A 113,456-nucleotide genomic window follows, 5' to 3' on the forward strand; every position below is an offset into this window, starting at 1 on the left:
ACGACAACGTCCTCCACCCCATGAAAGACGCCCTCAAAGCACGGGCCACCATCGGCGAGGTCTGCAACGCCCTGCGCGAGGTGTGGGGCACGTACATTCCCACTGACACCTACTGAGCCGAGGAATCCCGAAGCCCATGTCTGCCGCCACCAGCACCCCGCTCCGCGTCGTCGTCGCCAAACCCGGTCTGGACGGCCACGACCGCGGCGCCAAAGTGATCGCCCGGGCCCTCCGCGACGCCGGCATCGAGGTCGTCTACACGGGTCTGCACCAGACACCGCGCCAGATCGTGGACACAGCCCTCCAGGAGGACGCCGACGGCATCGGCCTGTCCGTGCTCTCCGGTGCCCACATGACCCTCTTCGCCGAGGTGCTCCGCCTCCTGCGCGAACAGGACGCCACCGACATCACTGTGTTCGGCGGCGGGATCATCCCGGACGCGGACATCCCGCCCCTGCTCGACCTCGGTGTGGCCGCACTGTTCACCCCCGGCACCACCACCCGGGAGATCACCGACTGGGTCCGCACGAACGTGGTCCGCACCGTCTCCTGACCCTGCCGCACGACGTACGCGGAACACGCGGGGAGCGGACGGCGAAGCCGCGGACCGGGCTCGCGGGATCCCTGCGAGGAAGGCAGCACGGGCGGCCCGTCCGCCCGTGCTGCCGACGCACGGAACGTGAGGACCTCGTCCACGACGGGACCGGTACCCGGATCGTCGTCGCAGTGCCGCTCGACACGGGCGCTGCGTGGACGGCCGGGTCCAGGGAGCGGCTCACGGCGGCCCGAGCCGCTCCCGGCACGGGCACAGAGGATCACGACGAGGTACGTCCCTGACCGGGAACATGGCCTCCCGCACCCACGCCGGCCGCTTGACACCGACGACCGGGAACCAGTCCGCTGGGGCTCGCGGGCTGTCAGGGGGGCGGCTGCTACAGCTCGAACTCGAGGTGCTCGATGTCCGTGAACCTGACCTCCTCCAGGCTGCCGGCGCGGCGGCCGCCGTCCTGGAAGTACACCTCCTTGAGCGCTTCGGCGGTGATCTCCTGCAGGCGGGCGTCGCTGGCGCCCTGCTCCTGGGCGTCGAAGAGGCGGGCGGCGTACTGCGGGGGCAGGGCGACGGTCAGGTGCCGGATGCGGTCCTGGTCGGTCGATCCGATCGGTGCGGTGTAGCCCATGCGGGCACGGGTGTCGATGACGATGCCGTCGGCGGTCGCCGCCTTCGCCTTGGCCTTGGCCCGGATCTGCGGCTGCCACCGCTTCTTCACCTCGCGCTCCAGACGCGCGGCGAGGTCCGGGCGGGGCTTTTTGATCTGGTCCTTCACGTACCGCTCGACGGTGCGCTGGGAGACCCGCAGCAACTGCGCGACCGCCTTCGTGCCTTTGAGCTGCTTGACCAGGTACCGCATCTGCGCGGGTGCGCTCTTGGGCGCCGGGCGGGTGAACGCCTTCTGCACCGCGGCCTCCAGGCCGTCCCCGAACAGGCTCATCGTGGCCTCCTCCTACTCTCCGTTGTCGATGTCGGTGACGGTGCCGTCCTTGATGTACCGGGCGAGGTTGAGCTCCGGGGCGTCGAACCGCTCGCGGACCCCCTCGCCCCACAGGACGGTCTGGGTGCCCTCGTGCTTGACCAGGCCGGGGTTGACGCCGAGCTTGAAGCCGCCGGGCAGCGGCTTGCCGTCCCGGTAGGGCAGGAAGTCCAGCGGGCTCTCGCCGTTGGTCGCGTAGACGACGCAGTCGGACAGGATCGCGACCGGGTACTGGCCGGTGAACGCCGCGTGTTTGACGATCTTGCGGTGCAGGTTGATGCGGGTGCGGGAGATGACCGCCGCCCGGATGTCCGGCCGCCAGGTCGGACGGGACAGGGCCCGCCACGGCTCGCCCGGCCGCCAGCCCTCCCCGCGTGGACGCTCGCGCAGCTTGCCCAGACCGCCCTTGACCGTGGCCTTGATCGCCGAGACGACGATCGCCAGCTCCGGGTCGCGGTCCTTGTAGCCGTCCATCGCGGCGAGGAAGTCGGCCGGGGCGAGGTCGGCGTCGACGCCGAGGTCGGCCATCGTGGCGAGGTAGGCGTCACGGAGCCGGTTGTACCAGCCGTCCAGATAGCGGCCGTTCTCGTACCGGACCCACGCCTCGATCGGGCGCACCTCGTAGCCGAGCTCCGCCGCGTAGGCGACGGTGGGTGTCGCGTACCAGGCCGGCCCCTCGGGACGCTCGCCCTTCGGCGTGAACGGGGACGGCAGCAGGCTGCCGTCCAGCTCCACCCACTCCTTGCCCACCTTCACGCGGGACAGGTCGACGTGGGAGAGGTCGACCAGCCACGAGCCGGGCAGCTTCGGATCGAACACCGGATCGGTGACGTGGGTGGGCGCACCGAGGCCGACGTTCAGACCGTTCGCGCCGGCGGCGAAGGCCATGTTGACGTCGATGCCGACCAGGTTGCGCAGGGTGCACTCCGCGTCGGTCATCGGCCGTGCCCAGTCGTACGCCTCCTCGAACAGCTTCTCGCCGGGGCCACGCACGTGGAACCGGGGCAGGTCCTTGAGGACCGGGTGGCCGTCGGGGGCTTCGCACGGGGCCGGGTCGACCGGGTCCTTGCCCAACGAGCCGGGGTTGTGCTCGGAGTGACGCTTCCCCGTCGCGTCGGGCTCGGAGGCGCGCGTCGGCGGGTGCAGCGCGGTCATCAGCTCCAGGCCGGTCACGGCGGTCGATCCGCGCGGCGTCATCACCCGGGAGGCGTACACGCCCAGGACGCGGGCGAGTTCGGCCGGCGGGAGCTGCCCGGCCTCGCCCCAGTGCCGGGTGTCCAACGCGTTCCAGGAGGGGATGCACAGCTGCACGCAGGCCCGTTCCGAACCGGTCGCGGGGCGGTAGATCCGCGCCCACGGGCCGAACCCGCGCTTGGTCAGCTTCCACTCCGCGCGCGCGAGCTGCTTGATGACCTTGTGGCCCTCCGGGATCCGCCCTGCGTGCCTTTCCTCCTCCGTGAGCGTGACGGGGAGGCCGTAGCGCTCCAGCGCGGCCTCGGTGAGCACGATCAGCGGGTCGGCGTCCTTTCCCGGCCCGGCGAGCTTCGGCTGACCGAGCTTCGCCTCGCGCAGCGTCCAGTCGACCAGGGCCGGGATGCTCTTGGCGGGCACGTCCAGAACCAGGCCGCCGGTGCAGTACGCCAGCACCTTCCCGTCCTCGACGTCGACGACCGCGAGCGGTCCGTTCTCGAACCGCGGGTCGGTGCCCGCCGGGGTACCGGCCGGGTCCGCTTTCCTGGCGCTGGGGCGGCGCGACGCCGCCGACGTCCTGGTGGTGCGCGCCGGCCGGGGCGCGGCCGCCGGAGCGGCGGCGGCGGGAGCAGGGGCAGCGGCCTGGGTGTTCTCGGGTGCAGTCGTGTCCGCAGCGGCGGGAGCCCGGACCGTGGACAGGGGCCGCGCTTCCGCCGGGGCGGGCGGGGCGGTGAACGTGGCCGGTGCCGCGGTGTCCTGGACCGGCGCGGCGGTGATATCGGCGGGGTAGAGCTCCGCGAGCTTGTTCAGCAGCCGGGCGTAGGCGTCGCGCTCCGGCGGACGGGGCTCGGTCTTGCCGGACTCCCAGCCGGACACCGTGGCCCGGCGCACCTTCAGCGCGCCTGCCACTTCGTCGATCGTCAGGCCGTGCGCGGTGCGCAGCCGCTTGCGCTCCGCCGGCGGCGGAAGTACGGCGCGGGACGCGACGAGCGCGTCGACCGCGTCGAACAACTCGGACATGGAACACCTCCTGCTCCACACTCTACCCATGTCGCGTACGTTTCGCGTACATTTAGCGTACGAATCTCCGGATGAAGCGCGTTCAAAGGGGAAACAGCGCACGGTGCCTCTGCTGGGCAAGGGTGCCGCAGTCAAGCTGAAGGGCTGGTCAGTCTGCCTGAAAGAGGTGACGTGTTTCCCAGGCGGTCCGCCACCGGCCCTCGGGGGAAGACCGGACACGGGCCGGACACACGTGCCGCAAGCCGCTCCTGTCAGCGGGCCGCCTGGATCGATTTCGGTCTGGACGACAGGCGCCCTCAGACGTCCTCTCATGGGGTGAGTCGGCGGCAGCCGCCCAGCCAGGACATGGTTGTGCTCGATGGTCCAGCGGTGCCGGCCCAGCCCGGTGGAGGACTCGACGCCCTTGCGGGCGTGTGGTGGCGGATGGCGCGCCGGCGGCGCAGGTGGTCATAGCCGTAGCCCTTGTCCGCATGCGGCTCGGCGGGTCGGCGCCTGCGCGGGCCGCGGCGGAGGGGCGGGATGCCGCGTACGAGCGGCTCGAGGACCTGGCTGTCGTGCGGGTTCGCGCCGGAGATGCCGAGGGAGAGGGGCGGACCGGTCCGGTCCGGTCCGGTCCGCTCCGTGGTCCAGTGGATCTCCGAGCCTTTCTTGCCCCGGTCCACGGGATCCGGACCTGTCAGGTCCCCCCTTCAGGGCCCGCGTGTTCACCGGGAACGTCCGGCTGTCCAGCACTGCTCCGAGCGGGTTGAGTGCGACCGCCACGTGGCAGTCCCTGCACGTGGCAGTCCTTGTGCGTGCCGACGCCGATGGCGGTCTCGGTCCGGTCGGTTGTCTCCGAAAGGGTGATCATGTGCCGTTCTTCTCTCCCTGGGTCCGGACAGCCGTTGCGGGCGCCAAGGCCATCACCCGGTCGGTGGCCACGCTGAAAAGGCTCAGTGAGTTTCGACCCGTACGGCCGAGCGGCGGCGCAAAGCCAGCCTGCACAGTGGCACCACGGGAAGTGAGCAGATGAGGAACAGGAAGGCGAGGACGATCCAGCCTGCCGCCTGAGCATCGGTGATCAGGGTGACCACCAAAGCGGGACCAAGAGCCGTGACGGCCCCTTCCGTAGAGGCTGCCACCGCCTGGTACTGGCCTTGGGCTCCATCCGCCATGAGTTTGATCGACAGTCCCCACCGGGCGGCGACGTAGTACAACTCACTCGTGACGTGCAGGGCCAGGCCGCCCAGGATGATGGCGGTGGCCAGCCGGGGGTCCTTGGGCCAGCTCGCTGCTGCGAAAGCCAGACAGCACGCGGCCAGTGTCAGGCTGGACAGCCATGACGACCTCACCGCCCCTGACAGGCGCTGTCCCTTCCGGCTGACCCGGACCTGGAAGAGGGCGATCAGCAGGGAGCTGGCCAGCACCGCAAGCGGTGCGATCCATACAGGTACGGCGGTGCCGTGTTGGAGCCAGAGCGGGAGGCCGCTGGAGAGTATGGCCCAGCAGAGCGCCAGCACTGCGGTACTACTCATGATCATCAAGAAGGGAAGGTTCCGGAGCGCTTCGGTGTTGGCGCGGAACCGCTTGGCCGGTGTCGGCGGAATGTGCGGGAGGTGCCTCAGCACCGCCGCGGAAACGATGAACGTCAGGCTGTTGACGACGACCGCGAGATGGTAGGGAGCGGGGTCGGAGTTGGAGAGCACCCAGGCCGCCGCGCCGGCGCCTGCCGCGTACAGCACGTGCTGCACCACCCGGGCCTGGGCGAGCACGGGCATGCAGTGCTGCTCTGACAGCAGGTGGTAGATGAGCGTGACCTTCGTCCCCTTGGCGGCTGTCCCGGTGGACGTGAACAGGGCAGCGGCGATGAAGAGGGGCCAGAAGCTGTGCACGGCGAGGAACATCAGGGAGAACGCCGCGCGTAGGAGCGTGAGCGCCAAGAAGACCTCGCGGGCCCCGAGACGGTCGGTCAGAGTACCGACGGGGAGGGCGACCAGCAGTCCTATGCCGCCCCCCAGCCCCATGGCCAGCCCCATCGACCCCGTGGGCACACCCTGGACAGAGGTCAGGTAAATGGCCCACATGCTGAACCAGAGGCCGTCTCCGAAGGCTGTCGTGCCCTCACTTAACAGAATGTGACGCACTGCCGGCCTGTTGCTGTCGTTTGGACCTAAGGTTTTTTGGCTCAATTGGGTCGGTCCTTCGAAGGTCGTCGGTGTGGGGAGGCGGTTGCTGCCGCAGGAATTCAGTAAGTGGGTGGGTGGTGAGCAGCGGATTCCGGCCTCTCGAGGTTCTGCGCTCGGCGCATGAAAGGTGAGGATTCGGTGCCTGTGGCACAAGTAGGTTGATCGAATACCCTGATCAAATCGACCCAAACAAAGCTGCTCCATGTGGTCACATCTCGGACACAAGCTGAACACAAGCCGAGCACACGCACCCTCTTGGCCTGGGGTTATTACGCATCGTTACATTTTCGTAATATGCAAACATTGCGGTTGGCGAAGAGGGCGAATCGCTTGACAATCGCGCACCGATGCTTGTTACCGTGTATCGCGATTCACTGGAACTCCGAGGTGTCGGATGATGCCTTAAAGGCCCCGGAGTCGCCGCCCCGTCGAAATGCCGCCAGTAGCCGAGCGATTGCTTGAATGGCGTATGGAATTACGCCTTCTGACTGGAGGAAAAATGGCGCACTCACCGATCAGCATTCTCTCTCAGCTGGACTTCAACGGCGAACCGTTGACCGACGAACTGCTGATGAAAACGTTCCACCAGCTCATGGAGGAACACGGGTACGTTCTGATGTGCAACGTACCCGACGAGTTCGACCCCGTCCGGTTCTGCCGCCGGCTGGGACGCTTCGTCCCCAACTACACCGGCGCTGTCGTCGGTGACGTACGGCCCGAACCGGGAATGGACGACGTCTACCACGCGGGAAACACGCGGCCGCTCACACCGCACTCCGAGGGGTACGACTTCGCTGTCCTCCCACCGCGCTACATCGCCCTGTGGTGCGTCACGCCGGCGAGCGGACCCGGAGGAGAGACGACGCTCGCGGACACCAGGCCCTGGGTGGAGGCGATGTCACCGGAGGAGCGCAGGACGTTCGAAACCAACGCCTACGACTGGAAGACCACTGAGGGCGTGCAGCGTCTGGGGCTGGACCTCAAAACCCGTCATCCGATCCTGGAAGAGAACGAGCAAGGCCTCGTCGTCCGCTTCAGCTGCAACAACCTGATACGTGACGACGACGACCCGGCGGCCGAGCTCCAGAAGCGCTGGCACACCGCGTTCGACAACGAGCACGTAGCCGTCGAGTACAGCGAAAAGGACATGCTCGTGTGGGACAACTGGCGCCTGCTGCACGCACGGAACGCCTTCAGCGACCGCAGCCGACACCTGCGACGCATTCAGATCGCGGCCTGACCGTCCATCCCGGAAGAAAGGCACCCAGATGTATCGCACCATGCTGCACAGCAAGATTCATCGCGCCACCGTGACTCAGGCCGACCTCCACTACGTCGGCTCCCTGACGCTGGACCGCGATCTGATCGAGGCGGCCGGTCTGCTGCCGGGCGAGCAGGTGGACATCGTGGACATCAACAACGGCAACCGGCTGAGCACCTACGTCATAGAAGGTGAACGTGGTAGCGGCGTCGTGGGGATCAACGGCGCGGCGGCCCGGCTCATCTCGCCCGGAGACCTCGTCATCATCATCGCCTACAAGGCCGTCACCGAAGAAGAAGCCCGTGCGTTGCAGCCGTCCATCGTCTTCGTCGACCAGCGCAACCGCCCTGTGAACGTCGGCCCCGACCCGGCGTGCGTGCCGGCGGTCCCGGAGGCGTCCCCACTCATACGGGGCGACACGCTCACCAGGGAGGCGGTCTGATGGCTACGGCTCCCGCCTCCCTCGCCACGCACGCTTCACCCGGGACGGCCGGCTGCACCACTCGCGGCCTGGCCCACTACTACAACGACCTCTCCCGAGTGCTCACCCACGCCGGAGCACACTCCCCCCAGGGGGACACCTTCAGCCCCGGGTGGTCCCTTCCGCCGCTCACGCCCGCCCTCAAGGATTTCCTCGCCCCCAGCGGCATCACCGTTCACGGTCTCGAGACATACCGTGGCACGCAGCTGCGCCTGCTGAACCTGATGCACAACCCACGTACACGCACCACCAAGACGTTCGCATCATTGGTGATCGTGGCTCGCGCGGTCGCCCACATCCGGAGCACGGGCGAAGCGGTCATGATCATCACTCCTTCGAGTGCGAACAAGGCCACCGCTTTACGCGACGCGGTGCAACGGGCCTACGAGACCGGCCTGGCCACCGCCGAGCAGCTCAGCATCACATGTCTCGTACCCGCCGGGTCCCGGCACAAGCTGTGGCGCTCCCGGCTCACCGACGACCTGGGACTGCGACAGCGCAACCCCCTCGCCATCCTTGAGACGTCGCAGCCGGGACAGGTCAAGGAACTGGCCCGCGCCGTCTCGGAGACCGAGGCCGAAAGTCTCTTCGAGCGCCACGGCGTGAGGCTGTGGCACTCGCTGGACCTCGCGAACTACGCCGTCGCCGATGCGGTCCGAGCCCTGTTCGAACGGGACCACCTGCCGGCCGCACCCCGTGTCCATGCCCACTCCGTCTCCAGCGCCTTCGGGCTGCTGGGCCACTTCTACGGCCAACAGCAACAGACCGGACGCGAATGGCCCGCAACCGGGGCCCAGTACTTCCTCGTACAGCACCTGGGAACCCCCGACATGGTGGCCAACTACTACCACGGGACGTTTGACCACCGGCCCCGGTGGCAACGTGCCGAAGGGGTGTTCACCCAAAGCTCCGATCCCCATTTCCCGCAGCGCACCTTCGACCCCCACGAGCAGCTGGACGCCACCTTCTACACCCGCACCCCCGCGACTTCCCCCCGGATGAATGAGATCATTCGCAAGCAGGGCGGGGGAGGGGTCGTGGTCTCGCTCGCCGAGTGCCTCGAGCGGTATCCGTACATCAGGCGTCTGATCGAACCGGCCGGCGTCGAGCTCCCCGCCGACCCGCGGCAGGTTCGCGAATGGTCGCTGGTGATGGCGGTGACCGGTGTCCTCAATGCGGTCGACCGCCGTTTGGCCGGCCTTCCGGAGATCCTCGTTCACGGATCCGGCTCCTACCACTCCGGCGATTACCGGCCTCCCGAGGAGAACCAACTCCACAAGATCGGATCCTTCGAGAACCTGCGCGACCTGCTGCATACGGCGGCAGCCGGGCAGGTCGGCACCTGACCGCCCAGGACGAGCGCACGCCACCGGCCCCCTGACCACCGCGCCCCGGGGCCGGCATCTGACCACCGGAAGCGCCCCACCGTGCCCTTCTGAAGGACGGGAGAGCCCGTCTCCGTTCCCGGACGAGCCGCTTACCGCGCACAGCACAAACGCCTGGAGCATCGCAATGAACCCTGCGCGTGACATCGTCCTCCTGGGCACCGGCGCCTTCGCCGGTGCCCTGGCCCGGGCGCTCGCCCAACGGGTGAGCGGACCAACCACCGTGCATGTCGTCAGCCGCAGCTTCGACCGGGCCAGGAACCTGGCTGACCTCGCCAACACCCACGCGGTCCTCGCGGACAGGCCGGCCTGGTTCTGCGCCCACCGGTTGGACTTACCAGGTGGAGCCGATCTACGCCCTCTCCTTGCCCGCCACCGGCCGCAGGTCCTCGCTGTCTGCACCTCGGATCTCTCACCCGCCGAGACACGTGCTCCAGCCTCCGCCTGGAGCACACTGATACAGTCGGCGGGCTTCGGAGTCACACTGCCACTGCAAGCGGCCACAGCACTTCGAGCGGCGTCCGCGAGCGCCGAGGCCAGCCCCGGGACAGCCGTCGTCAACGCCTGCTTCCCCGACACCGTGAACGCCGTGCTCCGCTCCGCCGGCCTCCCTGTGCTGTGCGGCCTCGGGAACGTCTCGACACTCGCCTCTGCTGTCCGCCGCGAACTGCGGATCGCCGACGAGTCACGGCTCAAGCTCTTCGCCCACCACGTCCACCTGCACAGCCCGCCGGCCCAGGAGGACGAGGCCGAGGCCTGGTTCGACGACCAACCCCTGACCGCCTTGCCTGCGATCCTCGAAAGGACCCGCTTTCAGACCCGCGCCCACCTGAACGAGATAGGAGCGACCGCAGGAGCCGCGGTGGTGGACGCCCTCACACAACAACGGGATCCCTACGTGGGCCATGTGCCGGCGCCCCACGGCCGTCCAGGCGGCTACCCCGTCACCGTGACCGGACGCAGCATCGCACTGCGCCTTCCTCCGGGGATGTCCGAACGCCAGGCCGTCGCCCACAACCAGAAGCGCTCCGCCCTCGACGGCATCACTGTGGACCAGCACGGCAAAGCGCAGTTCACACCAGCGGCGCTGCGCATCCTGCGAGACCACTGGCCCGACGCTCCCAGCACCTTCGGAGTGCAGGATGTTGAGGATCTTCGCGTGAGGCAACTGGCCCTCCGGGAGCACCTGCGCAAACTGCCCGCGCCGGACACCGCGGAAGGACGCCGAGGACGCTGATGTCAGCTGACGAGCTGTACAACCGGCACCGCCGTGTCATGCCCCGCTGGGCCACCACCTACTACCGGAAACCGCTGCACCCGGAACACGCGGCGGGTCGCAGCATCACCGACGAGCAAGGCCACCGGTACCCCGACTTCTTCGCCGGCATCCTCACCAACTCCCTCGGCCACGGCCTCAAGGAATTCCGCCGGGCCCTGGACCGCCGGCTCGACACCGGCATCTCCCACACATCGACCCTGTACCTCATCAACGCCCAGGTGCGCCTGGCCGAACACCTTGCCGCGCAGTCCGGCATCGACGATGCGGCCGTCTTTTTCGTGAGCTCCGGCACCGAGGCCAACGACACGGCACTCCTGACGGCCACCTGCCACACCAACAGCAATCACGTCGTTGCCCTCACGGACAGCTACCACGGGCGATCTCTCGCCACCACGTCGATTTCCCCCTTCGGCGGCAACCCCCTGTCCTGCACCGCGGCACCGACTGCTTTGGACCACATCCGAGAACACGACCTTCAGCACAGCGCCCAGACCATGGGGAAACGCCTGCTGTCCTGCCTGCGCGATCTCTGCGGCGAGCACCCCCACCTCTCCGCCCCCCGTGGCCACGGCCTGATGCTCGCCATGGACCTCGTCGACCCCCGTACCGGCGAGCCCGACCCCCGGGCGGCAGACGCGTATGCCGAAGCCAGCCGTACACAAGGCCTCCTCATAGGCCTCGGTGGCCGCCACAGCAACGCTCTGCGCATCGCCCCGCCGATGACGGTCACAGAGGCGGAGGTCGACGCGGCCGCACACGTCCTCACCACCGTCGCGCAGCAGCTCCGGCCGGCCCCTGCCGCAACCTGACCGGAACGGCCACCCCGGACACAGGGCCGCGCAGATCACACCTCAGCACACCAGGCTGAAGCGCCACGAACAAGGAGTAACTGATGCAGGGAGTCGAGATCACCATCGGGATGCCTCCCCCCCGCAGCCCGATGACCACCACGAACCGACGGAGGGGGACCAGCCGTGCCTCCAGGTGAAGAAGTGGCGGCCATGTGCGCCTACTGGTGGGGCAACTCGACCAGTTCGGCGGCACGGCGCCTGCGACGCGCATACGACGCGCTGCCTGGTGCACGAGTCGGCTGGGACAGTCATAGCAGCGACGGCGGTCCATCGATCAGTTACGCAGGGCTACAGGACGGGGTCTCCCATGTGCTGGCGCCGATGGAGAAGTGGAGACAGCGGAGCGAAGGGGGAACGGACGAGCGCAACGAACGCCGCGGTGGGCGTCGGACCAGGGCTCTGGCCTGGGCACGCGGGCCCGGACGGGGCGACCTGATCGCGCTCGGCCTGTATGGCGACGAGGCCGCCCGCCACGACCTTGGACGGCACCTGGTGGCACCGCTGCGAATCCACTACCTGATCCACCTCGACAACTCGCCCGAGGCGTTCCTGGCCCGCTTCGGGAAGAAGGATCGAGAGAACATCCGTCGCGGGTTGCGGAAGCACGACTGGAACCTGGAACGCACCGGGCGGCCGGAGGACTTCGACCTCTTCTACACCTCGATGCACGTGCCGACCATGGCGGCACGGCACCAAGGATGGGTGCGAAGCGAGCGGCGCGATGTCGCCGAGCACGTCCTGTTCCGCCGCGGCCTGCTGTTCTTCCTGCGCAGGGGAAGCGAACGGGTCGCCGGGGTGCTCTGCCGCGTCGAGGGCGGCACGTTGGTCATCCGGCTGGCCGGCGTGATGGACGGGGACGCACGACACTACCGGGACGGGGCCCAGCTGATGCTCTACCACCTGGTGATGCGCTGGGCGATCGGGCAGGGGATTCGGCGCGCAGAGCTTTCTGGGTCCAGACCCTTCATCAGCGAGGGCCTGTACGCCTTCAAGCGGAAGTTCCGCCCACAGATAGTCGTGCCGAAGACTCATTTCGCCGACAAGCGGCTGATTCTGGCCCCCCGGCGCGACACCGCGGAGGTCCGCGACTTCCTGCGGGATCATCCGATCATCACGGTGAACCGGTCCGGCGAACTACGCGTTGCTTACCCGTACGACCGGAAACGCCCGCCACGCACTGACCTCCCATGGGACTGCTCCGGCATTTCCGGGGCTCAGGAGATCGACTTGGACTGCCTGCTCGCAGGTCTGCCAGGGCCAGCCGTCTCACGCCGGGACGAGCGCAGAGCGACGAGGTGAGCAGCTTCGGGACGAATGAATATCCAGGGTTGGCCTCGATCTTTCGTGACGAGCCGCCGGCGGAGCCGGTGGCTCGTCCTCGTGGCGTGGACCGAGGCGGGACAGGCCGAGGGCCCGGGTATCGTCTCGGGCGGACGCCGGGTCCCACTGCTCCGGCCGGAGGGGTCCTTCGTAGGGACGGGTGAATCCGCCGGTCGGCCCGGGTCCGGCAGCAGTGGGTGAGAAAGGGACTGGCAGTGGCTCCTGCTACCTGGTGTCGTGCCAGATACGCCGCGATACGCACCGGATCGCAAGGAGAAGCGATTCATGCCTTTCACCGCACTGCACCCCGAAGCCGGACGTGCGGGATTTGCCCTCCTCCGTGGACGCTCGCGTGTCATGCGACCAGGTCCAGGTCGTCGATGCTGCCGGCGTGCTGCCGTTCGTGGTCGACCGGGCTGCGATAGCCGAGTGCCGAATGGCGCCGTTCGAGGTTGTACCAGGCCATCCAGGCGAAGACCGCCATCCGAGCCTGGAGCCGGGTCACCCGGCGTGAGCCGTGGAGCAGTTCCCGCTTCGACGTGGCGAAGAAGGACTCCGCCAGGGCGTTGCCGTAGCTGGAGCCGACCCGGCCCATCGAGCGCCGTGTCCCATGGGCTCGGCAGACCTCGGCCAACGCGGCGGACGTGTACTGACTGGATTCAACCGGTCGTTGCAACACCGGTTCGGTGGAGCAACCGTAGCTGCTCGTTGAACGCCTCGGCCGGCGTCTTCCAGCCGAGCGTCTTACGGGGGCTGGTGTCCAGAGCGTGGGCGACAGCCTCAAGTTCCTCGGCGGACCACCTCGAGAGATCCGTCCCCTTCGGGAAGCACTGGCGCAGGAGCCCGGTGGTGTTCTCGTTCGTCCCGCGCTGCCACGGGCTGTGAGGATCGGCGAAGAACACGGGAATGCCGGTCTCGACACTGAACCGCGCGTGCGCCGACAGCTCCTTTCCCCGGTCCCAGGTCAGCGACCGTGCCGGTTGCCCGGGCAACGACGACATCGCACCGGCGGGGGCGTTCTTCATGGTGATCGTCCCGTAGCCGGCGAGCGCGGGGCCGTTCTTGACCGTGTGCTTGTGCCGGCAGCCCCCCTCGCGCGGGAGATGGACCGGCAGGGTCACGCGGTGGCCCGCTGCACCGTCGAACGTTTGATGCGTGAGCTCAGCATCACCGGCGCCGTCCGCGGCCGGCGTGTGATCACCACGCTGCCCGGCGGTCAGGCCGGCCGGACTCCGGACCTCGTCGACGGCGACTTCACCGCCACCGAGCCGAACACGAAGTACGTCGGCGACATCACCTGTCTCCCGCTGGACGGCGGAAGGTTCCTCTATCTGGCCACCGTCATCGATCTGGCCTCACGCCGCCTGGCCGGCTGGGCGATCACGGACACATGCGAACCGGTCTCGTCATCGACGCCCTGGCCGCCGCCGAGCGCACCCGCGGCAGCCTCGCCGGAGCAGTCCCACACACCGATCATGGCGCCCAGTACACCAGCCGGGCCTTCGCCGACGCCTGCCGCAGGGCCGGTGTCCGCCAGTCCATGAGCGCGATCGGCTCCAGCGCGGACAACGCGCTCGCCGAGTCCTTCCACGCGACGTCCAAACGCGAAACGCTCCAGGGCCGAAAGCACTGGTCCAGCGAGCCCGAGGCCCGCCTCGAGGCGTTCCACCGGCTCCATCGCTGCAACACCCGACGCCGTCACTCCCGCCTCGGACACCGCAGCCCGATCGCCTACGAGACGGCCTCCCGAACAACATCGACTACGCCGGCACCAGCCGCATCACTCGTGTCCAGGATTCGGGGTCAAGGCCCCACCTTCAACGGCACGATCATCGAGAGCGGCACCGACTCCTCCCGCCTCGCCTAAAGCAGGGCCAAGGCCGAACAGGCCGCCACAACCTGAGGTGTGTTCCCAGTCCAGAGAAGTGGGGACGTGTTGAGCCCGCGGAGGCACCGCGGAACCGGCTCTTCGGCGGGCTCAGATAATGGTTCGTTCGCCGATTCGGGTCTTGTTAGCGTGCTGCTGTGACACACGGCAGCTTCCGCACCCCTGTTCCCGAACGCGTGGCCAAGGCGGTCCTGCGCGAACATGGGGCAGACCTCGGCAGCGCTGAGCGCGGCCGGGGCTGGACCAATGCCACGTGGCTGACCGATGAGCTTGTCGTGCGTGTCGCGACCCGGCCGGGAACGACGGACTTGCTCCGTGAGGAACAGCTGGTGAGGCTTCTTCCTGCGGAAGTCGGCTATCCGTCCGTCATCGACTCGGGCGTCCGGGAAGGTCATGAGTGGGTTCTGACCCGACGGGTGACCGGGGAAAACCTGGAAGAGGTCTGGCCGTCGCTGGGCCCCACGGCCCGGTCACGCGCCATCGAGCAGATGTGGGAACGAGCCCGTCACATCCACCGTGTCGACGTGGCCGCTGCCGCACCGCACGCCCGCCCTCGATCGCCGTTCTTCCCCCAGAGCCCGGTGGAAGCGTCGGCCGGTCTCGAACGGCTCGTCACAGCAGGAGAACTCACCACGACCCAGGCCAAGGGACTTGGCTGGGCGCTCGACCGTTTCTGGGCCGCCTTGCCCAAGGCAGCCCCGGCACTGAACCACGGCGACTTCTGCACGCCGAACACGCTTTGGCACGACGGCCAAGTCGTCGCATTGCTCGACTTCGAGTTCGCCGTCGTCGCGCCCATCGCGATCGACCTCAACGAGATCATCAAGATGGCCTTCGGCCCCGGCGACCCCGACGAACGCGCACCCCTGCAGGCCGTAGTCCGTCGCATTGCCACATCAGCACTGGACACAGCGGGCGGCCCCGACGTGCTCGTCGGCTACTCCATCATGCTCGAAATGTGGGTGCTGGAGAACGAGCTGGCTGCAGACGAACCCGACGAGACCGACCGCGCCAATGCCTCCGCCATGCTCACGGCCTTCGCCGAGGGGAACGGCGGGTACTTCGCACCACTCCTCACCGGTAGCGGGCAACGAGGTCGCTGAACCCGTTCGATGCCGTAATGCCCTACAGCGTCTGGGCCGGGGACGTCACAGCCGTGGTGCCGTGTGGGCCGGGGCCCAGGGCCTGGCGTCTGGCCGGAGACGGGGATGTGGGCCCCGGGCGAGGGTTGTGTCAGGGCTGGTGGTTCCCGGAGATCACCGCGATTCTCCAGACGGAGGTTCCGCCGGTCACCTGGACGGTGAGGTGCTGGGGCTTTTTGTCCTCGTAGACGACGCCCACGGTGTGGACCCCGTTGCATGTGACCGGGTGGGGGTTGCTGCTGTCCCGGTCCACGATCGAGACCTCGCCCTTGCCCTCGCATGCCGCGTAGAGGGTGTAGGCGCCTTCCTGCGGGGTGAATGCGGGCAGTTCCTGGTTCTTGGTGCCGGTGGTCTCGGCCACCAGAGTCTGCGCGTTCTCGGGCAGGTCCAGGCTGGGCGGCTGTGGGGCAGGTGCCTGTGTGGGCTTGCCGGAGGAAGCGGTCGCAGCGGTGGGGCTCGGACGCTTGGCCTCGGGCTCGTCGGAGCAGCCTGCGGCGAGGAACAGTGCGGCCAGGGCGGCAGCGGTGAGTGTGGAGCGGCGCAACGGGGTCTCCCGGGAGTGAGGGCGGGGCGTCCGGCCCTGATGTCAGGGCCGGACGCGAGGACTTAGGTCAGGCGCCCGGTCCGGGGTCCGGCTCCACCGGCGTACGGATGCCCGCCCGGGCCGCCTCCAACTGGGCCGCGAACGCGATGCCGAGGAAGAGCGCCACGGCGGTCAGGTTGGCCCACAGCAGCAGGGCGATGAAGGCCGTGAGCGGACCGTACACGGCGCCGAAGGCCCCGCTCCGTCCGACGTACAGCGCGAGCAGCCAGGTCGCCGAGATCCACAGCACCAGGTGGACCGCCGAGCCGAAGGCCAGCCAGGTGTAGCCGGGCTGGTCGCGGCGGGGCGACCAGCGCAGGATCACCGCCGACGCGACCCAGGCCAGCAGCAGTCCGGCCGGTACGTCCAGCACGGCCCACCACGCGGCCCCGCTCGTCCCGTGGCCCAGGGTGCGGGCCACGGCGTCGCCGACCGTCTCACCCGCGACGAGCACCAGGAACCCCAGGACCATCGGCAGGCCGGCCGTGAAGGCGAGCGCCAGGGCCCGGCCGTACTTGCGGACGAAGGGGCGGTCGCGCTCGATGCCGTAGATGCGGTTGGCGCCCCGCTCGATCTGCGCCATGGCCGAGGCGAGGTTCAGTACCGCGAACCCGAGGCCCAGCCAGAGCGCGACCGTGCTCCACACGTCGCTGCCGGCGCTGCGCCGGGTGCCCTCGAAGGCCTTCTCGACGACGTCCGCGCTGGCGCCCGGCACGATCCGGCCGAGGGTCAGCTCGATGACCCGGCCCACGCTCTCCGTGTGCACCGACGTGGCGAGACCCACGAGCACGACGGTGAAGGGGACCAGGCCGAGCACGACCTGGAAGGCGAGGGCCCGGGCGTTGGTGAAGCCGTCCGCGTAGCGGAACCGGGTGAAGGAGTCGGCCAGCAGCCTGAGACCCCCGTACCGCCGCAGGGCGGTGAGGGCTTCGTCGCCGGAGAGTTCGTCTCCGCGCATGTCCCGGGTCTGCGGAACGTGGACGGCGGTTCCCACGATGCGGTTGCTCCTCGTGTCGGGGTGGGCGAGGACGTCGTCCTCCACCCGTGCGCATGCCCCGTGAGCGAGACCGTAGCGCGCAGGGGACGGGCTCAGGCAGTTTCTTCCGGATCATCTCGCCGACCAGATGAAGATGGCGGCGATGTGGAGTCCGGCGAGGTAGATGGTGGCGGTCTTGTCGTAGCGGGTGGCGAGGCCGCGCCATTGCTCGGACTTGTTGATGCAGCGTTCGACGGTGTTGCGCTGTTTGTGGGCCTCGCGGTCGAAGGCGGGCGGACGGCCGCCGAGACGGCCGCGCCGTTTGCGGTTCGCTGCCTGGTCGGAGGGCTGAGGGATCACCGCCCGGATCCCGCGTCGGCGGAGAAGACCGCGGATGGCGCGGGACGAATACGCCTTGTCGGCGAGCACCACCTCCGGGGTGGTCCTGGGCCGGCCGATGGGCCGGGACACTCGTAAGCGGGCCATGACCTGTGCGAATGCGGGGACGTCACCTGCCTGGCCGGGCGTGAGGACGAACGCGAGCGGGCGGCAGCGGCCGTCGGCGGCGAGGTGGATCTTCGTGCTCGGTCCGCCGCGGAGCGTCCGGGGCGTGGTCGGCCGGCTCGCTGGCCGGGGCCCCTTTTGACGGGCCCCGGCGGCGTGCTGGTGAGCTCGGACGACGGTGGAGTCGACGGCGACGATCCAGTCGGGGTCGTCCTCGGCATCGGCCTGGGTGAGCAGGGCGGTGAAAACCTTCTCCCAGGTGCCGTCGGCGGCCCACTTCCGCGTCAGCCATACGACCGCCGCACGCTGGGCCAGCCGCTACCGGGAGCGGGGCGGGGCCGGGATGCAGGACCGCTCCAGCCGCCCGCACCGCCAGCCCCACCGCACCCCGGCCGCCATCGAGACACAGGTTCTGCGGCTGCGACGCGAGCACCGCATCGGCCCGCTGCGGCTGGCGGCCCGCACCGGCATCGACGGCCAGACACCCGCCGGCCGCGTCACCAACCTGTCCGGACAGCACACCTAGCCCGTGTCGACGGCTCGGCCTGGCCGACGTCCCTCACCCGCGCGGCCATCACCTTCGTTGCCGTCCTCGCCGCCGCCGTCACCCACGACCTTCCTTCCTCACCCGGTGGGGGTCAGTCAGGACTGCTCTGTGGTGTCCTGCGTGCGGAGCCGTACCGCGCCGGGGTCAGAACACGCCGTGGGTCTCCTTGAGGTGCCCGCATCTCACCCACTGGTCTCCGCCCACACCGCCGTGGTCGGGGAACTCCGTCCGGCAGGGATCGTCGCCGCCTGAGCCCCTGTAACGTCGGCATCGGCACCAATGCGGGGTCGGCGGAGGCGGTAGCTCTCCGGAACACCTGAATTCGAGCGAGTTACGCTCCGCGGAGTTCAGCTCCACCCCCGACTCGCGGATCATCGCCGCGGCCTTGTCCTGCGCTTCGATGAGCAGTGCAGCAGCCTCAGCCAGCATCTGCGACTGCTCGTCGGTCCTGTCCTTCCGCTTCGACTCGAACATCCACGTACTCCTGACCGGTCAGATTTGGGCGTGCTCGGATTCCGTGTGCTCACAGGTCCTGGTGGGCGATCCCGTGCCAAAGTCCGGGCCGGTGAAGTCGATCCAGGTGTTCGGGCAGGGGTCCTCGCCGCCCGAGCCGCCGTAGTCGCCACAGCCGCAGAAGTGCGGGGTCGGCGGGGGGTCCAGTTGGGCCAGGCAGGGGCGGCCCACCCAGTCGCGTTCTTCGGGCGTAAGGTCCGCGCCCGAGGCGCGCACGAGGTCCGCGGCCTTGCGGCGGGCTTCAGCGAGCAGGGCGCCCGCCTCAGCCAGGGTCCGGTTCTGGGCTGCCGTCCTGCCATTCCAGTTCACGGCTCCCGTCCTACCAGAAACCGCAGATTCATCTCCCGCAGCGCGCAGGCGCGTCCGTCGGACGGGGGGCAACCAGGGGTGTGGGGTTTACCCCGAACAGTGGACACTTCTGAGAAGCGGATCTTCGGGTCCGTGGAGAGGGTGTCCTCATGGGTACTGCGAGGTACTCGGGGGAGTTCAAGCGGGACGCGGTCGTGCTGGTGGAGTCCAGTGGGCGGCGTATCCCGTCGGTGGCGCGAGAGCTGGGTGTCAACCCGGAGTCGTTGCGGCAGTGGGTCGCGCGCTCACGGGCGGAAGCCGCCGCGTCCGGTGCGGGCGGTGGGGGCCCGTTGAGCCCGGCGGAGCGCGAGGAACTGCGGCGTTTGCGCAAGCAGGTCCGTGAGCTGGAGACGGAGCGCGAGATCCTGCGGAAAGCAGCCGCGTATTTTGCCAAGGAGATGGGTCGATGACCGGCCGCTGGCGGTTCATCTCCGACCATCGTGACCTGTACGGAGTACGGCGGCTGTGCCGGGTGCTGGACGTGCCCGCTTCCGGGTTCTACCGGTGGATGGCCACGGCGGCCGGGCCGCACGGAAGGCCGTGGACGAGGATCTGGGGGCGCGGATCGAGAAGATCCACAAGGAATCGAACGGGACCTGCGGTGTTCCCCGGATCACCCGGGAGCTGCGGGAGCGGCACGGTGTGGTGAACCATAAGCGGGTGGCCCGGCTGATGCGTGAGCGCGGGCCGGCCGGCACCTGCGGCGGACGGTCCGTACGACGGTCGTGGACAGGAGCGTACCGCCGGCTCCGGACCTGGTGGGGCGCGTCTTCGAGGTGGCGGCGCCGGATGTCCGGCGGTGCGGGGACATCACGTACCTGCCGGTCGGCGGATCGTGGATGTATCTGGCCACGGTGATCGACATGCACTCGCGGCGGGTCGTGGGCTGGTCGCTGGCCGAGCACATGCGCGCCGACCTGGTCGTCGACGCGGTCAGACCAGCCGTGGATGCCCGCGGGGGCGCCGTGCGCGGGGTCGTGTTCCACTCCGACCGCGGCCACGCGGTACACGTCCGCCGCGTTGGCCGAGGTCTGCCGAGCCCATGGGACACGGCGCTCGATGGGCCGGGTCGGCTCCAGCTACGGCAACGCCCTGGCGGAGTCCTTCTTCGCCACGTCGAAGCGTGAACTGCTCCACGGCTCACGCCGGGTGACCCGGCTCCAGGCTCGGATGGCGGTCTTCGCCTGGATGGCCTGGTACAACCTCGAACGGCGCCATTCGGCACTCGGCTATCGCAGCCCGGTCGACTACGAACGGCAGCACGCCGGCAGCATCGACAACCTGGACCTGGTCGCATAACACACGAGTGTCCATGGAATAGGGCAAAGCCGTTCCCAGCCCGGCACTCGCCAAGCTGGGACGTGAATGGGCGGCGACATAGCTTCGCCGAGTTCATGCGGTGGGCCGTGCCGGAGCAGGGTACGGCCCACCCCCCGGCCGCTACTCCTGAACCGGTCACGGCGTCTTTGAAAGGTGCCTCGGCAGCCAACCGGCCGGGCTTCTTCCCCCTGAACGTGGGCACTCGGTTATGGCTTCGTTCACGAGAACGGGAACGGGTTTTAGCGCGACTTCCGTGTGAAGCGGTCACAATTAGTGATCGGCGGGTGTTTCGAGTGCTTGGAGGATGTGTCACACTTCCTGGCACCACTGATCGGCCTCGGCGCTGTCCACTCAGCCGGTCACCATCTCCGATCCGTCCCGGAGAACCCGGTCCAGTGCGAGTCTCACCGACGCGCGACGCCCCGCAGACCGGCGGGGAAGGACATCGCGGCCCGGATGACGTCGGCGTCCTGCGTCGGCCGGGGAGACGGGAGGCAGACCGGGGGCCGGGCGGTTCTCCGCCGAGGTCAGGATGTGACGGGGTCAGCGAAGGCGTCCAGGGATTCGGGGAGGGTTTGGCCGCCGTCGACGATGAGGGACTGACCGGTGACGAAAGAGGCTTCGTCGGAGGCAAGGAAGAGCACGGCGTGTGCGACGTCGGCGGTCTCACCCAGCCGCCCCAGCGGGATGGAGCCGGCCATCCGGCGCAGGTAGTCCGGCCCGAGGTCGGTCAGCCCTTCGGTGCGAACGTTCCCGGGCAGGACGGCATTGACCGTGATGCCGTACGGGGCCAGCTCCACAGCCGCCCCGCGCAGGAAACCCAGTTGTCCTGCTTTGCTGGCCCCGTAATGGGACCACCCCGCGTAGCCCGTGGCCGGGCCGGTGATCGAGGAGGTCAGAACGATCCGGCCGCGGCCGGCCCGTTCCATCGCGGGCAGACACGCCCGCACGGACAGGATGGAACCCCGGAGGTTGACGTCCAAGACCTCGTCCACGTCCTCGGCGGTCAGCTCGCGCAGCGGACGCTCCGGGAAGATCCCGGCGTTGGCGCACAGCACATCGATCCCGCCGTACCGCCGTTCGGCCTCGGCCGCCATCCTCTCGATCTCTCCGGGCCGCCGCACGTCCACGCCCAGACCTGCGACCCGCCCGCCCGTGACCCGGGCGAGACCGTCCGCCGCTTCGCGGGCCGTCTCCTCGTGCCGGCCCGTGAGCAACACGGCGGCACCCTGCCGGGCGAAGAGTTCGGCGATACCGAACCCGATTCCCCGCGTCCCGCCGGTCACGATCACGGACCGGTCCTCCCAGCGTGTGAACGTCATACCGCTCGCCCCTTCACTGCCATCCCTCCACCGCCGGGAAAGCCCGGCCGCTGTCCCGGTCACGCTAGCGGCAGACCCGGACGTGGCGGCGAAGAACCGGCCGGCACGTGCATGGGGCGGGCTCAGGAGCCGACAAACTCGTCGAGCAAAGCAAGGAGGTTGGGGGCGCGCTGCGCGGCTCACTCGTGTGCCGGCCAGGTGGTGTGCTGCTGGGTGTCAGGGTGCGGACGGTTGGGTGTGCTGGGTGAGGCGCCGTCGGATCAGGGTGTCGGTGAGGAACAGGCGCAGGACACGGCGGGCGTCGGCGCGGCGGGCGGGGTCATGGGCCAGGACCGCGACGGCGGTGGCCGGCAGGGGGCCGATCACGCTCAGCACGAGGACGGCCAGGGACAGAATGAGGAACGCCACGACGAGCGCCTTCCGGTAGCTGGTCGGGTGGTCGTGGTCCATTGAGATCGTTTCATCTTGAACTCGCAGGTCGCGGTACTGGTGTGAGTCCGTGATGCGGTCCTCGTGCTGGCAGGCGGAGTGATCGTCGTCGGGTGATCGTCTGTCACCGCTGGATTTCGCGGTTCGCCAGAACGAGCAGGGCTCGTAGCAGCGTGGTGGCGTGATGGGCGTTCATGCGGTTGCCGGCTGCGCATGTGGGTGACGTGCCCCGTCGGACAAGATGGCGCCCGCCCCCGAAGCCGTAGCGGGTCTTCCGCGGATCCCGATGTGCTCAAAACCCGGTGAACCAATTCACGACCGACTTCGTCTAGACGGCTGAGATTCGTAGACGCTGTTATCCGGGTGCGCTCTTACCGTCAAGCTGCAATCCTTCCATAGAGGTAGATATGCCCCTTTCCGTAATCCTGCTCTTCTTTGTCGCAGCCGTCACGCTTTCCGTATACAGGTTTGCGCGGCGCCGACTGACCACCGGCGCGGCGTCGGGAGTGGCGGTTGGCGCTCTGGGGCTCCAGCTCCTCGGTCTTTGGGTCATGGCCGAGCTCACATTCGCCAACATGGGCTGAGCTCGGCTCCGTCGGGGATCTTGGAGTTTTCCGGTGCGCCGCGGTGGCCGGTGGGAGCGGGTCGCCTTGCGGCCGGTGATGATGACCGGAGCATCGTTGGGGTCGTCGTCGAGGCCGACGAAGCCGAGGCCGGCCAGGGCGCCGAGGCCGGCCTCGCGCAGATGCCTGGTGATGTGGTCGTTGCGAGCAGCGGCGATCTCGCCGGCCCGGCCGGGGCGGGCGGAGGAGATCCAGATCAGGTTGCCCTTCTCATCGGTCAGCGCGAGGAAGAGCAGGCCAGGGGCCTTGTGTTTCCCGCTGTAGTTCCTGCGGTTGTCCGCCCCGGTGCGGCGGCGGGTGCGCACGAGGGTGCCGTCCAGCAGGACCACCACGCCGCCCCGCCGGGCGATCTTCTTCAGGGCGCGGTCCGGACGCGGGGCACGGGCAGCAAGCAGCCCGAGGACTTCCAGGATCCAGCGGCGCACGGTGGAGGCGGAGACGGCGTTGCCGCCGGCCATGTCGACAAGCCGCTGGTCGTGACGGAGCACGGCGAGCACGACGATCGCCTGGGTCCCCGGGGTGACCCTGCGCCAGCGGGTGCCGAGCTGCTTGCGCCGCCCGCGTATCAGGCTGGCGACGAGTTCGATGGTCCGCTTCGACACGGGGAGCCGAACCTGGTAGACAGCATCGCGAGTGCCCTCGGCGGGGCGGTGAGTCTTCACACGCGAACCAACTCCCGCCGGGGACCCTCACATTACGGCGAGAACCGGCCGGTCGGCGCGGCAGATAGCGCCCTGATCCGGTCCGCTTCAGCCAGCCCCGGTCGGCGCGTTTGCGCAGCTGGCCGCGGACCGGCTCGACCTTGCCCGGTGTGAGTTCCCGGCCCAGTGCCATCGCGACGTCCTTGGCCATCACCGGACCGTCCGCCCCGGCCACGATCTCCATGATCCGCTGGTACTCCGAGGTCAGGGCCTCCAGCCCCATCCCCTCGACACGGTCCGGCACCAATCGCATCCCGCCCGCACCCGGACCAGCCGCGACGCGCTCCAAATCCACGATGCCCGACGGCCGCCGTCCCCCGTCGGTCGCCTCGGCCCGCTGACCGAACACCACCTCGGCAGCCTCCAGCCGGCCCAGCCCGGCGTCAATCTCCGCCAGCTCTTTGCGCAGCAGCTCGGCACGCTCAGTCAGTCGCATCCGCTGCCCGATCGTCCACGTCAGCACGTCCACCATGCGCCTCCCTCCCACTGCGGAACCTACGAGACGCCCCCCGGCGGACCACCCCAGAACCCGCGAACCGGCCCGCGGCAGACGATCACCTGCTAATGATCACGCCCGAGACCAGCACGAGCGCGTCAATCCCCACCCCCACCAGCGGCCCGACCTGCGAGTTCAAGATGAAACGATCTCACTGGACATCCGGCTGCTGCGGCCGGCCCGCAAGAGCGAGCCGGAACGGCCCGGCGCCCCGCGGTTCAAACCACTGCGGCAGGTCATCGAGTCGGTCAACGAGACCTTCAAGGGCCAACTCAACCTCGAACAGCACCGAGGCCGCACACCAGGCGGCGTGATCGCCCGCGTCATGCAGCGCATCCTCGCGCTGACCGCCGCGATCCGGCACAACGACCACACCGGACAGCCCGTCCTACGCTCACCGACCGCCTACGACCACTGACTTGGAATCGATCATCTAAAGGCTGTCCCGCAACTCTGGAGACGGCTTGCCGATGTCCGGTTCAACCCGCTTGGCCGGAATCCCGTTGAGGCCGCGAGTCGGGGTGAAACCGGACAAGTCGATCCGGCTGTGGTGACCTACCAGTCTTTGCCCCAAGTTGCGGGACAGTCTTTAGGCGCGCGAGCTGGTACTCCGACGGAATACAGCTCCAACAGCCGAGGCGAATGCCGGACTGCACAAGAGCTTTCAGCAGCGCACCGAAGTTTCCGCTGGGACCTGATCCAGCAACCACCCAACGGCATCAGTACGTCCTTGAGGCGTGACTACTGCTGCGCCCCCACCACCCTCCAGCACGCCGCCGGACTGGCCGCACTGCGGCCAAGGCGCAGACCCTGCCGCTGACCCCGTCGGCTGCCGCGGCGTCCATGTCCCTGGCCACACCGCGTGCCTGGCCCACCTGGCCGACACCGACCGTGACGCCTACCTGAACGGTCTGACCCCCGGCACCGACATCGACCACCGCAGCACCCCCTTCACCGAAGACCTGCTGCACCGGTTACTCACCGCCCTGCACGACCCCACCACCGGTGAGCCCCACATCGGCACCGCCAGGTTCGACGGGGCGACCTTCACCGGCACCGCCAGGTTCGCCGGGGCGACCTTCACCGGCACCGCCAGGTTCGACGGGGCGGCCTTCACCGGCGACGCCAGGTTCGATGGGGCGCGGTTCGAGGCGGCATCACGTTTGGGGCCGCTGGTGTGTGGTGCGAAGGTGGTGTTGGACGGTGCCGTGTTCGATCAGCCGGTGACAGTGGAGATGGCCGCTCGCGAGGTGAGCTGTGCGCGCACCCGGTGGGTCTCGACCGCCACGTTGCACCTGCGCTACGCCGAGGTGGACCTGAGGGACGCAGTCTTGGAGTACCCGGTGGTGGTCGCCGCCCGCCCGGACGCTTTCCCCTCCCCCTGCTCCAGCGACCTGTTGTCAGAGGCGGAGCTGTCCGGCCGGGAGCCCGGTGTGCGTCTGACGTCGGTGGGTGGGGTCGATGCCGCGCACCTCGCGCTGCACACCATCGACCTGAGCGTGTGCCGGTTCGCCGGCGCCGTCCACCTCGACCAGCTCCGCGTGGACGGCTGGTGCACCTTCGCCACCACCCCCACCGGCCGGGGCCGGCGCTTCCCTTGGCGGTGGAGCCGGCGCAACACCCTGGCCGAGGAGCACCACTGGCGGGTGCGTACCGCCCACCGCCCCGCCCTGCCACATGGTTGGATCCCCCCGCCACCGGACGCTCCCGAACTGCGACCGGCCGCAGTGGCCGCGTTGTACCGGCAGATACGCAAGTCGCTGGAGGACGGCAAGAACGAACCGGACGCCGCCGACTTCTACTACGGCGAGTGCGAGATGCGCCGCCACGACGCCACCCGGCCCTGGGGCGAGCGGGCGCTGCTGACCGCCTACTGGGCCCTGTCCGGGTACGGGCTGCGCGCCTCCCGGGCCCTGGCGTGGCTGGGAGCGGCGATGACCACCACGATCGCGGTGATGGTGCTGTGGGGCCTGCCCGTCGATGATCCGAAACCAACCATCACCGGCCGCCAGGCCGCCGTCGGGCAGCAGGTCACCCTCACCACCGGCACTCCCGACCCGGTCAACCCCGCCGGCCCGCTACTCGACCGGGTGACGAGCGAACGGTCCGAGAAGGCGCTGCGGGTGGTGGTCAACTCGGTGGTCTTCCGCTCCTCCGGACAAGACCTCACCACCACCGGCACCTACACCGAGATGACCTCCCGCCTCGCCGAACCCGTCCTCCTCGGCCTGGCTGTCCTCGCCGTCCGCAGCCGCATCAAACGCTGACCATCGACCACACATGGCAAATACTGCGACCACCGACCACTGTGACCACCTTGACCAGGTCGCGCTCGGAGGCCGGGCCCTACCTGACGACGCATCTGGCCCACCACGCCAGCCAACCCCGGTTACGGCGCCTACCCAGCATGGATACACGCGTACGGACACAACCTGCGCGCCGCCTTCAGCCGCAGTAAGTAGACAGACGATGATCCTCGTGACCGGCACGACCGGGAACATGGGAAGTGCTCTGCTGAGGGAGTTGCAGGTGGCTGGTGCCGCACCATAGGTCTTCCGCAGTTGCGGGGTCAGGGCCTGCCACTGCTGACCGGTGCCGGTGACGCGTTCGTCATCGCGGACGCCGCCCGAGCGATGCCCCACACCCTGCGGGCGATCGATCCCGGCGATGAGACGGTCGCCGAGCTCGCGATGATCGCGGGCTTCGACGACCTGGCGGGCGGGTCCACCCGGATCGCCAACCGGCTCCGCGGCCTGCTCACTCAGATCCATCCGTCACTGGAACGGGTCCTGAGCCCACGGATCCGGCACAGTGGCCGCGGTCGGCGACACGCATGTCCGGGCGGCGTCGGGGCGCCGTGTCAGCGCGGACACGCCGGCAGACGAGGGCCTGCCGGGCAACCCGCACGCACACAACCCACGTGAACCTCTGACCACTTCTCGTCGTAGAACGATTGAGTTCATCAGCGGACGAACGAGAGAGATTCATGAAGGTGCCCATGAAGAGGATGCTGGCAACCCTGGCGGGTGCGGCGAGCCTGGCCTCGCTGATCGTCGCCATGCCCACGACGGCCCATGCAGCCCCCTCGGTGTTCAAGTTCTACAACGCGAACAGCGGCAGGTGTCTGGGCCTCGATTTCGACGACCCCAGTCTCAACACGGTGAACACCGGCTATGAGTGCTTCCTGAAGACCACTCACTGGACCGTTGACTACGGGGTAAAGGGCGGCGGGCTCACGATGCTCCGGAACCGGGGGACCGGAGAGTGCCTCGACCGCAGCTCGACCGGGGGCCGAGAGGTGTACATGTCCCCGTGTTCGTCCAGCGACCCCGGGCAGTGGTGGGGTTCGACGGGCCCGTTCCACATGACGTCCGACTGGGGCAGGTACCTCACCGGCTGGGCGGACGGGACGGTGAGCATCGCGCCCCGGGACGCAGTCGGCGACATGAGCAAGGCCACTTGGACTGCGGAACTCCAGCCCGTATGATCCGACCGCCTCAGCCGACGGGGCCGCCCTCGTCCCGTAGGGCTGGAACCATCGGTCGCGAGCGGTGACGTGAGGGGCCTCTCGTCGCTGGTGCGATGGTCCCCCCCTCACACCGGTGGACGCGGATAAGTCATGAGTCGTGCTCCACGGACGTGTGGAGCACGACGAGCACGGAAGGGCGAGAGGCCACCCTGGCGCCCGGCCCGAAGAGGTGAGCGCGGAGCTCGTCCCGGTCGAAGCCGGGCCGCCCCAGGTCGGTCTTGCCCGTCCGTCCGGCCCCTCCTTCCCGAATCAGACGTCACGCAGGGCACCAACGGGGGTCCGGTACTGCTGTGAACCGTGCGGGCGTGTGCGACGTAGTAGCGCAGGAGTCGCTCAGCCATCGCGCCGACGGGCACTCGCCCTCGGGGACACTTGCCGGAATGCGCAGATCCTGTGGGCGGTGAGCGGCCCATGTTCCCCCGTCGAACAACCAGGAAGGTCTTCGGTGAAGAGATCCAGGATTCTCGCCTTCGCACTCGGAACGGCAGCGGTCGCACTGGCCACCGTGGCACCGGCGGAAGCCGCACCCCAAGGGGCCTATCAGTACAAGTCCTGGCGACAGGGCACCTGTATAGCCGCCGATACCCCCAACCGGCTCTACCAGGGGAGCTGCGACTGGCGTGCCAAATGGGTTCAGGACACCGCGGATCTGAGTTTCCGCAATACGTACCTCAACGCCTGCCTGGACACCAATGGCAGCGACCTCTACCTGTCCACCTGCAACTCCACGGACCCGGGGCAGAAGTGGTATGTCGACCAGTTCACCACTGGGTGGCAGATCCGCAGTAAGCTCAACCTTCACAGGGTGACCGCCTGGAACAGCGGTGAACTGTCCCTCTCACAGCCTCTGAGCACCGACAAGGCCTGGTTCGAGAGACTGCCCGGGTAACGAGCTCAAGCAGGGCCGGGGTAATGCACCAACGGGCGTGCGGCGATGAGTCGTCCTGTCCAACGCCTTGATGCGGTGCTGTTCGCATGCCCGTGACGGGCCGGCGGCTGTCCGACCCGCTCACGTCCGTCGGCGTCGGCCGCAGCTCGGGCGAGCGGGTGTTGCGCCGACTCACCGGGATCAGCGCCCCAGCCTTCCTGCCCACCCTCCGGGGAATCTTCTCCGCAACGGTGTGAAGGAAAGACGATGAGGGCGGTGCCTGGCCCACCGCTCTGCGGCTGTCTCCCGGGGCTGGAGCGGCAGACAGCCGCAGAGCGGTTTTCGTCACGGAAGCCTTCAGACGAACTTCTCGGACCTGAAGAAACGGCAGCGGGAGCGCGGCCGCCCGCACCTGTGGTCCGTGAGCAGCGACTGAGGTTCGGGCGATGCCCGGTGTGAAGCGCGGACGCACCTCGTTCGTCCGGCGGTTCGGTCCCGGTGGTCCACCAACTCGTCCGATGACCGGTCCGTTCGATCCCATGGCATATCACCGCGGCCGCCGTAGGCCGGCTGCCCCGAGATCGGTCACGTACCCGGCCGCCGTTCGCTCACCGATCGGCGGCGCGGCGGCGCCCGGGGGCACGACGCGCCACAGCCGTGGGCTGTGGGCCCTGCGGCCAGGGTGTGGCCGGCAACCCTCGCTCATCCGGGTGCCGGCGTCGCGGTGGCGGGCACCGGCCCTTCCCGGGCCATCGAAGCGCTGATGGCGGGTCACCAGGTCTGCGACCCGCGCGACATCCTGTCCCGGACCAAGCTGCGCTTCCTGGCCACCGGCCCCGGCGTCATCGGCGCGGCGAAACTGGACGTGCTGACCGACGGCACGGTGATCACCGGTGTGGGGCACACGCCGTGGGAGGCGGATGCCAAGGCTCTCGCTCCCCGTACGGTGTCCGTCGAGAGGTCCGGTTCCTGCGGCCAGGAACGGGTGGTGCACCGTCTAGCCGACGGCAGGGAGATCATCGTCCTCGCCGGAACCAAGATGATCAACCTGACGGCGGCCAAGGACAACCCCGTCCAGGCCATGGACCTCACCCTCCCGGCACACAGTCTCGCGGCGCTCACCGACCGGGCCGGGCACGACCTGACATCGGGCGCCCAGCCCATCCCGGCCGTCATCGACCGGCGGGTGGCGTCCGGCCTGGTCGAGTTGCTGAGCGTGGAGCCCGACCGGGGCGGGCGTACGGGGACGCCCGAACCGCTGAGCCGAGGCCACGGAGGTGGTGGGGCACCGGCGTCGGTCTCCCACCACCTCCACGTCCTGCTCGGGGAGCCGGGTCAGTCGGAGGGGGCCATGAACTGGCGGGGGGACAGCGAGCGGGCGACGATCCGGGTGTCGCCCATCCAGCCGTAGAAGCCCTGCCCGAACTTCTCGTCGAACTGGGTGGCGCCGAGGACGAACGGCTTGCCCAGGGTGGCGATGCCCGTCGAACGCTGGGCGGGGTTGCGGGCGATCTTCGAACCGTCGACATAGACCACCGTGCGGCGGCCGTCGTTGACGACGGCGACGTGGGTCCACCGGCCCACCGGGAGGGCATGGCTCCAGGAAGTGGGGTCGGCGTCCTGCCGCTCCGGGTACACGACGAACTGCAGGAATCGCTCGGGGGAGAGGTTCAGGCTGCACGTGGGTTCCAGCGGGGACCAGCCGGTGGTCTTGCCGATGTCGCCGTTGCGGCCCTGCCAGCTCAGGATGCCCATCCAGGCGTGGTTGCCCTCGAACGGGTCGGGCAGCCGGATGAATGTCTCGATGGTGTAGCCGTGCAGGAACTTTTCGCTGTTGAGCGGTGCGTGTGGGCCAGTGGTGAGGATGGCACCGCGGTCGGGTTTCTGACCGCCGTCGAAGCGCAGGCTCGCGTGGGCGGGCTGGCCGGGGTGGTGGTCGGTGGAGAAGATGAGCGCCTGCGGACCGCTGGAGTGCAGCCGGCCGACGGTGAGGTCGTTGCCGTTGCCGGACAGATCGCGCACCACCGTGCCGTCCGGCACGGGGGCGTCCGCCGCGGGCATCGAGGCGCCGGAGGCGTCGAACCGCCAGTAGGCGACCGTGCCGCGCGGCATGACGGCCGAAGCCGGGCGCGGCTTGGGCGGGAGGACCGGGGCGAAGCCCTGGAAGCGCTGGTCGAAGTCGATGCCCATGCTGAATCGGTCGACGTCACCGGTCAGTTCGACCGTTTCCGCCGCCAGTGGCGACCGGTCGCCGGCGTCCCGGGCCAGGAACCAGGGGGAGAAGGTCTCGACGTCAACGACGTTCCGGACCAGGTCGAAGTGGTAGAGGCGGATCATGCCCGCGCCGCCGTAATAGCGATCCTGGTAGTTGGTGATGTGCAGGTGGACATCGTTGTCGGCATCGTTCTTGAGGACCGTGCGGCCCGGCGGCCAGTAGTGCCCGCCGAGTGCCAGGAAGATCTGGTCGTTGCGTCGGACGAAGGAGTCCCACAGGCGTCTGCCGTTGTCCGACAGTTGGGCGACGCCGTCCTCGTCGGCCCACACCAGGTCGTGGGTGGTGAGCACGACAGGAAGGGCGGGGTGGGCGTCGAGCACGCCTTGCGCCCAGCGCAGGCCGGTCGCGGACGTACGCCAGTCCAGGGCGAGGATGAGCCACGTGCGGCCCGCCGCGTGCAGGAGGTGGTAGCTGTTGTAGCCGTCGGGGGAGGAGCCGCCGAAGGTGGGAGCGGAGGCGAAGCGCTGCGGGCCGAACGCGTCCAGGTAGGGACTGTCGCCGCGCTGGTCGTCGCCCGAGGCTATGTCGTGGTTGCCGGCCAGGACGCTGTAGGGGATGCGGCCGTCGATCAGCTCGAACGTGTCGGCGGCGAGGTCGATCTCGTCGCGGGTGCCGTGCTCGGTGATGTCGCCGAGGTGCGTCATGAAGGCGACGTTGGCCTCTGCGCGCTGGTTCACCAGGTAGCGGAACGTCGCCCGCAGCGGCTCCGGGTCGGCGCTGTCGGCGTCGAACAGGTACTGCGTGTCCGGCAGCACCGCGAGGGCGAAGCGCGGTGAGTCACGGTCGAATCGGCCGGACCGGGAGGCGGTCGCCGCGTGCCCGGGTGTCACACCTGAGCCGAGGACGATCGAACCTGCGGCAGGCAGGGTTACGGCTGCCTGGAGGAAGCGACGTCTGCCAGGTTGCCCGGACTCGTCGGGGGAGGGGGGCTGGCAGGGCTGCGAGGGCGTCATGCCGTTTGCTCCTGAGTCGCTGGTGATCGAGTGACCGGAGTCAAACTGTGGTGAAAGCCCATGACGGTGCCTGTACGGGAAGCTGAACACAGCGGGAAAGCCGCCTGGCGGCCCCTTCGGTGAGAGGCACCGCCTGGCCACTAGCTTGGCGTTTGACCTTGCTGGGCTTGGTGTTCCTTGACCGATTCGGCGCGCTTGCCGGGCGGGCTGCTGTTGCGCAGACGTTGCGAAACTCCCGGCGGACCTGGGCAGGGGTGAGGCGGTGGGGTCCTGCGGGCCGTTCCCAGGGACGACGGAGGTCCTCGGCGAGGGGCCGGGCGAGGCGGAGCTGGATGTGGGCGGCGATGATCAGCCAGGTCTACAGGTCGGCGGTGTCCGCGTGGCGGACCTTCGGGCCAGTCCAGCTCAGGGTCTGTTTCATCAACCGGAAGGTGTGCTCCAGGCCGAAGCGGCGGAGGAAGGACTGCCACCAGCGGTCCACGTCCGCCGGTGCGGCGGCGGTGGCCGAGCACCACAGCCAGACCGGTTCCGGGTCGCGGTCACCGGGCAGGCGCTCGACCTTCAGGTGGATCAACGTGCCGTGCAGAATGGAGAGTTCTTCCTTGGCGTGGTTCAGCCAGGGGCCGCGGTGAGTGAGCCGGGGGTGCATCCGGTCCCAGGCCGTCGCGGTGGCCGTGCCGTAGCGGGTGGTGTCCGTGACGGTCGTGACATCCGGCTCGTGCCAGCTGTCGGGCTTCTTGAACGTGAGGACGCCGCCATGCCGGCGGGGACGCCCGCCCCGGGGACCCGACCGGGCAGGGCCAAGGTCACGGAGCATGACCCGGTCCGAGCGCAGGCGCCCGACCAGCACGACGGGCAGGTCGGCGAGGACGTGGGTCAGATAGGCGACGTCGTAGCCGGAGTCCATCACAGTCAGGATGCCGGATCGCCCGGCCTCCACTGGCCCGCACTCGTCAACCGTCTCACGGCATCGTGGAGTTGGTCGGCAGTGACGGTCGTCGCGTCGTCGGCCGGGCCCAGGCGGACCGCGTCCAGGAGAGCGACCCAGGAGGTGTGGCCGGACTCCAGGGCCGCGACGAAGGAATAGGGCCAGCCGGGCACCAACTGGTCCGAGCTGCGGTCGCCGTGTCCGTAGACATGACAGAAGAGCCGGTCGCCGCTGGTGGGAGCGTCGGGTCGCAGCCGGTGCGACACGTCCACGGCGAGCACGATCCGCCCGTCGGCCGCCTTCGGCAGCGGCAGGCCCGCCGGCGTGCGGCGCAACCGTGTCGGCTCCAGCCATCCACGGTCCAGGGCCGCGTACAGCGCACCGTGCCCGCGCCGGTGCTCGACCGCCAAGGAGAGCTCGACCAGGGTCTTCACCGGCCCGTCCGCGCACAGCACCGCGTCGGTGAGCTCGAAAGGCGCGTTCGCCCGCTTGTAGAGACACTCGTAGAACTCGACCCGAAAGCGGGACAACAGATCCAACGCCTCGATTCCAGACACACCGACAGGCAGACTCATGGGCAGCGGCCGTTCTCGCGTGCTTTGTGACTCGACATCTCGAGGCGTGGGGAACGGCCGTCTCCGCTGTCCCGTGGAGAACCGCAGGTCAGCAGGACGAGTGACCCGCGAGGTTGAACGCCAGGCTCAGACGCCGTAGTGCACGAACGACACCCAGGCGCTCGGGTGGTCGGGGCGGCGATCCCGTTCGCGGAGCAGGGCCCGGTGCAGGGCGTGTGCGCTGTCGAAGGCGTTGAGGTCAACGGTCCTGGGCGACCAGGGCCGTTTCAGCGCCGTCGACTGGCGTCCGGCGAACGGAAGGAGGCGGCGCAGGAACCGGCGCCACTTCGACGACGCGGCGCCGGTGTGCTCGCTGCTCAGTGGCTCTTCGGGGTGCGGGATCAGCGCGGCGTAGACGTCTCGTGCGATACGAGCGGTGGGTCCGTCGGGCACCGGCCATAGCGTTCCGATGACGGCCTGGTACTCGGCGTACATCAGGGCGGCGGCCAGGCTGACCCACTCGTCGCGGACGAGGCTGCCCCCCGCCGCCGTGGTGCAGGCCGCGAGCAGTGCGAACTCCGTGGAACGGTTCGGCAGTTCGGCGAGCTCCGCCACGGTCAGATCGCGGTCGTGCAGCGAGAGACGGCTCGTGAGAGGCTCGTCGAAGTTTTGTACGGCGTGACAGTCAAAGTGCGCCCAGGCGTGCCGGGGCAGCTCCTCGTGAACCTTGGCCCATGTTGCCTCGGAGCCCACCAGGCTGGTGCGTTGCCTGCGGGGCAACAGCGTAGCGAGCCTGGTCAACGTCCTTTTGGTCGCCGGGAGTTCACTGGTGGCGGGCGCGACGAGCAGATGACGCCGGGTGAGGCGCCGGTCGAGGTCCGACGCGCGCCGCACCGTTCGAGCCCGCGTCAGTGCACTCACCGTAGGAGTGTAGGAGGACGTCACATGGTCGAGGACCGAGCGGCCGTTGGCGGCCAAAGCCGCGTGCAGGGGCAGGGTCGTCAGCGGCCCGGTGGGGATCCACCACACGTGCGGCTGTGCCGTGGCCCCCCGGAACTCAGGAATCCGTGCCACAGCGGCCAGCACGGGCGAGGCCACCGTGCGCCACAGCCAGTGCAGCACGTCCCGGACGATGTCCTCCCTCCTGTCACCGTCGCTTGTCATGGCGGCCAGATACCGCTGCGCCTGCTGCTCGGCGTCGACAGCGGTCAGATTCGGCAGGGGGATGAGGGCGGGGCGCTCGCCGGTCCGGGTGACGATCAGGGCGTCGCAGCGCCACGGACTCACGTTGAGGTAGATGACAGGTCCGTGGGACGCAGCCGGCCGGATGTCGCGCTGGTAGTCCGGGAGTTGGAAGCTGATGTACGGAAGCCCACGCTGGGCCGTACGGCTCAGCGAATCCCATTCCCGGACGGCGTCGGACAGTTCGGACAGGCCCGGCACGCCGGTCCGCCAAGGGGATCCCCATCGGTCGAAGTCCAACCGCGGATCTCCCTTGTCCGGTGACGCGTCCGGCCCGGGCGTGAGGCGGGTGAGCGCGGCGTGGGCGCGGTCCATCCGTTCCACAAGATCCGACGGCAGCGACGGCGCCTGGCCATCGGTTGCCCCGCCCGAACCGCTCCTTCCCGCCTTCGTGTGCGTCTTTGCGCGGGAGGTCTTGTCGGTCTTCTCGTGCAGCCGGGGCCCCTGCGCGACGAGTTGCCTCAGCAGCTCCTCGCGAGGCGTGCGGTTCGCGAGATCCTGCTGCCACACCACGGCGCGGCCCTGTTCCAGCACGCGCACCGCGAGGGTTATATCACCCGCTGCCACGGCACTCGACGCCGCTTCGGACGCTAACCCGCGGTAGTCCGCGAGGAATTCGAGTACCTGATCGCGGCCGCCCCAGACGACCAGCGGGAGGAGCTTGACGGCATAGGTCAGATCCGGGCAGCCCTGTGCCAGGCCCTGCTCGGCCACTGCCGTGTGGCCGTTCTCGTGCGCGGCGGCCAGCCGTTCGATCGCGGTGAGCCCGGGTGTCCGGCTCTTCTCCCGGCGCAGCGACTCCAGGGATGGAAGCCGGGCGCGCCGGTCGTCGGTCAGCGGGGCGTCGGCCAGCGACAGCCGCAGCTCCAGGGCGTCGAACAGGTTGCGCAGTACCCGGGCGCGGCCCATTGTCTGCGGGGCGGCGGCGTCGAAGGCGGCGACCAGATGGTCGAGGGCCTCGTCGAGATCGCCGACGTCCCCGGTGAGCCGATGGCGGTCGAGCAGGGCGACACCGAGACCGTTAGCGTACTTGCCCCGGTGCGGGTCGTCACCGGCCGCCGCGACGACGGCGCGCCGGAAGTGGGTGATCGCCATGTCGAGCTGGCCCCGGTTTCGGCCGGCCAGCGCGGCGACCTGCGCCGCGAGGCCCAGTTTGAACGCCTCCGCGACCTGTGAGAGCCCGGCGACGATCTTGTGAGCTTCCACCTTGCGCGACTGCTGGGGCCGTTCGTTTCCCCACCCAGAACCACGCCACGAACTGCTGTAGGCCATGGCGGCAACACCACCTCTCCCGAGGATGCTCTCGACCGGGCGCACCGTGCCGCCGACGTCCCCCGGTCCGGTCCGGTCAGTGCCCCCTGTCGCGTCCGCAGGACCCGAAGGAGACGAACACTCCCAGGGCCGCGCCCACCGCGGCCCCGGCCCAGGTCGTCCCCGCCGTGGCGCCCCGGTCCCCGAACGCCGCGACACCGATCCATGCCAGGGCCGCGCCGACCGCTCCCGCGCCCAGCCGAACGAGGACCAGTGACCAGCTCCGCTCCGGCGCCACGACCCGCAGCACGACGAGCGATGCGAGCAGGGCGAGTGCGCCGAGAGCCGTGACGACGGCTGGCTTCACGGGGCCGGGCAGCGGCACCGTGTACTGCAGTGCCTGGACGGCGCCAAGGCTCATCACGATGGCGCCGATCGCGCCGGTCAGGCCGAGGTTGACCGTCTCCTGGCGACGCTGTTGGCTCCGCTGCACCAACTGGTCGGCAAGCGAGCCGACTTGCTCGCAGCGGCGCACCGCGGCCTCCAGATACGTGGCTTCGTCGTCGAGGCGCTGGACCAGCCAGTCCGCCAACGTCCGATCGTCGGCGAACGGCCCGCCGAGTGACTCGTCACCGGCGAAGAGGATGAGGTTGGCACCGGCGATTTCGACGGTTCGGGCCATCTCGCGGCTGAGTGTCGAGCGGTCGACGAGGCCGCGCTCACGGGCCTGCAGAGCCACCAGGGCATGGCTGGCTCTGATGATCTCCGGTTGTCGGCTGGGCCCTGCCGGTGCGGCGGTCCGTTCCAGCAAGGCCTTGATCGTGGCGTCCGTGGCGGCACGGAGCGTGGCGATGTCCTCGGCCGCTCGCCACACGCGCAGCTCGTAACGGAGCTTGGCGGCGTGCAGCAGATACTTCGCCAGCGGCGGCAGATTCAGGTTCCGGTCGGTCCATGCCCAGGCCGTCAGCTCGGGGTCCCGCTCGTGCCCGGCCACGGCGACCAAACGACGTTCGATCCGCGTATCGGCGGTGGGCAACAGCTCCCAGACGGCGAACCCCTGTGGGGTCACCACTCCCTCCGGTACCCGATCCGGTGCGCCAGGCGCGCATGACCGTACCGTCGCCACCAGTGCGCCGGTTGACTCAGTAGCGGGCTGGGCATCAGGGTCGACCAGCCTGGCCAGATACAGCCTGGCTTCGCCCAACGTTCCAGAGTGGGGCGCCGCTGCCCCCGGTCCAGCGGCTCGGACGACATCGGACCACTGCGCGTCCAGCTCCGCCCACCCCAAGTTCTCGGCGGCATCTGGGGCCAGCATGGCCGAGAGGCAGAGGACGTCGTGGTCTCGTCGCAGCACGGCCTGCCGCACCCCAGGACCGGTATCGCTCCTGACCGCAAGGAGCCCTCTCGTGTGCGCGGCCCAGCCTCCTCGCGGCTCCATGCCCACACCCACCCCCGGCACCGGTTCCGTCATGCCGAGTCTCGCGCCGCACTGGACCCACAGGGCCCGGACGAAGGCGAGCGCGGCCGCCCGGTGCTCGCCGCCCGTGACGACGAACACGTGCACCCCAAGGGCCTCGCCCTCAATCATGCGGACCCGGTCCGCCCACGTTCGCGGCCCCAGCCGACGGCCGCTCGTCCCGGGTCGCGTGCAAAGCGTGGATCAGCTCATTGACCCGCTCCCGGTACACCTCGGGGATCGGCAGGGAAGACGCCTCCTCCACTCCCGAGATGCGATGCGGCCCCGCCATCTCGACATCCGCGACGGCCCGCCGGAATCCCGTGACGTCCGCAGCCCGCAGCGTCCGCTCCATGGCCGCGAGCCCTCGGCCGACCCGCTCCCAGCCGGACGATCTGAGCGGCCAGTGCGCAATGTCCTCGAGAACCTCCAACGCCATCTGCCGCAGCTCCTCGTCCATGCGCGAAGAGCTTAGCGAGGTGCCGATCAGCACGCTGTACAAGTAGGAAACCTGGTCCCTCCGGTAAGGGATGCGGCCCATCCAGGGCAGGTGGGGGGTGCCCGTATCCGGGTTCCGCCTGTTGTCCGAACAATCGAACTTCCGGACTTCCCGTCAACATCTCCCGCCGCTACGCTCACCCCCTGGTCAAACTTGCAGCCGACCCGACCGCTCGGCTCACGTTGAGCAGCTGTTGTCTTTCCGAGTCTGAATGCGGCCTTGTAGCTGGTCAGGCATGGAGTCGGTGGTCCCGTGGGAGCTGTGGCCTGTCATGTCGTCGCTCTCCGGGAGGTCGCGGATGCCGTCGGTCGTTGGACTGCTGGAACAGCACGAGCTCACTGCTCGCCGACGGGTGGACGAGCTGCGGGAGGAGGCCGACCGTGTCCAGGCCGAGCTGGCCACGGCCGAGCAGGAGTGGGTGATCGCCCGCAGGCGGGTCGATACGGTGCTGGCTCCAAACGACGGCAGCACCGCCAAGGCCGAGGCAACCGCGGATCCGCGGAATGCGGACGCGCCGCCGGCTGCCCGGGATGCGGCGAAGCCGAAGACGCAGGTGCCGGTGTGGCGCCAGGGGCTTGCCTGGTCGGTGCTGTCTGCCCGAGGCGCGCGAACGCTACTTGCGCATGGCGGTGGAACAGCGCGTCGAAGCCCCTTGCGAGCACTGCAGGCGGCCATGAAGGGACAAGGAATCAACACCGTCTGCAGCGCCCTCAACGTGAAGTTCGAAATCCCCGCGCTGGCCGCCGCAGCCGGCGGAGCTGGCGTCCTCACCGGTCACCCACTGCTCGGCGGCGCGGTGGGAGCAGCCCTGACCTTCGCGAAGCTCCGCCCCACACACATCCAGCAGACCAAAGCCTTGAAGACGCAAAACCCGGCCGCGTACCTCCTGGCCGTCCAGCGCGGTCCCACACCGCCATCCCTCCTCCGCCGGATCACCCGCTTCACGTGATGCGCGGCGAGGCGGGGCGCTGCCAGGGGCACTTTCCACTCCGGAAGGGGAAAGGAAAGTTCGTCCGAGTACCGCTTGACGGATGGCGCCAGGCACTTCAGGCGGCTGTGGCACAGTGCCGGTGAACAGCCGCAGTAGGTCATCGGCCCCTGGCGGCACAGCCTCGTGAATCACCGCGTCGGCCATGCCGGTCTTGCGGCGGTTCTCCCACGGAGCAGTCACCGGCATTCCGCGAAGGCCGGGACACCCCGAGCACCGGTCGGCACGCGTTCGCCGTCCCCGCGGCCATCGGAAAACCGTACAGCCGGGAGATCCTGAAGATCGAGGAGCACATCACCCCTCTCGTCCGACAGGCGTCCGACGACGCCGGAAAGACCACAGGGAGGCCCGGCGTGAAGGGCCCCGGCTTCAGGAACGCTCCAGTGTGCGCCGAAGCGCCCCCTCACGAGGGACGACCGGTGCGCTGCCGTAGCACATCATGAGGCCGGAGCGGACGAGGCCGGGCGGGGGACGAGACCGGGGCCGGCAGGGTTGTCGGGAACGCGACGGAGGCATAGATGGTGCGGAAGTGGCTGGTGACAGGGTGTTCGTCGGGACTGGGGCGGGCGGTGGCCGCGGCGGCGGCCCGCGCGGGCGACGACGTGGCGATCACCGCGCGTGACACCGCCGCGCTGAGTGAACTGGTCTCCGCCTGGCCCGAGCGGGTCTTCCCCATCCCGCTGGAGCTGCGTGACGCCGCCCAGTGCGAGGAAGCCGTCCGCGCCGCCGCCGGTCAACTGGGCGGCATCGACGTCCTGGTGAACAACGCGGGAGCAGGCCTGTTCGGCGCGGTCGAAGAAGTCTCCGACGCCGAGGTCCGCGATCAATTGGAGACTCTCGTCGTGGGCCCCTGGCGGCTGATCCGTCTGGTGCTGCCGCTCATGCGCGCCCGGGGCCACGGGCACATCGTCAACGTCTCCTCGGTGGCGGGCCGGATGACGTTCCCTGGGCTGGGCGCGTACGTCGCAGGAAAGCACGCCCTGGAAGGCATGAGCCGGACACTGGCCGTGGAGGTGGCCTCGCAGGGCATTCGGGTCACCGTGCTGGAACCCGGCGGCTTCTCCACCCGCTACGGCACGTCTCTCGCCGAGTCGGGCCGCCGGATGCCCGAGTACACGGCGGTGACTGCCGAAACCCTCGCAGGAACACGCGGCATGGCGGACAACCCCGACATTGGACGCCCGGAGGACTTCGCCGCCCGGTTGTTCGACATCGTCCGCGCCGACGGCCCCACTCCGCTGTGCGTCCCGATCGGCGACGACGCCTACGCCTACCTCGAAGCGGTGGAACAGGCCTTACGCGAGGAACTCACCGCCGCCCGTGCCCTGACGCAGGGTGGATCACCGTCGCCCGCGACGACGCCGTGACCATTCCGCGTAGCGCCCGCAGCCGCCGGGGAACGACTTCCTCCGTTCACGCCGTCGCGAGCCCGACGCGGCCGCGCAGTTTTCGGTGAGGACCGCAGCGCCAAAGGCCGGACTATGTGACCAGACGGAACAGCGATCCGCAGAACAGAGGGGGCCGCAGTCCGCACGGTCGGTCGGGTGGGTCCCGTCGGCGCAACCTGCTGCTCGTCGTCTGTCCCTGCGCGTGCCGACAACCTCCGTCACCCTATGCGACCTGCGCGTACTCGTGGATAAGGTCGCCGAGGCGGTCACGCCGGAGGATGCGCGACGGGGCGTCGACGGCGGGTGGTTCGGACGCGCCGAGGCCGTCGGGGCACTCTTGTCCCAGTGATCGGTGAGGCCGATGCCCGTTGTGGTGATCGGCGTGCTCACCGACGATGAGCCGGCAGGTGCCGCTCCCCGGTGACCAGGAAGCGGTCGGTGGCCTCGCGCCTGCAGGATCCGACCCGGCGCTCGGCGATCGCGTTCGTCCGGGGCACGCCCGGCAGGAGGGCACGACCCGGGCACCGACGGCGGTGAAGACCGCATCGAAGCCCTCGGTGAAGTAGCCGGCGTTGTCCCGGATGAGGGATCTGACGCCTTCACCGCGTGTGTCGTCCCAGCTCATGAGGAGGTTCCGGGCGCACTGGGTGGCCCACGCGGCGGTGACGTGCCGGGTGACGCCGGCGACGCGGACCCGCCGGGCGCCGTGCTCGACGAAGAACAGGACGAACAGGCGCCGCAGGAGAACGGTGTCCACGGGGAAGACACCGACGGCGGGGATTCCGCGGGTCTGAGTCTTGAGGAACCGGGCCCAGGAGCGGTCGGCGCGCTGGGGCGCCGGGTCGGTCCCAGCCTCTTGGAGGATCTTCCACACCGTCGAGGCGGCGATTTTCCAGCCCGGGTTGAGCAGTTCGCCGTGGATCCGGCGGTACCCCCGCCCGTCGTTCTCGCAAGCAAGGCGCAGCACCAGAGCACGCAGCACCTCGGGCTTGGCCGGACGACCCGGGCCTCGGTGCGGACAGGTCCGCTTCTTCGCGACCGGTCTCGCGAGCCAGCGCAGCACGGTACGCGGGGTGACCAGCAGCTTCAGCGGTGAATGGTGACGCCTGCTCAGCAAGCGGAGCAGGGCGGCGAGCACCGCGCGGTCCCCGCGGGTGAAGGCTGGCTTGGGGCTGCCGCGCTGCAGGACGGCCAGCTGGTGCCGGAGCACCACCAGTATCCCGGCATCCTTGGCCGCGGAGGAGCGGGCCGGCAGGCGCAGCCAGCCGAGCAGGAGGCAGCCGAATCGGTGGACCAGGCGGAACGTCACGCTTCCCAAGCCTGTGCCGACGGGCTCGCGAACACCTTCGATGTGATCCCATGTAACTCTGAAGCCGCAGCTCAGCACAGGTGACGGGGTTGTCGGCACCCACAGGCGCGGTGCCGCCGAGCGGCCGTCCCGGTGGCGGAACCGCCGCGGGCAGACCCGGCGGAGTGAGGAACGCGATCGAAGCAAGCGTCAGCCAGTCAGCGTCCTTTGCGCCGACAAAGCCTCACCGTCGGCGCCGTACGGCCGATTGCCTGGTCCTGATGGTCAAATTCTGCACGGAGGACGGTACTTCCACTGCGGGAAGTACTGGCGCCATTCGGCGCGGGTGATCGCCGGGAAGGCCGTGGCGCAGATCCGGAAGGCGGCGCGTTCGGTGTCGGGATCCCAGAGCAGAACGGTCCAGTCCTGGCTGCCGGTGGCCAGGGTACGGCCGTCAGGACTGAAGGCGAGGGTGTCCACCGGTTTGGAGTGGGCCGTCAGCAGTGCCGGTTCCCGGACCTCGCCGCGGGCTGTCAGACCGTATAGCCGCACCTTCTTGTCGGAGCTCGCGGCGGCCAGCGTTCGACCGTCCGGGGTGAAGGCGACGGCCATGACGCCGTCGGTGTAGCCGGTGAGGCGGTTGCGGGAAAGCGGGTGGTGGAGGTCGGTGAGGTCCCAGACGCGGACGGTGCGGTCTTCGCTGCCGGTGGCCAGGGTGCGGCCGTCGGGGGCGAAGGTGACTGACCTCACCGCGCCGGTGTGGCCGGTGAGGACCGTCAGGCGGGAGGGGTGCCGTCGGCTGGTGACGTCCCAGAGGACGGCCGTGCGGTCCCGGTCGGCCACGGCCAGGGTGCGGCCGTCGGGGGCGAACGCCACGGAGTCCACCGCACCGGTTCCGCGCAGGGTGGACAGCGGGCGGGGGCGGCGTACGTCCGCCGTGTCCCAGAAGCGTACGGTGCCCTGTTCGCCGCCGGCGGCCAAGGTGCGGCCGTCGGGGCTGAACGCGAGCGTGTTAACGGTGCCGATCCGGGCGGGGATGGCGTCCAGTGGACGGGGACGACGGCCGTCCGCCGTCCCCAGGGCCCACAGTCGCAGAGTGCCGTCGGCGCCGGCGCTGGCCAGGGTGCGGCCGTCGGGGCTGAAGGCGACTGACTGGACGGGTCCGGTGTGACCGGTGAGCGGGGGCAGTTCGCCCGGGTGGCGCTTGTCCGCGAGGTTCCACAGGCGCACGGTGCGGTCGTAACTGGCGCTGGCGAGAAGTCGGCCATCGGGGCTGAAGGCGAGGGAGCAGAGCGAACTGGTGTGGCCGGTCAGAGCCGGGCCGGGCAGGTCCCACAGGCGGGTGCTCTGGTCCTCGCTGCCGCTGGCCAGCGTGCGGCCCCCAGGGCCGAAGGACAGGGAACCGATGCCGCCGGTGTGTCCCGAGAGCACCGCCGCTTGGCGCACGGAACCGGAACGGCTCACTTGCCACCGGCGTACGGTCGCGTCGGTGCCTGCGGTGGCCAGTTGGCTCCCGTCAGGACTGAAGGCGACGGCGTTGACCGAGTCGGTGTGCGAGGTGAGCGTCTGCATCCGGCGGGGCAGGCCCGGTCGGCCCACGTCCCACAGTCGTACGGTGAAATCGGCGCTACCGGTGGCGAGTTGACGCCCGTCGGGGGAGAAAGCCATCGCGTTCACCCGGCCGGTGTGGCCGACGTGTCCGAAGTGGCCGTCGTCTCCCGTTCGGTCGGCCTCGCCAGTACCGTCGCTCTCGCCGTTCCGATTGGCCTCACTGGTTCCGCCGGCCTCGCCCGTCTGACCGGGGACGGTCGACAGCCGACGCAGTCGCTCACCCGACAGCGCCACCTCCCACAGCCGCATCGTCCCGTCACCATGCCCTGTAGCCACTGTCTGCCCGTCCCGGTGGAACGCCACCGCCGTGACGTCGGCACCCGCGTCCAGGATGTCGAGGCCGCGTGGTCGGCGCGGATCCGACAGCTGCCACACCCGGATCCCGTCACGGGCGGTGACCGCGAGGGTGCGCCCTCCGGAGCCGACCCCGAACCCGACCCCGACCACCGGACCGGCGTCGCCCGGTAGCCGCGTCGTGAGCCGGGGCCGCCGTACGTCGCCGATGTCCCACACCGCCACTGCCCCGTTCTCACCCCCGGCAGCCAGAAGCCGTCCGTCGGGGCTGACGGCGACCGTACGTACGGTGCCGCCGATGCGCCCCAGCGTGACCGGTCCGGCCGGCCGGTGCGGATCAGTCACCCGCCGTAGTCGCACGGTCTGGTCGGCATCGCCGGTGACCAGGACGCGGCCGTCGATGCTGAACACCACCGCGGTGACGGCGCTCCGTTCGTCGGTCAGCTGGGTGGCGTACGGAGTGGCGAAGGAGCTGAGCACGCTGCCACGTGCCTCGGGGGTGGGCGACAGACGGTAGGCGGCCAGGCTCAACTGGGCGGCCAGCGCCGGATTGACCGTCCGCAGCGCCGCGGCCCGTTCGGCGACCCGCTGAGAACCGGCGACGTCGCGCTGCTGGTCCGCCGCCTGCTGCGCCCGTATGGCGAGAACAGCGGTCGTGGTGGTCAGCACGAGCAGGAGACTCAATAATCCCAGGCCCAGGCGCCGGAACCGGGTCCGGCGCCGCACCGCCGCGTGTTCCGCCGCCTGGGCGGCCAGACCGGCGTCGAGGAACTCCCGTTCTGGCACGGACATCGCCATACGGTCGAGTCCGGCGGCCAAGGCGAGGCGGGTGCCGCGGTAAAGTGCGCCGGGTTCCCGCCCCAGCGCCTCCCAGGTCTGGGCGGCATCGGTGAGGCGGCGCGCCGTCCGGGTGGCCTCACGGTCCTCGGTCAACCAGCCGTGCAGGCGGGGCCAGCACCGGATCAGAGCCTCGTGGGCCAGCTCCACCCGCTCGCGGTCCAGAGTCAGCAGTCGTGCGCCCGCCGCCAGATCCAGTACGGCACGGACCTCGCCGCCGTCACCGTCGCCCTCGCCGTGCCCGGCCAGCCCGACCAGCTCCTCCAGGCGGGCCGGGCGTCGGGTGTCCTCCGTCCCGTCCCCAAGCGCGGTCAGCCGTACGAACACCTGACGGGCCAGCTTCCGCCGTCCCGGGTCCAGCTCCTGATAGAACTCCTCGGCGGTGCGGGCGAGGGCGCCCTCCAGACCGCCCGCCGCCTCGAAAGCGTGCAGTGTCAGCGCGGTGCCCCGCCGTCGCCGCCAGGTCTGCAGCAGCGCGTGCGACAGCAGCGGCAGCACGCCTGCCTGGCCGTGCGCCTGCGCGATGAGCGTCGCCAGCAGCGCACCCTCGACGGTCAGCCCGGCCCGCTGAGCGGGCCGCATCACAGCACGGCGCAACTCGTCCAAGCTCATCGGCCCGACGGGAACCTGTGCGTCGCGCATCGCCTCCACCAGGGGCGCGTGGCGGGTGCAGTGCGCATAGAAGTCGGCGCGTATTCCCAGGGCGACGCGGCATCTGCCGTCGGCGTCCGAGGTGGCGGAGACGAGGGCCTCGATGAAGAGGTCCCGCTCGGTGGTGTCCTGGCAGAGCGTGAAGGCTTCCTCGAACTGGTCGACGACCAGGACCAGTTCCCCGTCGTTGTTGCCGTGTGCCGAACCGGACCGGGCGATGATCTGCCGCACCACGCGCCCCAGGTTCTTGGGGTCCTCCCTCAGCTCTCTGTACAGGGCACCCGGGGTGAGGCCTGCCATCGTCCCCAACCACACGGCGCACTCCTCCAACGGCCGCGCCCCCGGGGTCAGGACGACCGCCGTCGTGGCCGCAGCGGCCTTGAGGCGTGGCACCAGCCCGGCCCGCAACAGCGACGACTTGCCCGAGCCCGAGGCCCCGATCACCACCACGAACCGCTGCCGCTCCAGCCGCTCGACCAGCTCCTCCAGCAGCCGTTCCCGCCCGAAGAACCAGTCGGCGTCCTGCTCCCGGAAGGCCCGCAGCCCCGCGTACGGCGGGACCGGGCCGTCCTCGGTCTTCGGCCCGAACTCCGGATACGCGTCGCCCAGAAGCTCCGCGGCCTTCCGCCAACGCTTCCGCCACTCCTCGACGTCCCCGTCACAGGCGCGTACGTACGCCAGCGTCACCGCCAGCGTCGGCAGCCGTTGCCCGGAGGCGGCGGAGGACAGGGTCGAAATCGAATAGTGCGCGAGTTCCGCCAGTGTCCGGTACGGCGGGTTCCCCGCCTCCCGCCTCAGCCTCCTCAAGCCTGCGGCGAATTCGGCCAACGGACCGTCCTCAGTGTCCAGCGGTCGCTCTCTGCGCGGCATGGCCGTACCTCCCCGTTCCCCGTGCCGTGCCCTGCAGTCGCGGCATCGTATTTTTCAGGACTTGTTTGTTCGGTACCAGGCTCCGAACGCGAACAACCCCCAACGCGCTACATCTGGAACAGACGGCCCGGTCCATACGCGTGGCGACCGGACGCCGTCCGTCATGCACCACACACCACGGGCCGCACGGCACAGATCACAGCAGTACGCCGCTGCGGGCGCGATCCGTAAGGGGAAAAATGAACAGAATGCTTCAGAAGAAGCGTGTTCTCGGCCTGATCGGCACGGCGACCGGCCTCGCTGGTCTGCTGCTGGTCACCGCACCGACGGGCGCGTCGGCCACGCCGTCGACCTCCACCACTGGCACCGCCGGTGCGGCGGCCGGTAGCTGGCACGCCTACGCCTCGACGGGCTTCTCGGGCCCGAACGCGTGGTTCTACGGAAGCACGGGGACGTGCACTTACGTCGGCGCCGGCTGGAACGACAGCGTCCGATCCGCCCGCACCGAGAGCAGCCTCAGGGTGGAGCTGTGGGAGCACGCCAACTGCACCGGAACTTCGATCACCATCGACAGCAGCGGCTACGGCAACATCGGCCCCTGGGTCAGCGCCTACCGCGTCACCAACTAGCACTCCAGCAGGATTTTGCTGTCTGACCTGAGGGTTTCGCTGGGCGTCTGGAATGCAGCGGGACTTCGGTCGTGCAGGGGCGGTCTCACGGGGGCCGCCCCTCGATCGTGCGATGACGCCGCAGATACCGCAGATGGAGGGCGTCTGAAAAGTCTGCCAGCGGGCAAGTCCCTGGTAGCGGGGTGGTGACGGGTGTTCGGGGGTGGGGCGTGCGGGCTGCGTACCCGTCACTCGACGGATCTGTCCGATCAGGAGTGGGAGATCCTCCGTCCGCTGGTTCCGGCGGTCAAGCCTGGTGGGCGACCGGCGAAGCACGCGCGACGGGAGATCCTCAACGCGTTGGCACAGTGGCTGCGGGCCGGCTGTGCCTGGAGACTCCTGCCGCATGACTTACCGCCGGTGTACCGGTCGGACGTGTACCAGCGCACGGCGTGTCCTCTGCTCACCAGCTCACGTACGACGGGCTGGAGGGAGAGGACATGACCGGCTGCCGGAAGCGTTCCTACGAGAATGTCTGCCACGGAGACTCCTACGCGGTCCCCGGCGGCTCAGTTCACATGCCTGGCGGCGACGCTAGGACTCGGCCGCATGCCGCTCGAGGATCGCGCGCTTGATGGTCTCGCTGGTGGCGATGAACTGCTCGATGCCGCGCTCGTCGAGGTCGCGGACCGAGGTGCGCTCCAAGGTGGCCCACATGCGCTCGAGCGGCCCGCGCATCCCCTCGCCCTTCGGCGTGAGCCGGACCCGCATGGCCCGCCGGTCGTGCTCGGTGGGCTCGCGCTCCACCAGGCCGCGTTCCTGCATGCGCTTCAGGGACTTCGAGACGGTCGAGTGGTCCAGTCCGACGGACGCGAGCAGCTCTGCCTGGGTCTGCCCGTCGCGTTCCATCAGCTGCATGAGCAGGAGTTCCTGCCCGGGGTGCAGATCCAGCTCGCGCAGCAACTCAGCGGCGTAGGCGCGGTGGGCACGGGCCATCGAGAAGATCGCGAAGCTGAGCCGTCCGGTGCTTACGGGATTGGTGGGGGCCTCGCCGGCCGTGCCGTCTGCTTCACTCATGGTGCTCACTTCTCCGGTGTTGCGAGGGCCGTGCGCAGGTACGTGCGTGCCTGCTGGCTGCACGTGTCCACGGCAGGACGATCAGATCGCCCGTCGACGGTCTCCCTGCGATGACAGTGCATGATCACAGCCCTCCCGTCGCGCTTGTGTGGTCGACCACGGTATCAACGTGGGTCTCTTTTCCGCCCCCGCCCGTCCGAGCCGGGGAGGGAGTGGGCCGGGAACGTGCGGCGTTACGCCAGGAAGGCGGTCAGTTCCTCCAGGAGCGCAGCGGGACGTTCCTCGGGCGGGAAATGCCCGCTGCCCTCGATCACCGAGGGACGCACGTGCGGTGCTATGTGCCGCAGACCGTCGGCGAGTCCGGTGCCGACGTTGTGCTCGCCGCCGACGGCCAGTAGCGGCATGTCGAGGCGGCCGCCGGCGTCGGCCCACGCCGAGTTGGTCCGGCCGTCCTCGAGGAGCGTCCGGTAGTGCCCGAATCCGGCGCGCAGGGCCTGCCGCCCCCGGTAGGAGGCGGTGACCGCGTCGATCTCCTCCGGGGTGAAGACGCCCTCAGCCGCCGACAGACGGGGGAACCACCATTGGAAGAAGGGGCGTTCGCTGCCCTCGAAGAGCAACTCGGGTACCTCGTTCGTCATGAACAGGCCGAAGTGGAAGGAGCCGCCGCCGGCCGGATTCATCGCCCTCTCCAGACCGAAGCCCGGGACGGCGAGTTCGACCAGCGCGAGCCGCCGCACCTCTTGGGGGAAGAGCCGGGCGTAGGAGAAGGCGACCATGCCGCCGATGTCGTGCCCGACCAGCCGCACGGGTCCGGTCACCCCGAGCGCGGCGAGCAACTGCCGCATGTCCTTGGCCTGGTTGTCTTTGGAGTAACCGCCTTCGGCGTGCGCGGAGTCCCCTGTGCCTCGCAGGTCGGGTGCGATGACGGTGTAGCCCTGGTCGGCCAGGGGCCGCATGAGATGCCGCCAGGACCGCCAGGTCTGGGGCCAGCCGTGCAGCAGCAGAACGGGCTCTCCCACGCCACCGACCACAGCGTGCAAGCCGGTCCCGTTGGCCGTGACGTGGTGTCGCGTGAACCCTTTGGGCAGGTCACTGTTCGGGTCGTTGGACATGATGCTCCTTCTGAGGTGACTGCGGTTGTCAGGAGTGTCAGCCCTCCCGGCTCCACGGTGTGTGGCCGAGCGCGGCGAGCTGCTCCGCGAACGGGACGACCTCCGCCGTTCGGCCCGGTTCTTCGCCCTCGCCGGGTTCGTCGGTCACTTGGGAGGTGACGAGGCGCGCCAGTTCGAGGGCGGCTCGTCTGATCCTGGTCGGCAGGTCCGCGGTGTGGGCGTCGCCGGCCGTGCCCCAGTCCTCGGTGGCGGCGAACACTCCGGTCGGCACGGTGGCGGCGTGCAGGTAGGCGAAGAGCGGACGCAGCGCGTGCTCCAGGACCAGGGAATGCCGGGCGGTGCCGCCGGTGGCCGCTGCCAGTACGGGTGTCCCGGTCAGCGCGGCAGGATCGAGCAGGTCGAAGAACGACTTGAACAACCCGCTGTAGGAGGCGCTGAAGACGGGGGTGACGGCGATGAGTCCGTCCGCCCGGCTCACCGCGTCCAAGGCGTTCTCGACGGCCGGAGTGGGGGAGCCGAGGGTCAGGTTGCGGGCGATGTCCGCGGCGAGTTCGCGGACTTCGACGATGCTGACGTCCACTGTGTGACCGGAGTCCTCCAGGGCTCGCCGCGTCGCGTCCGTCAGCCGGTCGGCCAGCAGCCGGGTGGAGGAGGGAGCGCTCAGACCCGCCGATACGACGCTCAGGCGTACGTTCCTCATGAGGTGACCTCCCTGGCGGCGGTGGACTTCGCAGCCGTGCGTTGTGCCGGGTGCAGGGGGCCGTCCGGTACCTGGGCGGGACGGGTGGCGGCGAACTCCTTGCGGAGCACCGGGAGGATCTCCCCGAACAGGTCGAGCTGCTCCAGCACGGTTTTCTCCGGCATGCCTCCCGGGTCGACGTTGAACAGCTGGCGCTGGTAGTGCCCGAAGGTCTCGCGGAAGGTCAGGGTCTTATCGATGACCTCCTGCGGGCTGCCGACGGTCAGGGGCGTGTGCTCGGCGACTTCCTCCAGGGACGGTCCGCCGCTGTAGACGGGGGTGTTGCGAAAGTACGGGCGGTATTCCCGTAGGGCGTCCTGGGAGTTGGGGCGCATGAACGCCTGTCCGCCGAGGCCGACGACGGCCTGGTCGTGGGTGCCATGGCCGTAGTACTCGAAGCGGTCCCGGTAGAGGTTGACGAGCCCGACGAAGTGCCGCTTGGGGAAGAAGAGGTGGTTGGCGAAGAAGCCGTCCCCGTAGTAGGCGGCCTGCTCGGCTGTCTCGGGGCTGCGTACGGAGCCGTGCCACACGAAGGGCGGGACGCCGCCGAGCGGGCGGGGCACGGAGGTGAAGCCCTGGAGCGCGGTGCGGAACTTGCCCTGCCAGTCCACCGTCTCCTCGCGCCACAGGCGGTGCAGCAGCGCGTAGTTCTCGATCGCAAGCGGGATGCCGTCACGGACGTCCCGCCCGAACCAGGGGTAGACCGGTCCGGTGTTGCCGCGCCCCATCATCAGGTCCACCCGCCCGTCGGCGAGGTGCTGGAGGACCGCGAAGTCCTCCGCGATCTTCACCGGGTCGTTGGTGGTGATCAGAGTGGTGGAGGTGGACAGGATGATCCGCTTCGTCCGTGCCGCGATGAACCCGAGCAGGGTCGTGGCGGAGGAGGAGACAAAGGGCGGGTTGTGGTGCTCGCCGGTGGCGAAGACGTCGAATCCCACCTCCTCGGCCTTGGCCGCGAGGGTGGCCATCATCCGCAGCCGTTGCTGTTCCGAGGCGGGGCGCTTCGACGTCGGATCGGGTCTGACGTCGCCGATGCTGAAGATGCCGAACTGCATGGTGCTGTCCTCCGAGACGGGCGATACGTGCCGTGGGCGAACCCGTGCGACGGGCTGGATGTGAACCGCGTTGACCAGGGGCCCGGCCACGCGGAGGCAGTACGGCGCGGGGAAGCCGTCGCCGCAATTGCTTGGCCGACCACATAACTGTATCCTCAATTTACGTGGCCAGCCACGCATGACTGATCGGAGCCCCATGTCCTCCCTCTGGAACCCCATCGAACTGGGCAGCATCCCCCTCGCGCACCGCCTGGCGATGGCCCCGATGACCCGTGATCGCTCCACGCCGGAAGGCGTGCCGACGGCGCTGAACGCCGAGTACTACGCCCAGCGCGCGTCGCTGTCACTGATCATCACAGAGGGCACCCAGCCCTCCCCCGACGGCCAGGGCTACCTCCTGACCCCCGGCATCCACACCGACGAGCAGGTCGAGGGATGGCGTCAGGTGACCGACGCCGTCCACGAGCGCGGTGGCCGTATCGTCATCCAGCTCATGCACGTGGGCCGCGTCGCGCACCCCTCCAACACTCCGCACGGCCGCCCGCCGGTCGCCCCCTCCGCGGTGCGCCCCGAGGCCAGTATGTTCACCGCCACCGGCATGCAGCCGATGCCCGAGCCCCGCGAACTGTCGACCGCCGAGGTCGCGGAGGTCGTCCAGGAGTTCCGGCGCGCGGCGGCCGCGGCCGTCCGCGCCGGCGCGGACGGCGTGGAGATCCATGCCGCCAACGGCTACCTGCTGCACCAGTTCCTCTCGAGCAACGCCAACCAGCGCACCGACCAGTACGGCGGCAGCGTAGAGAACCGCATCCGCTTCACGGTCGAGGTCGCCACCGCGATCGCCGAGGAGATCGGGGCCGGCCGTACGGGTCTGCGCATCTCGCCCGCGAACCCGTTCAACGACATCACCGAGGACGACGTACCGCAGCTCTACGGCGCGCTGGTCGACGCCTTGGCGCCGCTCGGCCTCGCCTACTTGCACGTCGCCCAGACCGGTGACGAGACCCTCCTGAAGAGCATCCGTGCCGCGTGGCCGGGCGCGCTGCTCCTCAACCGCCCCGGCAAGGACTTCGACACCCGTGTGGCGGACCTCGACAACGGTCTCGCCGACGTCATCACCGTCGGGTCCGCGGCCTTGGCCAACCCCGACCTCGTCGACCGCATCAAGAACGGTGCGCCCCTGAACGAGCCCGACCGTGCCTCCTTCTACGGCGGCGACGAGCGCGGTTACACCGACTACCCGACACTGGCCGAGGTCAACGGAAGCTGACGCGAGGGCGCCCCGCGCCGGTGGGCTGCCGTGGTGGTCCCGACCGTCACGGCACGTCCGGCGGCGGCAGGAACCGTGTGCCGTCGAAGGACAGGCGGACCACGGGGGCCGAGCCGGCGTCGAAGACGAGTGATTCCCCGCCGGGATGAGCGACGACGATCCGGACACGCGCCGCCAGGGCACCATGAGGAACTCGAGGTAGGCCTCGCGGTGGGCTTCCTCGATCATCAAGGACAGGTCACCGGCCGAGTCACCGGACTGGCGCAGCCCTTCGTCCAGGAGCTCCAGCGCGCCCCGGCTCGGCCCGGTCATCGTGTCCAGCAGCTCATCGAACCGCTCCGCCACCAGATCCGGCAGCGCGTCGTCCATGTAGTGGTGACGCACCTCCGGCAGCGCGATCCGCAGCTGCTCCACCTCACCGGCCGACCAGCGCAGCAGCCGCGCGAACTCCATCGCCAGGTCCCCGTCGGCCTGAAGCGGACGCTCGCCGATCATGACGAAATACAGATTCGCGTGCTCCGGATCGATATAGACCACTCAGCGCACCCTCACCGCCGGCGCACCGTCAGCTGCCGGAACCCGCACAGCGGGCCACGGCCCCGTCCCCCTCGCACCGCCCGGTCAGGACACATACCTCCACCTCCCCATGGACAGCCGTGTGCCACGTGCCGCAACGGCATGTGGACGGCTGCGGGTCCGTAGCCCTCAGCGATCACGGCATCATGCATGGCATCTTGATCGCGAACAGCCACCAGATGTTTACGGGCACGTAGGCATTGGTCGTTCCGTGGCCTCCCGTGGACACCTTGGTCCGTAGGCCACGCCTCGCCCACCACGTCCGTGCCGTCGGCGGCCCGCTCACCTGTGCGAGCGCGACAGTACGACCGCGTATGCTGCACGGATCGTAGGCAGATCCAGGTAGATCACTGACCATCAGCGAGGTAGCCATGAGCCTGGAGCAGAGAGGCTCATTCGCCGGCCGGCTGACCGCCGCGCGTGAGCGGCTGTTCGTCGGCCGGGCGGTGGAGCAGGCCCTGTTCCGCGGCGCGCTGGACGAGCGGCCGGGTGCCGCTCCGGTGCACTATCTGCACGGCCCGGGCGGCATCGGCAAGTCCGCGCTGCTCCGGCGGTTCGCGCAGGAGGCCCGACGGGCCGGCCGGCTGGTGGTCGAGGTCGACGGCCGTACCGTCCCTCCCACGCCGGAGGACTTCACCGCGGCGGCCAAGGACGCGGTCAGCGAACCCGGAGCGGTACTGCTGGTCGACACCTTCGAACACTGCCAGGGTCTCGAGGGCTGGCTCTGGGAGCAGTTCCTGCCCGGCATGCCCGTGGGCGTCGTCGTCGTGGTCGCCGGACGCGTTCCGCCCGACGCCCGGTGGGTGTCCGACCCGGGCTGGGCGGACCTCCTCAACGTAGTGGCCCTGCGCAACCTGACCCCTGGTGAGGCGCTGGCCTTTCTCACCGCGCGCGGTGTGCCCGCCGCCCGCCACGAGGCGCTCCTGCGTTTCACGGGCGGCAACCCGCTCGCCCTCGCGCTGGCCGCCTCCGTCGCCGTGGACGCCGGAGATCCGGGGTCCACGGCGACGGACGCGAACGGACCGATGCCCGACTGGTCGCCCAGCCAGGACGTCATCGCCATGCTGCTGTCCCAGCTCATCGGTGAGCCCGCGCCCAGTGACAACCACCGCAAGGCTCTGGAGATCTGCGCGCACGCCCACGTCACCTCCGAGAGTCTGCTGCGGGCCCTGCTCGGTGAGCAGGCACCCGAGCTGTTCGCCTGGCTGCGCGCCCAGCCGTACGTCGAGAGCACCGCCCTCGGCCTGTTCCCCCACGACGTGGTGCGCGAGACTCTGGTCGCCGATCTGCGCTGGCGCGACCCGGAGGGCTTTGCCGTCCTGCATAAGAAGCTGCACCAGCACCTCTTCGAGCAGTTGCGCGCGGCTCCCAGCGTTCATCTCCTGCCGGCCACGGGCGCGTTGCTCTACCTGTACCGGACCGACGGCTACATGGCCGAGTTCCACGACTGGAATCAGGCGGGCCTGGTGTACGACGGTCCCTGCCTCCCCTCCGACGAGGCCCGGGTGGTGGACCTCGTGGCGGAGGCCGAGGGCCCCGAGTCCGCAGCCGTCGCCCGCTACTGGCTCGACCAGCAGCCCGAGGCGTTCCGTGTCTACCGCTCCACCCGCACCGACGAGATCATCGGCTGCTCGGCCTGGCTGCGGCTGACCGACCAGCGTGGCTGTGACCTGGACCCGGTGGTGGCCGCCGCCTGGGAGCACGCCCGCGCCCACGAGCCGCTGCGGGCGAACGAGTACCTGGCCGTGGCCCGTTTCACCGTCTGTCCGCAGACGTACCAGCGGCCCGCGCCGGCCACCACGCTCGCCCAGTGGCGGGTCATGGGGGAGATCTACCGAGCGGACCGCCTCGCCTGGCACTTCGTCGTCATGCGCGACGACGGCTTCTGGGACGATCACCTCACCCACTTCGACATGCCTCCGACGCCGACCGCCGTGGTCGTCGGCGGCCATGCCTATCGCCTGTTCGCCCACGACTGGCGGGCGCAGCCCGTCATCTCGTGGCTGGCGGCGAGGACGGACGTCATCCTTGCCGGAGGGAAGGGCCCGGTGGAGGCGGCCGGCGACCCCGCCGTACGTCAGGTGCCCGAACTGGCCGTGCTGTCCCGCCCCGAGTTCGACACCGCCGTGCGCAACGCCCTGCGTGCCCTGCGCCGTCCTGAGGCCCTCGCCGCCAACCCCCTCAGCCGCAGCCGCCTCGTCCGGCAGAACGGCGGCGACCTCGGGGACGTCCTGTCGCGCGTCGTGGAGACGCTGCCCCGGGAACGCGGTGGGGACAAGAGATACCGGGCCCTGGTCACCACCTACCTCAAGGGTGTCCCGACCCAGGAGGCGGCGGCCGAACGTCTCGACCTGCCCTTCAGCACGTACCGTCGACACCTCACCTCCGCCGTGGAACGTGTCGCGGAACTGCTCTGGCAGCACGAGCTGAGCGGCACACCGCTCCCGGCCCCGGAACCGCCGTCCCGGTGACCGCTCCCGCACTGCCGTTCGTTGCCCGGTGCGGCGCTCGCCCCCCGGCAGGGGAGCGCGGCCGCGGGACGGTCGTACGGCGGCCGGTGGCCGGGGAGCGGCGGAGGGCCGTGCCGCGCCGCGCCGACAGGGTTCCCGGTGAAACCGCAGCTCGACCGGTATGCGGGCGCGCACCGGGCAAGCGCAGGTCCGCGAGGGAAGTTCCCGTCCCTTCGCGTCGGCCGGCAGTCAGGGCACGGTGACGCGGCCACCCGGGTACGGGTGTTCGTCATGGCCGGGCAACGGGACGGTGAACTCCAGATCGCCGAGCATGCGGATCGGCGCGGGCGCTCCCAGGCGGTGGGCGATGCTCCGCATGGCGCCGTTCTGCTCGCCGGTGGTGATGACGACGGTGCGGCAGCCGGTGCGCCGCCCGTGCCGCACCGCGTGCCGGGCGAGGGCGGTGCCCAGGCCGCGGTACTGCCAGTCGTCCTGGACGAGCAGACCCAGCTCTCGCACCCCCTCCCGCCCGGTGTGCGCCAGATGGGCGACGGCGATGACCCGGCCCGGCTCGCCTAGGTGCTCCGCGACCCAGCTCGACCCTGTGGCGGGATCGGTCAGCCGGGACCACTCGGCGGGACGGATGCCGAAACGCGGCGCGCGGTACCGGCCGATGACCGACTTCACCGTGCACCGTGCGTGCATGGCGTTGACCGCGTCGAGGTCCCCGGGGACCGCGTACCGGGTGCGGATCAACTCGCCGGTGACGAGAGCCTGCACAGACTTCTGGAAAACCGGATGCACTGGATGCCTCCTCCCGAGGGTTGCCCCGTCCGCGGTCGCCGCGGGCCGGCGTCCGGGTGGGGGAGCGGGCCGCGCCCCACCCGCGAGGTGCCCGTGCCGCCGCGCGGTGGCGTCCTCGCGCGCTGTCCGCGCGCTCGACCGACTCAACGACGTCCGGGCGCCGACGGTTCACCTCGCGCACTCGGACGGCGCCGAGGGGCGGCGGACGGGCGGGGCGGCGACAGGAGGGTCAGACCGGGCGACGGCATCGCGTGGCCGCGCGGGCCGCGTCGATGGCGCGCTGCGGATCGGGCATCCGCGGACCGTCCGCCTCGTGGGACCGCACCAGATCGAGCGCGGGCAGTACCTCGCCGAGTTCGAGGTACTCCTCCCGGCATTCCTCGCAGCTCCCGAGATGCTCGTCCACGGCTGCGCGTTCCGGCTCCTCGAGCGATCCGAACAGCCGGGCGGCGATGGCGTAACGGGCGTGCTCGCACTCCACGATGCCCCTCCGAGGCCGGTCCGTCGTCACACGACCGGTGCCGGTGAGCGGCATTGGCACCGAGGTCCCATTGTCGCTCACGCGGACGGTGAGCACGAGGGCCCGTCGCCGTGAACTGCCGAAGGCGGCGCGGGCCGGTGTTTGACAGCATCTATTATCTGAGTGAATAGTGCACCGGGTGTCTACCCCCCATGTGCTGCTCGGGCTGCTCGCGCCACGGGCCATGCACGGCTACGAGTTGAAGCTCGTGCACGACGAACGACTGCCGGGCGCCAAACCGCTGCCCTTCGGCCAGGTCTACTCGACCCTCGGCCGTCTCGAACGCGACGGGATGGTGGCCGAGGCCGGGCACGACCGGGCCGGCGGCCCCGACCGCACGACCTACGAAGTCACCGGAGAGGGGCGGGAGGCGCTCGGCGCGTGGCTGGCACGCGTGGAGCCGCCGGCGCCGCACCTGTCCAACGTCCTGCTGGCCAAGGTCGTCATCACCCTGCTGGTCAACGATGAGACAGCCGCCCGCCGCCAGCTCGCGGCCCAGCGTGCCGCCCACCTCGCCCGGATGCGCGCGCTGACGGCGCTCAAGACCGCCGCGCGCACGCCGGTCGCCCACGTGCTCGCCGCCGACCTGGCCATCTCCCACCTCGACGCGGATCTGCGCTGGATGCAGAGTGCCCTGGAGCGCGTCACCGAACTGCACCAGGAGGTGCGCTCATGATCCTCGAAGCCCGTGACGTGGTGAAGACCTACGGCAACACCCCGGCCGTACGCGGCATCTCGCTCGGCGTACGGGAGGGCGAGATCGTCGCCGTCACCGGCCCGAGCGGATGCGGCAAGTCGACGCTGCTGCACGTCATGGCCGGCATCCTGACCCCCGAGACCGGATCCGTCCACTACGGCGACACCCGTGTCGACACGTGCGGCGAGTCCCGGCGTTCGGTGTTACGCCGCACGGAGTTCGGCGTGCTTTTCCAGTTCGGGCAGCTCGTCGCGGACCTGTCCGCGGTGGAGAACGCCGCGCTGCCCCTCCTCCTCGGCGGTACCGGCAGGCGCCCCGCCGAGGAGGCGGCCCGGAAATGGCTGGAGCGGCTGGGAGTGGCCGAGATGGCGGACCGGCTGCCCGGTGAGATGTCCGGCGGGCAGCAGCAGCGGGTGGCACTCGCCCGCGCCCTGGTGACCGACCCGAAGATCCTGTTCGCCGACGAGCCGACCGGAGCGCTCGACACCCTCGCGGGCGAGGTCGTCCTGCGGCACATGGTGGAGGCCGCGCGCAGCCGGCGCATGTCCGTCGTCATCGTCACCCACGACGCCAGGGTGGCCGCCTACGCCGACCGCGAGGTTCGGCTGCGCGACGGCACCGTCGAGTCCGACGACCGCTTCCCGCAGGAGGGCATGAACGCCCTGACGTCCGTCGAGGGTCAGGGGAACCTCCGTTGAGTCCGTTCACCGTGGTCCGGCTCGCCCTGGCCGGCGGTCGCACGGACCGCACCCGCACCGTCCTGACGGCCCTGGGCGCCGCCCTCGCCACCCTGCCCCTGTTGGCCGCCGCCACCGTCCTCGCGGTGACCGGGCAGCACGCCGCCGGCTACACCAACGACCTGCTCGTCGAGGAAGGCCTGCGCCCCGGGGTCGCCTTCGGCATCCTGCTGCTCAGCATCCCCGTCCTCGCCTATGTGGCGCAGTGCGGCCGGCTCGGGGCACCGGACCGGGAGCGGCGGCTCGCGGCGATGCGGATGGCCGGAGCGACCCCCCGCCAGGTGGTGCGCATCGCGGCGGCGGAGACCACCCTGGCGTCCGTCGCCGGCACCCTGGCCGGGTTCGGCGCCTACTTCCTCGGCCGCGTCCTGCTCGACGCCCCCGGTGCCGACGGGCGCCGCCCGCTGCCGACGGACGTCCTGCCCCACCCCGTCGCCTTCGTGCTCGTCGCGGCGGGCGTACCCCTCTTCGTCACCGCGCTCACGACGCTCGCCCTGCGCCGGGTGACCCTCACCCCGCTCGGTGTCGTACGCCGTGTGCGGACCGGACGGCCCGGCCCGCTCCCGGGAGCGCTCGTCCTCGCGGGCCTCGGCCTGTGCGCGCTCGTCGAACCCGCCCACCGCTACTTCACGCGCCGCCCCCGCACCGACGACCTCCCCACCCTGGTCATGGGGGGACTGGTCGTGACGGGCGTGCTCGCCGTCTCCGTCGGCGTCGTGTGGGGCACGGGGTGGATCTCGCACACCGCCGGACGGCTGCTGCACCGCTTCGCACGGCGTCCCGCCACGCTTCTGGCCGGTCGGCGGCTGATGGCCGACCCGTGGTCCGGCAGCCGCACCTTCTCCGCGATGATGGTCGCCCTCATCGCCGGGGCCGCCGCAGCGGGGCTCTCGGCGCTCACGGTGGCCACCGGGCGCGCCAGCGAGGAGAACCTGCGGCGCTACAGCCGACTGCTCGGGGAGCCGTACGTGCCGGCCGGCACCGAGTTCTACGAGCGCGCCTACGACCTGGTCGGCTACGCGGTGATCGGGGCGACGGCGATCGCGGCGATGGGACTGCTCGTGGCGTTCGCCGACGGGGTCATGGCCAGACGGCGCACTCTCGCCTCACTGGTCGCCTGCGGAACCCCGCGCGCCGTCCTGTCCAGGGCCCTGGCCTGGCAGATCCTCACGCCGGTCGTGCCCACCGTCCTGCTGGCGGTCGCCGTGGGCATCCTGCTGCCGAGGCTGGCCGTACCCGGCGCGGACGACGCGCAGCCCTTGGAGGCGCTGCGCTGCACTCCCCTGCCGGGCGACCCGGCGAGCGCCTGCGAGGACGCCGCCTACGCGCAGGCCCACTCCTCGCTGCACACGGCGGAGCGGGTGCAGGCCGTCGTGGAGGTGCCCTGGGGGCAGCTCGCGCTGCTGGCCGGGGGAGCGGTCACCGCGACCGTGGTGATCACCCTGGTCAGCCTGCTGTTCCTGCGGATGAGTACTCGTGCCGGGGAACTGCGCGTGCAGTGAGCGCAGCCCGGCCCCCGGCCCCGTGCGGCGGGCGGTACTCCGCCCGCCGCACGCACCGTCAGGAGCGGGCCAGCAGCTTGCGCAGCGCCTCCGCGATGTCCTCCGGGGCCTCCTCGGCCATGAAGTGGCCGCTGGAGACGGTGGAGTGGTCCAGGTCCTGGGCCCAGGCGCCCCACAGGGCGGCGGCCTCGTAGCCGAGGGCCGCGCCCCAGTCCTGCTGGAGCACTGAGACGGGCATGGCGAGCTGGTTGCCCGCGGCGCGGTCGGCACGGTCGTGGTCCACGTCGATGCCGGCGGAGGCGCGGTAGTCGGCGACGATCGAGGGGACGGCCTCGCGGCACGCCGTGAGGTAGGCCTCGCGCACGTCGGCGGGGACGGCGTCCGGGTTGTTGGCCCAGACGTCCAGGAAGTAGCCGAAGAACTCGTCCGAGCTGGCCTGGATCATCTTCTCGGGCAGACCGGGCGGCTGGGCCATCAGGTACAGGTGGAAGCCGACGGCCGCCGTGACACCGTGCAGCGCCTCCCACATGTCCAGGGTGGGCAGGACGTCGAGGCAGGCCAGGTGGGTGATGACGTCCGGGTGGTCGAGGCCGGCGCGGAAGGCGACCAGCGCGCCGCGGTCGTGGCCGGCCAGCGCGAAGCGCCCGTGCCCGAGCTTCTCGGCGAGCGTGACGATGTCCTGGGCCATGGTCCGCTTGGAGTAGGTGTCCGGGCCGTCCTCCACCGGCTTGTCGCTGTCGCCGTAGCCGCGCAGGTCAGGAACGATGACGGTGTGGTCGGCGGCGAGGTCGGCGGCGACATGCCGCCACATGAGGTGGGTCTCCGGGAAGCCGTGCAGCAGGACGACCGGAGTGCCCGATCCGCCGACCGCCACGTTGAGGGACACGCCCTCGGCGACGGGGACGCGCCGGTACTCGAAGTCCGGGATGGTGGGTGCCATGGTGCCGCTCGATTCTGGTGAGTCGTTACTGAGGTCCGGTGGGGCGACGGCCGGGGGCCGCTCGCTCCTCCATGTCCGAAGCCTGCGGGCGGCGAATGAGCAACCTATGAGCGCTGTACGTTTGACCTCGTGATTCCCTGGCAGAACGGACGACGTCGATGGGTCTGACACTGGGCGTCCTGGGGCCGGTGGCAGCCTGGGACCCACAGGGGGACCCGGTCGCCCTGAAGGGTCCCAGACACCGGGCGGTACTGGCCCGGCTCCTCGTCGCGCGCCGCCGTATCGTTCCCGTCGCACGGCTCGTGGAGGATCTCTGGGATGAGCCGCCGGCGGACGCGGTGAGTGCCGTGCGCACCTTCGTCGCCGCGCTGCGCCGCGCCCTCGAACCCGACCGGCCGCCCCGCGCCAAGCCCCGGCTGCTGGTCACCGAGGGGCCGGGCTACGCCCTGAAAGCGGCCGAGGAGGACGTGGACGCCTGGCGCTTCGAGCGCGCCATCGCCTCCGCCGCCGAACTGCCGCCCGCCGAGGCCGTCAGCCGCCTCACCGAGGCGCTCGGCTGGTGGCGGGGCCCCGCCTACGCCGGTCTCGACGACGCCGGCTGGGTGCGCGCGGAACGCTCCCGGCTGGGGGAACTGAACTGCCAGGCCGTGGAGCGCCGCGCCGAGGCGCAGCTCGCCCTGGGCGCCGCCGCCCAGGCGGTCCCGGACCTGGACGCGTACGTCACCGAGCATCCCTGGCGCGAGGACGGCTGGTACCTGCTGGTGCTGGCGCTCTACCGGTCGGGACGCCAGAGCGACGCGCTCTCGGTCGTACGGCGGGCCCGACGGCTGCTCGGCGAGCAGATGGGCATCGACCCGGGACCGAAACTGCGTCGGCTGGAGACCGACGTCCTGCGCCAGGCCGGCCACCTCGACCCCGGCCCGGGCGGTACGGCCGCCCAGGTCTGGGCGGAGGCCACCGCGGCCTACGAGCGCGTGGTCCCCTCGTACGCGCGGGCCCGGCTGGAGTCCACCGCCGGGCTGATGCGAGATCTGGCGGTCACCGGCGGCGGGGGCCTGGAGGCGGCCCGCCGTCACCGGGTGTCCGCCGTGGCCGCTGCCGAGCAGCTCGGCGACCCGGAACTCACCGCCCGCGTCATCGGCATCTACGACGTGCCGGCGGTCTGGACCCGTTCCGACGACCCCGAGCAGGCCCAGTGGCTGGTCGACGCCGCCGAGCGCACCCTGCGGCTGCTGCCCGCCGGCGTCCACGGCCCGGCCCGCGCCCGGCTGCTGGCCACCGTCGCCGTGGAGTCCCGCGGCACCCTCCCCGCCGAGACGGCGGCCTCCGGCGAGCGGGCCCGCGCCTACCAGGCGGCCCGGCAGGCCGAGCAGCTCGCGCGCGGCCTGGAGGACGGGCCGCTGCTGGCCTTCGCGCTCAACGGCGTGTTCATGCAGACCTTCCAGCGCGCGGGGCTGTCCCCCCGGCGGGACGCCCTCGGCGCCGAGATCGTCTCCCTGGCGCAGCGCAACGACCTCGTGACGTACGAGGTCCTCGGACACCTCATCCGGCTCCAGTCACGCTGCGCGGTGTCCGACCTCGCCGGGGCCGAACAGCACGCGGTGGCCGCCGACCGGCTCTCCGAGCGCTACGGTCTTCCGCTGGTAGGTGTCTTCACCACCTGGTACCGGGCCCTGCGCACGGCCCTGACCGGTCCGCTCGCCGCGGCCGACGAGGCGTATCGGGGGGCCGACGCCGCCCTGGAAGGCGCGGGGATGCCGGGGCTGCGCAACGGGCTGCTGCCGATGGCCCGGCTCGGGCTGTACCTGTCTCACGGCGTCGTGCCGCCCGAGGACATCGCCGAGGCGGACTGGGGACCGTACGAGAGTTGGGTGCGCCCGTGGCTCCTGGTGGGAGCGGGGCAGGCTGAGGCCGCGCGCGCGGCGCTGGAGGGCATCGCCTCACCGCCGCGCGATCTCATGTTCGAGGCCCTGTGGTGTGTGGTGGGCAAGGCGGCCGCGGCGGTGGGCGACCACGGCACGATGCGCCGGGCGGTCCGCCAACTGCAGCCCGCTGAGGCAGAGTTGGCGGGTGCCCAGAGCGGTCTCGTCACCTTCGGACCGGTCTCGGCATGTCTGCGGGAGCTGTCCGAGGGGCTCAACGGTCCCCGGTAGGGCACCTCGGGGTGTGGTCCGAATCCGTGCGAAGTCCTTCGACCAGGGGGTCCGTCGCCAGCCGTGGCAGTGCCTACTCGGCATCTCTGCTGCGCAATGTCGCGCTGAACAACCGCCTGGACACCGGCTCCGGCAATCTGCACACCTACCTGTCGTCCTGCTCCTCACCGGACCAGGGCCAGTGGTGGGCCGTCGGCTACCGCTCAACCTGGGACGAGGTCGCCGACGGCCCCCCGGACCTCCAGGGTCCGCCTCAGCGCGCGCAGCGCGTAATAGGAGCGTGACTTGACGGTTCCTACGGGTATTCCGAGGTGCTCGGCGGCCTGCGCGGTATTGAACTGGCCGTAGTAAAGCAGGTAGATCACCTGCCGCTGCTGGTCGGTCAGGTCGGACAGGGCGTCGAGCACCAGCCGGCCGCGCAGCAGCCGGTCGGTCGGGTCCGGCACGGGCAGGTCGAGGGTGCCGAGTTCCGTGCAGTCCGCCGGCCGCCGCTTCTCGCCGCGGTGATGGTCGATCGTCAGATTGCGCACCGTGGTCCACAGCCACGGCCGTACCTCGGACGCGTTCAGGCCGAGCGCGGTGGCGTGCTTCCACGCGCGCAGGGCCGCCTCTTGGAGAACGTCCTCGGCTCGGTGCCAGTCGCCGCCCAGCAGCCGGGCGGCGTACCGCAGCGTCAATCCTCCGTGCTGCTCGTACACATCACGGATGAATTGGTCACGCCGTTCGTCCGTGGTCGTCAATAGGGGCATGGGCAGAGCAAACCACCCCGAGGGCCAATCGGTCCAAGACCAATATCAATGGGGGATTAATTAATTTTCCATATCGTTGCTGCTTGTGGGCGTCTTTCGGCTGCACGGGATTCCGTGAGTTCGTAGCCCCGATGAACTGTTCGCCCGCGGACGGCGTGGTACCGGCAGGCAGTCGCGCCTGCGAGTCCGTGTCCGTTCACGGACGGCCGGGTCCGGCCCGGTCCCTGCCGCGCAGTTCGTGAAAGGACGACACGTGCGATCAAGTACGGCCAAGACCTGGAGCCGTCGCTCCCTGCTGCTCGCCGGTGCCGGCGCGGCCCTCGCCGGGGCGTCGGCGGTGCCCGGGGCGCACGCCGCCGGGCGGCGGGACGGGACCGTGGGAGCGCTGCGGGACCTGGAGCGCCGGCACGGTGCGCGCCTCGGAGTGTTCGCCTGGAACACCGTGTCCGGCAGGACGGTGCGCCACCGGGCCGGCGAGCTGTTCCCCATCTGCTCCGTGTCCAAGACCCCCGCCGTCGCAGCGGTGCTCCGGGACCTCGACCGGGACGGGAGCTTCCTGGACAAGGTGGTCCGGTACGGCGTCGAGGACGTCGAGCGGTCCGGGTATGCCCCGGTCACCGGACTGCCCGAGAACCTGGCCCGGGGCATGACGGTCGCCGACCTGTGCGCCGTGGCCATCACCCACAGCGACAACACCGCGATGAACCTGCTGTTGGGGGAACTGGGCGGTCCGACTGCGGTCACCCGCTTCTGCCGTTCGGTCGGTGACGACGTGACGCGGCTGGACCGCTGGGAGCCGGACCTGAACTCGGCCGAACCCGGCCGCAGGACGGACACCACCTCCCCGCTCGCCATCGGCCGGACGTACGCGCGGCTCGTCCTCACCCGTGCGCTCGCGCCCGCGGACCGGGAGCGTCTGACGGGATGGCTGCTGGCGAACACCACCGGGGACAACCGTCTCAGGGCGGGCCTGCCCGCGGACTGGACGGTCGCAGAGAAGACGGGAACCGGGAAGTACGGCACCACCAACGACGTCGGCGTGGCCTGGACCCCGAGGGAGGAGCCGGTCGTGCTCGCGGTCCTGTCCACCCGGCCGGAGCCGCAGGCGCCGGCGGACGAGCCGTTGCTCGTGCGGGCCGCGGCCCTCACTGCCGCCGCCGTGGGCTGAGTGGTGACCGCCCCCTGTTCCGGCTCGCCGCCGGGGCAGGGGATGGGAGGTCCCGCCCCCGTCCCGGGGGGGCGTGAGCGGCGGCGGGACCTCCTGTCCCGTCCAACGTCCGGTGGGCCCGCCCGGTTCAAGGGGAGCGGATCGGATGCCCGGAGGTTCTGGAATTTAAGTCCAGGTGCTAGATTTTGAGTCCAGTGACTTGCGAGGAGTCGACGGCACCTGTCATCGAGAGGCGTGGACATGCCGCACACAGAGCTGAACGAGACCGAGGATCACCCCTATTCGGTCGCCTATCGCAACGGAGACCTGGTGGCGGTGTCCGGGCGGCTGGGGGTGAGTGAGCCCGGAGTGCTCGTGCCGGGCGGCTTCGAGGCCGAGTGCGCCCAGGCGTTCGCCAACCTGGACGAGGCGCTGCGCTCGGCCGGCGCGACACGCGCCGACGTGGTCCAGGTCGTGGCCTACCTGACCGACATCGCCGACCGGGACCGGTTGAACGCCGCCTACGCGGAGTTCTTCGTCCAGCCCCGGCCCGCCCGTTCCTGCGTCGGCGTGGCGGCGCTCCCGTACGGCGGCTGCGTGGAGATCGAGGCCCTCGCCCGCGTGCGGACGGCCGTCGGGGCCGCGTGATGACGCCCGAGGAGCAGGCCCGGGAGCAGGACGCGATCCTCGCGGCGCTTGCCCCGGTCGTCGACGGCATCGCCGCGACCCTGGGCTCCTTCTGCGAGGTGGTCGTCCACGACTTCCGCCGTCCCGAACGCTCGGTCGTGGCCATCGCCGGCTCGGTCACCGGACGCGAGGTGGGCGGGGCGATGAGCGAGATCGGCATGGGCCTCGTCGCCCGCGGCGACGAGGCCGACGACGAGCTGAACTACCTCACGCGCACCCAGACCGGAAAGCTCCTCAAGTCGTCCAGCATGGTGCTGCGCGACTCGGCCGGCACCGTGTTCGGCGCGCTGTGCGTCAACCTCGACATCACCGCCGTCCAGCAGGCCAGCGTCCTGATCGCGGGCCTGGCCGGTGTCGCCGAACCGGCCCCGCTGCCCACGACGACCTTCGGCAACGACATCGACTCCGTCGTCGACTCCCTCGTCGACGCGCACCACTTGCGCCAGAGCAAGCCCTGGAGCGCCCTCGGCCGCGACGAACGCCTGCGCCTGTTCGCCGCGCTGGACGCCGACGGCGTCTTCGCGGTCCGCGGCGCGGCTCAGCGGGTCGCCGAACGACTCGGCATCTCCCGGGCCTCCGCCTACAACTACCTCGCCCAGGCCAGACAGACCCCGCCCGCGCCGCACCAGGACGGCACCGGGCCCCAGGACACCGATCGGGACGGAGAACGGACATGACGGTCACCATCGAGGACGTACGGGACGCCGCCGCGCGGATCGCGGGAGTGGCGCACCGCACACCGGTGATGCGCTCCCGCACCCTGGACGCCCTGGTGGGCGCCGAGGTGTACGTGAAGTGCGAGAACCTCCAGCGCATCGGCGCCTTCAAGTTCCGCGGCGCCTACAATGCGGCCTCCCGGCTGACTCCCGAGCAGGTCGCCCGGGGCATCGCCGCCTACTCCTCCGGCAACCACGCCCAGGCCGTCGCGCTGGCCGCCCGCGAACTCGGCACGACCGCGGTGATCCTCATGCCCGAGGACACCCCGCGCTCGAAGGTCGAGGCGACGCTCGGCTACGGCGCCGAGGTCGTCACCTACGACCGCTACACCGGGGACCGGGTCGCCATCGGCGAAGCGCTCGCGGCCGACCGCGGACTCACCCTGATTCCGCCGTACGAGCACCCCGACGTCATCGCGGGCCAGGGTACCGCCGCCCTCGAACTCATCGAGGAGGTCGGCGAACTCGACGCCCTCGTGGTCCCCGTCGGCGGCGGCGGGCTGATCGCCGGCAGCGCTACCGCCGCAAAGGGACTGCTGCCGGGCATCAGCGTCATCGGCGTCGAGCCGGAGGGCGGGGACGACACCAAGCGCTCGCTGGAGGCGGGCCGGCGCGTCTCCGTGCCGGTGCCGCGCACCATCGCCGACGGACAGGCCGCCGACATCCCCGGCGAACTCACCTTCTCAGTGAACCAGAAGCTGGTGGACGACATCGTCCTGGTCAGTGACGACGAGATCCGGGCCGCCATGCGCCTGGCCTTCGAGCGGATGAAGACGGTCATGGAGCCCAGCGGTGCCACCCCGCTGGCCGCGCTGCTGGCGGGCCGGATCGATCCGCTGCCCCGCCGCGTCGGCGTCATCGTCTCCGGCGGCAACATCGACGCCCAGCGGTTCGCCCAGCTCCTCGGCTGACGCAATGCGCCCCGGGGCGTACGGAAACGGCCCCACGTCCGCGGGGGTCTTGGACGTGGGGCCGTTGGGGCCCCGATGGGGCGGCATCCGGTGGCACGCCCGCGCGCGTCGCGGTTCACCCGCGCGGGCACCGCTGTCAGCCGCCGGGCCGGCCGGGTACCGCCAGGCTCCTGAGCCGGTCGCGGATGTCGTCGAGCGGATGCGCGTCCGGCCGCTCCTCTGCGAGCGCGAGCGCCCGGCCCCACGCCAGCCGGGCGCACGCCGCGTCACCGGCGGCCCGGCCGGCGTCACCCAAACGCACCAACGTGCCGACGGGGGTGTAGGCGTCACCGCAGGCCCGCATCAGCCGCAGCGCTGTGCGGTAGCAGCCGACGGCCCAGCGGTGGCGGCCCAGACGGTGCAGCGCGTGCCCGAGACTGTCCCAGGCGTACGCCTCCCGCTGCGTGACGCCCGCCCGGCGGAGCCCCGCCACCGACCGGCGGCAGTAAGCCAGCGCCTCCCGCGGGCGGCCCAGCACGGACAGCGTCCAGCCCACCGAGTTGCAGGCGTCCGCCTCCGTCACCAGGTCACCGTGCTCCCGCGCCATGTGCAATGCCTCGACGCTCCGGTGGAGCGCGGCGCCGTCACGCCCTGCGGCGTGCAGCAGCGCCCCGAACGACAGGTGCAGCCACGCGTGCTCCAGGTAGTCGTCCACGTGCTCCAGCAGGTCGGCCGCCCTGTCGAGATGGTCGAGACCCTCCCCGTGCCTTCCGGCCCTGCCCAGGCAGCCCGCGAGCGCCCGGTGCAACCTCGCCTGCTCCCGCGCGTCCCCGGCGGCCCGCGCCGCATCCAGCGCCACGCCCAGGACCGCCACGGCGTCGGCGGAACGCCCGTCGGCGTCCAAGTAGCCCTGCAGCCACCACGCCAGCCGGCACGCGTGACGGTGGAACCCGTCCCGCGCCGCCTGGCGCAGCAGGGCGTGCAGCACTTGCTCCTCGGCCGCGAACCACCGCAGGGTCTCCTGTGTCCCGGCCGGCCGCTCGGGCACGGCCTTGGCCGTCGAGGGCGGGTCCGGGCTGACCGGGACGCGGCACGGACCGGGCGCGCCGGTGCGGGCGGCGTCCAGGGAGTGGTCGTAGACCCGCAGCAGCGCCGCGGTGCGCGCGGACGGCGTCTCCTGCTCCCGGACCAGCTCGCCTGCGTACACCCGCAGCAGATCGCGCAGGGCGAAGCGCCCCACGGAGCTCTCCGCGAGCATCCGGGTCCGGGTGAGTTCGGTCAGGGCGGCGCGGGTCTGCGGCACCGGCAGGTCCGCGAGGCTCGCCGCCGCCGCGGTGGAGATGTCCGGCCCCGGGTGCAGCGCCAGCAGGCGGAACAGGCGTGCCGCCCGCGGGGAGAGTGCACGGTAGGTCCAGGAGAAGACGGCGCGTACGTCGCCGCTGTCGCCCGTTCCCGAGAAGGCGTCGAGGGTGCGCTCGCCGGCGCGCAACTCCTCCGCGAGGGCCCGCAGGGTGAACTCGGGATGCAGCGTCGCCCGGGCCGCCGCGACGGCCAGGGCCAGGGGCAGTCCCGCGCAGAGCCGGACGATGTCCTCGGCGGCCTCGGGATCGGCCTCCACCCGTGCCGCGCCCAGCCGCCGGGTCAGGATCGCCCGGCCCTCCTCCACCGGAGGCACGTGCAGGGTGATGGATCGGGCTCCCTCCGCGGCGAGCAGGCCGTGCAACTCGCTGCGGCTGGTGACCACGGCCATGCAGTCCGGCGTGCTGGGCAGCAGCGGACGGACCTGCTCCTCGTCGCGCGCGTTGTCCAGGAAGAGCAGGACGCGGCGGCGCGCCAGGACGGTGCGCAGCAGCGCCGTACGGTGGCTCACCGAGGCGGGAACGGCCGACAGGGACGTGCCCAGCGAGGTCAGGAACTCCTGGAGCACCTCGGCGGTGTCCCGGGCCGTGCCGCTGTCGTCGAAGCCGCGCAGGTCGGCGAAGAGCTGGCCGTCGGGGAAACGACCGGCGACCTGGTGGGCGAAGCGCAGGGCGAGCGTCGTCTTGCCCACCCCGGGGGCCCCGCCGACCAGGATCACCGGCGGGGCCGTCCCCTTCTGCTGGGTGTCGCGCAGGGCCGCGTGCATGGACTCCAGCTCACCGCGGCGGCCCGTGAACAGCGGTGACTCGGGAGGGAGCTGGGCGGGCCGCAGCGTCGGCTGGAAGACCAGGGGGGAGGAGCGGAGCAACCCGCCGACGGCGGCCGGGGCGGCCACCGTGCGTATCGACGGTCTGCTGTCGGCGCCGGTGACGCTCGCGGCATTGCCTCCGGGCGTACCCGGAGGGGTGCGGCGAATCCGGAAGGCCGGGTCGGCCGCGGCCGCGGGGTCGTGGTCCAGCCCGGGGGTGAGCACCGACCGTGCCATGCGCCGGACGAACTCCAGGTCGTGCCGGAGGATCGCCTCCTGCAGAGCGCTCAGTCCCGGACTCGGCCGCAGCCCCAGCTCCTCGGCCAGGCTCTTGCGCAGCTCCTCGAAGCGGGACAGGGCGTCGGCGTGACGTCCGGTGAGGTACAGCGCGCACATCAGCAGCGCCCAGGTGATCTCGCGCAGCGGGTGCCGGACGATCAGTGCCTCCGCCTCACCGACCGCGCGGTGCAGGTCCTCGTCCTGCACCAGGGCGCAGATGTGCAGCTCCTCGGCGGCGACCAGCGCCGTGCTGAGCCGCGCCGCCTGCCGCGCGGCGAACAGATAGTCCTGCGCGTCCTCCAGCGGCGCCCCGCGCCACAGGGACAGCGCCGACTCGATCTCCCGGCACGCCCTGCGGGACCTGCCGTCGGCCAGCAGCCGTCCGGCGCGCGCGACCGCCTGCTCGAAACGGACGCTGTCGAGAGCGTCGGAGGGGACGCGCAGGGCGTAGCCGCGGGTCTCGCGGACCAGGATCCCGGCCTTGCCGTGTGCGGGCCGGCCCGGCTCCAGCACCGCCCGCAGACGGCTGATGTGCGAGTGCAGGGACTGCACCGCGCGGGTGGGCGACCGCCCCGGCCACAGGTCCTCGCAGAGCCGGTCGGCCGACACGGCCCGGCCGTCCTCCAGCAGCAGGCGGAGAGCGAGAGCCCGGCGCTTGGGCGGCCCGACGTCCAGGACCTGCCCCGCCCGCTGGACGAGCAGCGGTCCGAGAACCCCGAGCCAGAGGTCGTCGGTCGTACCCGGCATCTTGTTCTCCGTAGCGCGCTCCGCAGTCAGTGCCCGATGGGGGGCCGACGCCAATCGGGTGATGCGGTGACTCCGCGTCGACCTCGGCGTTCTCGCACCGAACCTACGAGCAGGAGGTCGAACAGGTTCGAGTCCGGTATGAGGAGGTTGCCGGGAATCGGGCGCCATACCGACGGGTGTCGTTCCGGCGCCGCGGGCGCCGGCCCGAGCGGCGGGGAAGCGAAACGGCGGGAAACGGGCAGGGAAATGATCTGTTGAGTGAACACCGGCTGCCCGCACCCTGACCGTCGCCAATTCATCCGACGGGAAGGAAGCACTGATGCGCGTAGTGGTGTGGGGAGCCGGCTTCACGGGGCTCACCGCGGCTCTGCTCCTGGCAGCGGAGGGGCATCAGGTGACCCTGATCGGGCGCCCGCCGGAGGCGGCCACCGGCGTGCGGGAAACCGGCGGGCCCGCCCGGGACCCGGTCACCGGCACCTGTGTGCTGTGGCCCGAGACGATGGCGGCGCTGAGGGCCGAACTCCCCTCCGTGGCCGCGGCGCTCACCGCCCGCGGCACTCCCCTCGAAGGCGGGACCGCCACGGGTACGGAGCGCACAGGCGCGGGAGTGGTGCTGGGCCTGCCCGTCGCCGCGTCGGTGCTGACCGAGGCCGTCGCGGGGATGCCCGGGCTGACCCTCCGTGGGGACATCGACGTGACGGCCCTGCTCAGCGACGGGCGGATCCCCGGGCGCCCGCATGTGCGGGGCGTCCTGACCGAGGACGGCGAGGCCGTCTTCGCCGACCTGGTGGTGGACTCCACCGGCCGTCGTTCACCGATGCCCCGGATGCTCGCCGACCTGGGGGCCGTCCGGCCCGGCGGGGGCTCCCGGGACAGCGGGTACCGCTGCTACGCGGCCCGGCTCCCCGCCTGTGGTCCCGAGGCCGGGCGGGCGGCGTGGCAGCTGGTCCGGGGACCAGGCGCCTGGATCGTGAGCACGGCGCCCGAGGCCGGGGAAAGGTCCGTCGTCCTGTGCGTGCGCGACGACGAAGCGCTGTACCCGCTGGCCAGTACGGCCGCCTGGCACCGTGCGGTCCTCGCCTGCGCTCCCCCCGGCCTCCTGCCCGACGGCCCTCCCGCGCCCGGTGACGTGCTGACCACCGTCGTCGCGGCGAGCACCCGACGGGAGTACGTCGTGGCCGGGGAACCGGTGGCCTTGGGCGTCCTCGGGATCGGCACCGCATCGCTGTCGTGCCAGCCGTTGCTCGCGCTGGACGCGTCGATGGGGCTGGCTCACGCGCTGGTGCTGCGTGACGTCCTGCGGACGGCCGCCACCCATGACGCCCGGAACATGGCCCTGGCTTTCGACCGTGCCTGCCGCGCGACGGTGCTGCCGGTGTGCCAGTGGGCCGTGGACGTCGAGGAGCTGTCCTTCCCGGCCGACGACGGCCCCTGCACGCCGGCGGAACCGCCCACCGGCGCCGCCCCCGTGCTCTCCGGCACCGCGATGGCGCTCGCGCGCGATCTGGAAGGACGGATGCGCCGGTTGCGGCACGAGGACGCGCCGGACACCACCCCCCTGTCGAGCGCCCGCGTGCTCGCTGCGCTGCGCGGTCCGGCGGCCTCGCGCGAGGCGGCACCCGCGACCGGGGCGCCGGCGTGAACCGTGATCGGCCGTTTCCCGTTGCCACCTGAGGAAGCCGGTCGTTTGCATCGCTGCGCGGCCGTACTCGCCCGAAGGGGGAGAAGATGACGCTCCGGCGCGTGCGGAAGGGAAACCACTTGCCGTATGTCCCGGGCAGGCTTCCACAGCCGTCCCCTGGGCGGCGTCACCCCGTCGTCCGCGATGCGACCGCGGGCCGCCGTACACGCCGTGGCGCGCGACGGGCGGGTGCGCGGTGAAGCGGATCGGCGCGGTGGTCTCCCGGCTGGCCGGCCGCCGGGAGACGGAGCCCGGTGCTCAGGGGACCGCTGTGGGAGGCGAGTTGCGGACGGAGGTGTCGGACGGCGTCCGGCTGGTCCACTCGCCCTACGAGGACCCGCCGGGAGAGGACGTGGGAGCGTGGCGCTCGCTGCGCAGGGACGCGTCGGTCGTGACCGTGGTCGTCGGCGCCGTCGCTGCCGGTCACGCCGCGCTGTGGCCCGCGCTTGGTGAGGTGCTCGACTCCCTCGCCGAGGAGGGCGTCGAGGAAGTACGCCCGGCGCTGGCCGACGCGGCGGCCGAGCGAACCGGGGGCCGCGCCCCGCTGGCCGAGCGGATCGCCGACATCTGGGGTCTGCGGGTCATCGCCGCGCAGGGGGCGATCGCCGCCCTCCCCGACGGCTCCTTGTTCGCATACGGCGCGGGGGACCGCCGCGCCACCTGGTGCCGCTTCCGGCCGCAAGGCGGGACGGAGGTGCTCGGCCCCCGCGATCCGGCCCCGCCCTGGCAGGCGGCGTACGAGCGTCTGCCCCGTCGGCTGGACGGCGACTGCGTCGTCGACGCCGTTCCGGCCGGGGTGCTGGTACGCGGTGCGGGCGACGTGTCGACCGGTCCCGGCCACCTCGCCTACGCCGTCCCGCCCGACGAGCACCGGCCGCTGGTGCTGATCGGCGGCGCCCGCGGACGTCCCGCGCCCGCCGCGGCGGTCGCCACCGCGCTCGCCGCGCTGCCGGGCGACGCGCGCGACGCGACCGCCTTGGCGCCCGGCGCTCACCAGGACGTGCTCCCGGTCGCCCAGGAGGTGGCCGACCTGCTCGGCATGGAGGTGGAGGTATTGACCGGCCTGCCGCTGACCTCGGCCGACGACGCACTGGGCGCTCCGCACACGGTCACCCTGACCGACGCCGCCGGACGGCCGACCCGGCGGCCGACCGTGGGCACCGTACGGTGCCTGCCCACGAACGGCACGGCACGGCGACAGCCTCCGCGACGGGTGCGGCTGCGGTCCCCGCTGGCCGAGGGGCGGCTGTCCGGCGACGGCACGGTCGAACTGTCGGACCGGCGGCGGCTGACGCTGACGCGCCCCGGCGCCCTGCTCCAGGAGCGCTCGGTCCCGCCGGCGCACGCCGCCCACCGGCCGGTGGACCCCGAACGGTTCGTCATCGAAGTGGCCTGGCGGGGGAGCGAGACCGACCCGTCGCTGCTGCGCGCCTGCGAGTTGGTGCTGAACACCCTGCACCCGCAGCTGCGCCGCTACGCCGAGTTGCGCGTCGGCGGCATGACGGGGGAAGCCCTGCGGGACGCCACCCGCATGGCCGTCCGCCACGGCGTCGCCCTGACGCGGGGGCCGGTGCTGCTTCCGGTACCGGGGCAGGCGGGTGCGGGTGCGGTAGCCGGTGCGGATTCCGGTGCTGGAATGGCCCGCCCGCCGGCTGCTCGTCCGCAGGTCACCCGCCCGCCGAGCGCACGACGTCCGCGTAGTGGGCCCGGTGGATCTCGGTGAACTCGACCGTGCCGTCGGTGTCGGCGGACATTCCACCCTCTCGTTGTCTCTGCCCGTGCGTACGGTGGGCCGGTCCCGGCCGCGCGGGGCGACTCCACTCGCCCCCGTCTACGAGCGGAGCGGCCCACCGGTTCGGGCTCGGCCCACGTGTTTCCGGACCGGGCAGGTCACGCTCGCCGCGATCATCACCGACGCGTCCAGCACCGACAACGAGGCGATGTACATGGGCCCTGACCACGGTGCGCGCGTCTCCCCGCTCGCGGAGGCCCTGGACGGCAAGGAGCTGTCGGTGGTCGAACGGACCCGGGAGATCGGCCTGATGCGGGCCCCCGGCGTCTCTCGCAACGACGGTACGGTCACCGTCGCCGACCGGGTCGGCACTGATGACATGAGCACGGCTGCACGCCTGGTCCTGGGCCAGGCGGTGCCGGCCGGCTGACGGCCGTCCGCCAGGGCCGAGACGTCCGTCAGCTGGGCTGCACGCGTTCGGTGCCGACCCGACGCCGCCGGGGCGAAGGAGTGCCGGTGGTCATCCCGCTCCGGGCCTCGGCCCGGTGTCGCCGGTACCCGTGCAGCGGCACCACCGTCGCGAGTGGCGCGTCGGTCACCGGCCGCAGCGCGATCACCGTCCCGTGCTGCGCGGCGCCGTGGCCTCCGGAGACGTCCGTCCCACCGGGCTCCTGAACGGAGACGGCCGCCGTCATCAGGGCGCGCGCGAGAGCTTCCGGTGACCGGCGGCACAGCTCGTTCAGGAAGCGGGTGCCGTCGTCGTCACCTGCTCCGGTTGTGGCGGCGACGGCATTGAGGAGCCGGCACAGCTCTTCGGTGGGCCGCGCCGGGGCTCGGGGCCCCGGGGCCGTGCCGAGGGCCGGCCGGTGCGCGGCCTCGCGGACGCCACCGTGCCCGGCCGGTCCGTCCCCGCCTGCGCCCGCCGCCTCCTGCGCCGGGCCGGTGGTGGGCCGGGGCACCCTTCGGAGCCGTACGGCACCGGGCGCCCACGGCGACGGGCCGCTCCTGCCGGTGCCGCGGACCTCGTGCCGCAGGATGTCCTCGTGGGCCCGGCGCAGCTCCGGTCCGGGGTCCGCGCCGATTTCGTCGGCCAGCGTGCGGCGCACCGTCTCGAAGCGTCCGAGCGCCTCGGCGGCCCGGCCCGAGGCGTAGAGGGCGTACAGCAGGACCACCCATGACGACTCGCGTAGCGGCTCCCGGGCGACGATCTCTTCGGCCGCGGCGACGGCCCGCGGGTGGTCTCCCTCCTCGTACAGGGCCCGCGCCCGCAATTCCTGAGCCTGGGAGCGGAGTTCCGTCATGCGGTACGCCTCGCCCTGGGCGTAACGGCGGCCCTGGGCGTCGTAGTACGGTTCGCCGCGCCACAGGGACAGGGCCGCCTCCGCCTCTCGCAGCGCCTGTCGCGTGCGGCCGGCGTCGAAGTGGGCACGGGCCCGGTTGGTGGCCGCTGTGAAGAGCGTGCTGTCCCGGTGCTCCACGGGCATCCGCAGGACGTATCCGGTCGCTTCGCGCCGGAGCACCGCGGCGTCGGGGTTGGGACCGGACGGGTTGAGCGTCGTGCGCAGCCTGCTGATGTGCGCCTGGACGGAGGACGCGGCGGCGGCCGGCGGCTCACCGTCCCACAGGTCGTGGCACAGGCGGCGCACGCTCAGCGGACAGGCGTCCGCGATCAGCAGCCGCAGCAGGAGTGCGCGGCGCTGCGGTGGTCCCAGGTCCAGGACGTCCGGCTCGCCCTCGCGGCGCAGCCGGAGCGGACCGAGGACGTCCACGTACAGGGGTGCGCCGGCCCTGTGGCGGGCGGCGTGTGCCCCGTTCGCGGTCGGCCGGTCCGTTCCGGGCTTCTGCGTGGTCTCGGTCACTTGCTCCCCCTGCCGGCGGTCACCCTGACGAGCACATCGTCGTCCGGCGCACTGCTCACACGGCAGACCGGTTTCCTGCTCACTTCGATCGGGACGCGGGGGGCCGGGGTGAACCGGGAGGGCGGCCACGACGTTCCAGAGGTGGTGGCGCGGGGGAAAGCGCAGGAGTGGTCATGAATTGCGAACAGGCGAAATCCGACCTGGCGGCCGAGATGCTGGCCGGTCGGGACGAACCGCGGGACGCGGCACACGCCGCCCATCTGCGCGGCTGCCCTTCCTGCCGGAGGGAGCGGGCGGAACTCCGGCAGGTCATACGGCTGTTGTCCGGAGTGTCGCCCAGCGAGTTGATGGGCATCCCTCCGGCACCGGACCCCGAGCGGGCGATCGCGGCACTGCGAGGCGAGGCGCCGGCGGTGACCGGGACCGGGGCGATCGGCCCGGCCGGCGACGCGGGGCAGCGCGGACGGCACACGCACCTCGCGGTCGCGGTCGCCTTCGCAGCCGGACTGATCTTCGGCGGCGGTATGGCGGTGGCGGTGGCGGGAAACGCTGGCCAGAACTCCGCCGAACGACAGGCACTGGTGGCCGGGCCGGTCCGCTCGCTGCACGCCCGCGATGTCCTGACAGGTGTTGAGGGGGAGGTCGAGACGCGGGCGCGGCGCTGGGGCACCGAGGTCCGGCTCACCTTGAGCGGAGTGGAGGGCCCGCGCCGGTGCTCGCTCGTCGCCATCGGCGAGTCGTCGCGCCGGGAGGTGATCTGCAACTGGGCGGTGTCCGGCAGGCGAGACGCGCAGCCGGGCGAGGGACGGCCCCGGCTGAACCTGGCCGGCAGCAGCTCGCTGCTCCAGCAGGAGATCACCGCGTTCGAGGTCGAGGCGTCCGACGGGGAGGTGTTGCTGCGGCTGGCTCCGTGACCGGCCCGCGTCGGATCAGGCTTCGCCCTCCCGGAGCGCGGTTCCGACGCCGGGAACCGGGCCGGTGGCGGGAGAGCGCGCCGGAGCCTTGCGGCCGGACGGCGCGGGCCGGGTGTGCCTCGTGCTCGAGCAACCGCAGGTGTGGTCGACGCGTCCGGCCGCCGTACCGCCCTGCCCTCGATGCTGGAGCCGCTCGGCGTCACACCGCGCGTGCTGCGGGAGGGGACCGGCTTCCGCTACTGCACCCGTTTCTTCCGTGCCGACGGACGCGGTGCCCCGGCGTCACGCCCGTGGCCGCTCACCCACCACAACAGCCTGTCGCTCATCACGGTCCCCGCCGGCAACGACATCTGGTCGGTGACTCTGGTGGCCTCGGGCCGCGACCAGGAGTTGCGGCGGCTGAGCGATCCGGTGGTCTGGGATCGTGTGCTGTCGCTGTATCCGAGCGCCGCGCACTGGGCCGACGGCGTCCCGCTGACGGATGTGCGGGTCATGGGCGGTGCCGGCATGGTCCGCCGCCGCTGGGTCGCCGACGGTGATCCACTGGTCACGGGCCTGGTCGCGATCGGGGACGCGTGCATGACCAGCGACCCCCAGTTCGCCATGGGGATGACGGCCGGGCTGGGGCAGGCGCTGCTGCTGCGTGACACGGTGCGCGCGCCCGGCGTCCGGGACACGGTCGTGGTCGTGACCGGGCTCGACGCGCGCCTGGAGGACCGATACTGGCCGATGTGGTCGCAGGGCCAGACCTGGGACCGCCACCGGCTCGCCGAGATCGACGCGGAGATGCGCGGCGAGGCCTACGAGACGGACGACCCGACCTGGAACTCCCGCGTCGCCCTCGAGGCGGCGGCACCGCTGGACGCCGAACTCCTCCGCGCGAACGGGCAGATCGCGTGCATGCTGGCGACGGCCGCGCAGGCGCTGTCCACAACCGGTCTGCTGGCCCGAGTCGTCGAACTCGGGTCCGGCCGGCCTCCCGGTACCGGGAGGCCGGCCGGACCGCACGCAGTTGCTCACCACCGCCGGCCGCGCGGCCTAGGCCCGGCCGGAGAAGTCTTCGCCCCGACCGCGCTGTGCCCGGCGGTCGGGTTCCGGGCCGTGATGTGGGCCGGTGCGCCAGGCGGTCGGATGCTGGTCGCGGCGCGGGGTGGCGGATTCAGAACGACTGGTGCATGCGGGCGATGTCGTGCAGCGAGCTGCCCGCCACGAGGCCCGCACCGACCACGGCCGGTTCGTCCTGCCGCGCCTTTCGTCCGGGGCCGCCCCGGCGCGTCCACGCGACCCGGGCCCCTAGCGCGGCCAGGATGAACCACCCGGCGTCCGGCATCCCGACGAGCAGCCCCAGGCCGAACAGGATGCCCATCTGGCGGGAGGAACCGCCGAAGAGCTGGAGCAGGGCGCCGGGTACGGCCCACAGCGCCATCTCCCGCACGGCCGCTCCGCCGTCGAGGCCCGCGGCGATGGTGTCGGCGTACACCCGGGCGATGGGCGGCACATCCGACTCCGACAGGAACCCCCGCCAGGTGACGGCCACGACGACGACCGCGACGCCGAAGCCGACCAACTGGGCGAGGTACTGCTGCCGCCGCCCGGCCAGTTCGTAGGGCCGCCACGGTGTCGCGCCGCGCCGCAGCAGCCAGCCGCTCTTCAGGTCGAAGCCCATGTCGGCGAAGGCCGGCCCCGTGGCGGCGATGTATCCCGTGAGCAGGGCCAGCGGCACCGTCGGCATGCCGATGAGCAGGCCGGCCATCATGAAGACGACCGTGAGGGCGAACGCGGGGAACCAGCCCGAGTGCATGGCGGTCAGCCCCACGATGAGCTGGTGCGCCAACGCGGCCACCCCCGCGAAGAGCACCCAGCCGATCAGCGCGACACCCCCCAGGTCGGCGCTCAGTCCGCCGAACAGGGCCAGGGCCGACGCCCCCAGGATCAGGAGCACGCCGCCCTCCACCAGTCCGCGCCGCAGCCGCGCGCCGTCCACCGTGCGCCGCCCTGGATCGAACCGGTCCTCCTCCGCCGCGTCGGTTCCGTCCTCCCCGGGCGGGGTGGTGACGGTCTCCGGGAGCGCGCTGCCCTCGTCGGAGCGCAGCAGCAGACGGACGGCCTGGGCCAGCGCCACGCATCCGGCGCCGATCATGATGCCGTGCGGCACGTGACGGGCGGCGAGGTCGACGTCCAGCAGGGAGGGCACGTACTGGGCGATGAGGAGGCCCACCGCGAACACGCCCAGGGCCCATACGTTTCCCAGGAAGGCCAGCCCGGCCGAGCCCAGCGGGAGTCGCAGGGCCGTCCCGGCCGCTCCCACGAGGGCGCTCAGGGCCAGGATGCGGGCCTTGCGGCCTCCCTGGTCGCCTGCCTCGATGGTCTCGGCTGCCGCGATGCCGGTCGGCCACGGTGCGTCGGCGGGCAGCAGGGCCGAGTCGAAGGTCCGGTAGAGCACCCAGCTGTCGACGGCCAGCCCGACGACCGCACCGCCGAGCAGCGTCCAGACCAACTCGGGCCGGCCCAGTGCCACGGGGACGGCCAGTGGCATGAGCAGCGAGTTGGCGGCCCCGAAGGTGGACCCGGAGACGGCCGACTGCACCAGGTTCTGCCGCTGCGGGTCACGCATGCGGGACAGACCGGCCACTTCGGTCCGGCCGAGCGCCATGGCCACCACGGCGCCGATGACCGCGGTGTTGGCCGCGACGCCCACGGTGGTGATCAGTACCAGGCCGGTGACCGAGCCGAGTACGGACAGGACGACGACCAGTGACAGCGTCACCGGCTCGAAGGCGCGGGGATGCGCATGCCGGGCGGCCGCCGTGCCGCGGGTGGGGGAGCGGGACATGGGCCGGGACGGCCTTCCTGGGACGCGAAACGATGCCTTGTGACGTATCTGTCCGGCGGCTGTCCGCACGAGCACGGATCGGCAGGAACCGCCACGGGACACGCACCGCCGATCGGCGGTGCCGTAAGTCATTGTGTCCTACCGACTTGCCCCTCCGTGTGCGGGCTCGGTGGGAACGCGCAGGCCACGGGCTCGTCAACGGGCATGGAGGGAGTCCCCCGACGCGGTGACGAGACCGACACCGGGATAGAACTTCCGCTGGTTCGACAGGATCATGTCCCGCGGACCGGTCAGGCCGGCGGCGTCCCTGACCCGGGCGGCGAAGGCCCGGGAGGACAGCGGGTTCGCCCCCTCGGGACGGCACCAGCTCCGGTAGGCGCTGTAGAGCAGGGTCTGCTCGGTCCTCGTCGACGGATCCAGCCGGCAGCACTCCTCCAGGAAGCGGCCCGCGTGGTCCTCCGTCTGCGCGTAGGCGTCCGTCGCCGCCCGCACCCTCTCGGGGCCGGCGAGGTCGCGCGGCCCGTCCAGGTAGCGCCGCGCACCCGCGACGAGCCACCGCAGGATGCCCGGCCCCTCCTCGGCCACCAGGACGTCCGCCAGGTTCTCCACCGTACGGTCGTCGGCCACCACCCGTTCGAAGGGGACGACCCTGATCCTGCGCCAGAAGGCGAAACCGCCCGTGCCGACCTCGGGCCAGTGGTTGCCGAGCAGCCAGAGTTTGTGCGTCGGGCGGAAGGCGAAGAAGTCCTGGCGCATGCGGCGGGCCTTGAGCCGGTCGCCGCCGGTGAGCAGTTTCACCCGCGCCTCGTCGAAGCGGTCTCCGGGCCGCAGTTCCGAGCAGACGACGATGCGCCGCCCGTGCAGCTCAGCCAGGTCTGTGGGATGCCCGTCGAAGGGCTGGGCCATCAGGAAGCCGGGCGGTGCCGCGTCGGCGTAGTCACCGAGCAGTCTCATCATCACGTCGAGCAGCACGCTCTTGCCGTTCTTGCCCTGTCCGTACAGGAAAGGCATGACCTGCGCGCCCACGTCGCCCGTGATGGAGTACCCGAGCAGCTCGTGCAGGTAGGTCGTCATGCGCAGGCCCTCGGCGTCATCGCCGAAGGTGTCCGTGAGGAACCGGTCCCAGTGCGGCGTGGGCATGTCCTGGGGCGCGACGGCGGTGCAGCGGGCGTGCGGGTGCCGCTCCGGATCCGGGCGGGTCACCCCACCCGTGCGCAGGTCCACCACTCCGGCCGGCGTGCACAGGGCGTAGGGGTCGGCATCCAGCGCGGCCGGGTTCAGCACCATGCCGGGGGCGGATTTCGCCTGCTCCAGGACGGCCTTCATCCCCGACGTCGACAGTGCCCGCCGGCGGTTGCGTGCGAGCGCGGCGGTGGTGTGCCGGCCGGTGACGTCGCGCTCGGCCAGGGACTCCGCCAGCTCGCCCGCGGCCCACAGCGCGGCGTCGTCCTCGTCGAGCCGCCAGCGGCAGCCTGACCAGCGGTACCAGCCGTGACCCGGTACGTACCGGAACTCCCGGGCGTACCGGGCAACGAAGAGCTTGGCGTTGCCGCGGTCGGTCGGGCTGTCGGGTACCAGCCCGTACCGGGTCGCTGCGAGGGACGGCTCGCGGTACCCGTCCGGCTCGGGCACGTCGAACAGCGCCTCCGCCACCACGGTGGTCCGGTTACGCATGCACACCCCCTCGGGACGCCGCCCGGCCGGCCGGGCGTGAGCCGGCCGGACCGATGTCCAGCCCTCTGTTCAGCGACTGAAGCGACCGGCCTTCCGGTATGGGTCTACGAACAGGCCCGGCCGGTGGTTCACCCCGGCCCGTCGGCGCGGCCGGCACACGGGACTCACGACGTGGTCAGGGCGGGCGCGGTGACAGGGGGGGCACCGGAGGTCTCACCTCAGCCCCGCGCTCGGCGTTCCCTCCGGCTCGGCCAGGTCGCGGAGCGCCTCCAGCAGAGCGCCGTACGCGAGGGACGAGCGCGGGTGTGTGGCGCGCAGGTGTGCCTCGACTTCCTGGGCGGGCCCACGCAGGGCCTCCCCGGCCGCGGTGGCCGATACCTCGACCCGTCGCTCGTCGTCGGGCCGGCGGCGGCGGTCGACCAGCCCTGACGCCTCCATCCGCTTCAGCAGCGGGGACAGCGTGCCGGAGTCCAACTGGAGGAACGCGCCCAGTTCCCCGACCGTGGTCGGTCCGCGGTCCCACAGGACCAGCATGACCAGGTACTGCGGGAAGGTGAGTCCCAGCCGCTCCAGCCGGGGGCGGCAGCGGCCGGCCAGGGCCCGGGCCGCCACGTGGAGGACCAGGCTGAGGTGATCCCCGGTCCGGTCAGCGGCCGCGACCGGCTCATGCAGCGTCGCCACCGCCACCGTCGCCGACTGCCGGTCCTGGTCCATGCGTGTCCTCCCAGACGAAGCGGGCCGCCCGGGCGCGGCCGGCCTTCTCCGGTCCTACGTCGGACCGGCGCCCCGGGTTCGGTCGCCCGGCAGGAAGAACGCGTCGGCTCCCCGTCCCGTACGTGCTACCAGATGGTCACCCAGCACTGCTGCGCCAGTAGCACGTACGCCGCGACGGTGACGGTCCGGTGCTACAGGATGACGGCGACGAATTCCCGGATCGTCGCGCTGGGCCGGAAGCAGGCGTCGGTGGGTGAACCGAGCGCGTGGCCCCGCACTCCCGTGGCGCGGGCCAGAAGGGCGGCGCGGAAGGCGTGGAAGTCGTTGGTCACGATCACACACCGGTAGTCGGTCCCGGTCCGCTCCATGGTGGCTTTGTTGAACCGCAGGTTCTCCTCGGTCGTCCGGGAACCTCGTGTCTCCTCGCGCCGGACAGCGCGTACACCCGTCCCTACGAGGCAGGCCCTCCCGAGGTTCGGAAACGGTCGGGTTGCGTTTGGCAGCGACAAGGTTTCGACATGGGTGTCTCAAGTTCTATCCGTGCAGTGTGTGGTTGATCTGCCGCGTGTGAGCGGGAGGGCTGCCACAACGAGATCTGATCGACGATGAGGGCGCCACGGAATGAGGCGGGCCGACGGTAGTGCGCCGGGCCGGGTACGGGGACCGCGGGAACCGCGGACGAGTGCGAAGAGTACAACCGGTTGTTGTATGCGGAGCATGGATCGCTGCTGTTGCGGTACGCGGTGCGGCCGCTGACCAGGAACTGGCACCGGGCGGAGCGGGCTCCAGGAGGCCGCCGTCCGCGCGTGACGGCACGCCTCGGTGCTGGGGATGAAGGTCGAGGAGGCACGGCCGTCGATGTTCATGGTGGTGCGCAACCGGGTGACCGACCACCACCGCCACCGCCTGATCCGCCCGCCGGAGAGTGTGCCGAGGGAGCTGTTGGCCGATCGAGGACGGCCCGGACGGGCTGCTCACGAGACGGGCCGTGACCGAAGCGCTGGAGGAGTTGAGCGAGCAGCACCGGGAGGTCATCCAGCTGATGTACTGCCTTGAGTGCCGTGGCACAGGCGGCGGAGCACCTGGGGGTACTGCCGAGGACATGTAAACCGCGGTCGTGCTAAGCGCTGCGGGCTCTGCAGAAGGTCTTCGCCGAGCGGGGCATCACCCGCTGAGGCCGCTCCCGGTGGCGCCGGCAGCGGGGTTCCTCACACCTTCACCGCCACCCCCGCCGTCCGGGCGGTGAGCGAGGCGCGGGCCTCCTCGGACATGAAGGGCTCGGCCACGCGCAGGAGCTCCGTGCGGAGCGGCGCCGGACGCAGGGTCGCCGGATCGAGGTTCACCTGTGTCCGCCGGCCCGTGGCGTGCACCACCGAGCCGTCGGCCGACAGGAGGCGGAACGCGTAGCGGTAACTGGTCCGCCCCACCTGCTCGATCCAGAAGTGCACCCGGATCTCGCCCATCCGCGTGATGGGTGCCTCGTAGGTCACCTCGAGGGCTCGTACGACCTGCACCACTTGTCCGTTCCCCGTTGTGCCAGTGCCGCCCAGGGACACGTCCTGCGCCGCCCAGTGGGCCATCACCGCCCGTTCGAGCAGGACGGCGTAGCGGCCATGGTGCACCATCCCGTACGAGTCCAGGTCGTCGAAGTAGACCGGAACCGTCCTGTACGCCCCCACGCCGTCCCAGCGCTCCACAACCACCATCGTCATCACGCCTCATTTCGGTATTGGCCTATTTTTGCGCTTGTCCGAAGGGGGCAACGGGTGCGGTCGGGTTTCGGTTCACCGGGGGGCGTGGGCTGCGGCAACAGCAGCCCCTGTCCCGGGTGGTGCAGCCCGAGAGAGACCTATTTGCCGTCGGGGTCCAGGCGCTGGCCGCTCGTGCGCTCCTTCATGAGGAACCGCGCCCCGGGCCGATGTGCTGGAACTCCAGGTGACCTCACCGCAGGCGTTCTGCGCCAGCCTCCAACCGATCATCGTTGTGACTGCGCTGGTGCTGGCCCTGGGGAGCGCTGCCCTGGCGTTCGCGACCGCCCCGGAGGGGAGCGGTCTTCTCGATGCTGAGCCAGTGCAGGAGGATGATCTGCCTTTGCCGCCGGTCGACCAACCGGACGGATAAGCCATCACGCCGATAGACGGAACGGCCTATCAGTCTTCCTGATGGACCATTACGAAAGATACAGACTAAGCAGTCACCCACTGGTGTCGGTTGGTGCTACTGCACACCTCGGTGCGAACAAAATATGTGCCTGTGGTGCGTGCCAGGCAACGGCCGGTCTGCTTATTGACGCGTCGATTCTGCCCATCTACCGACCACTGCTGGTAGGTGCCTCCATTGCACTGCAGCATGTAGACATCACCTGCCGAGTTGCTGTCGAGGCACAGGAAGCTTATGAGATTCCTTATGGAGCCAGAATCCCAGAACCATGCCTGGCTGGCATTTTCGCTGTCGCAAGTATTGAGTCTTACATAGGAACCTTCAGGGTTGGAAAGGCAGATTCCGCCGTTTACGTTCTTGACAAGCCACCCATCGAATGTCCCGGACTGAGCGCTGCTTACGGCGGCTGGAACCTGCATGGGCTTCGAGGGCAGCAACGTGCCCCTCCTTGGTCCTTCAACGAAGAGGGCATACGACAGCCACTACGAGTGGTTCCCCCTGCCGGTTCACTGTTGAGGCTCGGAGGGGCACTGCACTGTAGGAGGCTCTGTTCCGTAGTCGGTGGTGACGGTGCGTTCTCCTTTGGATGTGGTGACGGAGAAGGTCGGTGTCCCTGCAGGCGCTCGGGGTGGGTGAGCAGGAGCCGGGCGAGGCGGCGGGGGATCGTCAGAGTGCGGTTGCCTTCGGCGCGGCCCTGATTGAGGTAGCGGGCCAGGAGGTTGGCGCTGCTGGCATAGCCCAGTTCCCAGGAGGTGTGTGAGGGGAACAGCCGAGTTGTCGGACCGCTCTGGCCGCCTGGTCGACCCCTGACGCGACCACCTGCGCCAGGGCCGGTGCAGGGCTGGCCAGCCACCAGGCGGGCGGTCTCCGCCTCACTGTGGTCGGGTCCCGTGACGCGGTAGGGCTCTTGGTCGTTGCGGCTGGTGATTTCACTCGCCAATGTCTCGACGCAGGGGCTCTGTTGGCCTCGTACCGAGCCATGCTCGACGTCCCTCATGAGGGCACGGGCCGCAGCCGGAGGGTTTCGTCATCCTCGACGGCACCCGTCGCCGACGCCAGCAACCGGATAGACGCGATGTGGGAACGGTGTGCCTGCGTCGGTGGCGCGGCGTTCGGTCCGGGCGCGCTGAGAGCCGGCCACGCATCGATGCTGATCACCGGCTGACCGCCAGACTGGTGCTCCTTGACCTGTTCGTTGATGTAGCGGAACTGTGCGTCCCGGTCGGGGTGTTGCTTGCCCTCCAGCGTCTTGGCGCTGGCCTGCAGACTGAAGCCCTGCCTCTTCAGCAGTCGGCCGACGGTCGGGGCGGAGACCGGGGGCCCTTGCCTGGTCAGCTCCTCGGCGAGGTTGCGCAGGGACTTGGTGGTCCAGCGCAGCGGCGACATCGGATCACCCCGCTCGTCCGGCTCCACCAGCCTTAGACGTCGTCTCATTTGGTGAGTCTGCGGTAGCAGATGAGGCTGCAGGCGATGGCGGTGAAGGCCAGGAAGTGCTCGGTCTTGCGTTCGTAATCAGACGCCGCTGCCGCTCGTTCAGATGTGGCAACAGGACCTGGAGCCGCAGCGCGAGCTGGTCCAGAACGCCGTCGGCGAAGCTCATACCAGAGCAACGGGGTTGTCCTATAAAAGCAACGGGTTGTTCCTTGACGGCTTCAATGCGTGCGACATCGCTGCCAGGACACGCCGGGCAGGACCGCGCCGATGGAGTCGACCAGGCCGGCGTGGGCGTCGGAGATGACCAGCTGGACGCCGGACAGGCCGCGGGCGATCAGCGAGCGCAGGAAGGCCAGCCAGCCGGCGCCGTCCCCAGCGGTGGCGACGTCCAGGCCGAGGATCTCACGGTGGCCGTCGGCGTTGACACCGACCGCGATCAGCGCGTGGATGTCGATGATGCGGCCGCCCTCGCGGACCTTCTGCGTGAGCGCGTCGACCCAGACGAACACGTAGGGGCCAGCGCCGAGGGGCCGGTTGCGGAAGGCTGCGTCTTGTTCGTCCAGGCGCTTCGCCATCGCGCTGAGCTGGGACTTCGACAGCTGGGTGACGCCCAGGGACTCGGCGAGCTTCTCCACTCGGCGGGTGGAGACGCCGAGGAGTAGGCGATGGCGACCACCGAGATGAGGGCCTGTTCGGCCCGTCGTCGTCGCTCCAGCAGCCGGTGCGGGAAGTAACTGCCGGACCTGAGCTTGGGGATGGCCAGTTCGACGGCGCCGGCGTGGGTGTCCCACTCGCGCGGGCGATATCCGTTGCGGTGGTTGACTCTCTCCTCGCTGACCTGGCCGTATTCGGCGTTGCAGACGGCGTCGGCTTCCGCGGACATGAGCGCGTCGACGAACGTCCTGATCATCGCCCGCAGCAGATCGGGACTCGCCGCGGCGAGGTTGTCCTCGGCGAGGGCGTGCAAGGGCACACTGCCAGGTACGGTCATCGTGCTGATCTCCTTCGAGCTTCGACACCCTCCGAAGATCAGCCGGTGGCCGTTCATCTATGCGGGCCTCATCCCGATGCCGGAGCAAACCCCCGAATCAGGTCGCACCCGTACACCATCTCCATGGACACAACCCCGTGCCGCGCTCTGTTAGGGAAACGAAACGCCTTGCCTCGGCAGCCTTGTCCCTGACGGCCAGGGACTGCCGGCCGGGGAACAGGAGGCTCCACCATGCGCGCACCCACCCTTCGCAGGCGCACGACACTTGGGCTCTGCGCCCTCGTACTCTCCCTCTCTTTCAACACGGCCTGCACCACGGAGAAGGAGAAGGACTCCGGGTCCCCGACCGCCACCAGCAGCCTCTCGGCCGAGGACAAGCAGGCCAAGGCCTACGACTGCCTGCGCAGCAACGGCGTCGAGGTCACCGAGGGCGAGAGCGGCGGCGGCGTGGGCATCAACAGCAACGGCATGTCGCAGGAGAAGCTGGCCGAAGTGGCCGAGAAGTGCGGACTCGACTCCAAGGGCCCCGGGGACACCCTGTCCCAGGGCGACAAGGACAAGGCGCTCGGGTTCGCCCGCTGCATGCGGGACGAGGGGTTCGACTACGACGACCCGGACCTGAACGCCGGGGTCTCCAAGGCCCAGCCCGTCCCCAAGGGCCAGGAGGAGGCGTTCGCCGCCGCCACCGAGAAGTGCCAGAAGAAGGCCGGCTTCTGAAGCGCGGGCCGGGACGGACGAACCGATGACCAGAGCCAAGAACAGCGGGAAACGTGCGCGGCGCGGGAAGATCGTCGCCGGTGTCGTGGCGGTGGCCCTCGCCTGCTCCGCCGCCGTGGCCGCCGCGGCGCTCGGCGGGTTCGACGGTGACCGGGCGCCCGCCGCCCGCTCCTCGCAGGCGCCCGCTTCGACAGCGGCCGTCGAGAAGGGCGACCTGACGCGGACCACACAGGTGCCCGGCGTCCTGTCGTTCACCGCCGAACGGAACGTCGACGCGGGCGGGCAGGGCGTGGTGACCTGGCTGCCCGCCGCCGGCGCCGAGGTGCGGCGCGACGGCAGGCTTTTCGAGATGAGCGGCCGGGCGGCCCGTCTGCTGTACGGCGACGCGCCGATGTACCGCGAGCTGAGCGAGGGCAGTGAGGGCGAGGACGTGGCCCAGTTGAAGCGCAACCTCATCGACCTCGGCCTCGGGGCGGGACTCGCCGCCGACGACGAGTTCACCGCCGGCACCACCCGCGCGGTCAAGGCGTGGCAGGAACGCCATGACATGAAGCCGACCGGCAAGGTCGGGCCCCAGGACGTCGTGTTCCTGCCCTCGGCCGTACGCGTGCAGCAGGTGCGGGCACACGTCGGCCAGCACCTGGCGCCCGGCGGCGAGGTGCTGACGACGACCGGAACCGCCCGGCAGGTGACGTTCCAGGCGGACGTCGAGGACGCCGCGGACCTCGCGGTCGGCGACGGCGTCCAGGTGGACCTGCCGGGCGGCAAGCGCACCGGCGGCCGGATCTCCACCGTCGGACGCGTCGTCGAGCCCTCCGGCGACGAGCAGGGGCAGCAGGAGGACGGTGCCAAGGTCGATGTCGTCGTGACCCTGGACGACGCCAAGAAGATCGACGGCGTCGACCAGGCGCCGGTCACCGTGCGCATCGAGGGGGAGAGCCGCAAGGACGTGCTGCACGTCCCCGTCGGCGCCCTGCTGGCCGGGCCGCGCGGGACCTTCCTGGTGGAGGTGGCGGAAGGCGGGACGACGCGCCGCGTCACGGTCGAACTCGGCCTCTTCGCCGACGGCCGGGTCGAGATCGAAGGACCGGGACTGCGCGAGGGGACGCGGGTGGGGGTGCCGCGGGAATGAGCACGACACCACCCCTCGTCCGCATGCGGGGCGTCACCAAGGAGTACCCGGGCCCCGTGTCGGCCCTGCGCGGGGTCGACGTGGACGTCGACCGGGGCGAACTGCTGGCCGTCACCGGCCCCTCCGGGTCGGGCAAGTCGACCCTGCTGCACATCCTCGGCACCCTCGACCGGCCCACCTCGGGCTCGGTCACGATCGCGGGACACGACATCGCCACCCTGCCCGACCGCTCCCTGTCCGCCTTGCGCGCCCGGCACATCGGCTTCGTCTTCCAGGCGTTCCACCTCGTCCCCGGCGCGGGAGCGCTGGACAACGTGTGCGAGGGCCTCAGGTACTCCGGCCTGCCGCACCGGCGCCGGCGCGCCCTCGCGGAGGCGGCCCTGCGCAGGGTGGGATTGGGCGACCGGATGGACCACCGGCCGCACGAGCTGTCCGGCGGCCAGAAACAGCGGGTGGCGGTCGCCCGCGCCGTGGCCGCCAACCCCGACCTGCTGCTCGCCGACGAACCCACCGGCGCCCTGGACACCGCCTCCGGCAACGCCGTGCTCGACCTGCTGCTGGAACTGAACGCCGGCGGGACCACCATCGCCGTCATCACCCACGACCGGGAGGTCGCCGACCGGCTCCCCCGGCGGCTGCACATCCGGGACGGGCGGGTCGTCGAGGACGTGCCGTGCACCACCACCCCAGCGGGTGCACGGTGAGGGCGCGCCGCCGGGGGCTGGTCCCCGCCCGGCTCACCCCGCGCGACGTGTGGCAGGTCGGCTCGTCCGGACTGCGGACGCGGCCCGTACGGGTGGTGCTGTCCGCGCTGGGCATCGCGCTGGGCATCGCCACGATGGTCGCCGTGGTCGGCGTCTCCGCCTCCGGGAAGGCCGGACTCGCCCGTGAACTCGACCGGCTCGGCACCAACATGCTGGTGATCACACCGGGCCAGTCCCTGCTCACCGGCAAGCAGGCCAAGCTCCCCCGCCAGGCACCGGGCATGGTGGCCCGCGTCGACGGCGTGGAGTCCGTCACCGCCACGGGAGCCGTGGACGCCAAGGTGTACCGCAGCGAGCACATGCCCCCCGGCGTCACCGGCGGCCTGACGGTGCTGGCGGCCGGTGAGACGCTGCCGCGCACCCTGCGCACGGGCATCGCCCAGGGCCGGTGGCTGGACCGGGCCACCGGCACCTACCCGTCCGTCGTCCTGGGCCACGTGGCCGCCGAACGCCTCGGCGTGCGCACCCCGGGCGACCAGGTGTGGATCAGGGACCGGTACTTCACCGTCCTCGGCGTCCTCGACCCGGTCCCGCTCGCCCCCGAGATCGAACGGGCGGCCCTGATCGGCTGGACCGCCGCCCGCACCCACCTCGGCTTCGACGGTCATCCCACCTCCCTGTACGAACGCTCCACGGACGCCTCGGTGAACCGGGTGCGCGAACTGCTGCCCCGCACGGTGAACCCCGAGGCCCCGCGGGACGTACAAGTGTCGAACCCTTCCGACGCGCTGGCGGCCAAGGCCGCGTCCGAAGCGGCCTTCTCCACCCTGCTGCTGGGGCTCGGCGGCGTGGCCCTGCTGGTGGGCGGCGTCGGCGTGGCCAACACCATGATCGTGTCGGTCCTCGAACGCCGCGGTGAGATCGGACTGCGCCGCGCCCTGGGCGGCACCCGGGGGCAGGTGCGGCTGCAGTTCCTCACCGAGTCGCTGCTCCTGTCCCTGCTGGGCGGGGTCGCCGGCATCCTGGCCGGCGCCGGGGTCACCGCCGGGTACGCCGCCCTGAACGGTCTGCCCTGGACGCTGCCGCCCTGGGCCGCGCCGGGGTGCCTGGCGGCGGCCCTGCTCATCGGCTCGGTGGCCGGCCTGTACCCGGCGGTCCGCGCGGCGCGGCTGCCGCCGACCCTGGCGCTGCACGCGTGACGCGGGCGGCGGCGGACGTACGTGAGGGAACGGACGGGCCGTGCACGAACGGCGCGAGCACGACGGTGCCGGAAAGGGATATCAGGATGCGCGTACTGGTCGTGGAGGACGAGGAGTTCCTCGCCGAGATGATCGCCGAGGGGTTCCGGCGGTCCGCGCTGGCCGCGGACATCGCCGGGGACGGCCGGGAGGCCCTGCGCAGACTGCGGTTCGCCGCGTACGACGTGATGGTGCTCGACCGGGACCTGCCCGGGCTGCACGGCGACGAGGTGTGCCGGCAGGTGGTTGCCCAGGGACTGCCCACCCGCATCCTGATGCTCACCGCCAGCGGCACGGTGTCCCAGCGGGTGGAGGGCCTGGGACTGGGGGCCGACGACTACCTGTCCAAGCCGTTCGCGTACGACGAACTCCTCGCCCGGGTCCTCGCGCTGGGCCGGCGGGCCCGCTCCGCGTTGCCGCCCGTCCTGCGGCGGGCCGGGATCGAGGTCGACACCGCCCGCAGGCTCGCCGCCCGGGACGGACGCCTGCTGCGCCTGACACCGAAGGAGTTCGCCGTTCTGGAGGCGCTGATGCGTGCCGAGGGGGCGGTCGTCGGCAACGACGACCTGATCGAACAGGTCTGGGACGAGGACACCTCGTACCGCAGCAACGCCGTACGCGTCACCCTCAGCCGCCTGCGCGGCAAACTGGGCGACCCGCCGGTCGTCGAGACCGTCCCGGGCGCCGGTTACCGGATGGCCGCATGTCCATGAGAAGCGAACGCGCCCGCCTCACCCTGCTCTACGCAGGTCTGCTCGTCCTGGCCGGGTCGTTGCTGACGGCGCTGGTCTTCGCCTTGGTCGAACACAACCTGTACACCACCATCAACGACGCCGTCGTGGCCGTCGACCGGGGCCAGACGGCCGTGCGCCGGCCCGGCCTGCCCGACGAGACCACCGCCACGCCCACCCCGCCCGGACACGGGAGCACCGAGCCCCTCGGTGTGGTGGCCGCGCACGGCGAGGTGACCCGGGCGGCCGAGAACGCCACCCTGGACCGGCTGCTCGCGGTCTCCCTCGCGGGTCTCGCCGGGTACGTGCTCCTCTCCGCCGCGCTGGCCTGGTGGGCGGCCGGCCGGGTGCTGCGCCCCATCGCCGTCATCGCGGGGACCGCGCGGCGGCTGTCCGGTGAGAACCTGCACGAGAGAATCGCCATGAAGGGGCCGCCGGGCGAACTCAAGCGTCTCGCCGACGCCTTCGACGCCATGCTGGAGCGCGTCGAGCACCTCGTCCTGGCGCAGCAGCGCTTCGCCGCCAACGCCGCGCACGAACTGCGCACCCCGCTGGCCGTGCAGCGGGCCGCCGCCGAGATCGGCCTGGCCGGCCGGCCGGACGCCGCCACGGTCGCGCACATCCGGCGGAAACTGCTGTCGGTGGCGGACGACAGCGAACGCACCATCGAGGCGCTGCTCCTGCTCGCCACCGCCGAACAGGGGATCCGCGACCGGGTCCCGGTCGCGGTGCACGACCTGCTCCCGGGCGTCGTCGAGGCGCTCGCCCGGGAAGCCGCCGAGCGCCACGTGGACGTGTCGGTCCACGCGGAGCCGTTGACGGTCGCGGGCGACGCCGTCCTGCTGGAGCGGCTGCTGCACAACCTCCTGGCCAACGCCGTACGGCACAACAGGCCGGGCGGCAGCGTGGAGGTGTGGGCCGGTGCCGGCGGAGTCACGGTGACCAACACCGGCGTACCGGTGCCGGAGCGGACCGTGCCGCTCCTGTTCGAGCCCTTCCACCGCGCCGAGGAGCGCCGGCACCGTCCGGGGGAGGGAGCGGGGCTGGGCCTGTCCATCGCCCGCGCCATCGCCCGCTCGCACGGAGCCCGCATCAGCGCCCGGGCCAACCCGTCCCCGGCGGGCGGTTTGACCGTCACCGTCGACTTCGCCCAGGAGTGACCGGCGTGAACCGGCCACCTCCCGCGCTCGTTGTACTGAGGAGAGGCAGGTGCCGCGACGAGGTACGTGCAATGAGAGGGAGCAGCGGAACATGCCCGACGTGTTCATCTACCACGTGGTCGTGGGAGTGCTGGTGGCGCTGGCAGGAGTGCTGGCGTTGATCGGCCTCGTCGGCCTCGTCCACCGGGCCTGGTCCTCGCGCGGACACCGGCACACCGGTCCCGCGCCGTCCGCCGCCGCCCCGCCCGCTCCGCGGGCCACCGCCGCGCCCTGAGCCGGACGGCCCGGAGCCGACCGCGCGAGCGGGACGCGACGCGCACCCCGCACCGTCCCGCGACCCACCGGTCGGCCGGCTCCGCCGTCGAACCGGTCTCCCGATCCGCACGTTACCGCGGACAGGCGTTCACCCAGACGCCTGCCAGGACACGCGGGGCCACCTGTACCGGCCCGACCTCACCGACGAACGCTTCCTCCCCGGCCCGTTCCGCCCCGGCACCGGCGAGCGTGTCCACCGCACCGGGGATCTGGCCCGCTGGCTGCCCGACGGCACCGCCGAATACGGGGGCCGCTGCGACGACCAGGTCAAACTGCGCGGCTTCCGTATGGTCCGACTCCACGGGCCTGCTGCACCACGCGGGCCGTGACGACGACCAGGTCAAGGTCAGCGGGCACGCGAGAGAGGACATGACCGCTCGCCCCGGGCGGACCCTTGTGCCGCCCGGGGCGGGGTCTCCGGCTCGGAGAAGCCCGCATGCCCACCCCCTTCACCTGGATCCGGGTGGTCGGGCCCGGGCCGCCGTTGCTTCTCCAGGACCGCTCCTCCGCTCGGGTTCAGCGCACCCCGGCGCGATCCGTTCCGTTGGGTCCTTCGGGCGCCGGGGCGGCGGGCGGCGGGGTGCCGGGCGTGGCGGTCATGATGTCGCGCAGGAAGTCCTCGACGCCCTGCGCCGGGTACGGGCCCCGCGCGGCCTCGTCGAGGGCGCGGAAGCCCAGGACCACGTTGTGGCCGCCGAAACCGAAGGAGTTGTTCAGCGCGACGACCGGGCCGTCGGGCAGGGCGCGCGGCGACGCGGACAGGAGGCCGGGGTCGATGCCGTCCTCCAGGCCGGTGACGTTGATGGTCGGCGGCGCGGTGTGGTGGTGCAGCGCCAGCACGGTGGCCACCGTCTCGACGCCACCCGCCCCGCCCAGCAGGTGCCCCGTCATGGACTTCGTCGCGGATACGGCGACCTGGCGCAGATGCCGGCCCAGCACCTGCTCCAGAGCCCTGATCTCGGCCAGGTCGCCCTGCGGCGTCGACGTCGCGTGGGCGTTGACGTGAACCACCTCGGACGGTGAGATGCCGCCGCTCACCAGCAACTGCCGCAGTGCGGCGGCGACTCCCCGCCCGGTCGGCTCCGGCTGGGCGATGTGGTGGCTGTCGGAGGACAGGCCCTGACCGAGCGCCTCGCAGTACGCCCGCGCACCGCGCCGCTCGGCGTGCTCCGCGCTCTCCACCACGACCACGCCGGCGCCCTCACCGAGGACGAAGCCGTCCCGGCCCTTGTCGTAGGGGCGCGACGCGGTCGCCGGGTCGTCGTTGCGCCGCGACATCGCCCTCATGTTCCCGAAGGCGGCGAGGTTCAGCGGCACGACGCACGCCTCCGTGCCGCCGGCGACGACGACGTCCGCGCGCCCGGTGCGCACCATGTCGATGGCGTGGCCGACGGCCTCCGCGCCCGACGCGCAGGCGCTCACCAGGGTGTGCACACCCGCCTGCGCACCGAGGTCCAGACCGATCTGCGCCGCCGGGCTGTTCGGCATCAGCATCGGCACGGTCAGCGGCGACACCCCGCGCGCCCCCCCGCTCGCGCAGCACGTCATGCTGATCCAGCAGGGTGGACACGCCGCCGACGCCAGTGCCCATCACCACCGCCAGCCGGTCGGCCCGCACCGCGCCCGGGCCAGTGCCGCCGGCCGCGCCCGAGAATCCGGCGTCCGTCCAGGCCTCCCGGGCGGCGATCAACGCGAACTGGCTGGCACGGTCGAGCCGGCGCGCCACATGCCGGGGCAGCACGTCCGAGGGATCCACCGCGGCCAACGCCGCGATGCGCACCGGCAGGCCGGCGGCCCATTCGTGCTTCAGGGCGACGACTCCCGACCGTCCCGCGAGCAGTTGCTTCCAGGTCGACTGCGCGTCGCCGGCCAAGGGCGTGGTCGCCCCGGCACCGGTGACGACGACGCGGCGAAGGGCGGGAGGGGACGGCCTCGTGGACATGGGCGACTCCGGGCTCGCTCGGGGAAAGGGGAAGAGGGAGGAATGCCGGACGAGGAGTTGCGCGTCGGCGGCACGCGGGCGCCGTGGCGCTCGGGGCCGGGCCGGAACGTGCGGCGGGGCGGCTGCTCCGGCTGCTCGAAACGATCATGGGAACGCCGCGTCGGCACGGGGACGGCGCGCGTCGCTCCGCCCGGGTGCCCGGTGCTGGTGGCCGGAGGCCTCACGCACGGGCTTTATGCGTGCGCGTTCGCCGTGGCGCTGGGCAGCTCCGACGTCGTGTACGCCGACTCCGACGCCCGTCGGCGGGCGATCGCCGAGTCCTACGGCGCGCGGACCGTTGAGAACGCCGGGGAGCTGGACGCCGGGACTTTCCCGGTGACGGTCGACGCCTCGGCTCACCCCCGCGGCCTCACCGCCGCACTGCGCGCGACCGCTCCCGGCGGCCACTGCCACAGTGTCGGCATCTACTTCGAACCGGCGAAGGTGCCCCTGATGTCCATGTACATGGACGCCGTCACCCTCACCACCGGCCGGCCGGACATCACCCCGCACCTTCCGGCCGTGCTCTCCCTGCTGGCCTCCGGACAGGTCGACCCCACACGCGTGTACAGCGACACCCTGGCCCACGAGGACCTGCCCGAGGCCCTCCTCGGCCTCCCGGCGAAGCCGCTGGTGCTCTTCGGCTGAACACAGAAAATCGCCCGGCCGTCGAACCGGCAGGGGAAGCCCTGCCGTAGTCCCTCATGACAGGCCGCACATGGCCCGCCCAGGGCCACCGCCGCAAGGAGAACACCACACACATGTCCAAGCACACGGTGAGAACGGCCGTCCGCTCGAAGAGCGTACGCGCACTGCTGGGCGCGGTGACCGCCGTCGCTCTGACTGCAGGACTGTCCGCCACGACGGCGAGCGCGGCACCGGTGGCGCAAGCCGGCACCGTTTCGGCGGCGACGGTACCCGCGGGTACAAAGTTCAAAATCGTGAACGTCCACGAGGACAGGTGCGCCGTTCACGACCGGGCCGTCCTCGGCAACTTCGTTCCCTCGTATGCGAAGTTCGTGTGCCAGGGCGATGCCACTGTCTGGATGCAGGGCAGCGGCAACAGCATCCGGCACCCCGCCACTGAGCGGCAGGCGGGCAACGGGACGCACTTCTGCCTGGACTCCGACGGGAGCGGACGGGTCTACGTCGAGCCCTGCAACGGTGGCAACTACCAGAAGTGGACACGCTATTCGGACAGGATCGTTGTGAACTGGGCGACCAAGAGGTGCCTGGACATGAAGTCGGGTCTCTTCCAGGAGTTGTACACCCGTGAGTGCCTGAAGCACGACTGGCAGAAGTGGGACTACGAGTTGGTGTGACCCCCGCGTGACGGCCCCGACTTCCGCGAGTCCGTCCAGTGCGTGAACGAACCGGGCGGCGGCAGGCACCACCCGTCGGCGAGAACCCGGAAAATCTTCCGGCTCTGCTGAACCGAAGGGGGCCCGGACAAGTAGTCACCGGTGGCGACTCCGTACGTCCCGCCTCGCGGCCCTCGTGGGACGCGCCGCCCGGCGACCCCTGCGGGAGATGAACATCACCGAGGTCGCGCACACCCGCAAGCCCCGCGTCATCCGGGACGAGTGACCCCGCCCGCCGTCCCAGCCGCGCGGCTCGCGGAACCGGAAACGGGAAGGGCCCGGCACGCCGAAGCGGTGCCGGGCCCGGGCGGCCGGACGGGTCAGCGGCCGAGGTCGAACGCCAGCAGCTCCGTGCCGTCCTGCGACTCCACCGTGAGCCGGGCGATGTCCTGCGGTGCCAGGGAACTGCTGCCCCGCACCGCGCCGTCGGCGCCGACGGGCGGACTGTCCGGCACCGACCAGTGCGCGACGGTCTCGCTCGCACCGGACACCGCCACGGCGACGAGACGGCACCGGACCGGGCGACGCGCGGCACGGGCGAGCGAGTGCCCCAGCGAGAACGGCGACAGACTGATCTCCGAGCCCCACGGGCGGGCCAGGACTCCCACGGGTGCGGACGGGTCCGTCACGCGTCCGTCCGCGTCCACGTGTCCGTCCGCGTGGTGGCCGCCATCCGGGGAGCCGGGCGCGGCGGGCCGGCCACGGCGGCCCCCCGGACCGGCGCGCAGGCGGCCCGCCGACAGCACTCCGGCCGCGAACGCGGCGGCCAGCGCCAGTGCCGGGAGCCGCACCGACGCCCGGCGTACCGGCTGCCCGGCCGGGAGCGGCCCGCCCTCGGGTGTGTCCACGGTGCGGGCGGCGCGCCGGCGAACCGCGCGCACGGCGCGCTCCGGGTCGGGCCGCAGCGGTCCGCTGTACGGTTCCTGGGACGATGCCGTGGCCAGCAGGTCCCTCAGCCCGCGCAGTTCCTGGCGCTCCCGGCCGCACGGCGGGCAGCGGTCCAGATGAGCGGTACGCGCCGCCTTCTCCGGTTCGGCCCTCCCCGTCAGCATCTCTGCCGCCAGATCGATCTTCACCTGCTCGCAGTTCATCGTTCACTTCCTGCACCTGTGGGTCCCCGGGCTCCGCCTCTTACTACGTAAGGACCCACGCGGCAGTTCACCGCCGTCCGCACGCTGTGGAGCGAGCAGGTAGCCGAGAGTGAGACGGAGCGAGGCCGCCCGCGGCAGGGGTCACCTCGCCGGGTGGCCGCGTGCGGCCATGGCCTTCTTGAGGGCTCGCAGGGCGTAGTACGAGCGCGATTTGACGGTGCCCGGAGGAATGCCGAGGTGGTGGGAGACTTGGGTGACGCTGCACTCCAGGTAGTACATGAGCTGGATGATCTCCCGGTGCTGCTCGCTGAGGTCATCGAGGGCCTGGGTGACGACGTGGGAGGTGAGCAGGCGCTCGACGGCGTCGTCGGTGGCGGTGGCGCTCTCCAGAGTGTCCAGGGAGAGGCTCTCGGGGGGCCGGATGTTGCGGGCGCGCCGGTGGTCGATGACCAGGTTCTTGACGACCGTGAACATCCAGGGGCGCGCCTCGGCGACGTTGAGGCCCAGGGTGGAGGCGTGCTTCCAGGCGCGCAGGGAGGCTTCCTGGAGGACATCCTCGGCGCGGTGCCAGTCGCCGCCGAGCAGGCGGGCGGCGTAGCGCAGCAGAAGCGCACCGTGCTCGGCGTAGAGGCGGCGGATGAAGTCCTCGCCGCTGATGCACAGGGGGTCGTTCAGGCCGCTGGGTGGGGGAGGTGTGGCAGTGGGGGTGTCCGAGCCCGGCAGGAGCTCCGTGGTCCGCCTCATGGTGTGGCGTCCTCATCCGTGATCAGTGTGTTTCGGTAGCGGAACCACACTGATGGGCCGGACTTGGACGAACCTTGTCGCAACCTTGCCGCTCACCGCCGGGCCGTGCTTCCGGGGACCGCGCGCGCGTCGTCGGCCCAGTGATACCCCCGTGAAATCCCGTCAATCCTTCCGGTCCGCACTCGTGTCCGGCCGCTCGGGCGCTCAAGCGGTCCTGCGCAGCCCGGCCATGACCGTCCTGGTCTTCTCGTACTCGGCGCGCAGGACACGTGCCGTGCCCTCCCGGCCCAGCCGGCGCAGCAGTCCCAGGCGCAGTCCCCTGCGTTGTGCGGGCGTCGTCGCGCCCCAGATGCCGTCGTACGCGAGCGTCGGGTTGTCCAGGGCCCAGATCAGGCAGGGCCGCACCAGCGGACAGCGTCCGCACAGCGCGGTGGCGGCCAGGACCTCGGGGCTGCCCGCCGGGTACTGATCGAGGAAGAAGGCGTCGGAGGCGGTGGCGCACGCCTCGGAACCGGTCATGAACGGCATGGGAAGGGACTGCGGGGTCTTCATGGGGTGGGTCACTCCTGTGGCACTGCCGACGGCCCGTACCGCCGCCCGCCCTACGGCGCGGCGTGTGGTCCCCGGCTTCTTCGCGGCACAGGGAACTACGGCCGCGGACGGTCGGTGGTTCGGGTGTGCCGTACGCCGGGGCCGACGGCCGCCGCGCCCCGCTCCCGCCTCCCACCGGCCGGGATTCTCCTCCACCTCCGGATAGAGGCCGGGTTCCTGCCGCCGGGCGACGCCGTGCCCCGTCGCGGGGCAGAAGCTTGAGTCATGCCGAGCACGACGGCACCGACACCGCGCCGGGAGGCGCCCCAGCAGAAGGACACGACGACATGACCGACACACCGCGCAGCAAGCAGACCGTCACCGCCCGGATCGCGGGCAACCGGATCAGCCAGGGCTACCTGGCGCTCGTCGCCGCGACACTGGTCTGGGTGGTCCTCGACGGCGTGCTGGTACACCACGCGGACGGCTCCTTCGCGGCCGTGTGGCCCCTGCTCCTGACCGCGCCGTCCAGCCTGCCAGTGCTCTTCCTGCCGCTGGGCGAGGGAGCGGCCGCAATGGCGCTGTATGGCGCGGTGGTCCCGGTCGCGGCCTTGGCCAACGCGTACCTGATCGGCGCGCTCGTACGCCGGGTGCGCCGCGGCAGCCCCGCCGCCGCCTGACCCCCCCGGCACGCCGCATCCCGCCCTCGCCTTCCTTCGCCTTCGCATCCTCGCGGCACACGCTCCGTCCGGCGCCGCCCGTCACCCGCCCGCCAGGGCAGAAAGTGGTACCCCATGCAGGTCAACGTCACCGCTGTGATGGCCGCGGTCGTCGTCGTGGGTCTGGGCACCCTTCTCATCTCCCGGGGCCGCTGGTCCGCACCGATCTGGCTGGTCGTGGCCGGCTGCGTGGCGGCCTATCCCTTCAGCCGCATGGTGCTGGAGCGGATGGAGGACGCCCCTGACACCTGGTTCGGCATGCTGTTCCGGCTCTCGTGCGGATGGCTCCTGGCCACCCTGCTTGCCCCCCTCTACCACCGGCTGCGCAAGCGGCGTGCCAAGGGGGCCGTCGCCCAGCAGGAGTCCCGCACGGTCGACGCGCCGCGCTTCCCGACCTGAACCCGGGCCGGGCCGGGTGGGACAGCTTCACAGGACGAAGGCGAAGAAGGCGAAGGCGTACGCCTTCGCCTTCGGCGTTCTCGCGCACCGGCCCGGCGGCCCGGCGCGACGGTGAACCGGAGGCCCGCCGCTGTCGTTGCAAGGGCCGGGCGGCCCGTTCGCGGCTCGCCCGCACCTCCGCATCCACTACTCCACCTGGGGGCTCCATGACCCGTACCCGACGACGTTCCGCTCCCGCCCGCAGAGCGGCGGTGGCGACGGTCGCCGCCACCGCCGCCGGCGTCTCCCTGCTGTCCGCCGGAGCGGGTTCCGCGCAGGCGGCGGACGCGTCCGCCGCGGGCGCCTACAAGCACTACGTCGCGCTCGGCGACTCCTACGCCGCGGGCACCGGCCTGCCGCAGGCGACGAACGACACCTGCAAGCGCTCCACCTCCAGCTACGCGTCCCTTCTGGCGGCGGCCTACAAGCCCGCCGTCTTCAAGGACGTCACCTGCAGCGGTGCCACCACCAAGTCGCTGTGGAACAAGCAGGGTTCCCAGGCCCCGCAGGTCAACGCCCTCACCAAGGACACCGACCTGGTCACCGTCACGCTCGGCGGCAACGACCTCGGGTTCACCGAGACGCTCACCCAGTGCGTGGTGGCGTCGCAGCTGGGGAACACCTGCAAGGCATCGGTCGCCAAGACGCTGGACGCCAAGCTCGACTACGTGGCCTCGCGCACCCGCGACATGATCACCGACATCTCGCGGCGCAGCCCCAACGCGCGCATCGTCCTGGTCGGCTACCCGCGCCTCTTCCCGGCCGACGGCAGCAGGTGCGCGCCGTACAAGGCGCAGGTCCCGCTGGCCGCCAGTGACGTGGCCTACCTCGACCAGGTGACGCGCGAGCTCAACGTCACGCAGGCGCTCGTGGCGCACCAGGCCAAGACCGAGGGCAAGAAGGTGACCTACGCGGACACCTACTCCGCGTTCACGGACGCGCACATGTGCCAGTCCGATGCGGCGAAGCGGTGGATCAACCCCGTCCTGACGCCGAACGCGAGCACCGGCAAGCTGACGGTCACGTCCGGTTCCGCCCACCCGAACGGGGTGGGTCACCTCATGATGGGCAGGAAGGCGTACCAGGTGCTGCAGGGCTGATCCCCTGATGCCGCCGGACCGTCCCGCACGGTCCGGCGGCACGAGGGGCGGGCGTCAGCAGGCGACCCGCGTGCGGCGGTGGCTGTCCGTGCCGAGCACGGACAGGTCGTGCCGCTGCATCGCCCGCCGCAGCCCGCGCAGTGCCGGACCGGGACCGACGCCCAGTTCCTCGTGCAGGATCCGGCGGGCGCGGTCGTACTGTTGCGCTGCCTCGGCGGACCGGCCCAGCAGCCACAGGGACCGCAGTAGCAGATCCCACGCGGACTCGCGCAGCGGCTCCTCGTCGATGAGGGCGTGCGCGGCGAGCACGGCCTGGTCCGGCCGCCCGGCCATGAGCAGCGCACGCGCACGCAGCTCCTGCGCGTCGTGCCGGCACTCCGTCAGACGCGTGATCTCCCGGGCGGCGAAGGGCAGGGTTGCGGCGTCCTCCAGGGCGTCGCCGCGCCAGTGGGACAGGGCCGCGGTGAGCACCTCGGCGGCCCGCTCCGGCCGTCCGGCGTCCAGTAGTTGACGCCCGGCCGCCACGGCGCGCTCGAACCGTACGGTGTCCCGGTCCTCGTCGGCGACGTGCAGGACGTAGCCGTACGGCGTCGTGGCGAGGACACCGTCCTGCACCGCCGCGGAGGGCTCGGCGGGGTGCAGGACGCGGCGCAGTCTGCTGATGTGCGCGTGCACCGAGGTCGCAGCCCGCGTCGGGACGCGCTCCTCCCACAGGTCGTCGCTGAGCTGCCCGAGGCTGACCGCGCGGCCGCGGGCGACGAGCAGCCGGATCAGCAGCACGCGCCGCTGGCGCGGACCGAGGTCGAGGACGACGCCCTCCCGGGTGGCGGTCACCGGCCCGAGCAGGCCGAAGCGGACACCAGCGGCTTGCGTGGACATGATTGCCCCTTTGCTTGTCGGTAGGGTCAACGGGCTTGCGCGTCGCTACGGCCGGACGACGCGGATGCCGGGCAGCGGAACCGTCGGGTACGGCGGCATCGCCACCGGGCGCGGGGCCGAGGCGGAGATCCGCTGGGGCCGGTGGCGGCGGGCGAGCCAGAGCACGAGGGCCCCGTAGAGAACGATGACGGCCATGTCGACCACGGCGAGGAGGACGGGGGAGTCGGCCGCGGTCTCCGCGCCGGTGAGGCCGCCCACGACGGTCGCGGCCAAGCCGTAGCCCAGCAGGTTGTTCAGCACGTGCAGGGCGATGGCCGCCTCCAGACCGCCGGTGCGCACGGTGAGACAGCCGGTCACCAGGCCGAACACGCACAGGTCGGCGAAGCCCCACACGGTGCCCCAGCCGTGCGCGGCGGCGAACAGCACCGCCTGCGGCACCACCGCGAACCACGGCGAGTGCAGGAAACCGCCCACCGCCTGCATCATCCAGCCGCGGAAGACGTACTCCTCGGCCGCCGCCTGGAACGGCACGCACAGGGCCACGACCGTCATCGACACCGCGAACGACGACCAGCCCACCCATTGATCCGGCTCCGCCGCCACACCCGAGGTGTCGTCGAACGGAACGAGGACCACCACCAGGGCCAGCACCGCCACGGCCGGCACTGCGGCCGCCAGGCACCAGCCCAGCCACCGCCAGCGCAGCCGCCCCGTCACCGACGACACCGTGCCCGCCGGACGCCGCCCCGGCCACCGCACCGCCAGCAGCACCAGCGGCAGCAGCGACGCGATGAACAACAGCCCCATGGCCGTCGCCCCCCGCTCACCGAGCCGCATCGAGCCGTCCGGCAGCTCCCGCATCCCGGCGGCGGGACCCGCGGCGTGGACCACCGCGTCGATCACCAGGAAGGCCACGGCCAGGCCCGTGAGCAGCAACAGGAGGCCGAGCACCGGACGCCACCAGCGGTGATGCCCGGTGTAACGCGCCATCCGGTGACAGGGGAGCGCGGTGAGCAGAGGTTCAGCGGCCATGTGCACCAGCGTCTCGGCGCGGCAGGCCCGGGGCGTCCGCCACCGGCACGAACGGTGTCTCTATCCCGGGGTGGAGACATCCCCCCCGCGCCGGGGGCAGACGCGGGTGCGGCGCGGGTGGCCCACGCTCACACCCGGCATGGAATCCACACGTAACTGGCTGCTGCCGGCCATCCTCGCCGTGCCCAACGCGGGCATCCTCGCCATCGCGCTCCTGTCGGACGAGGTCTCCGGGGTACTGCTGCCCGCGGGCATGCTGGCCGGGATCGTCCCGCAACTCGTCGCGCTGGGACGGCGGCGCAGCGAACCCCTGCTCGCGCTCGCCGGGACGGTGGCCGGCATGCTGACCGGCGCGTTGGCCGCCCCCGAGTACTTCGCCAACCCGGCGGTCCTCGTGGCGCTCCACTCCGTCGCGGTGCGCTGCGGCGGACGGATCACGGCCCTGTGCACCGCCGTCGTCGGCTGCGTGTGGCTGCCGGACGTCCTCTACGCCAGTTCGGTGGTGGCGTCGCTGACCCAGCTCGGCATCACGGCCTCCCTGTACGTGCCTTGCGCGGGACTCGGCGAGGCGCGGCGGCAATGGCTGAGCGGCCGCTGGGCGGCGGCGGGTCCGGTCGCGGAACGGCTGCGCGTGCAGGCGGAGTCGGCGTCCGGGCGGATGAGCGTGGACCGGACCGGTACGCTGCGGGTGTCCGTCCCGCCCGGCACCGTGCCGGTCCCTGTGGAGGAGGTCCTGACATCGCCATACGCGTACTGGTCGTCGACGACCAGGCGGTGGTGCGCGCCGGGTTCGTGGCCGTCGTCGACGCCGAACCGGACCTGACCGTCGTCGGCGAGGCGGGTGACGGCACGAGCGCGGTCGCGCTCGCGGAACAGACCGCCCCCGACGTCGTCCTGATGGACATCCGCATGCCCGGCATGGACGGACTGACCGCCACCCGGCTGATCACCGCTCTGGAGACTAGCCCGAGGGTGCTCGTCCTGACCACCTTCGACCTGGACGTGTACGTCTACGAGGCGCTGCGCGCCGGCTCGTCCGGGTTCATGCTCAAGGACGCCGTGCCCGAGGACGTGCTCACCGCGATCCGGGTGGTCGCCGCTGGGGAGGGCATCCTCGCCCCGACCGTCACCCGGCGCCTGATCGGGCAGTTCGCGCAGGGAGCGCCCCTGCCGCCGGAGATCTCCGGCCAACTCGCCCAGCTCACTCCGCGCGAACGGGAGGTGCTGCTGCTGATCGCCTCCGGCTTGACCAACGCCGAGATCGGAGTGCAGCTCGGCGTGACCACCGGCACGGTCAAGTCGCACGTCAACGCGCTGCTCACCAAGCTGCAACTGCGCGACCGCGTACAGGCGACGATCCTGGCCTACGAGTCCGGACTGATCCGGCCCCAGGGCTCTCTGGAGGACCCGGTCGCCGCACCGCACTGAGCGGGTGACCGGGCCCGGTGGCGGCGGCCGATCAGTCCGGCGTGCTCCGGTCCAACCGCTCGCCGCACGGTCGCGCCCGGCTTCGCTGTCGGCCTGCTCACGGGGTGGCGGCGCGTCTTTCGCACAGGACGCCCAAGGCCGCTGCGGGGGCGGGTGGGCGCGCCGGGTGGTGCCGGGGCCCGTGGGGGGACGGGTGTCATGGCGTCTTCCTCACGATCCGCCGGGACCGGCACAGCCGGCCGGCCCCGGTCCACGCCGGGGTGATGGGGCGGTGGCCCCTTCGCACGAGATCCTCGACGCCGCCGCCTGCGCACTGCTCCTCCAGCAGTGCCGGGTGTCCTTGTGGTGAGGGCCGGGCGTAAGCGGCAGGAACCGGTCAGCAAAGTGACCTGTCGAATGAACAGTGGTGCGCCGGATCCTCTGACCGAAGACAGTCAGCGTCCAAGGAGTCCGCATGACACACATCCTGGTGATCGGCGCCGGTATCGTCGGCAGTTTCGCTTCCATGATCCTCGCGCGTGAGGGGCATCGGGTGACCGTGCTCGACCGCGACCAGGTGGGGGCCGTTGCACCGCAGTCCCGCCAGGGGGTCAAGCAGTACGGCCAGACCCACATCCTCATGCCGGGCGGCGCCCGCATCCTCGACAGGGAGACCCCCCACGCGGTCCGCCGCATACTCGACGCGGGCGGCCGCTCCCACGACATGCTCGCCGGTGTGTGGGCCGCCGGAACCGTCGGCCCGCGCCGACCCGGCGACGAGCAGTACGAGACGTACGCCGCCCGGCGGCCCGTGCTCGAAGCCGCCCTCCAGGGAGCCGCGGCGAACACCGACGGCGTCACCCTGCGTGCCGGTTCCCGGGTGCGCGCGCTGCTGACCGGCGAACCGCGCGTCCACGGCCGCCCGCACGTCACCGGCGTCGTCACCGACGACGGCACCCGCATCGAGGCCGACCTCGTGGTGGACGCCTCCGGGCGCCGCACCGAACTGCCCGCCATGCTGGAGCGACTCGGCGCGGTGCCCCAGGAACTGCGGGAGGAGACCGGGTTCCGTTACTACTCACGGTTCTTCCGTGCCGACGGCCGCGGCCTGCCCGTCTCCCGCTACTGGCCGCTCACCCACCACGACAGCGTCTCCGTCATCACCGCCCCCGGCGACGGCGACCACTGGTCGGTCACGCTGGTCACCTCCGGCCGCGACCAGGCCCTGCGCCCGCTGAGCGACCCCGACGTGTGGGACGCGGTCCTCGCCCTGTACCCGGAGGCCGCGCACTGGGGCGATGGCGTCCCCGACGGCGATGTCCGTGTCATGGCCGGTACGGGGACCACGCACCGCCGGTGGGTCAGCGACGGCGAGCCGGCCGTCACCGGTCTGGTCGCGATCGGCGACGCCCACATGACCCTCAACCCCCAGTTCGGCATGGGGATGACCGCTGGGCTGGGCCAGGCCCAGACCCTGCGCGACGTCGTCCGCCGTACGGGGCTGGGCGACCCGGCGGACCTCGTGCTCGCCCTCGACGCGGATCTGGAGGAGCAGTTCTGGCCGATATGGCTCGACGGCGACACCTGGAACCGGCACCGGCTCGCGGAGATCGACGCCGAGATCCGCGGCGAGTCCTACAGCACCGACGACCCGGCCTGGGCGCTGCGCACCGCGCTGGACACCGCGGTCACGCTCGACGCCGACGTGGTCCGAGGCTACGGCCTGGTGGCCTCCCAGCTCGCCTCCGCGGAGGAGGCGCTCATCAAGCCCGGCCTGGTACAGCGGGTCGTCGAACTCTCCACCGGGCGCCCGCGTTACGCGTCTGGCGCACCCGACCGGGCACGGCTGCTGCAGACGGTCGGCCGGCCGGCCTGACCGGAATGCTCGAGAAGGCGGCACGCGAGCGGCACGGTGCACGCGGGGAAGACACCGGGGCGGGGGCACGTATCGCGCCCCCGCCCCGGTGTGTGACAGGCTGTCAGGTGCTCCGCGGGGTGGCCGGTCAGCTCAGTGAGTCCCAGAACGTGGTCAGTTCCCACGCACTGTGCCCGGGGTCCTCCAGCATCCACCAGTGCCCGAGGTAAGGCATCTCGGTGTGGCGCGCCGAGGAGGTCGGCCGTCCGCCGGGACGTCACGGCGTCCTCCACGTGGTCCTTCCCCGGTATCGGCACCAGACCGGGGCTCTCCGGGGCGCCGGTCGTCGTCCCCCCAGTCGGCGAACACGTTCGGCGTGGCCGACCGGATCGCATCGCACATCGTCCGGTCCAGCCGCCCGTTCATGGCCACCGCGTGCTCCTCGGGCACGCCCCAGCCGCGCATCGCCGACGCGGTGCTCTCGGGAGGGTCCGTCGGTGTGGCCAGCGCGTGGTCCATGAACGCCTCACCCGCTTCGGGCGTCTGCCGGATCCGGGCCAGGTCGTGCCAGACGTAGGAAGGGCGGTAGATGCAGGCCACGTCCATCACCCAGCTGCGCAGCGACACCGACCGGGTCGTGGCGATCCGCGCGGTCAGCAGCGCGCCCCAGTCGTGGCCGACGGTCGATCGGGGCGTCCAGCTCTTTCAGGGCGTCGGCCAGCCAGTCGGCGCAGAACTCCTTGGCCGGGGCTGCCCCCTCCGGCAGCGGGGTACCGAAGCCGGGCAGGGACAGCGCGACGCTGTCGCGGCCCAACAGGGGGCGCAGTCCGTCCCAGACCTCAGGGGTCTGGGGAACACCGTGGACCAGGACGACGGGCATCAGCGGGCTCCGCTTCGTTGATGAGAACCGGTGCGCGCGTCGTGTGCCGCACCGGTGGGTGCCCTCTGAGTACGTCAGGGGAGTGCCGCGGGTCCGGACCGGTCTGTGGGGGTGTGACCGGGTAGCGCCCTGCCGGAGGGGGAGGGACGGCCGGGGCCGCCCTCCCGCCCGGCGGTTCAGCAGCCGTCGGAGAGCGACGGGGCGCGCCGGGCGGGGCCCGACGCCGACGCTCCGCCGCCGCCCGTGGCGGTCACGCGGGTCACGAACGGCACGCTGACGACGACGCCGCAGCCGTCAGGCGCCAGACCTGCCCGGTGTCCTCGGTGGTGCAGTCGGAGAGGTAGAGCTTGGTCTCGTCGGTGTCCAGACAGCGGTCGGCGCCGACGTGCTTGAGCAGATGTGTTCCGCCGCCCGCGTCGTGGCGTCGCCGGCCATGGGAATCGCACGGGCCCTCCCGGCACCCCGCGCGTCCCGCCGCGCCAGGCAGCTGCCGGTCGTCGCGGCCGCCAGGGCATGACTCGCCGCCTCCCACTGCCCCTCCGGGTATCGAGGCCAGGGTCGCGGCGGGGCCTCCGCCCCGGACCGGCCGCCCGAACCCGATCCGGGAGCGCCGCCGTCCGGAGGCGCGCCGGAGTCCGCGGCCCCCTGGTCATCGTTCGCGCGGCGCGGTCCGTCCTCGTCGGGTTGCCAGCCGGCGGGCATCGATGTGCCTTCCATTCGTCCTCCGTCGTGGCCGGGGGCCGCCCTCCCGGCGGCTCCGTCCGGCCATGGCCTTGCTCCCAGAAGTACGACGGCCCCGCGTTTCGGCTCAGGGGTGCGCCGGAGAACGGCGTGCCAGTCGTCCTCCGGCACCGTGAACCCGCACTGCCCCCCTGACGTTGAAGCGAGTGGAAGGGCTGTGGGGCCCGGACAGGGAGCCCCTGACTCCTGGGGAGGAGTCAGGGGCTTCGTGCCGAGCCACGGCAGCATCCCTGCCCGGCCCGTCCCCGGCCCGCCCCGCCGAACCCGTCCGCCCGGACGGACGTGGAGACGGGTACCGGAACGGCAGGAGGTTCTGATGGACGAGGCGCTCATGCAGCGGCAGGAACGCTTCCACGTGAAGCAGAAAGTCGCTCTCGCGGTCAACAAGTACGAGGTGACCGCGGCGGGGCCGGACGGCGCGGACGGGGAGACCGTGGCGTTCGCGCAGCAGAAGCGGATGGTGCTGAAGGAGCGGGTGGCCTTTTACGAGAGCCAGGACGAGGAACGACTCCGATTTGCCTTCCGGGCGCGCAGTGTGGTCGACCTGGGCGCCGGGTACGACGTGACGGACGCGGACGGGCAGGTCGTCGGGACCTTCGAGAAGAAGTTCCGGTCCTCGTTGCTCCGTTCGACCTGGATGCTGCGCCAGGAGGGACAGGAGCCGCTGACCGGACGGGAACGCAGCACCTTCGTCGCCCTTGTGCGCCGGGTCTGGCAAGTGGTGCCCTTCGTGGACATGCTGCCGTTCGCCTGGCCCTACCACTTCGACTTCACGGGCGCGGACGGCCGTACGGTGATGTCCGTGACGAAGAAGTTCAGCCTGGTCGACCGTTATGTCCTGGACATCGCCTCACCCGACCTCGACCGCCGTCTCGCCATCGCTCAGGCCGTTGCTCTGGACGCGCTCCAGTCCCGCTGAACCGCCGAACCACCCCAAGCCCACGAGCCCGAGAACAGACGAGAACGAGGACCCATGCGCGCGGACATCCGCCAGGTCGCCGACGGCACCTACCTGGTGCACGGGAGCAACACCAACTGGATCATCCTGACCGAGGGCGACGAGGCCACCCTCATCGACACGGGGTACCCCGGTGACCGTGCGTTCCTGCTGGAGTCGCTGACGGAGGTGGGCAGTGCACCGGAGCGGGTGGCGGCCGTACTGCTCACCCATGCCCACAACGACCACCTAGGGTCCGCCGAGTACCTGCGCACGACCTACGGCACCCCGGTCCTCCTGCACGAGGCCGAAGTGCCGCACGCGCGCCGTGAGTTCCTCCATCAGGTGTCCGTCGGCACGGTGCTGCGCAACGCCTGGCGGCCCGGTGTCCTGCCGTGGGCCGTGCACACCCTGCGCGCCGGCGGCACCGCCCAGCATCCGGTCGCCGAGCCCCGGCCCTTCCCCGCGGCCGGCGCGCTCGAGCTGCCCGGCCGGCCGGTACCGGTCCCCACACCCGGCCACACCGAGGGCCACTGCGCCTACCACCTGCCGGACGTCGGGGCGCTCGTCTCCGGAGACGCCCTGGTCAGCAGCCACCCCACCTCCCGCGTCACCGGCCCGCAGATCCTGCCCGACATGTTTCACCACGAGCGGTCCCGCGCCGTGGCCTCGCTCGACGTCCTCATGGCCCTCGACGCCGACCTCCTGCTGCCCGGTCACGGCCCAGTTCACCACGGGCCGGTGGCACGGGCGGCGGAGGAGGCGCGGACCCGGGCCCTGGCCACCGCGCGCTGACCGGCGCCCGGTCCGGCCGAGCGGGGCCGGTGCGTGAACCGCACCGGCCCCGGCGCCGTTGCCACGAGGGAAGCGTCCGTTCGTCCGCACGTCCGCCAGGCGGCATCGGCGGGCCCCGGACGCGGACGAGCAACGCGACGCGACAGAACAGGAGCAGCGGATGGACAGCCCCCGCCCCCGCCCCACGACCGAGATCCCGCGCACCGGTGACACCGTGCTGGTGACCCGGGTCCTGCCGGACGGCACGATCCACCGCTTCCGCGGCACGCTGGACCGGACGGCCCCGCCCGGCGGGTTCAGCGTCACCGGTGAGGACCTCGGCACCGGTCTGCGCACCCGCGGGTACTTCACGGCCGAGGACACCTCGCCCGGCACCCAGCAGTACGTCGAGAAGGTACCCGCGCCCGTCGGCTGAACCCCGGCCGCCTCCGGCCCGTAGGGACAGGCGGGCCTACTGCGGAATCATCCCTTCCACCCCGCGCGGGAGGGACGGCGTCTCCCCGGTAGGCGCCCGGTCGATGCCCACACCAACATGGTGACCGCCTTCCACACCACCGGCTACAACTCGGGCAACCTCGGCATCGCCCTGCTCGAGACCTTCACCGGGCGGTCCCCGGCACCCGCCGCCCGCGACTCCCTGACCACCCTGCTGGCCTCACTGTCTGCGGCCCACGGCCTCGGCCCGCGGGCCGTCGGCACCTTTGTCAACCCGGTCAACGGTGTCACCCGAAGGGTGAACGTGATCAGCGGCCACCGGGACTGGCTGACCACGGAGTGCCCGGGCGCCGTCCTCCACGATGACCTGCCGGCCCTGCGCGAGGACGTCGCGGCGGTGCTGTCCCGCAGCTGACCCCAAGCCGGCCGCTCGTCCCCGAGGAGCGGCCGGCTCTGTCCGTCACATCACGCAGTCCGCGCCGTGCCACGGGCGGGCGGCTCCCGACACCCCCGCGCTGTACGACGGCCTGCTGACCACCTGCGCCCGCAACGGCTACGTGCCGCCCGCCGTCCGGCACGGGCAAGGAACCGGCTTCGTCCGGGGCTTGATACTGTCGGCCGACGTCGTCGCGTTCGCACCCCGCGACCCGGCCCGTCCCGACGTCGGCGGCGCGTCGGGCCCCTCCGTCGCCTGACGCCCGCTGGCCGGGACTCCGCTCGCGGTGCGCTCGTCCGTGGTCTGGCTCCGGGGCCGCGGCGACACCGCCGTCCAGACGTTCGCCGAAGCCGTCGGTGACGCGCTCAGGGCGACCGCCGGAGCCGGACCGGAGGTTGCCGCCCCCTCCACCTGCGCCCGGCAGCGGAGTACTTGTTGTGACGCCGTCCCCCGTCCGCCGCATCCACGCCGCCTTCGCCGAGGCCGGCGTCACCGGCAGCCTGCACGCCGTCGACATCGACTCCGGCGCGCAGATCGACGCGGGGGCCGACCGGCCGGTGGTCACCGCCAGCGTGCACAAGCTCTGCCTGCTGGTGGCTCTGTACCGGCAGGGCGCGGACGCAGTGGTGAATCTGACCGAACGGGTCGAGTGTGCCGTCGCCGGGCGAACGGCGGGACCGACGGGCCTCGCCGCCCTGCTCGACCCCGTGAGCCTCTCGCTCAGGGACGCGGCCCACCTGATGATGACCGTCAGCGACAACGCGGCCGCCGACCTTCTGATGGCACGCGTCGGTACGGACGCCGTCAACCGGGCCACGGCCAGTCTGGGACTGGAGCACACCCTCGCCCTGCACGACTTCGCCGGCATGCTCGCCATGCTCCGTGAGGACATCGGCCCGGACGGCCCCGCCGCCCTGCTCACTCCGCACGCCCTCGCCCGGCTGCGGGCACTGGACCCTGCCCGCACCAACCGCACCACCCCGCGGGACATGACCCGGCTGCTCACCGCCGTGTGGACCGACGAGGCCGCTCCGGCGGAGCACTGTGCCGCGATGCGCCGTGTCATGGGCCTCCAGGTCTGGCCGCACCGGCTGGCCTCCGGGTTCCCCTTCGACGATGTGCGGGTGGCGGGCAAGACCGGCAGCCTGCCCACGGTGCGCAACGAGGTCGGTGTCGTCGAGTACCCCGACGGGGGCCGGTACGCGGTCGCCGTCTTCACCCGCTCCGCCTCCACGGCCGCCAATCTGCCGGACGCGGACGCGGCCATCGGCACGGCGGCCCGCATGGCGGTGGACGCCCTGCGCGCCCGCTGACCTCCGGCCCCGGCCTCGTGCACGACGGCCCTCGACCGCCGTGCCGTCCTGGAACAGGACGGCACGGTGTCACGCGATCAGGCGTTGGGGCAGTCCGAGTCCAGCGCGGAGAGGCGCCACTTCTGCTTGTCGGGGTTGTCCACGTCGTTCAGGGCACGCAGCGTGGGCCGTCCGTCGTTCCAGCCGGTGAGCTGCTTGTTCGTGACTGCGTGGGTGATGTAGCCGTGCGACGAGCACGTGCCGAACCAGTGCTGCCCCTGGTCCGCGGATGTGCAGTCCGAGAGGTAGATCCGGCCGGCCGTGTTCCCGTCGAGGCACTTGCCGATGGAGACGTTCCTCACCAGCGGCACGTTGTTCACCCTGACGAGTTCCCAGTCGTCGTGCTGCCGCGGGCAGGCCGCGGTGGCGAGCAGGTGGTCCGCGCCGGACTTCTCGCCCACCAGGCACTTGCCGGTGGCCACGTTCGTCAACGTGAACCTGTCCGCCGAGGCGGCACCGGCGGAGGTGGACGACACCCCGACCGCTGTGAGGGCGAGGGCCATGACCGCGAATGTGCGGCGTATGCGCATGAATGCTCCAAGCGTTGTTTCTCGGCGTCGATGACACGGCGTACGGCGTTGCGGGATCCGGATGTACAGGGGGACCGGAAGACCCGTGCCAGGTCCCCGCCCCCTGGCTACGTCCGTCGCCGTCCGCCGGTTCACGTGCCGCCGCCCGTGCCGGCGGTGGGGGGCGCTGGTGTGTCGGCGGGCGGCCAGGTCGCTCCCGGCGCTGTCCTTGACGGTCCGGGCCGTGTGCCCGGTGAGGGTGGGCACGTCGCCGTTGACCTCGGCGGACGACTTCTGGCAGATGTTCAGCAGGTCGGCGATCCACCAGTCGGGCCTGCCCGCCGCGCGCAGCTCGCTCCAGGCGCGGTCGGTGTCGACGTAGTCGATCTCGATGCCGGCGCCGAGGACGGAGGCGATGACGTCGGCCGCCTCCCGGGTGGTGACGGTGGCGGGGCCGGTGGGCACCACGATCTGTCCGGTGAGCGGCTCGGTCGTCAGCAGGACCGCTGCCGTGTCCGCGATGTCGGCGGCGTCGACCATGCCGACGGGCCGGCCGTCAGGGATGTAGGTGACCAGCTTGCCCGCACGCGGGGCGGCCTGGTCCAGCAGCAGGTTCTGCTGGACGTACTGCGGGCGCAGAACGGCGTGCGGCAGACCCGACTCCTGCGGCGCCAGCTCGCCGTCCCAGTGCCGGCGGCCCATGTTCCACCCGGAGTCCGCGCCCGTGTCGTACGCGGAGAGCTTCACGACCCGGCCCACGCCGGCCTTGGCCGCCGCCGTGACCTGGATGCGCTGCCACTCGACCTGCCGCTCGCTCGGCGGTGACTTCAAGAAGTAGGCGTCGGCACCGTCGACCGTGCGCTGGACGGCCCTGGCATCGCGGAAATCGGCCTCCACGGCCTCCAGGCCGTCACCGGGGGTGAATGCGGGCTTCCCGCCCGCGCCGACGACCGCGCGCACCGCGTGCCCCGTGGCGCGCAGACGCTGGACGATACGGCTGCCGACATACCGGTGGCTCCGCTGACGGTGATCATTTGAGCAGTCCTGTCTCTCTCTGCGCTGCGGGGCGGGTGGCGGCCCGCCCGGACCGACCCCCTTTGGTGGACGACCACCTAACGGTATTTGCCTAGACATGTTTTTGGTGGTCGAGCGCGGCGACGCCCGCTGATGCGGTCAGGGTTGCGGCTCGGCGTGTTGCTCGTGACGCGTCGACTGCCTAGGTGAACGCTGGGTCCACCTCACCTTGCGGTGCGCGGATGAGCGTCGTACAGTCAAGATAATTGCTCGGACAGGTAATCGGAGGCAGGGTGATTGGCCGGTGCCGAGCCCTTCACGAGGAAGATGATCAACATGAGCATGCCGTACCTGGCTCAGGCGGACGAGCAACAGACGCTCGAATGGATCGACGGAGGTACGTTCTCCGTTCTGCTCGACAGCGAGGCGACCGAGGGGCAGCTGACGGTCGGCCGCTTCCGGGTCGGCAAGGGGGAGGCTCCGCCCTTCCACATGCACACCCGTGAGGACGAGGTCTTCATGCTCATCAAGGGCAGCGCCCTGCTGTGGGCCGGGGACGAGCAGATGGAGATGACCGAGGGTGGCATCGTCTACCTCCCGCGTCGCATCCCGCACGGCTACCGCATCACCTCCGACGCCGCCGACCTGCTCATGATCGCGACGCCGGGCGGTCTGGAGGGCATGTTCCGGCACGCGGGACGGGACGTCAGGACGCCGCGGCCGGAGGACTTCAAGCTGGACCCGGTCAGGATGGCGGAAGCCGCCGACAAGTACGGCCAGGTCGTCCTCGGCCCGCCCCGCTGAAAGGGGTGAAGGCCCCTCGGCGGGTGGCGCCGCCACTGTGGTGTGCGCGCCGTCTGGCATGACGCCCGCCCCCGTGCGAAGCCCTGCCGCCGGTATGGCGCCCTGGCCCCTTTACCTGTTCGGACATCATTATTCGGCTAGAGTAGGTGGTCGTCGACGGGAGGTCTGTCGTCACTCCGAGAGAAGGTGTAGTGCTCATGCCCGAAGTGCCCGAGCGGGAGATCGGACAGCCGGCCACCGCGGTGAGCGGTCCCGTCAGCCACGCGATCTTCCGCGTCTCCCGTCTGCACCGCATGCTCGCCGGCATGCTGCTGCGGGACGTGGGCCTGTACCCCGGCCAGGAACTGGTCATGATGCAACTGTGGGACACGGGACCACAGCGTCAGACGGAACTGGCCAAGGTGCTCGACTCGGACGCGGCCACGATGACCCGCACGGTCCAGCGGCTGGAGAAGGCCGGATTCGTACGACGCAGCCCCGACCCCACCGACAGGCGGGCGTCCCTGATCGAACCCACCGCGGCCAGTCAGGCGCTGCGCCGGCAGGTGGAGGAGGTGTGGCGCCGGCTTGAGCAGCTGACGGTCGCCGACATGCCCGCCGACAGCCGGGGCCGGCTCCTCGACCACTTGCTCGGCGTGGAGAGCAACCTGCTCACCGCCGCGGAGGAGCTGCGCGCGCGGGACTGACGCGCACGCAGCCACGGCGCCCGCGCCGACAGGATGGCTGTCCCCGGCCCGTACCGGCCGGGGACAGCCATTTCCGCGTCCGGGCTCGTTTCCCGCCCCTCGGAGTCGTACCCCTGAAACCCTTGTAGGTGTCCGGGCAAGTTTTTTGGGTTCTCGGCTTGCATCGTGCCTAGGTGTGGCCTACTCTCCAATTACCTGCTCGAGCAAGTAAAGGGCGGGATGGCGAGATTGCACCCCATTGGTTGCACCCCACAACAAGGAGATACTCCATGGCACTCGACCTCTTCACCCCCGAAGACACCGCCATCGTCCTCATCGACCACCAGGTCGGCACGATGAGCTGGGTGGGATCCATCCCCTTCAAGGAAATGAAGGCCAACGCGCTCGCCCTGGCCAAGGCCGCCAAGGCGCTGGACATCCCCCTGGTGCTGACCACCTCCATGGAGGACCACGCCCAGGGCCCCCTGCTGGAGGAGTTCGCCGAGATCGCCCCGCAGGAGTACAAGGACCGCGTCCAGCGCACCGGCGTGGTCAACTCCATGGACGACCCGGCGTTCGCCGCCGCCGTGAAGAACACCGGCCGGCGCAACCTCATCATCGCGGGTGTCACCAACGACGTCTGCACCGTCTACCCCACCCTCACCGCGCTGGAGGAGGGCTACAAGGTCCGCGTGGTCGCCGACGCCGGCGGCTCCATGACCAAGCTGGCCGACGACACCGCCCTGCGGCGCATGGAGAACGCCGGCGCGGTCATCGCCTCCGTCA

94 protein-coding genes and 12 pseudogenes (1 of these 106 running past the window's edge) are annotated in these 113,456 nt (G+C 71.2%); 60 read left to right on the forward strand and 46 right to left on the reverse strand.

Annotated elements, in window-relative coordinates; all coding sequences use genetic code 11:
- Positions 1-136: 136 nt before the first annotated feature.
- Positions 137-553, forward strand: coding sequence for a cobalamin B12-binding domain-containing protein (locus ACIQ8B_RS24040; RefSeq protein WP_290011153.1), 417 nt, complete (start codon positions 137-139; stop codon positions 551-553).
- A gap of 379 nt (positions 554-932) precedes the next feature.
- On the opposite strand, the gene tpg is transcribed toward ACIQ8B_RS24040, so the two are convergent.
- The 4 genes and pseudogenes from tpg to ACIQ8B_RS24060 all read right to left on the reverse strand — a co-directional run bounded on the left by tpg (position 933) and on the right by ACIQ8B_RS24060 (position 5,863).
- Positions 933-1,490: a telomere-protecting terminal protein Tpg gene (tpg, locus tag ACIQ8B_RS24045; protein ID WP_403549474.1), complete on the reverse strand. Its 558-nt coding sequence runs from the start codon at positions 1,488-1,490 to the stop codon at positions 933-935.
- Between the two features lie 12 nt (positions 1,491-1,502).
- A complete protein-coding gene (gene tap / locus ACIQ8B_RS24050) occupies positions 1,503-3,740 on the reverse strand; it encodes a telomere-associated protein Tap (protein ID WP_403549476.1) in 2,238 nt (745 codons plus the stop codon).
- 317 nt (positions 3,741-4,057) lie between these two features.
- Positions 4,058-4,429: pseudogene (locus ACIQ8B_RS24055) on the reverse strand (transposase); the annotation flags it as partial.
- A 243-nt stretch (positions 4,430-4,672) separates the two neighbouring features.
- Positions 4,673-5,863, reverse strand: a complete 1,191-nt coding sequence (locus ACIQ8B_RS24060; RefSeq protein WP_403549478.1) for an MFS transporter — start codon at positions 5,861-5,863, stop codon at positions 4,673-4,675.
- 541 nt (positions 5,864-6,404) lie between these two features.
- Between ACIQ8B_RS24060 and ACIQ8B_RS24065 the strand changes: the two genes are divergently transcribed.
- The 6 genes from ACIQ8B_RS24065 (at position 6,405) to ACIQ8B_RS24090 (ending at position 12,461) form a co-directional block, all read left to right on the forward strand.
- Positions 6,405-7,145: a TauD/TfdA family dioxygenase gene (locus ACIQ8B_RS24065; RefSeq protein ID WP_403549479.1), complete on the forward strand. Its 741-nt coding sequence runs from the start codon at positions 6,405-6,407 to the stop codon at positions 7,143-7,145.
- Positions 7,146-7,173: 28 nt separating this feature from the next.
- A complete protein-coding gene (gene panD, locus ACIQ8B_RS24070; protein WP_290011157.1) occupies positions 7,174-7,608 on the forward strand; it encodes an aspartate 1-decarboxylase in 435 nt (144 codons plus the stop codon).
- Positions 7,608-8,993: a DUF6002 family protein gene (locus ACIQ8B_RS24075; RefSeq protein ID WP_403549481.1), complete on the forward strand. Its 1,386-nt coding sequence runs from the start codon at positions 7,608-7,610 to the stop codon at positions 8,991-8,993. Before panD ends, ACIQ8B_RS24075 begins: the two co-directional genes overlap by 1 nt.
- Before the next feature lie 166 nt (positions 8,994-9,159).
- On the forward strand, positions 9,160-10,269 hold the full coding sequence (locus ACIQ8B_RS24080) for a hypothetical protein (protein WP_403549483.1): 1,110 nt from the start codon (positions 9,160-9,162) through the stop codon (positions 10,267-10,269).
- 38 nt (positions 10,270-10,307) lie between these two features.
- Complete coding sequence (locus ACIQ8B_RS24085; protein ID WP_403549485.1) at positions 10,308-11,120, forward strand: aminotransferase class III-fold pyridoxal phosphate-dependent enzyme; 813 nt, start codon at positions 10,308-10,310, stop codon at positions 11,118-11,120.
- 192 nt (positions 11,121-11,312) lie between these two features.
- Entirely contained in the window at positions 11,313-12,461 is a 1,149-nt protein-coding gene (locus ACIQ8B_RS24090) for a GNAT family N-acetyltransferase (protein ID WP_403549487.1), read from the forward strand.
- 376 nt (positions 12,462-12,837) lie between these two features.
- On the opposite strand, the gene ACIQ8B_RS24095 is transcribed toward ACIQ8B_RS24090, so the two are convergent.
- Entirely contained in the window at positions 12,838-13,161 is a 324-nt protein-coding gene (locus tag ACIQ8B_RS24095; RefSeq protein WP_403549489.1) for an integrase core domain-containing protein, read from the reverse strand.
- Positions 13,142-13,603: an IS30 family transposase gene (locus tag ACIQ8B_RS24100; protein WP_403549491.1), complete on the reverse strand. Its 462-nt coding sequence runs from the start codon at positions 13,601-13,603 to the stop codon at positions 13,142-13,144. Before ACIQ8B_RS24100 ends, ACIQ8B_RS24095 begins: the two co-directional genes overlap by 20 nt.
- On the opposite strand from ACIQ8B_RS24100, the pseudogene ACIQ8B_RS24105 reads away from it, so the two are divergent.
- The 3 genes and pseudogenes from ACIQ8B_RS24105 to ACIQ8B_RS24115 form a co-directional block, all read left to right on the forward strand.
- Positions 13,586-13,630: pseudogene (locus tag ACIQ8B_RS24105) on the forward strand (hypothetical protein); the annotation flags it as partial. The gene ACIQ8B_RS24100 and the pseudogene ACIQ8B_RS24105 overlap by 18 nt on opposite strands.
- Before the next feature lie 242 nt (positions 13,631-13,872).
- Positions 13,873-14,349 carry a transposase gene (locus tag ACIQ8B_RS24110; protein WP_403549493.1) on the forward strand — a complete coding sequence of 159 codons (477 nt, stop codon included), beginning with the start codon at positions 13,873-13,875 and terminating at the stop codon, positions 14,347-14,349.
- Between the two features lie 158 nt (positions 14,350-14,507).
- Complete coding sequence (locus ACIQ8B_RS24115) at positions 14,508-15,473, forward strand: phosphotransferase family protein (RefSeq protein ID WP_403549495.1); 966 nt, start codon at positions 14,508-14,510, stop codon at positions 15,471-15,473.
- Positions 15,474-15,603: 130 nt separating this feature from the next.
- Here the strand turns inward: ACIQ8B_RS24115 and ACIQ8B_RS24120 are convergent, their stop codons facing one another.
- The 3 genes and pseudogenes from ACIQ8B_RS24120 to ACIQ8B_RS24130 all read right to left on the reverse strand — a co-directional run.
- Positions 15,604-16,056: a hypothetical protein gene (locus tag ACIQ8B_RS24120; RefSeq protein ID WP_403549497.1), complete on the reverse strand. Its 453-nt coding sequence runs from the start codon at positions 16,054-16,056 to the stop codon at positions 15,604-15,606.
- Between the two features lie 67 nt (positions 16,057-16,123).
- Positions 16,124-17,089: a YihY/virulence factor BrkB family protein gene (locus tag ACIQ8B_RS24125; protein WP_403549684.1), complete on the reverse strand. Its 966-nt coding sequence runs from the start codon at positions 17,087-17,089 to the stop codon at positions 16,124-16,126.
- Positions 17,090-17,203: 114 nt separating this feature from the next.
- Positions 17,204-17,854, reverse strand: a pseudogene (locus tag ACIQ8B_RS24130) (IS5 family transposase); the annotation flags it as partial.
- On the opposite strand from ACIQ8B_RS24130, the pseudogene ACIQ8B_RS24135 reads away from it, so the two are divergent.
- Positions 17,841-18,059: pseudogene (locus tag ACIQ8B_RS24135) on the forward strand (helix-turn-helix domain-containing protein); the annotation flags it as partial. The pseudogenes ACIQ8B_RS24130 and ACIQ8B_RS24135 overlap by 14 nt on opposite strands.
- A 207-nt stretch (positions 18,060-18,266) precedes the next feature.
- On the opposite strand, the gene ACIQ8B_RS24140 reads toward ACIQ8B_RS24135, so the two are convergent.
- On the reverse strand, positions 18,267-18,596 hold the full coding sequence (locus ACIQ8B_RS24140; RefSeq protein ID WP_403549499.1) for a hypothetical protein: 330 nt from the start codon (positions 18,594-18,596) through the stop codon (positions 18,267-18,269).
- 18 nt (positions 18,597-18,614) lie between these two features.
- Positions 18,615-18,944: a DUF6422 family protein gene (locus ACIQ8B_RS24145; RefSeq protein ID WP_403549500.1), complete on the reverse strand. Its 330-nt coding sequence runs from the start codon at positions 18,942-18,944 to the stop codon at positions 18,615-18,617.
- A gap of 149 nt (positions 18,945-19,093) precedes the next feature.
- On the opposite strand from ACIQ8B_RS24145, the pseudogene ACIQ8B_RS24150 reads away from it, so the two are divergent.
- Positions 19,094-20,282 (forward strand): annotated as a pseudogene (locus ACIQ8B_RS24150) (IS3 family transposase).
- A 548-nt stretch (positions 20,283-20,830) separates the two neighbouring features.
- Here ACIQ8B_RS24150 and fabG read toward each other — a convergent pair.
- From fabG to ACIQ8B_RS24165, 3 genes are all read right to left on the reverse strand, one after another.
- Positions 20,831-21,625 carry a 3-oxoacyl-ACP reductase FabG gene (gene fabG, locus ACIQ8B_RS24155; protein ID WP_403549502.1) on the reverse strand — a complete coding sequence of 265 codons (795 nt, stop codon included), beginning with the start codon at positions 21,623-21,625 and terminating at the stop codon, positions 20,831-20,833.
- A gap of 216 nt (positions 21,626-21,841) precedes the next feature.
- Positions 21,842-22,075: a hypothetical protein gene (locus tag ACIQ8B_RS24160; RefSeq protein WP_403549504.1), complete on the reverse strand. Its 234-nt coding sequence runs from the start codon at positions 22,073-22,075 to the stop codon at positions 21,842-21,844.
- Positions 22,076-22,409: 334 nt separating this feature from the next.
- Entirely contained in the window at positions 22,410-23,279 is an 870-nt protein-coding gene (locus tag ACIQ8B_RS24165; protein WP_403549506.1) for a transposase family protein, read from the reverse strand.
- Positions 23,280-24,034: 755 nt separating this feature from the next.
- Here ACIQ8B_RS24165 and ACIQ8B_RS24170 point away from each other — a divergent pair.
- The 6 genes and pseudogenes from ACIQ8B_RS24170 to ACIQ8B_RS24195 all read left to right on the forward strand — a co-directional run.
- Positions 24,035-24,292 (forward strand): annotated as a pseudogene (locus tag ACIQ8B_RS24170) (IS982 family transposase); the annotation flags it as partial.
- Positions 24,293-24,611: 319 nt separating this feature from the next.
- A complete protein-coding gene (locus tag ACIQ8B_RS24175; protein WP_403549508.1) occupies positions 24,612-26,141 on the forward strand; it encodes a pentapeptide repeat-containing protein in 1,530 nt (509 codons plus the stop codon).
- Between the two features lie 321 nt (positions 26,142-26,462).
- Positions 26,463-26,684: pseudogene (locus tag ACIQ8B_RS24180) on the forward strand (transposase); the annotation flags it as partial.
- 188 nt (positions 26,685-26,872) lie between these two features.
- Positions 26,873-27,361 carry a hypothetical protein gene (locus ACIQ8B_RS24185; RefSeq protein ID WP_403549510.1) on the forward strand — a complete coding sequence of 163 codons (489 nt, stop codon included), beginning with the start codon at positions 26,873-26,875 and terminating at the stop codon, positions 27,359-27,361.
- Between the two features lie 487 nt (positions 27,362-27,848).
- A complete protein-coding gene (locus ACIQ8B_RS24190) occupies positions 27,849-28,292 on the forward strand; it encodes a hypothetical protein (RefSeq protein WP_403549512.1) in 444 nt (147 codons plus the stop codon).
- A 703-nt stretch (positions 28,293-28,995) separates the two neighbouring features.
- Positions 28,996-29,682 (forward strand): hypothetical protein, encoded by a 687-nt coding sequence (locus tag ACIQ8B_RS24195; RefSeq protein ID WP_403549513.1) that lies wholly within the window; start codon positions 28,996-28,998, stop codon positions 29,680-29,682.
- Here the strand turns inward: ACIQ8B_RS24195 and ACIQ8B_RS24200 are convergent.
- The 5 genes and pseudogenes from ACIQ8B_RS24200 to ACIQ8B_RS24220 all read right to left on the reverse strand — a co-directional run bounded on the left by ACIQ8B_RS24200 (position 29,607) and on the right by ACIQ8B_RS24220 (position 37,390).
- On the reverse strand, positions 29,607-31,499 hold the full coding sequence (locus ACIQ8B_RS24200; protein ID WP_403549515.1) for a LamG-like jellyroll fold domain-containing protein: 1,893 nt from the start codon (positions 31,497-31,499) through the stop codon (positions 29,607-29,609). The two genes, ACIQ8B_RS24195 and ACIQ8B_RS24200, sit on opposite strands and share 76 nt — an antisense overlap.
- A gap of 175 nt (positions 31,500-31,674) precedes the next feature.
- Positions 31,675-33,002: pseudogene (locus tag ACIQ8B_RS24205) on the reverse strand (NF041680 family putative transposase); the annotation flags it as partial.
- Positions 33,003-33,128: 126 nt separating this feature from the next.
- Positions 33,129-35,495: a CHAT domain-containing protein gene (locus ACIQ8B_RS24210; protein WP_403549517.1), complete on the reverse strand. Its 2,367-nt coding sequence runs from the start codon at positions 35,493-35,495 to the stop codon at positions 33,129-33,131.
- Between the two features lie 76 nt (positions 35,496-35,571).
- The gene (locus ACIQ8B_RS24215; RefSeq protein ID WP_403549519.1) at positions 35,572-37,062 is read right to left on the reverse strand and encodes a CATRA conflict system CASPASE/TPR repeat-associated protein; all 1,491 of its coding nucleotides are present in this window, start codon (positions 37,060-37,062) and stop codon (positions 35,572-35,574) included.
- A complete protein-coding gene (locus ACIQ8B_RS24220; RefSeq protein WP_403549521.1) occupies positions 37,055-37,390 on the reverse strand; it encodes a CATRA system-associated protein in 336 nt (111 codons plus the stop codon). The genes ACIQ8B_RS24215 and ACIQ8B_RS24220 overlap by 8 nt, the downstream gene beginning before the upstream one ends.
- Before the next feature lie 337 nt (positions 37,391-37,727).
- Between ACIQ8B_RS24220 and ACIQ8B_RS24225 the strand changes: the two are divergent.
- The 3 genes and pseudogenes from ACIQ8B_RS24225 to ACIQ8B_RS24235 form a co-directional block, all read left to right on the forward strand.
- Positions 37,728-38,051: pseudogene (locus tag ACIQ8B_RS24225) on the forward strand (hypothetical protein); the annotation flags it as partial.
- 30 nt (positions 38,052-38,081) lie between these two features.
- Positions 38,082-38,378, forward strand: a complete 297-nt coding sequence (locus tag ACIQ8B_RS24230) for a DUF6236 family protein (protein ID WP_403549686.1) — start codon at positions 38,082-38,084, stop codon at positions 38,376-38,378.
- Positions 38,379-38,935: 557 nt separating this feature from the next.
- Positions 38,936-39,784 (forward strand): SDR family oxidoreductase, encoded by an 849-nt coding sequence (locus ACIQ8B_RS24235; protein WP_403549523.1) that lies wholly within the window; start codon positions 38,936-38,938, stop codon positions 39,782-39,784.
- A gap of 244 nt (positions 39,785-40,028) precedes the next feature.
- On the opposite strand, the gene ACIQ8B_RS24240 is transcribed toward ACIQ8B_RS24235, so the two are convergent.
- The gene (locus ACIQ8B_RS24240; protein ID WP_403549525.1) at positions 40,029-41,192 is read right to left on the reverse strand and encodes an integrase; all 1,164 of its coding nucleotides are present in this window, start codon (positions 41,190-41,192) and stop codon (positions 40,029-40,031) included.
- A gap of 186 nt (positions 41,193-41,378) precedes the next feature.
- A complete protein-coding gene (locus tag ACIQ8B_RS24245; RefSeq protein WP_403549527.1) occupies positions 41,379-45,356 on the reverse strand; it encodes an AAA family ATPase in 3,978 nt (1,325 codons plus the stop codon).
- 248 nt (positions 45,357-45,604) lie between these two features.
- On the opposite strand from ACIQ8B_RS24245, the gene ACIQ8B_RS24250 reads away from it, so the two are divergent.
- Together ACIQ8B_RS24250 and ACIQ8B_RS24255 are read left to right on the forward strand one after the other, a co-directional pair.
- Positions 45,605-45,985, forward strand: a complete 381-nt coding sequence (locus ACIQ8B_RS24250) for a peptidase inhibitor family I36 protein (RefSeq protein WP_403549529.1) — start codon at positions 45,605-45,607, stop codon at positions 45,983-45,985.
- A 192-nt stretch (positions 45,986-46,177) separates the two neighbouring features.
- On the forward strand, positions 46,178-46,468 hold the full coding sequence (locus tag ACIQ8B_RS24255; RefSeq protein WP_403549531.1) for a transposase: 291 nt from the start codon (positions 46,178-46,180) through the stop codon (positions 46,466-46,468).
- 90 nt (positions 46,469-46,558) lie between these two features.
- Here ACIQ8B_RS24255 and ACIQ8B_RS24260 read toward each other — a convergent pair whose 3' ends face one another.
- The 4 genes from ACIQ8B_RS24260 to ACIQ8B_RS24275 form a co-directional block, all read right to left on the reverse strand.
- Positions 46,559-47,041 (reverse strand): MarR family winged helix-turn-helix transcriptional regulator, encoded by a 483-nt coding sequence (locus tag ACIQ8B_RS24260; RefSeq protein ID WP_403549533.1) that lies wholly within the window; start codon positions 47,039-47,041, stop codon positions 46,559-46,561.
- A gap of 233 nt (positions 47,042-47,274) precedes the next feature.
- A complete protein-coding gene (locus tag ACIQ8B_RS24265; RefSeq protein ID WP_403549535.1) occupies positions 47,275-48,060 on the reverse strand; it encodes an alpha/beta fold hydrolase in 786 nt (261 codons plus the stop codon).
- A 130-nt stretch (positions 48,061-48,190) separates the two neighbouring features.
- Positions 48,191-48,853 (reverse strand): FMN reductase, encoded by a 663-nt coding sequence (locus ACIQ8B_RS24270; protein WP_403549537.1) that lies wholly within the window; start codon positions 48,851-48,853, stop codon positions 48,191-48,193.
- Positions 48,850-49,947 carry a CE1758 family FMN-dependent luciferase-like monooxygenase gene (locus ACIQ8B_RS24275; RefSeq protein WP_403549539.1) on the reverse strand — a complete coding sequence of 366 codons (1,098 nt, stop codon included), beginning with the start codon at positions 49,945-49,947 and terminating at the stop codon, positions 48,850-48,852. The genes ACIQ8B_RS24270 and ACIQ8B_RS24275 overlap by 4 nt, the downstream gene beginning before the upstream one ends.
- Before the next feature lie 196 nt (positions 49,948-50,143).
- On the opposite strand from ACIQ8B_RS24275, the gene ACIQ8B_RS24280 reads away from it, so the two are divergent.
- On the forward strand, positions 50,144-51,214 hold the full coding sequence (locus ACIQ8B_RS24280) for an alkene reductase (protein ID WP_403549541.1): 1,071 nt from the start codon (positions 50,144-50,146) through the stop codon (positions 51,212-51,214).
- A 947-nt stretch (positions 51,215-52,161) separates the two neighbouring features.
- A complete protein-coding gene (locus ACIQ8B_RS24285; RefSeq protein WP_403549543.1) occupies positions 52,162-54,261 on the forward strand; it encodes an ATP-binding protein in 2,100 nt (699 codons plus the stop codon).
- A gap of 228 nt (positions 54,262-54,489) precedes the next feature.
- On the opposite strand, the gene ACIQ8B_RS24290 is transcribed toward ACIQ8B_RS24285, so the two are convergent.
- Both ACIQ8B_RS24290 and ACIQ8B_RS24295 read right to left on the reverse strand, forming a co-directional pair.
- Complete coding sequence (locus tag ACIQ8B_RS24290; RefSeq protein ID WP_403549545.1) at positions 54,490-55,044, reverse strand: GNAT family N-acetyltransferase; 555 nt, start codon at positions 55,042-55,044, stop codon at positions 54,490-54,492.
- A gap of 229 nt (positions 55,045-55,273) precedes the next feature.
- Positions 55,274-55,525, reverse strand: a complete 252-nt coding sequence (locus ACIQ8B_RS24295; RefSeq protein ID WP_403549546.1) for a zf-HC2 domain-containing protein — start codon at positions 55,523-55,525, stop codon at positions 55,274-55,276.
- A 178-nt stretch (positions 55,526-55,703) separates the two neighbouring features.
- On the opposite strand from ACIQ8B_RS24295, the gene ACIQ8B_RS24300 reads away from it, so the two are divergent.
- The 3 genes from ACIQ8B_RS24300 to ACIQ8B_RS24310 are packed head-to-tail and all read left to right on the forward strand — an operon-like array spanning position 55,704 to position 58,500.
- Positions 55,704-56,240: a PadR family transcriptional regulator gene (locus ACIQ8B_RS24300; protein WP_403549547.1), complete on the forward strand. Its 537-nt coding sequence runs from the start codon at positions 55,704-55,706 to the stop codon at positions 56,238-56,240.
- On the forward strand, positions 56,237-56,959 hold the full coding sequence (locus tag ACIQ8B_RS24305; protein WP_403549549.1) for an ABC transporter ATP-binding protein: 723 nt from the start codon (positions 56,237-56,239) through the stop codon (positions 56,957-56,959). Before ACIQ8B_RS24300 ends, ACIQ8B_RS24305 begins: the two co-directional genes overlap by 4 nt.
- Positions 56,956-58,500, forward strand: coding sequence for an FtsX-like permease family protein (locus tag ACIQ8B_RS24310; RefSeq protein ID WP_403549551.1), 1,545 nt, complete (start codon positions 56,956-56,958; stop codon positions 58,498-58,500). The genes ACIQ8B_RS24305 and ACIQ8B_RS24310 overlap by 4 nt, the downstream gene beginning before the upstream one ends.
- 58 nt (positions 58,501-58,558) lie before the next feature.
- Here the strand turns inward: ACIQ8B_RS24310 and ACIQ8B_RS24315 are convergent, their stop codons facing one another.
- Complete coding sequence (locus ACIQ8B_RS24315; protein ID WP_290011183.1) at positions 58,559-59,440, reverse strand: alpha/beta fold hydrolase; 882 nt, start codon at positions 59,438-59,440, stop codon at positions 58,559-58,561.
- 158 nt (positions 59,441-59,598) lie between these two features.
- Here ACIQ8B_RS24315 and ACIQ8B_RS24320 point away from each other — a divergent pair, with 158 nt between their 5' ends.
- Entirely contained in the window at positions 59,599-61,593 is a 1,995-nt protein-coding gene (locus ACIQ8B_RS24320; RefSeq protein ID WP_403549553.1) for a BTAD domain-containing putative transcriptional regulator, read from the forward strand.
- A 203-nt stretch (positions 61,594-61,796) separates the two neighbouring features.
- On the opposite strand, the gene ACIQ8B_RS24325 is transcribed toward ACIQ8B_RS24320, so the two are convergent.
- Positions 61,797-62,342, reverse strand: a complete 546-nt coding sequence (locus ACIQ8B_RS24325) for a sigma-70 family RNA polymerase sigma factor (protein ID WP_403549555.1) — start codon at positions 62,340-62,342, stop codon at positions 61,797-61,799.
- 253 nt (positions 62,343-62,595) lie between these two features.
- On the opposite strand from ACIQ8B_RS24325, the gene bla reads away from it, so the two are divergent.
- The 4 genes from bla to ACIQ8B_RS24345 all read left to right on the forward strand — a co-directional run bounded on the left by bla (position 62,596) and on the right by ACIQ8B_RS24345 (position 65,803).
- Positions 62,596-63,510, forward strand: coding sequence for a class A beta-lactamase (gene bla, locus ACIQ8B_RS24330; protein WP_403549557.1), 915 nt, complete (start codon positions 62,596-62,598; stop codon positions 63,508-63,510).
- A gap of 240 nt (positions 63,511-63,750) precedes the next feature.
- Positions 63,751-64,137 carry a RidA family protein gene (locus tag ACIQ8B_RS24335; RefSeq protein ID WP_403549559.1) on the forward strand — a complete coding sequence of 129 codons (387 nt, stop codon included), beginning with the start codon at positions 63,751-63,753 and terminating at the stop codon, positions 64,135-64,137.
- On the forward strand, positions 64,137-64,853 hold the full coding sequence (locus ACIQ8B_RS24340) for a transcriptional regulator (RefSeq protein ID WP_403549561.1): 717 nt from the start codon (positions 64,137-64,139) through the stop codon (positions 64,851-64,853). The genes ACIQ8B_RS24335 and ACIQ8B_RS24340 overlap by 1 nt, the downstream gene beginning before the upstream one ends.
- Positions 64,850-65,803, forward strand: a complete 954-nt coding sequence (locus ACIQ8B_RS24345; protein WP_403549563.1) for a pyridoxal-phosphate dependent enzyme — start codon at positions 64,850-64,852, stop codon at positions 65,801-65,803. Before ACIQ8B_RS24340 ends, ACIQ8B_RS24345 begins: the two co-directional genes overlap by 4 nt.
- Before the next feature lie 136 nt (positions 65,804-65,939).
- On the opposite strand, the gene ACIQ8B_RS24350 is transcribed toward ACIQ8B_RS24345, so the two are convergent.
- A complete protein-coding gene (locus ACIQ8B_RS24350) occupies positions 65,940-68,975 on the reverse strand; it encodes an AfsR/SARP family transcriptional regulator (RefSeq protein WP_403549565.1) in 3,036 nt (1,011 codons plus the stop codon).
- Between the two features lie 319 nt (positions 68,976-69,294).
- Here ACIQ8B_RS24350 and ACIQ8B_RS24355 point away from each other — a divergent pair, with 319 nt between their 5' ends.
- The 3 genes from ACIQ8B_RS24355 to ACIQ8B_RS24365 all read left to right on the forward strand — a co-directional run bounded on the left by ACIQ8B_RS24355 (position 69,295) and on the right by ACIQ8B_RS24365 (position 72,818).
- Positions 69,295-70,617, forward strand: coding sequence for a hypothetical protein (locus tag ACIQ8B_RS24355; RefSeq protein ID WP_403549567.1), 1,323 nt, complete (start codon positions 69,295-69,297; stop codon positions 70,615-70,617).
- Positions 70,618-70,852: 235 nt separating this feature from the next.
- Complete coding sequence (locus ACIQ8B_RS24360) at positions 70,853-72,379, forward strand: hypothetical protein (protein WP_403549569.1); 1,527 nt, start codon at positions 70,853-70,855, stop codon at positions 72,377-72,379.
- A gap of 223 nt (positions 72,380-72,602) precedes the next feature.
- Complete coding sequence (locus ACIQ8B_RS24365; protein ID WP_403549571.1) at positions 72,603-72,818, forward strand: hypothetical protein; 216 nt, start codon at positions 72,603-72,605, stop codon at positions 72,816-72,818.
- Between the two features lie 28 nt (positions 72,819-72,846).
- Here the strand turns inward: ACIQ8B_RS24365 and ACIQ8B_RS24370 are convergent, their stop codons facing one another.
- Positions 72,847-74,247: a BTAD domain-containing putative transcriptional regulator gene (locus ACIQ8B_RS24370; RefSeq protein ID WP_403549572.1), complete on the reverse strand. Its 1,401-nt coding sequence runs from the start codon at positions 74,245-74,247 to the stop codon at positions 72,847-72,849.
- 173 nt (positions 74,248-74,420) lie between these two features.
- Between ACIQ8B_RS24370 and ACIQ8B_RS24375 the strand changes: the two genes are divergently transcribed.
- Positions 74,421-75,161 (forward strand): hypothetical protein, encoded by a 741-nt coding sequence (locus ACIQ8B_RS24375; protein WP_403549574.1) that lies wholly within the window; start codon positions 74,421-74,423, stop codon positions 75,159-75,161.
- A 1,159-nt stretch (positions 75,162-76,320) separates the two neighbouring features.
- Here the strand turns inward: ACIQ8B_RS24375 and ACIQ8B_RS24380 are convergent.
- From ACIQ8B_RS24380 to ACIQ8B_RS24415, 8 genes and pseudogenes are all read right to left on the reverse strand, one after another.
- The gene (locus ACIQ8B_RS24380; RefSeq protein ID WP_403549576.1) at positions 76,321-77,994 is read right to left on the reverse strand and encodes an OPT/YSL family transporter; all 1,674 of its coding nucleotides are present in this window, start codon (positions 77,992-77,994) and stop codon (positions 76,321-76,323) included.
- Positions 77,995-78,189: 195 nt separating this feature from the next.
- Positions 78,190-79,668, reverse strand: a complete 1,479-nt coding sequence (locus ACIQ8B_RS24385) for a phage/plasmid primase, P4 family (protein ID WP_403549578.1) — start codon at positions 79,666-79,668, stop codon at positions 78,190-78,192.
- Positions 79,669-79,881: 213 nt separating this feature from the next.
- Positions 79,882-80,382 (reverse strand): MarR family winged helix-turn-helix transcriptional regulator, encoded by a 501-nt coding sequence (locus ACIQ8B_RS24390; protein ID WP_403549580.1) that lies wholly within the window; start codon positions 80,380-80,382, stop codon positions 79,882-79,884.
- Between the two features lie 191 nt (positions 80,383-80,573).
- Positions 80,574-80,891, reverse strand: coding sequence for an ElyC/SanA/YdcF family protein (locus ACIQ8B_RS24395; RefSeq protein WP_403549582.1), 318 nt, complete (start codon positions 80,889-80,891; stop codon positions 80,574-80,576).
- A 699-nt stretch (positions 80,892-81,590) separates the two neighbouring features.
- Entirely contained in the window at positions 81,591-82,094 is a 504-nt protein-coding gene (locus tag ACIQ8B_RS24400) for an acyl-CoA thioesterase (protein ID WP_403549584.1), read from the reverse strand.
- Between the two features lie 474 nt (positions 82,095-82,568).
- Positions 82,569-82,961 (reverse strand): RICIN domain-containing protein, encoded by a 393-nt coding sequence (locus ACIQ8B_RS24405; protein ID WP_403549688.1) that lies wholly within the window; start codon positions 82,959-82,961, stop codon positions 82,569-82,571.
- Positions 82,962-83,685: 724 nt separating this feature from the next.
- Positions 83,686-83,964: pseudogene (locus tag ACIQ8B_RS24410) on the reverse strand (winged helix-turn-helix domain-containing protein); the annotation flags it as partial.
- Positions 83,965-84,197: 233 nt separating this feature from the next.
- Positions 84,198-84,967, reverse strand: a pseudogene (locus ACIQ8B_RS24415) (IS256 family transposase); the annotation flags it as partial.
- Between the two features lie 231 nt (positions 84,968-85,198).
- Here ACIQ8B_RS24415 and ACIQ8B_RS24420 point away from each other — a divergent pair.
- From ACIQ8B_RS24420 to ACIQ8B_RS24450, 7 genes are all read left to right on the forward strand, one after another.
- Complete coding sequence (locus tag ACIQ8B_RS24420) at positions 85,199-85,684, forward strand: hypothetical protein (RefSeq protein ID WP_403549586.1); 486 nt, start codon at positions 85,199-85,201, stop codon at positions 85,682-85,684.
- Between the two features lie 25 nt (positions 85,685-85,709).
- The gene (locus ACIQ8B_RS24425) at positions 85,710-86,816 is read left to right on the forward strand and encodes a peptidoglycan-binding protein (protein WP_403549588.1); all 1,107 of its coding nucleotides are present in this window, start codon (positions 85,710-85,712) and stop codon (positions 86,814-86,816) included.
- On the forward strand, positions 86,813-87,520 hold the full coding sequence (locus ACIQ8B_RS24430) for an ABC transporter ATP-binding protein (RefSeq protein WP_403549590.1): 708 nt from the start codon (positions 86,813-86,815) through the stop codon (positions 87,518-87,520). Before ACIQ8B_RS24425 ends, ACIQ8B_RS24430 begins: the two co-directional genes overlap by 4 nt.
- Positions 87,490-88,719 carry an ABC transporter permease gene (locus ACIQ8B_RS24435; RefSeq protein ID WP_403549592.1) on the forward strand — a complete coding sequence of 410 codons (1,230 nt, stop codon included), beginning with the start codon at positions 87,490-87,492 and terminating at the stop codon, positions 88,717-88,719. The genes ACIQ8B_RS24430 and ACIQ8B_RS24435 overlap by 31 nt, the downstream gene beginning before the upstream one ends.
- An 86-nt stretch (positions 88,720-88,805) precedes the next feature.
- Entirely contained in the window at positions 88,806-89,471 is a 666-nt protein-coding gene (locus ACIQ8B_RS24440; RefSeq protein ID WP_403549594.1) for a response regulator transcription factor, read from the forward strand.
- Positions 89,462-90,649, forward strand: coding sequence for a sensor histidine kinase (locus tag ACIQ8B_RS24445; RefSeq protein ID WP_403549596.1), 1,188 nt, complete (start codon positions 89,462-89,464; stop codon positions 90,647-90,649). Before ACIQ8B_RS24440 ends, ACIQ8B_RS24445 begins: the two co-directional genes overlap by 10 nt.
- Positions 90,650-90,740: 91 nt before the next feature.
- A complete protein-coding gene (locus ACIQ8B_RS24450; protein ID WP_403549598.1) occupies positions 90,741-90,923 on the forward strand; it encodes a hypothetical protein in 183 nt (60 codons plus the stop codon).
- A gap of 701 nt (positions 90,924-91,624) precedes the next feature.
- On the opposite strand, the pseudogene ACIQ8B_RS24455 reads toward ACIQ8B_RS24450, so the two are convergent.
- A pseudogene (locus ACIQ8B_RS24455) lies at positions 91,625-92,906 on the reverse strand (beta-ketoacyl-[acyl-carrier-protein] synthase family protein); the annotation flags it as partial.
- A gap of 207 nt (positions 92,907-93,113) precedes the next feature.
- Between ACIQ8B_RS24455 and ACIQ8B_RS24460 the strand changes: the two are divergent.
- Positions 93,114-93,593 carry a zinc-binding dehydrogenase gene (locus tag ACIQ8B_RS24460; RefSeq protein ID WP_403549600.1) on the forward strand — a complete coding sequence of 160 codons (480 nt, stop codon included), beginning with the start codon at positions 93,114-93,116 and terminating at the stop codon, positions 93,591-93,593.
- A 113-nt stretch (positions 93,594-93,706) separates the two neighbouring features.
- The gene (locus ACIQ8B_RS24465) at positions 93,707-94,267 is read left to right on the forward strand and encodes an RICIN domain-containing protein (RefSeq protein WP_403549602.1); all 561 of its coding nucleotides are present in this window, start codon (positions 93,707-93,709) and stop codon (positions 94,265-94,267) included.
- 359 nt (positions 94,268-94,626) lie between these two features.
- Here ACIQ8B_RS24465 and ACIQ8B_RS24470 read toward each other — a convergent pair whose 3' ends face one another.
- The 3 genes from ACIQ8B_RS24470 to ACIQ8B_RS24480 all read right to left on the reverse strand — a co-directional run bounded on the left by ACIQ8B_RS24470 (position 94,627) and on the right by ACIQ8B_RS24480 (position 96,693).
- A complete protein-coding gene (locus ACIQ8B_RS24470) occupies positions 94,627-95,397 on the reverse strand; it encodes a hypothetical protein (protein WP_403549604.1) in 771 nt (256 codons plus the stop codon).
- Between the two features lie 141 nt (positions 95,398-95,538).
- The gene (locus ACIQ8B_RS24475; RefSeq protein WP_403549606.1) at positions 95,539-96,141 is read right to left on the reverse strand and encodes a sigma-70 family RNA polymerase sigma factor; all 603 of its coding nucleotides are present in this window, start codon (positions 96,139-96,141) and stop codon (positions 95,539-95,541) included.
- Positions 96,142-96,345: 204 nt separating this feature from the next.
- Positions 96,346-96,693 (reverse strand): WhiB family transcriptional regulator, encoded by a 348-nt coding sequence (locus ACIQ8B_RS24480; RefSeq protein WP_403549608.1) that lies wholly within the window; start codon positions 96,691-96,693, stop codon positions 96,346-96,348.
- Between the two features lie 326 nt (positions 96,694-97,019).
- Between ACIQ8B_RS24480 and ACIQ8B_RS24485 the strand changes: the two genes are divergently transcribed.
- The 3 genes from ACIQ8B_RS24485 (at position 97,020) to ACIQ8B_RS24495 (ending at position 98,929) form a co-directional block, all read left to right on the forward strand.
- The gene (locus tag ACIQ8B_RS24485; RefSeq protein WP_403549611.1) at positions 97,020-97,352 is read left to right on the forward strand and encodes an SCO4225 family membrane protein; all 333 of its coding nucleotides are present in this window, start codon (positions 97,020-97,022) and stop codon (positions 97,350-97,352) included.
- A gap of 114 nt (positions 97,353-97,466) precedes the next feature.
- Positions 97,467-97,790, forward strand: a complete 324-nt coding sequence (locus ACIQ8B_RS24490) for a hypothetical protein (RefSeq protein WP_403549613.1) — start codon at positions 97,467-97,469, stop codon at positions 97,788-97,790.
- 206 nt (positions 97,791-97,996) lie between these two features.
- Complete coding sequence (locus tag ACIQ8B_RS24495; RefSeq protein WP_403549615.1) at positions 97,997-98,929, forward strand: SGNH/GDSL hydrolase family protein; 933 nt, start codon at positions 97,997-97,999, stop codon at positions 98,927-98,929.
- Positions 98,930-98,983: 54 nt separating this feature from the next.
- Here the strand turns inward: ACIQ8B_RS24495 and ACIQ8B_RS24500 are convergent, their stop codons facing one another.
- Positions 98,984-99,808 carry a BTAD domain-containing putative transcriptional regulator gene (locus ACIQ8B_RS24500; RefSeq protein WP_403549617.1) on the reverse strand — a complete coding sequence of 275 codons (825 nt, stop codon included), beginning with the start codon at positions 99,806-99,808 and terminating at the stop codon, positions 98,984-98,986.
- A gap of 45 nt (positions 99,809-99,853) precedes the next feature.
- On the reverse strand, positions 99,854-100,840 hold the full coding sequence (locus tag ACIQ8B_RS24505; protein ID WP_403549619.1) for a lysostaphin resistance A-like protein: 987 nt from the start codon (positions 100,838-100,840) through the stop codon (positions 99,854-99,856).
- A gap of 139 nt (positions 100,841-100,979) precedes the next feature.
- Between ACIQ8B_RS24505 and ACIQ8B_RS24510 the strand changes: the two genes are divergently transcribed.
- The 8 genes from ACIQ8B_RS24510 to ACIQ8B_RS24545 all read left to right on the forward strand — a co-directional run bounded on the left by ACIQ8B_RS24510 (position 100,980) and on the right by ACIQ8B_RS24545 (position 109,639).
- Positions 100,980-101,663: a hypothetical protein gene (locus tag ACIQ8B_RS24510; RefSeq protein WP_403549621.1), complete on the forward strand. Its 684-nt coding sequence runs from the start codon at positions 100,980-100,982 to the stop codon at positions 101,661-101,663.
- The gene (locus tag ACIQ8B_RS24515) at positions 101,579-102,268 is read left to right on the forward strand and encodes a response regulator (protein ID WP_403549690.1); all 690 of its coding nucleotides are present in this window, start codon (positions 101,579-101,581) and stop codon (positions 102,266-102,268) included. Before ACIQ8B_RS24510 ends, ACIQ8B_RS24515 begins: the two co-directional genes overlap by 85 nt.
- A 454-nt stretch (positions 102,269-102,722) precedes the next feature.
- Complete coding sequence (locus tag ACIQ8B_RS24520; protein WP_403549623.1) at positions 102,723-104,123, forward strand: FAD-dependent oxidoreductase; 1,401 nt, start codon at positions 102,723-102,725, stop codon at positions 104,121-104,123.
- 1,916 nt (positions 104,124-106,039) lie between these two features.
- Positions 106,040-106,642 carry a hypothetical protein gene (locus ACIQ8B_RS24525; protein WP_290011448.1) on the forward strand — a complete coding sequence of 201 codons (603 nt, stop codon included), beginning with the start codon at positions 106,040-106,042 and terminating at the stop codon, positions 106,640-106,642.
- Between the two features lie 54 nt (positions 106,643-106,696).
- Positions 106,697-107,455, forward strand: coding sequence for an MBL fold metallo-hydrolase (locus ACIQ8B_RS24530; RefSeq protein WP_403549626.1), 759 nt, complete (start codon positions 106,697-106,699; stop codon positions 107,453-107,455).
- Positions 107,456-107,615: 160 nt separating this feature from the next.
- Entirely contained in the window at positions 107,616-107,870 is a 255-nt protein-coding gene (locus tag ACIQ8B_RS24535; protein WP_403549628.1) for a hypothetical protein, read from the forward strand.
- Between the two features lie 117 nt (positions 107,871-107,987).
- Complete coding sequence (locus ACIQ8B_RS24540) at positions 107,988-108,305, forward strand: N-acetylmuramoyl-L-alanine amidase (RefSeq protein WP_403549630.1); 318 nt, start codon at positions 107,988-107,990, stop codon at positions 108,303-108,305.
- 458 nt (positions 108,306-108,763) lie between these two features.
- Positions 108,764-109,639: a serine hydrolase gene (locus ACIQ8B_RS24545; protein WP_403549632.1), complete on the forward strand. Its 876-nt coding sequence runs from the start codon at positions 108,764-108,766 to the stop codon at positions 109,637-109,639.
- A gap of 77 nt (positions 109,640-109,716) precedes the next feature.
- Here the strand turns inward: ACIQ8B_RS24545 and ACIQ8B_RS24550 are convergent, their stop codons facing one another.
- Complete coding sequence (locus ACIQ8B_RS24550) at positions 109,717-111,321, reverse strand: NAD(P)H-binding protein (protein ID WP_403549634.1); 1,605 nt, start codon at positions 111,319-111,321, stop codon at positions 109,717-109,719.
- Between the two features lie 216 nt (positions 111,322-111,537).
- On the opposite strand from ACIQ8B_RS24550, the gene ACIQ8B_RS24555 reads away from it, so the two are divergent.
- The 3 genes from ACIQ8B_RS24555 to ACIQ8B_RS24565 form a co-directional block, all read left to right on the forward strand.
- Positions 111,538-112,005 (forward strand): cupin domain-containing protein, encoded by a 468-nt coding sequence (locus tag ACIQ8B_RS24555; protein ID WP_403549637.1) that lies wholly within the window; start codon positions 111,538-111,540, stop codon positions 112,003-112,005.
- A gap of 197 nt (positions 112,006-112,202) precedes the next feature.
- Entirely contained in the window at positions 112,203-112,691 is a 489-nt protein-coding gene (locus ACIQ8B_RS24560; RefSeq protein ID WP_403549639.1) for a MarR family winged helix-turn-helix transcriptional regulator, read from the forward strand.
- A gap of 269 nt (positions 112,692-112,960) precedes the next feature.
- On the forward strand, positions 112,961-113,456 hold the 5' portion of the coding sequence (locus tag ACIQ8B_RS24565) for an isochorismatase family protein (RefSeq protein ID WP_403549641.1). It continues 92 nt past the right edge of the window; only the first 496 of its 588 coding nucleotides appear in the window; the start codon lies at positions 112,961-112,963; its stop codon lies off the right edge, out of view.

This window comes from Streptomyces sp. NPDC096105 (assembly GCF_044763335.1).
In the GTDB taxonomy this organism is placed as follows: domain Bacteria; phylum Actinomycetota; class Actinomycetes; order Streptomycetales; family Streptomycetaceae; genus Streptomyces.

What these genes read in the sequence shown, in the direction of transcription:
- ACIQ8B_RS24325 (WP_403549555.1), bottom strand. Translation starts at nt 62,342, where the DNA reads ATGCCCCTATTGACGACCACGGACGAACGGCGTGACCAATTCATCCGT.
- ACIQ8B_RS24560 (WP_403549639.1), top strand. Translation starts at nt 112,203, where the DNA reads ATGCCCGAAGTGCCCGAGCGGGAGATCGGACAGCCGGCCACCGCGGTG.
- ACIQ8B_RS24335 (WP_403549559.1), top strand. Translation starts at nt 63,751, where the DNA reads ATGCCGCACACAGAGCTGAACGAGACCGAGGATCACCCCTATTCGGTC.
- tap (WP_403549476.1), bottom strand. Translation starts at nt 3,740, where the DNA reads ATGTCCGAGTTGTTCGACGCGGTCGACGCGCTCGTCGCGTCCCGCGCC.
- ACIQ8B_RS24470 (WP_403549604.1), bottom strand. Translation starts at nt 95,397, where the DNA reads ATGAACTGCGAGCAGGTGAAGATCGATCTGGCGGCAGAGATGCTGACG.
- ACIQ8B_RS24280 (WP_403549541.1), top strand. Translation starts at nt 50,144, where the DNA reads ATGTCCTCCCTCTGGAACCCCATCGAACTGGGCAGCATCCCCCTCGCG.
- ACIQ8B_RS24200 (WP_403549515.1), bottom strand. Translation starts at nt 31,499, where the DNA reads ATGACGCCCTCGCAGCCCTGCCAGCCCCCCTCCCCCGACGAGTCCGGG.
- ACIQ8B_RS24375 (WP_403549574.1), top strand. Translation starts at nt 74,421, where the DNA reads ATGAATTGCGAACAGGCGAAATCCGACCTGGCGGCCGAGATGCTGGCC.
- ACIQ8B_RS24080 (WP_403549483.1), top strand. Translation starts at nt 9,160, where the DNA reads ATGAACCCTGCGCGTGACATCGTCCTCCTGGGCACCGGCGCCTTCGCC.
- ACIQ8B_RS24385 (WP_403549578.1), bottom strand. Translation starts at nt 79,668, where the DNA reads ATGCGTAACCGGACCACCGTGGTGGCGGAGGCGCTGTTCGACGTGCCC.
- ACIQ8B_RS24550 (WP_403549634.1), bottom strand. Translation starts at nt 111,321, where the DNA reads ATGTCTAGGCAAATACCGTTAGGTGGTCGTCCACCAAAGGGGGTCGGT.
- ACIQ8B_RS24185 (WP_403549510.1), top strand. Translation starts at nt 26,873, where the DNA reads ATGAAGAGGATGCTGGCAACCCTGGCGGGTGCGGCGAGCCTGGCCTCG.
- ACIQ8B_RS24250 (WP_403549529.1), top strand. Translation starts at nt 45,605, where the DNA reads ATGCTTCAGAAGAAGCGTGTTCTCGGCCTGATCGGCACGGCGACCGGC.
- ACIQ8B_RS24520 (WP_403549623.1), top strand. Translation starts at nt 102,723, where the DNA reads ATGACACACATCCTGGTGATCGGCGCCGGTATCGTCGGCAGTTTCGCT.
- tpg (WP_403549474.1), bottom strand. Translation starts at nt 1,490, where the DNA reads ATGAGCCTGTTCGGGGACGGCCTGGAGGCCGCGGTGCAGAAGGCGTTC.
- ACIQ8B_RS24355 (WP_403549567.1), top strand. Translation starts at nt 69,295, where the DNA reads ATGCGCGTAGTGGTGTGGGGAGCCGGCTTCACGGGGCTCACCGCGGCT.
- ACIQ8B_RS24160 (WP_403549504.1), bottom strand. Translation starts at nt 22,075, where the DNA reads ATGGACCACGACCACCCGACCAGCTACCGGAAGGCGCTCGTCGTGGCG.
- ACIQ8B_RS24390 (WP_403549580.1), bottom strand. Translation starts at nt 80,382, where the DNA reads ATGGACCAGGACCGGCAGTCGGCGACGGTGGCGGTGGCGACGCTGCAT.
- ACIQ8B_RS24510 (WP_403549621.1), top strand. Translation starts at nt 100,980, where the DNA reads ATGGAATCCACACGTAACTGGCTGCTGCCGGCCATCCTCGCCGTGCCC.
- ACIQ8B_RS24525 (WP_290011448.1), top strand. Translation starts at nt 106,040, where the DNA reads ATGGACGAGGCGCTCATGCAGCGGCAGGAACGCTTCCACGTGAAGCAG.
- ACIQ8B_RS24075 (WP_403549481.1), top strand. Translation starts at nt 7,608, where the DNA reads ATGGCTACGGCTCCCGCCTCCCTCGCCACGCACGCTTCACCCGGGACG.
- ACIQ8B_RS24270 (WP_403549537.1), bottom strand. Translation starts at nt 48,853, where the DNA reads ATGAGGAACGTACGCCTGAGCGTCGTATCGGCGGGTCTGAGCGCTCCC.
- ACIQ8B_RS24500 (WP_403549617.1), bottom strand. Translation starts at nt 99,808, where the DNA reads ATGTCCACGCAAGCCGCTGGTGTCCGCTTCGGCCTGCTCGGGCCGGTG.
- ACIQ8B_RS24380 (WP_403549576.1), bottom strand. Translation starts at nt 77,994, where the DNA reads ATGTCCCGCTCCCCCACCCGCGGCACGGCGGCCGCCCGGCATGCGCAT.
- ACIQ8B_RS24065 (WP_403549479.1), top strand. Translation starts at nt 6,405, where the DNA reads ATGGCGCACTCACCGATCAGCATTCTCTCTCAGCTGGACTTCAACGGC.
- ACIQ8B_RS24555 (WP_403549637.1), top strand. Translation starts at nt 111,538, where the DNA reads ATGAGCATGCCGTACCTGGCTCAGGCGGACGAGCAACAGACGCTCGAA.
- ACIQ8B_RS24420 (WP_403549586.1), top strand. Translation starts at nt 85,199, where the DNA reads ATGCGCGCACCCACCCTTCGCAGGCGCACGACACTTGGGCTCTGCGCC.
- ACIQ8B_RS24085 (WP_403549485.1), top strand. Translation starts at nt 10,308, where the DNA reads ATGCCCCGCTGGGCCACCACCTACTACCGGAAACCGCTGCACCCGGAA.
- ACIQ8B_RS24365 (WP_403549571.1), top strand. Translation starts at nt 72,603, where the DNA reads ATGGGCCCTGACCACGGTGCGCGCGTCTCCCCGCTCGCGGAGGCCCTG.
- fabG (WP_403549502.1), bottom strand. Translation starts at nt 21,625, where the DNA reads ATGACGTTCACACGCTGGGAGGACCGGTCCGTGATCGTGACCGGCGGG.
- ACIQ8B_RS24215 (WP_403549519.1), bottom strand. Translation starts at nt 37,062, where the DNA reads ATGATTGAGGGCGAGGCCCTTGGGGTGCACGTGTTCGTCGTCACGGGC.
- ACIQ8B_RS24400 (WP_403549584.1), bottom strand. Translation starts at nt 82,094, where the DNA reads ATGACGATGGTGGTTGTGGAGCGCTGGGACGGCGTGGGGGCGTACAGG.
- ACIQ8B_RS24445 (WP_403549596.1), top strand. Translation starts at nt 89,462, where the DNA reads ATGTCCATGAGAAGCGAACGCGCCCGCCTCACCCTGCTCTACGCAGGT.
- ACIQ8B_RS24530 (WP_403549626.1), top strand. Translation starts at nt 106,697, where the DNA reads ATGCGCGCGGACATCCGCCAGGTCGCCGACGGCACCTACCTGGTGCAC.
- ACIQ8B_RS24305 (WP_403549549.1), top strand. Translation starts at nt 56,237, where the DNA reads ATGATCCTCGAAGCCCGTGACGTGGTGAAGACCTACGGCAACACCCCG.
- ACIQ8B_RS24235 (WP_403549523.1), top strand. Translation starts at nt 38,936, where the DNA reads ATGGTGCGGAAGTGGCTGGTGACAGGGTGTTCGTCGGGACTGGGGCGG.
- panD (WP_290011157.1), top strand. Translation starts at nt 7,174, where the DNA reads ATGTATCGCACCATGCTGCACAGCAAGATTCATCGCGCCACCGTGACT.
- ACIQ8B_RS24140 (WP_403549499.1), bottom strand. Translation starts at nt 18,596, where the DNA reads ATGTTCGAGTCGAAGCGGAAGGACAGGACCGACGAGCAGTCGCAGATG.
- ACIQ8B_RS24040 (WP_290011153.1), top strand. Translation starts at nt 137, where the DNA reads ATGTCTGCCGCCACCAGCACCCCGCTCCGCGTCGTCGTCGCCAAACCC.
- ACIQ8B_RS24350 (WP_403549565.1), bottom strand. Translation starts at nt 68,975, where the DNA reads ATGCCGGGTACGACCGACGACCTCTGGCTCGGGGTTCTCGGACCGCTG.
- ACIQ8B_RS24490 (WP_403549613.1), top strand. Translation starts at nt 97,467, where the DNA reads ATGCAGGTCAACGTCACCGCTGTGATGGCCGCGGTCGTCGTCGTGGGT.
- ACIQ8B_RS24110 (WP_403549493.1), top strand. Translation starts at nt 13,873, where the DNA reads ATGCGAACCGGTCTCGTCATCGACGCCCTGGCCGCCGCCGAGCGCACC.
- ACIQ8B_RS24505 (WP_403549619.1), bottom strand. Translation starts at nt 100,840, where the DNA reads ATGGCCGCTGAACCTCTGCTCACCGCGCTCCCCTGTCACCGGATGGCG.
- ACIQ8B_RS24090 (WP_403549487.1), top strand. Translation starts at nt 11,313, where the DNA reads ATGTGCGCCTACTGGTGGGGCAACTCGACCAGTTCGGCGGCACGGCGC.
- ACIQ8B_RS24315 (WP_290011183.1), bottom strand. Translation starts at nt 59,440, where the DNA reads ATGGCACCCACCATCCCGGACTTCGAGTACCGGCGCGTCCCCGTCGCC.
- ACIQ8B_RS24440 (WP_403549594.1), top strand. Translation starts at nt 88,806, where the DNA reads ATGCGCGTACTGGTCGTGGAGGACGAGGAGTTCCTCGCCGAGATGATC.
- ACIQ8B_RS24485 (WP_403549611.1), top strand. Translation starts at nt 97,020, where the DNA reads ATGACCGACACACCGCGCAGCAAGCAGACCGTCACCGCCCGGATCGCG.
- ACIQ8B_RS24210 (WP_403549517.1), bottom strand. Translation starts at nt 35,495, where the DNA reads ATGGCCTACAGCAGTTCGTGGCGTGGTTCTGGGTGGGGAAACGAACGG.
- ACIQ8B_RS24405 (WP_403549688.1), bottom strand. Translation starts at nt 82,961, where the DNA reads ATGCAGGTTCCAGCCGCCGTAAGCAGCGCTCAGTCCGGGACATTCGAT.
- ACIQ8B_RS24535 (WP_403549628.1), top strand. Translation starts at nt 107,616, where the DNA reads ATGGACAGCCCCCGCCCCCGCCCCACGACCGAGATCCCGCGCACCGGT.
- ACIQ8B_RS24495 (WP_403549615.1), top strand. Translation starts at nt 97,997, where the DNA reads ATGACCCGTACCCGACGACGTTCCGCTCCCGCCCGCAGAGCGGCGGTG.
- ACIQ8B_RS24475 (WP_403549606.1), bottom strand. Translation starts at nt 96,141, where the DNA reads ATGAGGCGGACCACGGAGCTCCTGCCGGGCTCGGACACCCCCACTGCC.
- ACIQ8B_RS24285 (WP_403549543.1), top strand. Translation starts at nt 52,162, where the DNA reads ATGAGCCTGGAGCAGAGAGGCTCATTCGCCGGCCGGCTGACCGCCGCG.
- ACIQ8B_RS24480 (WP_403549608.1), bottom strand. Translation starts at nt 96,693, where the DNA reads ATGAAGACCCCGCAGTCCCTTCCCATGCCGTTCATGACCGGTTCCGAG.
- ACIQ8B_RS24340 (WP_403549561.1), top strand. Translation starts at nt 64,137, where the DNA reads ATGACGCCCGAGGAGCAGGCCCGGGAGCAGGACGCGATCCTCGCGGCG.
- ACIQ8B_RS24430 (WP_403549590.1), top strand. Translation starts at nt 86,813, where the DNA reads ATGAGCACGACACCACCCCTCGTCCGCATGCGGGGCGTCACCAAGGAG.
- ACIQ8B_RS24220 (WP_403549521.1), bottom strand. Translation starts at nt 37,390, where the DNA reads ATGGACGAGGAGCTGCGGCAGATGGCGTTGGAGGTTCTCGAGGACATT.
- ACIQ8B_RS24425 (WP_403549588.1), top strand. Translation starts at nt 85,710, where the DNA reads ATGACCAGAGCCAAGAACAGCGGGAAACGTGCGCGGCGCGGGAAGATC.
- ACIQ8B_RS24260 (WP_403549533.1), bottom strand. Translation starts at nt 47,041, where the DNA reads ATGAGTGAAGCAGACGGCACGGCCGGCGAGGCCCCCACCAATCCCGTA.
- ACIQ8B_RS24465 (WP_403549602.1), top strand. Translation starts at nt 93,707, where the DNA reads ATGTCCAAGCACACGGTGAGAACGGCCGTCCGCTCGAAGAGCGTACGC.
- ACIQ8B_RS24320 (WP_403549553.1), top strand. Translation starts at nt 59,599, where the DNA reads ATGGGTCTGACACTGGGCGTCCTGGGGCCGGTGGCAGCCTGGGACCCA.
- ACIQ8B_RS24450 (WP_403549598.1), top strand. Translation starts at nt 90,741, where the DNA reads ATGCCCGACGTGTTCATCTACCACGTGGTCGTGGGAGTGCTGGTGGCG.
- ACIQ8B_RS24345 (WP_403549563.1), top strand. Translation starts at nt 64,850, where the DNA reads ATGACGGTCACCATCGAGGACGTACGGGACGCCGCCGCGCGGATCGCG.
- ACIQ8B_RS24540 (WP_403549630.1), top strand. Translation starts at nt 107,988, where the DNA reads ATGGTGACCGCCTTCCACACCACCGGCTACAACTCGGGCAACCTCGGC.
- ACIQ8B_RS24275 (WP_403549539.1), bottom strand. Translation starts at nt 49,947, where the DNA reads ATGCAGTTCGGCATCTTCAGCATCGGCGACGTCAGACCCGATCCGACG.
- ACIQ8B_RS24245 (WP_403549527.1), bottom strand. Translation starts at nt 45,356, where the DNA reads ATGCCGCGCAGAGAGCGACCGCTGGACACTGAGGACGGTCCGTTGGCC.